This is a genomic window from Myxococcota bacterium, from assembly GCA_040387835.1.
Lineage (GTDB): Bacteria > Myxococcota > UBA727 > UBA727 > JABDBI01 > JAZKCZ01.
This window is the reverse complement of the sequence record JAZKCZ010000002.1, coordinates 218,917-331,836: the sequence shown is the minus strand read 5'-3', so window position 1 is coordinate 331,836 and position 112,920 is coordinate 218,917. Positions and strand designations below refer to the sequence as shown.

Annotated in this window: 117 protein-coding genes (1 of these 117 only partly in view); 59 read left to right on the top strand and 58 right to left on the bottom strand. The window is 48.2% G+C overall.

The window, feature by feature from the left end; genetic code table 11:
- Window positions 1–26: 26 nt before the first annotated feature.
- From V4534_04300 to V4534_04285, 4 genes are all read right to left on the bottom strand, one after another.
- A complete protein-coding gene (locus V4534_04300) occupies window positions 27–743 on the bottom strand; it encodes a hypothetical protein (protein MES2504081.1) in 717 nt (238 codons plus the stop codon).
- A 12-nt stretch (window positions 744–755) separates the two neighbouring features.
- Window positions 756–1,472: a hypothetical protein gene (locus V4534_04295; protein ID MES2504080.1), complete on the bottom strand. Its 717-nt coding sequence runs from the start codon at window positions 1,470–1,472 to the stop codon at window positions 756–758.
- Window positions 1,473–1,678: 206 nt separating this feature from the next.
- A complete protein-coding gene (locus tag V4534_04290) occupies window positions 1,679–2,293 on the bottom strand; it encodes an ABC transporter ATP-binding protein (protein MES2504079.1) in 615 nt (204 codons plus the stop codon).
- Window positions 2,259–3,092 carry an iron ABC transporter permease gene (locus tag V4534_04285; GenBank protein ID MES2504078.1) on the bottom strand — a complete coding sequence of 278 codons (834 nt, stop codon included), beginning with the start codon at window positions 3,090–3,092 and terminating at the stop codon, window positions 2,259–2,261. The genes V4534_04290 and V4534_04285 overlap by 35 nt, the downstream gene beginning before the upstream one ends.
- 10 nt (window positions 3,093–3,102) lie before the next feature.
- On the opposite strand from V4534_04285, the gene V4534_04280 reads away from it, so the two are divergent.
- On the top strand, window positions 3,103–3,465 hold the full coding sequence (locus tag V4534_04280) for a hypothetical protein (GenBank protein MES2504077.1): 363 nt from the start codon (window positions 3,103–3,105) through the stop codon (window positions 3,463–3,465).
- A 34-nt stretch (window positions 3,466–3,499) separates the two neighbouring features.
- Here the strand turns inward: V4534_04280 and alaS are convergent, their stop codons facing one another.
- Window positions 3,500–6,067, bottom strand: a complete 2,568-nt coding sequence (gene alaS / locus V4534_04275; GenBank protein MES2504076.1) for an alanine--tRNA ligase — start codon at window positions 6,065–6,067, stop codon at window positions 3,500–3,502.
- A 38-nt stretch (window positions 6,068–6,105) separates the two neighbouring features.
- On the opposite strand from alaS, the gene V4534_04270 reads away from it, so the two are divergent.
- Genes V4534_04270 through V4534_04260 form a run of 3 tightly spaced genes read left to right on the top strand, consistent with a single transcriptional unit; the run spans window position 6,106 to window position 8,344 of the window.
- The gene (locus V4534_04270) at window positions 6,106–6,678 is read left to right on the top strand and encodes a hypothetical protein (GenBank protein ID MES2504075.1); all 573 of its coding nucleotides are present in this window, start codon (window positions 6,106–6,108) and stop codon (window positions 6,676–6,678) included.
- Window positions 6,650–8,020 (top strand): cytochrome c family protein, encoded by a 1,371-nt coding sequence (locus V4534_04265; GenBank protein MES2504074.1) that lies wholly within the window; start codon window positions 6,650–6,652, stop codon window positions 8,018–8,020. Before V4534_04270 ends, V4534_04265 begins: the two co-directional genes overlap by 29 nt.
- Before the next feature lie 18 nt (window positions 8,021–8,038).
- Window positions 8,039–8,344, top strand: a complete 306-nt coding sequence (locus tag V4534_04260; protein ID MES2504073.1) for a ferredoxin family protein — start codon at window positions 8,039–8,041, stop codon at window positions 8,342–8,344.
- Here the strand turns inward: V4534_04260 and V4534_04255 are convergent.
- Window positions 8,307–8,519: a TIGR04563 family protein gene (locus V4534_04255; protein MES2504072.1), complete on the bottom strand. Its 213-nt coding sequence runs from the start codon at window positions 8,517–8,519 to the stop codon at window positions 8,307–8,309. The two genes, V4534_04260 and V4534_04255, sit on opposite strands and share 38 nt — an antisense overlap.
- A 33-nt stretch (window positions 8,520–8,552) precedes the next feature.
- Window positions 8,553–9,614 carry an aminotransferase class V-fold PLP-dependent enzyme gene (locus V4534_04250; protein MES2504071.1) on the bottom strand — a complete coding sequence of 354 codons (1,062 nt, stop codon included), beginning with the start codon at window positions 9,612–9,614 and terminating at the stop codon, window positions 8,553–8,555.
- A gap of 12 nt (window positions 9,615–9,626) precedes the next feature.
- Here V4534_04250 and clpX point away from each other — a divergent pair, with 12 nt between their 5' ends.
- Window positions 9,627–10,871 carry an ATP-dependent Clp protease ATP-binding subunit ClpX gene (clpX, locus tag V4534_04245; protein ID MES2504070.1) on the top strand — a complete coding sequence of 415 codons (1,245 nt, stop codon included), beginning with the start codon at window positions 9,627–9,629 and terminating at the stop codon, window positions 10,869–10,871.
- Here clpX and V4534_04240 read toward each other — a convergent pair.
- The 3 genes from V4534_04240 to V4534_04230 all read right to left on the bottom strand — a co-directional run bounded on the left by V4534_04240 (window position 10,827) and on the right by V4534_04230 (window position 13,340).
- Complete coding sequence (locus tag V4534_04240; protein ID MES2504069.1) at window positions 10,827–11,648, bottom strand: hypothetical protein; 822 nt, start codon at window positions 11,646–11,648, stop codon at window positions 10,827–10,829. The genes clpX and V4534_04240 overlap by 45 nt on opposite strands.
- Window positions 11,649–11,653: 5 nt before the next feature.
- A complete protein-coding gene (locus tag V4534_04235; protein ID MES2504068.1) occupies window positions 11,654–12,712 on the bottom strand; it encodes an EAL domain-containing response regulator in 1,059 nt (352 codons plus the stop codon).
- 76 nt (window positions 12,713–12,788) lie between these two features.
- Window positions 12,789–13,340, bottom strand: coding sequence for a tetratricopeptide repeat protein (locus V4534_04230; GenBank protein ID MES2504067.1), 552 nt, complete (start codon window positions 13,338–13,340; stop codon window positions 12,789–12,791).
- 19 nt (window positions 13,341–13,359) lie between these two features.
- Between V4534_04230 and V4534_04225 the strand changes: the two genes are divergently transcribed.
- The gene (locus V4534_04225; protein MES2504066.1) at window positions 13,360–15,909 is read left to right on the top strand and encodes a hypothetical protein; all 2,550 of its coding nucleotides are present in this window, start codon (window positions 13,360–13,362) and stop codon (window positions 15,907–15,909) included.
- On the opposite strand, the gene V4534_04220 is transcribed toward V4534_04225, so the two are convergent.
- Together V4534_04220 and aat are read right to left on the bottom strand one after the other, a co-directional pair.
- Window positions 15,910–16,488 carry a superoxide dismutase gene (locus V4534_04220; protein MES2504065.1) on the bottom strand — a complete coding sequence of 193 codons (579 nt, stop codon included), beginning with the start codon at window positions 16,486–16,488 and terminating at the stop codon, window positions 15,910–15,912.
- Entirely contained in the window at window positions 16,485–17,072 is a 588-nt protein-coding gene (aat, locus tag V4534_04215; protein ID MES2504064.1) for a leucyl/phenylalanyl-tRNA--protein transferase, read from the bottom strand. Before aat ends, V4534_04220 begins: the two co-directional genes overlap by 4 nt.
- A 71-nt stretch (window positions 17,073–17,143) precedes the next feature.
- Between aat and V4534_04210 the strand changes: the two genes are divergently transcribed.
- Genes V4534_04210 through V4534_04200 form a run of 3 tightly spaced genes read left to right on the top strand, consistent with a single transcriptional unit; the run spans window position 17,144 to window position 20,273 of the window.
- Window positions 17,144–17,569: a hypothetical protein gene (locus V4534_04210; GenBank protein ID MES2504063.1), complete on the top strand. Its 426-nt coding sequence runs from the start codon at window positions 17,144–17,146 to the stop codon at window positions 17,567–17,569.
- 50 nt (window positions 17,570–17,619) lie between these two features.
- On the top strand, window positions 17,620–18,063 hold the full coding sequence (locus tag V4534_04205; GenBank protein MES2504062.1) for a DMT family transporter: 444 nt from the start codon (window positions 17,620–17,622) through the stop codon (window positions 18,061–18,063).
- Window positions 18,060–20,273, top strand: coding sequence for a UvrD-helicase domain-containing protein (locus tag V4534_04200; protein MES2504061.1), 2,214 nt, complete (start codon window positions 18,060–18,062; stop codon window positions 20,271–20,273). The genes V4534_04205 and V4534_04200 overlap by 4 nt, the downstream gene beginning before the upstream one ends.
- Here V4534_04200 and V4534_04195 read toward each other — a convergent pair.
- The gene (locus V4534_04195; protein MES2504060.1) at window positions 20,242–20,778 is read right to left on the bottom strand and encodes a YqgE/AlgH family protein; all 537 of its coding nucleotides are present in this window, start codon (window positions 20,776–20,778) and stop codon (window positions 20,242–20,244) included. The two genes, V4534_04200 and V4534_04195, sit on opposite strands and share 32 nt — an antisense overlap.
- Before the next feature lie 38 nt (window positions 20,779–20,816).
- Between V4534_04195 and V4534_04190 the strand changes: the two genes are divergently transcribed.
- Both V4534_04190 and rlmB read left to right on the top strand, forming a co-directional pair.
- Window positions 20,817–21,056, top strand: coding sequence for a hypothetical protein (locus V4534_04190; protein MES2504059.1), 240 nt, complete (start codon window positions 20,817–20,819; stop codon window positions 21,054–21,056).
- Complete coding sequence (gene rlmB / locus V4534_04185) at window positions 21,053–21,772, top strand: 23S rRNA (guanosine(2251)-2'-O)-methyltransferase RlmB (protein MES2504058.1); 720 nt, start codon at window positions 21,053–21,055, stop codon at window positions 21,770–21,772. Before V4534_04190 ends, rlmB begins: the two co-directional genes overlap by 4 nt.
- On the opposite strand, the gene V4534_04180 is transcribed toward rlmB, so the two are convergent.
- Window positions 21,769–22,149: a hypothetical protein gene (locus V4534_04180; GenBank protein MES2504057.1), complete on the bottom strand. Its 381-nt coding sequence runs from the start codon at window positions 22,147–22,149 to the stop codon at window positions 21,769–21,771. The two genes, rlmB and V4534_04180, sit on opposite strands and share 4 nt — an antisense overlap.
- 40 nt (window positions 22,150–22,189) lie before the next feature.
- Here V4534_04180 and tsaD point away from each other — a divergent pair, with 40 nt between their 5' ends.
- The 13 genes from tsaD to gspN are packed head-to-tail and all read left to right on the top strand — an operon-like array spanning window position 22,190 to window position 36,026.
- On the top strand, window positions 22,190–23,191 hold the full coding sequence (gene tsaD, locus V4534_04175) for a tRNA (adenosine(37)-N6)-threonylcarbamoyltransferase complex transferase subunit TsaD (protein ID MES2504056.1): 1,002 nt from the start codon (window positions 22,190–22,192) through the stop codon (window positions 23,189–23,191).
- A 43-nt stretch (window positions 23,192–23,234) separates the two neighbouring features.
- Window positions 23,235–24,242 carry a type II secretion system protein GspC gene (gspC, locus tag V4534_04170; GenBank protein MES2504055.1) on the top strand — a complete coding sequence of 336 codons (1,008 nt, stop codon included), beginning with the start codon at window positions 23,235–23,237 and terminating at the stop codon, window positions 24,240–24,242.
- An 8-nt stretch (window positions 24,243–24,250) separates the two neighbouring features.
- Window positions 24,251–26,764: a type II secretion system secretin GspD gene (gene gspD / locus V4534_04165; GenBank protein MES2504054.1), complete on the top strand. Its 2,514-nt coding sequence runs from the start codon at window positions 24,251–24,253 to the stop codon at window positions 26,762–26,764.
- Window positions 26,761–28,500 (top strand): type II secretion system ATPase GspE, encoded by a 1,740-nt coding sequence (gene gspE, locus V4534_04160; protein ID MES2504053.1) that lies wholly within the window; start codon window positions 26,761–26,763, stop codon window positions 28,498–28,500. Before gspD ends, gspE begins: the two co-directional genes overlap by 4 nt.
- A 6-nt stretch (window positions 28,501–28,506) precedes the next feature.
- On the top strand, window positions 28,507–29,748 hold the full coding sequence (gene gspF / locus V4534_04155) for a type II secretion system inner membrane protein GspF (protein ID MES2504052.1): 1,242 nt from the start codon (window positions 28,507–28,509) through the stop codon (window positions 29,746–29,748).
- Window positions 29,749–29,760: 12 nt separating this feature from the next.
- Window positions 29,761–30,135 carry a type II secretion system protein GspG gene (locus tag V4534_04150; protein ID MES2504051.1) on the top strand — a complete coding sequence of 125 codons (375 nt, stop codon included), beginning with the start codon at window positions 29,761–29,763 and terminating at the stop codon, window positions 30,133–30,135.
- Window positions 30,053–30,724, top strand: coding sequence for a prepilin-type N-terminal cleavage/methylation domain-containing protein (locus V4534_04145; protein MES2504050.1), 672 nt, complete (start codon window positions 30,053–30,055; stop codon window positions 30,722–30,724). Before V4534_04150 ends, V4534_04145 begins: the two co-directional genes overlap by 83 nt.
- Complete coding sequence (locus V4534_04140; protein ID MES2504049.1) at window positions 30,699–31,346, top strand: prepilin-type N-terminal cleavage/methylation domain-containing protein; 648 nt, start codon at window positions 30,699–30,701, stop codon at window positions 31,344–31,346. The genes V4534_04145 and V4534_04140 overlap by 26 nt, the downstream gene beginning before the upstream one ends.
- Complete coding sequence (locus V4534_04135) at window positions 31,343–31,966, top strand: type II secretion system protein GspJ (protein ID MES2504048.1); 624 nt, start codon at window positions 31,343–31,345, stop codon at window positions 31,964–31,966. The genes V4534_04140 and V4534_04135 overlap by 4 nt, the downstream gene beginning before the upstream one ends.
- A gap of 11 nt (window positions 31,967–31,977) precedes the next feature.
- Complete coding sequence (locus tag V4534_04130; protein ID MES2504047.1) at window positions 31,978–33,192, top strand: hypothetical protein; 1,215 nt, start codon at window positions 31,978–31,980, stop codon at window positions 33,190–33,192.
- A 2-nt stretch (window positions 33,193–33,194) separates the two neighbouring features.
- The gene (locus V4534_04125; protein ID MES2504046.1) at window positions 33,195–34,532 is read left to right on the top strand and encodes a hypothetical protein; all 1,338 of its coding nucleotides are present in this window, start codon (window positions 33,195–33,197) and stop codon (window positions 34,530–34,532) included.
- Window positions 34,529–35,077, top strand: a complete 549-nt coding sequence (locus V4534_04120) for a hypothetical protein (protein MES2504045.1) — start codon at window positions 34,529–34,531, stop codon at window positions 35,075–35,077. The genes V4534_04125 and V4534_04120 overlap by 4 nt, the downstream gene beginning before the upstream one ends.
- A 1-nt stretch (window position 35,078) precedes the next feature.
- Window positions 35,079–36,026 carry a type II secretion system protein GspN gene (gspN, locus tag V4534_04115; GenBank protein MES2504044.1) on the top strand — a complete coding sequence of 316 codons (948 nt, stop codon included), beginning with the start codon at window positions 35,079–35,081 and terminating at the stop codon, window positions 36,024–36,026.
- 396 nt (window positions 36,027–36,422) lie between these two features.
- Here the strand turns inward: gspN and V4534_04110 are convergent, their stop codons facing one another.
- Window positions 36,423–37,736 (bottom strand): sugar porter family MFS transporter, encoded by a 1,314-nt coding sequence (locus V4534_04110; protein ID MES2504043.1) that lies wholly within the window; start codon window positions 37,734–37,736, stop codon window positions 36,423–36,425.
- Between the two features lie 73 nt (window positions 37,737–37,809).
- Here V4534_04110 and V4534_04105 point away from each other — a divergent pair, with 73 nt between their 5' ends.
- On the top strand, window positions 37,810–38,157 hold the full coding sequence (locus tag V4534_04105; protein ID MES2504042.1) for a hypothetical protein: 348 nt from the start codon (window positions 37,810–37,812) through the stop codon (window positions 38,155–38,157).
- 102 nt (window positions 38,158–38,259) lie between these two features.
- Entirely contained in the window at window positions 38,260–38,586 is a 327-nt protein-coding gene (locus V4534_04100; GenBank protein ID MES2504041.1) for a hypothetical protein, read from the top strand.
- A 32-nt stretch (window positions 38,587–38,618) separates the two neighbouring features.
- On the opposite strand, the gene V4534_04095 is transcribed toward V4534_04100, so the two are convergent.
- On the bottom strand, window positions 38,619–39,542 hold the full coding sequence (locus tag V4534_04095; GenBank protein MES2504040.1) for a histone H1-like repetitive region-containing protein: 924 nt from the start codon (window positions 39,540–39,542) through the stop codon (window positions 38,619–38,621).
- Window positions 39,543–39,591: 49 nt separating this feature from the next.
- Between V4534_04095 and V4534_04090 the strand changes: the two genes are divergently transcribed.
- Both V4534_04090 and V4534_04085 read left to right on the top strand, forming a co-directional pair.
- Window positions 39,592–41,895, top strand: a complete 2,304-nt coding sequence (locus V4534_04090; protein ID MES2504039.1) for a 3-hydroxyacyl-CoA dehydrogenase/enoyl-CoA hydratase family protein — start codon at window positions 39,592–39,594, stop codon at window positions 41,893–41,895.
- A 2-nt stretch (window positions 41,896–41,897) separates the two neighbouring features.
- Entirely contained in the window at window positions 41,898–43,061 is a 1,164-nt protein-coding gene (locus V4534_04085; protein MES2504038.1) for a thiolase family protein, read from the top strand.
- Window positions 43,062–43,063: 2 nt separating this feature from the next.
- Here V4534_04085 and V4534_04080 read toward each other — a convergent pair whose 3' ends face one another.
- Genes V4534_04080 through V4534_04070 form a run of 3 tightly spaced genes read right to left on the bottom strand, consistent with a single transcriptional unit; the run spans window position 43,064 to window position 45,294 of the window.
- Window positions 43,064–43,744 (bottom strand): ankyrin repeat domain-containing protein, encoded by a 681-nt coding sequence (locus V4534_04080; GenBank protein ID MES2504037.1) that lies wholly within the window; start codon window positions 43,742–43,744, stop codon window positions 43,064–43,066.
- A 48-nt stretch (window positions 43,745–43,792) separates the two neighbouring features.
- Complete coding sequence (locus V4534_04075) at window positions 43,793–44,143, bottom strand: hypothetical protein (GenBank protein ID MES2504036.1); 351 nt, start codon at window positions 44,141–44,143, stop codon at window positions 43,793–43,795.
- 44 nt (window positions 44,144–44,187) lie between these two features.
- Window positions 44,188–45,294 carry an anthranilate synthase component I family protein gene (locus tag V4534_04070; protein MES2504035.1) on the bottom strand — a complete coding sequence of 369 codons (1,107 nt, stop codon included), beginning with the start codon at window positions 45,292–45,294 and terminating at the stop codon, window positions 44,188–44,190.
- A 30-nt stretch (window positions 45,295–45,324) separates the two neighbouring features.
- Between V4534_04070 and V4534_04065 the strand changes: the two genes are divergently transcribed.
- From V4534_04065 to V4534_04045, 5 genes are all read left to right on the top strand, one after another.
- Entirely contained in the window at window positions 45,325–46,161 is an 837-nt protein-coding gene (locus V4534_04065; protein MES2504034.1) for a COX15/CtaA family protein, read from the top strand.
- Window positions 46,162–46,250: 89 nt separating this feature from the next.
- On the top strand, window positions 46,251–48,560 hold the full coding sequence (locus V4534_04060; GenBank protein MES2504033.1) for a ribonucleoside-diphosphate reductase subunit alpha: 2,310 nt from the start codon (window positions 46,251–46,253) through the stop codon (window positions 48,558–48,560).
- A 35-nt stretch (window positions 48,561–48,595) separates the two neighbouring features.
- Entirely contained in the window at window positions 48,596–49,564 is a 969-nt protein-coding gene (locus V4534_04055; protein ID MES2504032.1) for a ribonucleotide-diphosphate reductase subunit beta, read from the top strand.
- Window positions 49,565–49,676: 112 nt separating this feature from the next.
- Window positions 49,677–50,405, top strand: coding sequence for a hypothetical protein (locus V4534_04050; protein ID MES2504031.1), 729 nt, complete (start codon window positions 49,677–49,679; stop codon window positions 50,403–50,405).
- Between the two features lie 130 nt (window positions 50,406–50,535).
- Window positions 50,536–53,319 carry a hypothetical protein gene (locus tag V4534_04045; protein MES2504030.1) on the top strand — a complete coding sequence of 928 codons (2,784 nt, stop codon included), beginning with the start codon at window positions 50,536–50,538 and terminating at the stop codon, window positions 53,317–53,319.
- Between the two features lie 152 nt (window positions 53,320–53,471).
- Here the strand turns inward: V4534_04045 and V4534_04040 are convergent, their stop codons facing one another.
- Window positions 53,472–53,996 (bottom strand): hypothetical protein, encoded by a 525-nt coding sequence (locus V4534_04040; GenBank protein ID MES2504029.1) that lies wholly within the window; start codon window positions 53,994–53,996, stop codon window positions 53,472–53,474.
- Between the two features lie 27 nt (window positions 53,997–54,023).
- On the opposite strand from V4534_04040, the gene tadA reads away from it, so the two are divergent.
- The 8 genes from tadA to V4534_04000 are packed head-to-tail and all read left to right on the top strand — an operon-like array spanning window position 54,024 to window position 62,522.
- Window positions 54,024–54,503: a tRNA adenosine(34) deaminase TadA gene (gene tadA / locus V4534_04035; GenBank protein MES2504028.1), complete on the top strand. Its 480-nt coding sequence runs from the start codon at window positions 54,024–54,026 to the stop codon at window positions 54,501–54,503.
- A gap of 42 nt (window positions 54,504–54,545) precedes the next feature.
- The gene (locus tag V4534_04030; protein MES2504027.1) at window positions 54,546–55,619 is read left to right on the top strand and encodes a phospholipase; all 1,074 of its coding nucleotides are present in this window, start codon (window positions 54,546–54,548) and stop codon (window positions 55,617–55,619) included.
- Window positions 55,620–55,664: 45 nt separating this feature from the next.
- Entirely contained in the window at window positions 55,665–56,156 is a 492-nt protein-coding gene (grpE, locus tag V4534_04025; protein MES2504026.1) for a nucleotide exchange factor GrpE, read from the top strand.
- The gene (obgE, locus tag V4534_04020) at window positions 56,153–57,139 is read left to right on the top strand and encodes a GTPase ObgE (protein MES2504025.1); all 987 of its coding nucleotides are present in this window, start codon (window positions 56,153–56,155) and stop codon (window positions 57,137–57,139) included. Before grpE ends, obgE begins: the two co-directional genes overlap by 4 nt.
- 26 nt (window positions 57,140–57,165) lie before the next feature.
- Window positions 57,166–59,550, top strand: a complete 2,385-nt coding sequence (gene gyrB / locus V4534_04015; GenBank protein ID MES2504024.1) for a DNA topoisomerase (ATP-hydrolyzing) subunit B — start codon at window positions 57,166–57,168, stop codon at window positions 59,548–59,550.
- A complete protein-coding gene (locus V4534_04010; protein ID MES2504023.1) occupies window positions 59,547–60,113 on the top strand; it encodes a hypothetical protein in 567 nt (188 codons plus the stop codon). The genes gyrB and V4534_04010 overlap by 4 nt, the downstream gene beginning before the upstream one ends.
- A 55-nt stretch (window positions 60,114–60,168) precedes the next feature.
- Window positions 60,169–60,576: a hypothetical protein gene (locus tag V4534_04005; protein ID MES2504022.1), complete on the top strand. Its 408-nt coding sequence runs from the start codon at window positions 60,169–60,171 to the stop codon at window positions 60,574–60,576.
- Window positions 60,573–62,522, top strand: coding sequence for a UvrD-helicase domain-containing protein (locus V4534_04000; GenBank protein ID MES2504021.1), 1,950 nt, complete (start codon window positions 60,573–60,575; stop codon window positions 62,520–62,522). Before V4534_04005 ends, V4534_04000 begins: the two co-directional genes overlap by 4 nt.
- Here V4534_04000 and V4534_03995 read toward each other — a convergent pair.
- Genes V4534_03995 through V4534_03975 form a run of 5 tightly spaced genes read right to left on the bottom strand, consistent with a single transcriptional unit; the run spans window position 62,519 to window position 68,411 of the window.
- The gene (locus V4534_03995) at window positions 62,519–64,582 is read right to left on the bottom strand and encodes a catalase (GenBank protein ID MES2504020.1); all 2,064 of its coding nucleotides are present in this window, start codon (window positions 64,580–64,582) and stop codon (window positions 62,519–62,521) included. The two genes, V4534_04000 and V4534_03995, sit on opposite strands and share 4 nt — an antisense overlap.
- A 40-nt stretch (window positions 64,583–64,622) precedes the next feature.
- Window positions 64,623–66,182, bottom strand: a complete 1,560-nt coding sequence (locus V4534_03990) for a S8 family peptidase (GenBank protein MES2504019.1) — start codon at window positions 66,180–66,182, stop codon at window positions 64,623–64,625.
- A 39-nt stretch (window positions 66,183–66,221) separates the two neighbouring features.
- Window positions 66,222–66,821, bottom strand: coding sequence for an aminotransferase class IV (locus tag V4534_03985; GenBank protein MES2504018.1), 600 nt, complete (start codon window positions 66,819–66,821; stop codon window positions 66,222–66,224).
- The gene (locus tag V4534_03980; protein ID MES2504017.1) at window positions 66,814–67,371 is read right to left on the bottom strand and encodes an aminodeoxychorismate/anthranilate synthase component II; all 558 of its coding nucleotides are present in this window, start codon (window positions 67,369–67,371) and stop codon (window positions 66,814–66,816) included. Before V4534_03980 ends, V4534_03985 begins: the two co-directional genes overlap by 8 nt.
- Window positions 67,359–68,411, bottom strand: coding sequence for a hypothetical protein (locus tag V4534_03975; GenBank protein MES2504016.1), 1,053 nt, complete (start codon window positions 68,409–68,411; stop codon window positions 67,359–67,361). The genes V4534_03980 and V4534_03975 overlap by 13 nt, the downstream gene beginning before the upstream one ends.
- A 35-nt stretch (window positions 68,412–68,446) precedes the next feature.
- On the opposite strand from V4534_03975, the gene V4534_03970 reads away from it, so the two are divergent.
- A complete protein-coding gene (locus V4534_03970; protein MES2504015.1) occupies window positions 68,447–68,803 on the top strand; it encodes a hypothetical protein in 357 nt (118 codons plus the stop codon).
- Here V4534_03970 and V4534_03965 read toward each other — a convergent pair.
- Both V4534_03965 and glpX read right to left on the bottom strand, forming a co-directional pair.
- Window positions 68,757–69,725, bottom strand: coding sequence for an RsmB/NOP family class I SAM-dependent RNA methyltransferase (locus V4534_03965; GenBank protein MES2504014.1), 969 nt, complete (start codon window positions 69,723–69,725; stop codon window positions 68,757–68,759). The genes V4534_03970 and V4534_03965 overlap by 47 nt on opposite strands.
- Window positions 69,715–70,680 carry a class II fructose-bisphosphatase gene (glpX, locus tag V4534_03960; GenBank protein MES2504013.1) on the bottom strand — a complete coding sequence of 322 codons (966 nt, stop codon included), beginning with the start codon at window positions 70,678–70,680 and terminating at the stop codon, window positions 69,715–69,717. The genes V4534_03965 and glpX overlap by 11 nt, the downstream gene beginning before the upstream one ends.
- Window positions 70,681–70,706: 26 nt before the next feature.
- On the opposite strand from glpX, the gene V4534_03955 reads away from it, so the two are divergent.
- A complete protein-coding gene (locus V4534_03955) occupies window positions 70,707–71,207 on the top strand; it encodes a thioredoxin family protein (protein MES2504012.1) in 501 nt (166 codons plus the stop codon).
- Here V4534_03955 and V4534_03950 read toward each other — a convergent pair.
- Entirely contained in the window at window positions 71,204–71,875 is a 672-nt protein-coding gene (locus V4534_03950) for a biotin--[acetyl-CoA-carboxylase] ligase (protein ID MES2504011.1), read from the bottom strand. The genes V4534_03955 and V4534_03950 overlap by 4 nt on opposite strands.
- 41 nt (window positions 71,876–71,916) lie before the next feature.
- Here V4534_03950 and lspA point away from each other — a divergent pair, with 41 nt between their 5' ends.
- Window positions 71,917–72,450, top strand: coding sequence for a signal peptidase II (gene lspA, locus V4534_03945; protein ID MES2504010.1), 534 nt, complete (start codon window positions 71,917–71,919; stop codon window positions 72,448–72,450).
- On the opposite strand, the gene lipA is transcribed toward lspA, so the two are convergent.
- Genes lipA through V4534_03925 form a run of 4 tightly spaced genes read right to left on the bottom strand, consistent with a single transcriptional unit; the run spans window position 72,447 to window position 77,890 of the window.
- A complete protein-coding gene (lipA, locus tag V4534_03940; GenBank protein MES2504009.1) occupies window positions 72,447–73,310 on the bottom strand; it encodes a lipoyl synthase in 864 nt (287 codons plus the stop codon). The genes lspA and lipA overlap by 4 nt on opposite strands.
- Window positions 73,292–74,584, bottom strand: coding sequence for a dihydrolipoamide acetyltransferase family protein (locus tag V4534_03935; GenBank protein MES2504008.1), 1,293 nt, complete (start codon window positions 74,582–74,584; stop codon window positions 73,292–73,294). The genes lipA and V4534_03935 overlap by 19 nt, the downstream gene beginning before the upstream one ends.
- A complete protein-coding gene (locus V4534_03930; protein ID MES2504007.1) occupies window positions 74,574–75,803 on the bottom strand; it encodes an MFS transporter in 1,230 nt (409 codons plus the stop codon). The genes V4534_03935 and V4534_03930 overlap by 11 nt, the downstream gene beginning before the upstream one ends.
- Entirely contained in the window at window positions 75,803–77,890 is a 2,088-nt protein-coding gene (locus tag V4534_03925) for a sodium-translocating pyrophosphatase (protein ID MES2504006.1), read from the bottom strand. Before V4534_03925 ends, V4534_03930 begins: the two co-directional genes overlap by 1 nt.
- Before the next feature lie 61 nt (window positions 77,891–77,951).
- On the opposite strand from V4534_03925, the gene sctV reads away from it, so the two are divergent.
- From sctV to map, 4 genes are read left to right on the top strand one after another with little or no spacing between them, the layout of a single operon-like run.
- On the top strand, window positions 77,952–80,150 hold the full coding sequence (gene sctV / locus V4534_03920) for a type III secretion system export apparatus subunit SctV (protein MES2504005.1): 2,199 nt from the start codon (window positions 77,952–77,954) through the stop codon (window positions 80,148–80,150).
- 33 nt (window positions 80,151–80,183) lie between these two features.
- Window positions 80,184–80,549, top strand: coding sequence for a DoxX family membrane protein (locus V4534_03915; protein ID MES2504004.1), 366 nt, complete (start codon window positions 80,184–80,186; stop codon window positions 80,547–80,549).
- Between the two features lie 31 nt (window positions 80,550–80,580).
- On the top strand, window positions 80,581–81,573 hold the full coding sequence (locus tag V4534_03910; protein ID MES2504003.1) for an adenosine deaminase: 993 nt from the start codon (window positions 80,581–80,583) through the stop codon (window positions 81,571–81,573).
- Window positions 81,570–82,358, top strand: coding sequence for a type I methionyl aminopeptidase (map, locus tag V4534_03905; GenBank protein ID MES2504002.1), 789 nt, complete (start codon window positions 81,570–81,572; stop codon window positions 82,356–82,358). The genes V4534_03910 and map overlap by 4 nt, the downstream gene beginning before the upstream one ends.
- On the opposite strand, the gene V4534_03900 is transcribed toward map, so the two are convergent.
- The 3 genes from V4534_03900 to V4534_03890 are packed head-to-tail and all read right to left on the bottom strand — an operon-like array spanning window position 82,355 to window position 83,991.
- Window positions 82,355–83,059: a response regulator gene (locus tag V4534_03900; protein MES2504001.1), complete on the bottom strand. Its 705-nt coding sequence runs from the start codon at window positions 83,057–83,059 to the stop codon at window positions 82,355–82,357. The two genes, map and V4534_03900, sit on opposite strands and share 4 nt — an antisense overlap.
- A gap of 22 nt (window positions 83,060–83,081) precedes the next feature.
- The gene (locus V4534_03895; protein ID MES2504000.1) at window positions 83,082–83,567 is read right to left on the bottom strand and encodes a gamma carbonic anhydrase family protein; all 486 of its coding nucleotides are present in this window, start codon (window positions 83,565–83,567) and stop codon (window positions 83,082–83,084) included.
- Between the two features lies 1 nt (window position 83,568).
- Window positions 83,569–83,991: a DUF192 domain-containing protein gene (locus tag V4534_03890; GenBank protein MES2503999.1), complete on the bottom strand. Its 423-nt coding sequence runs from the start codon at window positions 83,989–83,991 to the stop codon at window positions 83,569–83,571.
- On the opposite strand from V4534_03890, the gene V4534_03885 reads away from it, so the two are divergent.
- Window positions 83,990–85,579, top strand: a complete 1,590-nt coding sequence (locus tag V4534_03885) for an MFS transporter (protein MES2503998.1) — start codon at window positions 83,990–83,992, stop codon at window positions 85,577–85,579. The genes V4534_03890 and V4534_03885 overlap by 2 nt on opposite strands.
- On the opposite strand, the gene folP is transcribed toward V4534_03885, so the two are convergent.
- Genes folP through gcvPA form a run of 6 tightly spaced genes read right to left on the bottom strand, consistent with a single transcriptional unit; the run spans window position 85,557 to window position 90,692 of the window.
- Complete coding sequence (gene folP / locus V4534_03880) at window positions 85,557–86,330, bottom strand: dihydropteroate synthase (protein ID MES2503997.1); 774 nt, start codon at window positions 86,328–86,330, stop codon at window positions 85,557–85,559. The genes V4534_03885 and folP overlap by 23 nt on opposite strands.
- Entirely contained in the window at window positions 86,306–86,902 is a 597-nt protein-coding gene (tmk, locus tag V4534_03875) for a dTMP kinase (protein MES2503996.1), read from the bottom strand. The genes folP and tmk overlap by 25 nt, the downstream gene beginning before the upstream one ends.
- A 5-nt stretch (window positions 86,903–86,907) precedes the next feature.
- On the bottom strand, window positions 86,908–87,228 hold the full coding sequence (locus V4534_03870; GenBank protein MES2503995.1) for a 4a-hydroxytetrahydrobiopterin dehydratase: 321 nt from the start codon (window positions 87,226–87,228) through the stop codon (window positions 86,908–86,910).
- Entirely contained in the window at window positions 87,222–88,007 is a 786-nt protein-coding gene (gene phhA / locus V4534_03865) for a phenylalanine 4-monooxygenase (protein MES2503994.1), read from the bottom strand. The genes V4534_03870 and phhA overlap by 7 nt, the downstream gene beginning before the upstream one ends.
- Window positions 88,000–89,424: an aminomethyl-transferring glycine dehydrogenase subunit GcvPB gene (gene gcvPB / locus V4534_03860; protein ID MES2503993.1), complete on the bottom strand. Its 1,425-nt coding sequence runs from the start codon at window positions 89,422–89,424 to the stop codon at window positions 88,000–88,002. The genes phhA and gcvPB overlap by 8 nt, the downstream gene beginning before the upstream one ends.
- On the bottom strand, window positions 89,421–90,692 hold the full coding sequence (gene gcvPA, locus V4534_03855; protein MES2503992.1) for an aminomethyl-transferring glycine dehydrogenase subunit GcvPA: 1,272 nt from the start codon (window positions 90,690–90,692) through the stop codon (window positions 89,421–89,423). Before gcvPA ends, gcvPB begins: the two co-directional genes overlap by 4 nt.
- Window positions 90,693–90,787: 95 nt before the next feature.
- Between gcvPA and V4534_03850 the strand changes: the two genes are divergently transcribed.
- The 3 genes from V4534_03850 to V4534_03840 are packed head-to-tail and all read left to right on the top strand — an operon-like array spanning window position 90,788 to window position 92,107.
- Complete coding sequence (locus V4534_03850) at window positions 90,788–91,213, top strand: type II secretion system protein (GenBank protein ID MES2503991.1); 426 nt, start codon at window positions 90,788–90,790, stop codon at window positions 91,211–91,213.
- 10 nt (window positions 91,214–91,223) lie between these two features.
- On the top strand, window positions 91,224–91,676 hold the full coding sequence (locus V4534_03845) for a GspH/FimT family pseudopilin (GenBank protein MES2503990.1): 453 nt from the start codon (window positions 91,224–91,226) through the stop codon (window positions 91,674–91,676).
- Window positions 91,673–92,107, top strand: coding sequence for a type II secretion system protein (locus V4534_03840; GenBank protein ID MES2503989.1), 435 nt, complete (start codon window positions 91,673–91,675; stop codon window positions 92,105–92,107). The genes V4534_03845 and V4534_03840 overlap by 4 nt, the downstream gene beginning before the upstream one ends.
- Here the strand turns inward: V4534_03840 and V4534_03835 are convergent.
- Window positions 92,104–93,426 carry a phosphatidylserine/phosphatidylglycerophosphate/cardiolipin synthase family protein gene (locus tag V4534_03835; protein MES2503988.1) on the bottom strand — a complete coding sequence of 441 codons (1,323 nt, stop codon included), beginning with the start codon at window positions 93,424–93,426 and terminating at the stop codon, window positions 92,104–92,106. The two genes, V4534_03840 and V4534_03835, sit on opposite strands and share 4 nt — an antisense overlap.
- Before the next feature lie 70 nt (window positions 93,427–93,496).
- Between V4534_03835 and V4534_03830 the strand changes: the two genes are divergently transcribed.
- Window positions 93,497–94,033 (top strand): OmpH family outer membrane protein, encoded by a 537-nt coding sequence (locus tag V4534_03830; protein MES2503987.1) that lies wholly within the window; start codon window positions 93,497–93,499, stop codon window positions 94,031–94,033.
- Here the strand turns inward: V4534_03830 and V4534_03825 are convergent.
- The 6 genes from V4534_03825 to V4534_03800 are packed head-to-tail and all read right to left on the bottom strand — an operon-like array spanning window position 94,009 to window position 97,853.
- Window positions 94,009–94,905: an HAD hydrolase family protein gene (locus tag V4534_03825; protein ID MES2503986.1), complete on the bottom strand. Its 897-nt coding sequence runs from the start codon at window positions 94,903–94,905 to the stop codon at window positions 94,009–94,011. The genes V4534_03830 and V4534_03825 overlap by 25 nt on opposite strands.
- Window positions 94,880–96,172 carry a proton-conducting transporter membrane subunit gene (locus tag V4534_03820; GenBank protein MES2503985.1) on the bottom strand — a complete coding sequence of 431 codons (1,293 nt, stop codon included), beginning with the start codon at window positions 96,170–96,172 and terminating at the stop codon, window positions 94,880–94,882. Before V4534_03820 ends, V4534_03825 begins: the two co-directional genes overlap by 26 nt.
- Window positions 96,169–97,059 (bottom strand): hypothetical protein, encoded by an 891-nt coding sequence (locus V4534_03815; GenBank protein MES2503984.1) that lies wholly within the window; start codon window positions 97,057–97,059, stop codon window positions 96,169–96,171. The genes V4534_03820 and V4534_03815 overlap by 4 nt, the downstream gene beginning before the upstream one ends.
- Complete coding sequence (locus tag V4534_03810; GenBank protein ID MES2503983.1) at window positions 97,046–97,204, bottom strand: hypothetical protein; 159 nt, start codon at window positions 97,202–97,204, stop codon at window positions 97,046–97,048. The genes V4534_03815 and V4534_03810 overlap by 14 nt, the downstream gene beginning before the upstream one ends.
- A gap of 3 nt (window positions 97,205–97,207) precedes the next feature.
- Complete coding sequence (locus V4534_03805) at window positions 97,208–97,420, bottom strand: hypothetical protein (protein MES2503982.1); 213 nt, start codon at window positions 97,418–97,420, stop codon at window positions 97,208–97,210.
- Between the two features lie 37 nt (window positions 97,421–97,457).
- Window positions 97,458–97,853 (bottom strand): hypothetical protein, encoded by a 396-nt coding sequence (locus V4534_03800; protein ID MES2503981.1) that lies wholly within the window; start codon window positions 97,851–97,853, stop codon window positions 97,458–97,460.
- 67 nt (window positions 97,854–97,920) lie between these two features.
- Between V4534_03800 and V4534_03795 the strand changes: the two genes are divergently transcribed.
- Together V4534_03795 and rseP are read left to right on the top strand one after the other, a co-directional pair.
- The gene (locus V4534_03795) at window positions 97,921–98,751 is read left to right on the top strand and encodes a hypothetical protein (GenBank protein ID MES2503980.1); all 831 of its coding nucleotides are present in this window, start codon (window positions 97,921–97,923) and stop codon (window positions 98,749–98,751) included.
- A 20-nt stretch (window positions 98,752–98,771) separates the two neighbouring features.
- On the top strand, window positions 98,772–99,833 hold the full coding sequence (gene rseP, locus V4534_03790; protein MES2503979.1) for an RIP metalloprotease RseP: 1,062 nt from the start codon (window positions 98,772–98,774) through the stop codon (window positions 99,831–99,833).
- Here rseP and V4534_03785 read toward each other — a convergent pair.
- The 3 genes from V4534_03785 to V4534_03775 form a co-directional block, all read right to left on the bottom strand.
- Window positions 99,801–100,595, bottom strand: a complete 795-nt coding sequence (locus V4534_03785; GenBank protein MES2503978.1) for a hypothetical protein — start codon at window positions 100,593–100,595, stop codon at window positions 99,801–99,803. The genes rseP and V4534_03785 overlap by 33 nt on opposite strands.
- Window positions 100,596–100,634: 39 nt before the next feature.
- Entirely contained in the window at window positions 100,635–102,269 is a 1,635-nt protein-coding gene (gene murJ / locus V4534_03780; GenBank protein MES2503977.1) for a murein biosynthesis integral membrane protein MurJ, read from the bottom strand.
- Between the two features lie 90 nt (window positions 102,270–102,359).
- Entirely contained in the window at window positions 102,360–104,069 is a 1,710-nt protein-coding gene (locus V4534_03775; GenBank protein ID MES2503976.1) for a 30S ribosomal protein S1, read from the bottom strand.
- Between the two features lie 69 nt (window positions 104,070–104,138).
- Between V4534_03775 and tilS the strand changes: the two genes are divergently transcribed.
- A complete protein-coding gene (gene tilS, locus V4534_03770) occupies window positions 104,139–105,116 on the top strand; it encodes a tRNA lysidine(34) synthetase TilS (GenBank protein ID MES2503975.1) in 978 nt (325 codons plus the stop codon).
- On the opposite strand, the gene V4534_03765 is transcribed toward tilS, so the two are convergent.
- From V4534_03765 to V4534_03750, 4 genes are read right to left on the bottom strand one after another with little or no spacing between them, the layout of a single operon-like run.
- A complete protein-coding gene (locus V4534_03765) occupies window positions 105,095–105,589 on the bottom strand; it encodes a TlpA disulfide reductase family protein (GenBank protein MES2503974.1) in 495 nt (164 codons plus the stop codon). The genes tilS and V4534_03765 overlap by 22 nt on opposite strands.
- Entirely contained in the window at window positions 105,586–106,566 is a 981-nt protein-coding gene (locus V4534_03760; protein MES2503973.1) for an aminoglycoside phosphotransferase family protein, read from the bottom strand. Before V4534_03760 ends, V4534_03765 begins: the two co-directional genes overlap by 4 nt.
- Window positions 106,535–107,653, bottom strand: coding sequence for an alanine dehydrogenase (gene ald, locus V4534_03755; protein MES2503972.1), 1,119 nt, complete (start codon window positions 107,651–107,653; stop codon window positions 106,535–106,537). Before ald ends, V4534_03760 begins: the two co-directional genes overlap by 32 nt.
- A 4-nt stretch (window positions 107,654–107,657) precedes the next feature.
- Window positions 107,658–108,038: a hypothetical protein gene (locus V4534_03750; GenBank protein ID MES2503971.1), complete on the bottom strand. Its 381-nt coding sequence runs from the start codon at window positions 108,036–108,038 to the stop codon at window positions 107,658–107,660.
- 111 nt (window positions 108,039–108,149) lie between these two features.
- On the opposite strand from V4534_03750, the gene yacG reads away from it, so the two are divergent.
- Both yacG and V4534_03740 read left to right on the top strand, forming a co-directional pair.
- Window positions 108,150–108,365, top strand: a complete 216-nt coding sequence (gene yacG, locus V4534_03745; GenBank protein MES2503970.1) for a DNA gyrase inhibitor YacG — start codon at window positions 108,150–108,152, stop codon at window positions 108,363–108,365.
- Window positions 108,286–108,627 (top strand): iron-sulfur cluster assembly accessory protein, encoded by a 342-nt coding sequence (locus tag V4534_03740; protein MES2503969.1) that lies wholly within the window; start codon window positions 108,286–108,288, stop codon window positions 108,625–108,627. Before yacG ends, V4534_03740 begins: the two co-directional genes overlap by 80 nt.
- A gap of 1 nt (window position 108,628) precedes the next feature.
- Here V4534_03740 and V4534_03735 read toward each other — a convergent pair whose 3' ends face one another.
- Window positions 108,629–109,999, bottom strand: coding sequence for a hypothetical protein (locus V4534_03735; protein MES2503968.1), 1,371 nt, complete (start codon window positions 109,997–109,999; stop codon window positions 108,629–108,631).
- Window positions 110,000–110,075: 76 nt separating this feature from the next.
- Between V4534_03735 and V4534_03730 the strand changes: the two genes are divergently transcribed.
- A complete protein-coding gene (locus V4534_03730) occupies window positions 110,076–111,188 on the top strand; it encodes a hypothetical protein (GenBank protein ID MES2503967.1) in 1,113 nt (370 codons plus the stop codon).
- Here the strand turns inward: V4534_03730 and V4534_03725 are convergent.
- Together V4534_03725 and V4534_03720 are read right to left on the bottom strand one after the other, a co-directional pair.
- On the bottom strand, window positions 111,135–112,010 hold the full coding sequence (locus V4534_03725; protein MES2503966.1) for a hydroxymethylglutaryl-CoA lyase: 876 nt from the start codon (window positions 112,008–112,010) through the stop codon (window positions 111,135–111,137). The genes V4534_03730 and V4534_03725 overlap by 54 nt on opposite strands.
- Window positions 112,003–112,920 carry the 3' portion of an acyl-CoA dehydrogenase gene (locus V4534_03720; GenBank protein ID MES2503965.1) on the bottom strand. 213 nt of this gene lie beyond the right edge of the window, so 918 of the gene's 1,131 nt are visible here — the last part of the coding sequence; its start codon lies off the right edge, out of view — the gene reads right to left on this strand; its stop codon occupies window positions 112,003–112,005. The genes V4534_03725 and V4534_03720 overlap by 8 nt, the downstream gene beginning before the upstream one ends.

Sequence of the window (112,920 nt, the reverse complement as noted above, 5' to 3'; positions counted from 1 at the left end):
CCTTGAAAAGGGACTTTCACTAGGCTTTAGCCCTCTAGGCTACCGCCCCTGATATCGAAACCAATCATCATAACCACATCGTTTGGCTGTTGCAGTTTTGGAAAGCTGACCGAGCCAACGATGTCCACAAATGGCGTGACAGCAAATAAAGCGCTTAGCTCCAAAGGCGTCTTATTAAATAGATGGTCATGCTCGCCTGTTGTTCGCAGATTCGCGACGCTCGTTCCCAGCTTTAGATAAAGTTGAGAAGTCGCCTGCCAGTTAAGTCTTACAGGAAGGTTGAAACTTGCGTGAAAGCCCTTTGACCAATCCAAAGCGACCAAATCATCATAAAAAAGTAGCATGCCTAAATGCCCGCGAATCAGTGGCACTGAAGTTGTCAGAGCAAAAGAAGCACTTTGGGTAACCGCACTTTCAAAATAGAACGGCATTGAAGCATTCAACATGCCGGAGGCGTAAGGGCTGGTGAATAGGAAGTAGCCCAGGTTGATGTTCATTTTCATATCGGGCTTCATATCTTCCTGAGTGGCCATGCCGCCCCAAGATAAGCCGATTTGAAAATCGTCGGTAATGCCATAGTCGGTTTTTAAAACGCCGACCTGCGCGTTGTTGAATTTGACACCAGATTCAAATGAATTCTGAGGCAACGTAAAGGGTCTGTCCAGCATTTGCGTTGGATAAGAACCAGCGCATAGACCGAGTGAGATTGATGCTAAAAATGCCGTATTAACGATGTATTTCATATCTTTACCTTTTTATCCTAAAATCGATTTTTTTACGTATTCGTAAGTGCTGAGCGTCGTCCTTATGCTTAGCCAAATTAGTCCGCCCACTTTGGCGTCGCTTTTAATTTTGCTCGCGATCGTGTCTGTGGATGGCCTGGCCATATTCATCACGACAAAGATTCCGTTGGTAGCCAATTGAGCAAGCCCAATCGTCGTTTCTAAACCAATGTACTCTGCCAAGGGCCAGGCGCCTCTCACATGGGAGCTACCTTCATAAGCGCCTGCGTCTAGACAGCCGAGCACAGGTGTTACTGGCGAAAGCTCGCCCTTAATGAAACTTCGCCCCGAATATTTGGCGGCGCCACCGAGACAACCAATTGCCGCCCCCAGGTAAGGGTTTCGGTCAGTGTTTCGATTGTCAAAATATTCATTACCGGTTACTCGAACAGTGTAACCAAGGACCGCTGCACTTGTTTGTAGCGCTAATTCTGTAGGATCTTTGATACCCAATCCAAGATAGACCACCAAATCTGAAAAAAGTGCGACTTCAAGCGCTTCGGTTAAGCCTTTGCTAAGACAGGTTGGAGCGCTGGGCTTGCTCAAGCTATATCGGCGACTTTCAACCAGATCCACGCCGCATGGAGAATTGATGGCCGCTTCAAATTCAGCTTTAGAAATTCGACGTGCATTGTTAAGACCAAATGCAGAGAAGCCTAAAGTTAAGCATAAAAACCAAGTTTTTTTCATATCGAATTCCTACTCCTGAAACTAAAAAACCCAGGCTGTTTGGCCCGGGTTTATTTAACAAAACTTTTCTTTGTCGTTAAATGCAACCCAGCCAAAAGCGCCCAAGCTTAATCGCCATAAGGAGGCGGGTGTTGGACATTTTTTGGTTTAGGGACAACATATGTGTACAGTTTAAAGCAAGCTGTCGCCGAGTCAATAGGGCATGCCTAAAAACAAATAGTCTTTAAATTGTCATCACTTAGAGGCAATGGTGCCCCGTGCTGAGTTAGGATTACAGCTTTCCCTTCAGCCATCAAGCCCATTAACAGCTGGGCTAAAATCTGGAGCCCGCTCGCATCTAAACCCGCATCTGGCTCATCTAAAATGTAAACGTCTGCCAGTTTATTGATAAGACAGCGCGCAATATGAACACGTTTCCTCTCGCCACCAGACAAAGTTTTAAGGCGCTTAGTAAGTAAGTGGCCTATCTGCAAGCGATCCGCGATTTCATGAAGATGCTTGTTGCCTTCAAGATGGCCTGCCAGGCCATGTGAGATTCGATCCAGCGCTAGTGTGTCGCCAAGAGCGGTATCTGACTGTCCGATGCTTGAAATGCGTCTGGCGCGTTCCACCCGATCAAAGCCAGCGACAGACTGACTGCCCAAGTAGATGAAACCTTGCGAAGGCGTTCTAATTCCGGCCAGGTAATTAAGCAAAGTAGATTTGCCCACGCCATTAGGGCCCTTTATTATAGTAGTGGTCCCTGGCTCAAAGCTAAGGTTCAGATTTTCGAATAGTAACCGCCTGTTAATATGAACGGATAGATTTTCGGTGCGTAGCATAGGCAAGTATTCCAAAGACCGGCGTTCCCACCAGTGCAGTCAGCACCCCGGTCGGAATACCGACATTCATCGAGGTCGATTCAAAGAGAAGAAGGAGTACACCGCCTGAGAGTGCTGAAATTGGAATCAGCTTTTGTTGGTTGTTGCCTATCAGCATCCGAGCGATCTGCGGCACCAGAAGTCCCACAAAGCCAATAAAACCGCAAAAAGCGACGATCACCCCAACGATCAATGAGATGGCGAAATGTATCCTGCGTTTCTCCCAGGCCGGGTTGACCCCAAGCCTCATCGCCTCGTCATCTCCCAAAGACAGGAGTTCGATCACTCGGGACTTTCGAACCAACATGAAGGTACCTGATAAAATACCCGCGCCCGTAAGCCAAAAAGTGAACAACGGCACCTTGGGGATGCTGCCCAAGAGCCAAAAGAGCAAAGACTGGGTTTTGTCTGCCGGCAGCAGAATCTTGACCAGACTAATTAAAGCGCTTGCAAAGGCATTAACCAAAAGCCCAGCCAGCAACATAGACTCGCTGCTGGTGATGGACGCAAATGCGATACAGACCACCAGTGATCCCGCCACAGCAAACAAAGCGACATACAATGGGTTATCGAACCCAAACAAAATCATCGCCAGGCTGCCAAATAAAGCCGCGCTCCCTGAGACACCGATGACATAGGGATCGGCCAAGGGGTTTGCGAACAGGGCTTGCAAGGCACAGCCGGAGCTCGCAAGTCCAAGTCCAACCCAAAATGCTAGACAAAGCTGGGGCCATCGAAATAGAACGAGCGTTATAGTCATTGCAATGGCGATGAAGAAAATTGGTTTGTTGACGGTCGTGATTTTGCTTATCATGGCTTCAAGAGAAAACTGCGAGGAACAAATGGGTGAAAATCAAGTTTATACCATCGAAAATAGCCGGCTCGAACTCGCTGAACAAGAGATGGCGGGGCACTTTTTTGTGAGAGGCCATTTTGAGAATGAGCGCTTTGTGGCGAGCGGACATATTTTAGGCGAGGCGGATTTTGCAACCGATGGAACGCCAGGATGGTTTGAGTTGAGTGCGCAGAAGTTTTACTCACAGCAGACGGCTCAGGCACCGGTGTCTCCGTATGTGATTGGGTTTATGACGAAAGAGAAGGGGTTTGTGCCTTCGAAAAGAGACATTTACTAAGCCCTGGATCCCGGCCTTGAGCCGGGATCCAGCCTTACAATAGCGTTTCGATTTGCTTCAACGCCTCATCCAGCTTCTCCGGCTTAGTCCCGCCCGCCTGAGCGAAATCAGGCCTACCACCGCCTTTGCCCCCAACAATCTCAGCAAGCGCCGCAACCAATTTCCCTGCATGGTATTTGCCCACCAGGTCCTTGGTAATCGCCACCAAAATATTGCACTTGTCAGGCGCCGTCTGCAGCCCCAGTACAACTATGCCTGAGCCTAAATGATCCCTTAAACCATCCGCATAGTTTTGCAGCATCTTCGGATCCAAATTTTCAAGCTTTTTGGCAATAACTCTCACGCCTTGGATGGTTATAGCTTCAGAGACCAACAGGGAGGCTTTATGCGAAGATTCTTTGTGATGCAGTTGTTCAAGTTGTTTACGCGTATCCTTTAACTCGGCTTGCAAGGTTTGTAGCCTGTCGCTCAAACCTTGCGGCGCGACGCCTAAAGTTTTGGACGCTTGTGCCAATAGCGCATGCTCATTTTGAGCGTATTCGAGCGCTGCTTTACCAGCGACAGCTTCGATGCGCCTGATCCCTGCAGCCAGCGGCCCTTCGCTGATGATTCTGAACGAGCCGATATCACCACTGCGAGACACATGGGTGCCGCCGCAGAGTTCGATAGACTGAGGCCCGATATCCAAGACACGTACTTTGTTACCGTACTTCTCGCCAAACAGGGCCATAGCGCCTTTCTTTTTAGCGTCATCGAGAGACATTTCTTCCGCGTGGACTGGGTTATTGTCTAATATCCAAGCGTTCACTTGGTTTTCGAGGGCCGTGACTTGCTCTGGTGTGATGGCTTCGAAATGCGAAAAGTCAAAGCGTAGACGGTCCGGTGCTACCAAGGAGCCTTTTTGAGTTAAATGATCGCCAAATTGGGCGCGTAAGGCTGCATGAAGCAGGTGAGTGACGGAGTGGTGACGCCTTATGTTGGCGCGCCGATCCCAATCGATGATGGCTTCAAGTTTGTCGCCAATTTTAAAATCTGTCGCTTGTGCGCCGATTTGATGCACATGCAGGCCAGCGATTTTTTTCGTGTCTCCGACTTTGATTGGCTTGCCTTGATGTAGCAAAATACCGGTGTCGCCGACTTGACCGCCGGACTCCGCGTAAAACGGCGTTTCTTTGAAAATAAGTTCGCCGTCTAAAATGGCTGCTACTTCAACGGTCATCTTTTCGGTGTCGCTAAACCGGGTCGCCCCTAGTTTTTCTGCCAAGGTTTTATAGACATCTGCCACGCCGGAGAGTCCAAGCCCGCCTGCGGAGGCTTGCTCGTGCGCCTTTTGCGCTTTGTCAAAATCGGCCCAGTCGATTTTTAAATGCTTTTCCTCGGCCAAGACGGCGGTTAAATCCGCTGGAAAGCCATAGGTTTCGTAAAGTTTAAATATCACGGCGCCGTCTAGATTATCGCCTGCTTCCAAGTTGCTGACGGCTTGCTCAAATAGGTCGAGGCCGCGCGTCAGCGTTCTTCTAAAACCTTCTTCTTCTTGCAGGACGACTTTTTGAATCAAGGCAGACGCTCTGGCTAGCTCAGGGTAAACGCCTTCGAACTGCTTAACCACCTGCTGACAAATGGTGTGAAAGAATGGTTTATCGAATCCAAGTCTAGCGCCATGTCTAATTGCTCTGCGCATGATTCTTCTTAAGACATAGCCTCTGCCTTCGTTGCCTGGCAAAATGCCGTCTGCGATTAAAAACGCCGTTGCCCGTGAGTGATCAGCGATAACCCGCATGGAAACATCATCTTCGGTGTCCAGACCTCGATATGGCTTACCAGATAGTGAAGCACACTTATCGACCAGGCCTTTGAGTAGGTCGGTTTCATAATTACTTTGCAGGCTGTTCATAACCATGCAGACGCGTTCCAGGCCCATGCCGGTATCAACGCTCGGTGCGGGTAGGGGCACCAGCGTGCCATCTGCTTTACGCTCGTATTGCATGAAGACGAGGTTCCAGATTTCCATGATCCGATCGCCTTCGTCTTCGCCGGTGCCGCGGTCATAGTGAATTTCGGTGCAAGGGCCGCAAGGGCCAGTATCGCCCATGGCCCAAAAGTTGTCTTCAGCGCCTTTTCGGCTGATGCGTTCTGGGGATACGCCGATGCTTTTCCAGATTTCTTCTGCTTCGGTATCGGGTGGGAGCGAGCCTTCGCCGCCGAAGACGGTAATGGATAGCTTTGAGGTATCGATCTTCAGAACTTGGGTCAGGAATTCCCAGGCGTAGGCGCAGGCATCTTGTTTGAAGTAATCGCCAAAAGAAAAATTGCCTAGCATCTCAAAGAAAGTATGGTGCCTGGCTGTGCGTCCGACGTTTTCTAAATCGTTATGTTTGCCGCCGGCTCTGACGCATTTTTGACTGCTGGTGGCGCGCTTGTAAGATCTGGTTTCTTTGCCCGTGAACAGATCTTTGAATTGAACCATGCCAGCGGTAACGAAGAGCAGCGTTGGGTCATCGTGAGGAATTAACGGGCTACTTGGGACCACTTCGTGGTTTTTGCTCTTAAAAAAGTCCAAGAATTTTTGACGAATTTCTGCGCTCTGCATAAAAAGCGGCATAGCAGGATGAAACGCGATAGGCAAAGCGTTGGAGTGTCATGGCAACCGCAAGAGATACGCTATTACAAGAACTTCTCCAACTGCTCGGCGCCCCTCACACAGAAAGGTCAGAAAGTATCCTTCTATCGGTATTGGATAGATTCAGGATCCAGTCGAAATCTGGCCCCGATAATAAAAAAGGAACGGCAAGGGAACTGATCCTGTCTCAACTTCATGAGCTATGGGAAAATGCGGCAAAAGAAGAGCTCTCCCACGGCATCGGGCAAGTGATTCATCAATATCGCATGCAGCTTAAGCAGGGCGGCGAGAAAAAAAATGAGTCCAAAGAGAAAGCAAAAGTGGTATCTACTAAGGTCTTACCTGTAAAACAAAAGGTTGAGCCTTTAGCAGGTGGCCCTCAAAAGCGGCAACGCGTGCGAGGAGAGTGCCCTAAGTGTCACAGCATGGGTGTCGTTTTGGCTAGGTCTTATAGTGGAGATGAATATTTTTCTTGTATCTATTGCGGCTATCAAAGCCACCGCGCGGCGATGGACCTCGAATTCGATTTGCCTTTGGCAGCAGAGCTGCTCAATCGGCGTTTCGATGATAAAGACGGCTCCCAAGGCCACTAGTATCCATCTTCTGGCGCTTTGCTTCATGCTCAGCGCCTGCCAATGCGCCACAAAACCAGAAACTTTATTTTTTACGACGCGTCTGCAGGGCACCATCGCCCCCTGCGGCTGCACGATGGACCCCTTAGGAGGCATCGATCGCCTAGCGGCTGTGGTGAAAGAAACACCCGGTGCCACTTTCTTGGATGTCGGTGAACGACTCTTAGATCCGAATCACCACTCTGGTTGCGAAGATCCAGATAAAAAAGAGGTACTGCTGACAACGCTCAAAAGGCTCGGCATCCAAGAAACTGCTTCCGACGGCTCAGGTGTCTCCTATTTTCAAATGGGCAAAGTTAAAATCGCCCTTTCTGCGGTCCCCAAAACGCAATTGGAGACTTTGAAATTAGCAAAGCCCGATCTACTCATCTGGGGTGGTGCTACCGCCGACGCCCTGTTAAACCCGTTTCAACTTGCAAACGGCCTGTGGGTATTTTCCGCAGGCTCTCAAGGCCAATATCTCGGCAAGCTAGAATTTTTTAACACCGATCAACAAAAATCTGGGCCTTTAGAGCTAGACACCCGTAGTTTCAAACGAGTGGCCGAAATCGAAATTATTAAAAAGCGCATCGATGCTTTGAAAGCCAAACCGCCGAGTGGATTTGTGACCGCACGAATTGACTCGGCACAAAGCGAGCTAAAAGCTTTGGGCAGCATTAAAGACACGCCATTGCCCGGCCCACACATGCGATTTAGCTCCATCACCATTAATAGAAACATTAAGCCTGACCCTGAAATCACCGCGATGGTGTTGGCATATGAAAAGAAATTACCCGAGAGATTAAACGCCTGCGAGGGTCAGATCGATTGTCCTAAACCCATCCCAGGACAGCCCGTGTATGTAGGCGCCGAAAGTTGCAAAACTTGCCACGCGCCGGCTTACGAATTTTGGCAAAAAGCCGTCGTTAAGGTTAAAGCGAAAAACCAAGCTGGCAAAATGATCGACCGACTCAGCGGTCACTCGATCGCTTGGAAAACTTTGCAAGATGCCAATAAAACCTTGGATAGAAACTGTATCGGTTGCCATAGTGCTGGCTTTATGGAGCCGGGCGGATATTGCAAAGCCAAAGATGTTGACCCTTTCAAAAATGTTCAATGCGAATCCTGCCATGGCCCGGGAAGTCTCCACGTGAAAGCGGGTGATAGAACAAAAATAAGACGCGCCGTCCCGGAGAGCCATTGCCGCTCCTGCCACCATGTGCCGCACATCCCGACCGAAGCATCGTTTGTGTATGAAGAAAAGCTAAAAGTGATTTTAGGCCCAGGGCATGGCGAATCGCTCTTGTTACGCCTGCGCAAGTAAGTTAAGGAGAGCGGTTGTATGGCCTTTGTAGTAACTGAAAATTGTCAGCGTTGCCGTTTTACGGATTGTGTTTCCGTTTGTCCTGTGGACTGTTTCTATGGTGATGAAGGGCAGCTTTACATCAATCCCGACGAATGTATCGATTGCGGTGCCTGCGAGCCTGAGTGCCCGGTGAATGCGATTTATGATGAAGCATCGATCCCGGCCGAAATGAAGCCTTGGATTAAGATTAACGCTGAGAAAGCTTCGCAGTGTGCGAATATTACCCAAAAGCAAGACCCACTGCCTACAGCTGAAGCCCGGAAAGCCGAGCTCGGTCTTTAACTTCAAAAACATCCGTGACGGAGGGGAGCTTTTTAATGTCCTCACGTGCGATCTTCCAAGCCTGCTGGACCATCCACGACAAACTTCGGTCTTGGCGACTGGCTTCTAACTGCATTTCAGCCAATAGGTTTTCAGGGATGTAAAGAGAGCGCTTTTTCTTACTCGGCGTCGCCATGCGCGCAAGCCTAAAGGAAAGCCCCAATCAAAGTCAACGATGATCAAGCTTTATGAGACGCTCAATGGCTTCTTCTATTATTTTCATGTCTGTGCCTGGATTTAGGGAAAAGCGGATGGTTGAGCGTGCTTCTTCGGCAGTGAGGCCCATCGATAACAGCGCCGGGCTTGGCTCAGGTGCCAGCGCGCTGCATGCGGATCCAAAACCAACGCATACGCCTGCGGCGTCGATTGAAATTCTTAACGCATCGCCATTAACGCCTTTTAGTGTAATAGCCGATGTGTTTTGTATGCGTGGACCGCTCTTAGGCGTTCGGCATGCAAAGGGCCAAGCTGCCAGCAAAGTGGTTTCTAGATAATCTCGCAAAGGCTCAAGTTGGTTATTTGCCTCACGCATTGCTTCGATTTCAGCTGCCGCCGCTCCAAAGGCACAAATTAGGGGCACTGCCTCTGTGCCAGGGCGCAAATTTCCTTCTTGGCCACCACCGGTCCAGGGGGCTTTTAACCGTTTAGCATTACCTCTGAGCAGCACCGCGCCAGATCCTGGATAACCACCAATTTTATGCGCTGACGCCACCATCGCATCGACCCTCTTGGGCAACGGCGATAAGCGGCCCAAGGTTTGCGAAATATCCGCTACTAAAATCGCATTTGGCGAGGCCTGATTTAGAATCATGTCCCAATCGGTGATTAAGCCGGTTTCGTTATGTGCAGCGGTCGCGAAAACCAAATCGGCTTCTACGATGCTTTGGGCTTTAATTAATTGACCATTTTCGATGGCTCTGGCTAAAGGCTTTGCCAGGGAAGGATGCTCTAAGCTCGTGCTCCATACTTTAAGATTGCCCGTGGCAATTGCGGCGTCAACTAACCAACGATTGCCCTCACTCGCGCCAGAAGTAAAAAATATCTCCTTTTCTTTGCCCCCCATCGCAATGGCGACATGAGCACGTGCGATATCGAGCAGACGCCTGGCATTTCTGCCCAGGACATGGGGCGAGGACGGGTTTGCATCCATCGTTAAGCTTTGGATTAATGCACTTTTTGCCTCCAAGGTAGGCACAAGTGAGGCATTTGCATCCAGGTTGAGAATATGCATAATCAAATACTGATGAGCAAACGCCAAAAAATCAATCTGCTTACCTGCTCTTTTTGCGGGAAAACGCAGCGAGAGGTGAAAAAACTCATAGCCGGCCCTGCTGTCTATATATGTAATGAATGCGTGGTCCTATGCGATGGCATTATGCATGAAGACGCGAAACCAGCACAAATAGATCAAATTCCTCTGCCGCCCCCTAAGGAAATCAAAACATTTTTAGACTCCTATGTGATTGGCCAAGAAGACGCAAAAAAAGTTTTGTCTGTGGCGGTTTATAATCATTATAAGCGCGTTAATTATCAGTCAGAGTCTAATTCGGTTGAGCTTCAAAAGAGTAATATCTTGCTGCTGGGTCCGACCGGAACAGGCAAGACCCTTTTGGCACAAAGCCTAGCGCGCATGCTCAAAGTTCCTTTTTGCGTAGCCGATGCGACTACTCTCACAGAAGCTGGCTATGTGGGCGAAGATGTCGAAAATATCCTTTTACATCTCATTTCTGCCGCAGATGGCGATATTGCCAAAGCCCAAAAAGGCATTGTCTATATTGATGAAGTAGACAAAATCTCCCGCAAAAGCGAAGGTCGCATGGCAGTGCGCGATGTTTCCGGCGAAGGCGTGCAGCAAGCTTTGCTGAAATTAATCGAAGGCAGCAAAATTTCTCTCTCCTCCAAAGGTGCGAAGCGTTTCGGCCAGTCCGATTCCAGCTTGCAAGTGGATACCAAGAACATCTTGTTCATTTGTGGCGGTGCTTTCTCCGGATTGGACGGAATTATTAAAAAGCGCATTGGCCGTCAGCAAATCGGATTTGAATCTAAGCCGCCTCATACCGGGCCGGATGCTCTTAAGGAAGTAACGACCGAAGATCTGATTCTCTTTGGCCTAATTCCCGAATTCGTGGGCCGCCTACCGGTGGTAAGTGCGCTTTCCGAAATATCCGAAGCCGATTTATTAGAAATTTTGCAAAAGCCAAAAAATGCATTGGTCAAACAATATCAAAAGCTCTTCGCCATGGAAGGCGTCGATTTGCACTTTACCGAAGGTGCGCTCAGAGCAGTCGCTCACAAAGCGGTGCTCCGCAAAACCGGCGCTCGTGGTTTGCGTGCGGTGCTAGAAGACGTGATGCTCGATGTCATGTACCAAGTGCCTTTCTTGGATGGTATCCAGGCTTGCACCATTACGGAAGAGCTGATTCGTGAAGGCGCTGAGCCTGTTTTAGAATTCGCTTCCGAAATGCCCGAGCTGCAAGTCGCTACCTGACCCAATTCTTTGTTGAAAAGGTGAGCCCGGCGGACAATGTGTCAAGGATCCTGCCAAGGCGTCCAGATAAATGGCGATTGGCAGATCAGCGTTTGCTTTCGGCCCGATGGTCTCAACCTTGACCCCTTTTGGCAAATAATTCATTAAAGCGCATTCTTGGTAATCCACCGTGGGTTGATTGGAAAATGCCAGCAAGTCTTCACCGGCTAAGTTTTCCATCTTCTTCCACGCTTCGATGGTCGAAACAGTGGTCGGCCTGCCCAGTAAGCCATCCGCGTGTCTAATTTTTGGCGCATCTACCCAAAGCTCAGGCAGGCTATCTAGGCCAACCGGCTTGGGCGTGTGCGCCCATATGTGCCGCAGCAGCTGGGTTTCGTTGCTTCCGTCCGCCCTGGAAAAAGGCTGATCGATTTCGCCAAAATCCCGATCTCCTGTTAGGAAAACCACTTTTTCAAATCTGGTTCCTTCATTCCAAATGCGAATGAGATAATTAACGCGCTCTTGCATTTTTGGGGCAGTGGCGCCGAGCATCACGGCGCTTGTATAAAAGCGCTTTTGGGGGAAGGTCGCGTCTTTAAGTCCAAGTTCAGTCAGGCTCTTTAGAATGCGATCTCGGTCCCAATTGGGGTCGTCTTGAAGCTCCCAACGTTCTTGTCCACTGGTTCGCTTAAAGGTTTTGAGCTCATGGGTTTTAAGTTCATGCTCTAGAGACCTCAGTGGGTGATGAGCATGGCACCCTGTGAAGAATATGAGTGCGAAGGCTGGAATTAAGCGCATGGTCCTTACGCTTTAACAAGCCAAGGCTGTTTTAGCAAATCGTGCGCTGATGCTGGCTTACAGAAGTAATACCCCTGTCCGTAATCGATGCCAATATCTCTGGCTGCTTCAAATTCGGCCTGCGTTTCGATATTTTCTAGCACCGTTGGGATTTGTAGCTTATGTGCAATTTCTGTCGTCGCTGCCAATAAAACTTGTTTAGTTTTATCTGATTCAAGATTGCGACAGAACACGCCAGCAATCTTCAGATAATTGGGCTTTAGGTCGTACAACCATTGAAGATTCGCAAACCCAGTTCCAAAATCATCGAGTGCGATTTCAAAACCGAGATTTCTTAAATGGTCCAGATTTTCTAAAAAGAGCTTAATGTTTAAAATGCTTTGCTGCTCGGTCAATTCAAAAACCAGCTGATTGGCCTTTAATCCTGAGCTCTCACTGAGATCTAAAATCTTTTCAACAAATTGAGGATGCGTTACCGAGCGGGGTCTTAAGTTAACAAATAACTTTTGTAAGCCCGGTACGAGCTTCGCCTCTTTGAAAGCAGACTTCAGGCAAAAAAGATCCGTTTCAAGCAAATGTTCTTTGCAGGCTGCGTAGGCAAATAAAGTTTCCGGATCCCAAAGCGGCAAATGCCTTGGCGGCCTCGCCAGACTTTCTAGGCCCAAAACTTCATTCGGCCGGTTTAGATTAATAATAGGCTGCAAAAGCGCTGCTACTTGGTTTTTGGCGATGAAATCTTCCAGGCGTTCAAAGTGTCTGACGAGCCCTGGTTTGCTAGAATCTTGAACGGTGTCTAGGTCCAGCTGCTCTAATATGATCTGCACGCCAACTTTTTCAGCTTGCTCAATAATCTGTTGATCGCAGCCTTCCGCTAAGCCTACCAGGATGGTTTCAGGATAGTTGGTGGAAATATGGTGCACCAGGGACAAACCCAGCGGCAGGTCGACGACCAAAATATCGAACGGTCCTTGCGAGAGCAAGGCCAGGGCTGCTTCAGGCTCTTCGCATGTGACAATATCGAGCCCTTCTTGGCTCATGGTCTGAGCAAGTCTGCTGCTCGTCATGGAATCTCTTACGACGAGAACGACGCGTTGGCATTTTTGTCCCACAAGTCCCCACTCGACCACAAAACCGCTGGCTTTACAAGCCCTTCAATTCTTGCAGGCGATCTTTGAAAAATTGTTCGCTTGGAGCGCCTTCTACAGCCGTTTCGTAAAGTTTAACCGCCAGTTTCGGTTGGTTATCGAGTAATAAATATTGTGTTAAAGCAATATATGCGGGAAAAAATAAATTGGCATTTTGAATGCATTTGAGCAAAGTCATTATCGCTTCGCCGTGGCTACCCTTTGCCGTTTGTATTTGCGCGAGTTCAAATAGTACCAGCGGGCTTAAAGGGCTAAAACGCAGCGCTTTATGGATGGCTTCTTCCGCGGCAACCAATCTGCCAGTTGTCCGCAGAATTATCGCCATGTTGTAGTAAATACCTGGATCTCGCGGCAACGCCTGAGAAGCAATGGCCAGAGCGCTGAGCGCTTCCTCGAAAAAGCCCCTTTGAGCATAATAAACGCCTTCCAACGCGATTAATATGGGATAGTTTTGTAGCTGCGATTCTGCTTTCTCAATCAGCTCTGAAGCCATTTTCAAATCTGCACTTTCTAAAGCAGCCTTCAAATTTTTAATTTCAGCGCGCATCTATTGTAATCTAGCACATATGGTTAATCCAGTTGGTGGTTCAAACGCAATTTCTGGCAATCAATACACGCCAGCGCAAATCCAAGCGCAGATGGATCTAAACGCCGGGCAAGAAGCCTTAACAAAGGCGCAAGATGCAACGCAAGGCAAAAGTCCTAACTACGAGGTCGCCTTGGAGGCCTATGAGTCTGCGCTAGCGTCATATCAATCAGCCGGTAAATTAGACCCAGCATTGGTTCCAGGCCTTAAGTCGACCATAACGCAGCTCCAAAATTATATCCCACAACTAAAAGGCCAGGTTGATCTAGATAAAGCCGATGCTGCACAGAAAAAGAACGACGTCGAGGGCATGCTTCAATGGTATACGCAAGCCGCAAAAGATGACCCCGCCCTGGCGCCGCAATTGCAAAGCACCATCGACCAGTTGCGAGGTCAAGTCGACTTCCAGAAGAACCAGTGGCCTCAAATCGTCGCAGCTCTAAAGGAAGCGCAAAATCTTTCTCAGCCTCAAGAGGGTGGGGTTGCGCCAGACCCCGCTGCAGCGGTTGACACTTTGCAAGGCATCTTAACGCGCTTTCCCGATCTCAGTAAATATCAGGATTTATCCATTGTCTACGCGCCCATGGCCCAAGACCAAGCGTCTATGGCAATGTACCCACCTGATCAAACACAAGGCAATCCCAGCCGCGCCATCCAAATTCTGCAAGACGCTGTTGATGCGCACCCTTCCATTTTGCAGCAAGATCCATCGATCTATTATCGCATGGCTCAATACGCCTGGGCGAGCGGCAACATCAATCAAGCGCAGCAGCTATTTGGGGAGTTCGCGCCTTATCAAGCCGCCTACGAACAAGCCTACCAAGACACCGCTGGCCCAGCGCAATTTCGCCAAGAATTAAGCTATAGTGCCAACGCTGTCATGTCGAACTTCCAAACCTACGCGGCCAATTGGATTTCGGACCATATAGGCGGCAGCAGCAATTGGTGGCAAAACAATGTCCTGTCTGGCCTATCCGGTATTATGTTCAATACCGATGGCATGAACGAAATCAATGCCAAATACCGCGGCGGAAAACACCCAGCCCTCTACCACACCAAGATCGAAGGCAGCTCGAACGCGGTCAAACAACTTGATGAGCAAATCGAGAGTCTGCAGCAGCAAAGAAGCAGAGAAAGCGATCCAAAAAAAATTGAAGATATTGATGGCCAGCTGCAACATGCGATGCTTGAAAGAGGTCAGGCTTTGGAAGCAAGAAAGCAGGACGTACGCGTCAGCGAACCTCTAACCGCTGATGGAAAAGCTAATCCGCACGAAGCCTGGCGTTCTAGCCGAGATGGGATGGATATCAAGCGTGATACCTTTACCGGTGACGCTCCGGATATAAAAAACGACTCGGGCGAAACAATCGGTAAAGGCCAAGGTGCTGCTGAGGATCCATCGGGTCCTGGCTTTTGGGGTTTAGGCGCGACGTTGCAACAGGCCTCGGCACACTACAAATCATTCGCGAATTTCTCTGCGTCAAATCCATTGGTGCTGGAAAGCGGCGGCACTGGTCTTAATGATCATAATATTTCCGTGACGGGGGGCATGAATCTATTCAATGCCGAAGCTCGAACCTTCAACATGGTCTACGGGGGTGGTACTGGCGCAGGCCTGGGTATGCAAGCGATGTATGGTGGACAAGCACGCGCAGACGTTTTCGATGAGCAATATGCATTGAACTATGCCGGCGGTGACACCAGTATTGGTGGGCAGAATTTTTCTGTGAATAGTAACAACGCGTTGGCAACCGGAGGTGCACAGGAACAAGCTGCCGTCGGTGTTCAAGGCGATGCACACGGTGGCTTGGCAGTAGGCACTCACGGGCTCCATGCTGGGGCCAATGCCGGTGCATTCGCTGGCGCGCAAGCATCAGGCCAAGTGTCTGCAAACGTTTTAGGCCAAGGTGGCTTTGCTATGGCACAAGGTTGGGCCGGCGTGGGCGCGAAATTAAACGGTAACCTAGCTATCGGGCCAGGCGGCGTTCACTTTGATTTAGGAATTGGTGCCGCGTTGGGCGTTGGTGGGTATGTTCAGCTGTCTGGCAACGTTAACTTTTTGGCAATGGGCCAAGATTTCGCCGCGATTTACGGAACAGGAAATCATAATTTTGTTAATATGTTGGGGCGTGCAGGGGAGCTTGGTTCAGATGCTCTATCCTCAACCGCTGACATGGTCAGCAATGTAAGCGGCAGCTTGAATACATTGATGGGCGGCGCGCAAACTTATTTTGCTGATAACGCAGTCAAAAATATTGACGCCGGGGGCGTAAAAACCTTGGAAGGAATCGGAGAGGGCATCGGTGAACTAGGCACGGATTACGCGGATACCATTGTTGCGCCGGTGTTAAGTGTTGCCGATGAGTTGGGTGGCGTCGCCTCTGAAGTTGGTTCCGATTTCGCCAAAGGTGAAGTGGGCAAAGGTCTAAAAGAAGTCTTTAAAGGCGGGGCGGATGCGGTTTACGATGCTGCTAAAGATGTCGGTAAAACGATCGGCCACGCGATCACAAACTTCTTCCATGGTTGGTGATTAAGCCAAGTTGCTGTTAGCGAAATCCCAGTTCACCAGCTGCCACCAAGCTTCGACGTATTTGGCGCGCGCGTTTCGATAATCAATGTAATAGGCGTGTTCCCAAACATCGCAGGTTAAAATCGGCTTTTTGCCGACTTTGATTGGGCAACCAGCGTTAGAAGTTGCTTCGATAGCAAGCTTGCCTGAAGCGTCTTGAACGAGCCAGGCCCAGCCTGAGCCAAATTGACCTGTAGCAGCTTTATTAAACTGTTCTTTGAAAGCTTCGAAAGAACCAAAATCTGCAGCAATTTGTGCGCCAATTTTGCCTTGAGGCTCGCCGCCGGCTTTGGGCGCCATGCTGTGCCAATAGAACGTATGATTCCAGACCTGAGCTGCATTGTTAAAAATGCCGCCACTTTGAGTTTTGATCAACTCTTCTAAGCTTTTGTTCGCAAGCTCAGTGCCTTCAGTAAGATTATTTAAATTGGTAACGTATGTTTGGTGATGCTTACCGTGGTGGTAATCTAGCGTTTCGCTCGAAATATGGGGGGCTAATGCATCTTTGGAATAGGGAAGTTCAGGTAGTTTAAATGTCATGAATCAAATCTCCAGGGGCCAATGCGAGTGGGTTTGTCTAAAGAGCTCGACAGTTCTTTTAAAAACGCTTCTCGTGGCCAGAATGTGGCTCCAAAGCGAGCCAGGTGTTCGGTATAGGCCTGGCAATCGATAAAGTCAAAGTCCCAACGCTGCAGTTGATGCACCAGCTTGACAAAGGCGATTTTCGAAGCGTCGCCTTCATGAGCAAACATTGATTCGCCGAAAAAGACACCGCCCAACGATACGCCGTATAGGCCGCCGACCAAATGGTCTCCACGAAATGCTTCGATGCTGTGGGCAAAGCCTTTTTCGTGCAGCTGCGTGTAAGCTTTAATAATATCGTCACGTATCCAGGTGCCGTCTTGCTCCGGCCTTTGCTCACTTGAGCACGCATGAATAACATCGCTGAAGCAAGTGTCCATTCGAATGTTTAGGGCAGAAATCTGAATCGCCTTTTTCAAAGACTTGCCAATGTGAAAGTTGGCGAAAGCCAGTACGAAGCGTGGGTTGGGATTGTACCATCGGATGGGTTCATCACCAGTCGGCCAAGGGAAAAAGCCTCGGCTGTATCGTTTGATGAGCATGTCAGGGGTCATTATAATTTAAAGAATAGCAGACACCTTCCAAAGGTTGAAGGCTCTTAGGAGGATCGTTTATGTTAAAAACAATATTAAGTTCCCTGCTCATCACTGGTGCCGCGTTTGCAGCTGTGCCGCCAATGAATGAAAATATGCGGGCGTCGTTTGCTAACTCGATTTTTGAAGGGAAAGTGCTCAAAATCGAGACGGAATCAGTGGGTTCGATGCGAGATGAAGAATTCGAAGACACGCATTATTATGCCAAAATTCAGGTTACCAAAGTGGTAAAGACTGATTTGGTTGGACGCGATATGCCTAAAGAAGTGACTGCCACCTATTGGAAAGTTGCCCAAAGGCCGCGCGGATGGACCGGTTCTCAAGGACAAAATTCCAAGATGAAAGTGGGCGATAAGGTTCGTATTTATGCAAATCGTGATGACAAAATGGTTTTTCACGTGTTGCAACCAAACGGCTGGGTAGATTTGAGCGTATCTGACCTATAACTAGTGACAAAGGGGTTGCAGCGCGTGCGCTGTTTCCCTAAGTAGTTGGCATGTCCTTCTATTTCTTAGCGCCTATTGCCATAGGTGTAATGAGTGTTCTCCAAAATACCTTAAATAAACAACTCAGCCAGCAATTTGGTATTGCCATGGTTTTGTTAATCAATGCGTTTGTTATTTTACTGACCGTCGGCGCGCTGCTTGCCTTCGCGCAGAATTTCCCCGAGCGCGTTGGCGGGTTTATCGCGGGAAATGGTACGCCGTTTCAATTTAAGTGGTGGTATATTTTCCCAGGCCTGTTCGGCTTTTCGGTTATCTTTGGCATCCCGGTTTGCATGAACCAGATTGGCGCCTTGGCCGTGTTTATTTCGTTCGTAACCGCGCAGGTGGTGACGTCCTTGGTCTGGGATGTTGTCGTGGACGGCATGCCATTAACAATGACTAAATTGGTAGGCGCTGCGATTGCTTTGGCCGGGGTGATATTGGTTGCCAGATGACAGATTCAGGGCGCGTTGTCATTGCTGGTGCAGGAACGGGTAAAACCTATACGCTGGTTCAGGCTTATATCGAGTGCCTAAAAAAGCATCGACCTTACGAGATATTGGCCATCACCTTCACGCAAAAAGCAGCGGCAGAAATGCGCGCTCGCGTTATTTCTAAGGTCCAAGAGCTGGGGATATCCCCCAGAGGTTTACTCTCTGCGCCTATTTGTACTTTTCATGCACTGTGCGCACAGATTGTGGGTGATGATATCGGCGAGTTCGAGTTGCTGTCGCCGATTGACGATGAAAAGCTATGTTTCACCATTGCTGAACAAGTGATTCTTTCAAAGCTCGAAAGCGGCCGAAGCGATATTGGTCGTTTAATCGCACGCTTTCAGATCAGAGGCTTTGGCGATTCTAAAGGCTTGGCTGATACGCTGGTATCGCTCTTGCCTGACATAAGAGAGCAGGGTCTAGAGCCGATGGATTGTGGTCTCGCGGGCATCGCCGGTGACATCGATATTAAAAGCTGTCTCGGCGAAATCAGGCAAAACTACGAAGCGTTTTGGAATTCGAAGTTAAGCGATGGCGCACGTGAAAAACTCGTAGGCTTCTTGTCTGACCTAGACGTATTTACCGCCATCGATATGAGCAGTGAGCCCGCTTTTAGCGTAGCTTTTAGAGATATGCGGGCCAGGCTTGCCGGTCGCTTTGGCGACACCGCTCTGCGTGGCGCTTTAATCGATTCTGTTTTGAAGCTCGGCGCTGCGTTATGCGGACAATATACTAGACCGGATGCTGAGGCGATTCGAGGCTTGCTGGCTGATTATGCTGAGCGCATGGACGAGCATAAAATGGCTAATCGCGTGTTTGGTTTTGGCGATTTGTTGGTCTTGTCCAAACGTATTTTGACGCGCACCGATAGCAAGTTCAAGTTTGTACTGGTCGACGAATATCAAGATACCAGCCCCATCCAAGAGCAGTTGGTGAGATTGTTAACTAGGCAAGCTGAGCTATTTATCGTGGGTGATCCTAAGCAAAGCATCTATGGATTTAGAGGGGCTGATGCCAGTGTTTTTGATCGCGTATCGGGCACTCGCGAAAGTTTAACGCTTTCTAGGCGCTCGGGCGGGGCGGTGATTGAGCTTGTGAATTTGCTCGCCAAAGCAACATTACCCGATTTCGGCGACGAAGACATGCTTGAATCGATGCACGAGTATCATGGCGAAGCTGGCGCCATTTGGGGCGCAAAATGGGCCGAGGATGTGCAGAGATTGATTGCGTCTGGCAGTTACCAACCCAGCGATATTGTTGTGCTGGTCAGGCGCATCAAAACGGCATGGCCCATGGCTGCAGAGCTACATGCCTTGGACATTCCCGCACGTGTTTACGGGGGGGAAGGTTTTTACTCCCGGCAAGAGATTTGCGATTTTGCCGCAGCTTTGTATTTTTTGATTGAGCCGACAGCGCCGTTGCCCAAATTAATTTTAATGCGCTCGCCTTTTTGTCAGTTGCCCGATTCGGCATTGGTTGACTGGGAGCATCAGACAATGCCCCCGATTTTTGATGAGTTGCGTGGTTTACTTGGTACGCTAAGAGTGGCTGAAATCATCGATCGATTGCTAATCGATGGCGGATACGCAGTGGCTATGCCTGCAAGCCAACTGCCTAATATTCTCAAGCTGAGGACTCTATTAATAGATGTGCTTGAAAACTACGATGTCAAAATTCGAGATTTGTGGAGCAAGTTAGACAGGCCTCCCAAGGAAGGCTTAGCGGAAGCTTTCGGCAGCAGTGAACAAGCGGTACAGATTATGACGCTGCATCAATCAAAGGGCCTAGAGTTTCCGGTTGTAATTTTAGCCGATTTGGCGAGTACGCCACCGAGTGATTCCGATGCCATCGTATTTGACCCAACCGTTGGTCTTGCTGTAACGCATAAAAACAGGCCGTTAGCGCTATGTGCCCCACAGACAAGTGACGAGAAGAAGAAATATCCAGCGCCCATCGATTTGGTACGGCAAAGAAAGCGCCAAAAGGCGGACGCTGAACTGCCACGGCTATTATATGTAGGCGTTACTCGCGCCAAGCACGCTGTCTATATTGTTGATTTAGAAGAGGCCGACCGCGGTTTAAGCTTAATGCGTCTGGTGAAACAGGGCCGCGAGTCTTCTCAAACCACTTTCGAAAAACTTATGCCTGTGCGCCGCCCTGAACGTTCATAAAAGCGATGGGCGTTAGGCCAATCTGGCTGAAGCCATGATTGAACCGCTCCGAAAGGGGCGTTTTAAAAGCTATGTCTTCGAAAAAAGGTGTGTGCAAATAAGTGCCATGCTTAAGCTCGCGTTCGAGCTGACCCGGCCCAAAACCCATATAGCCAAGAATTAGATCGAACCTGCCTGTGACTTCGCCCAAAGCGGCACGTTCTAGTAACTTTTTGGACGGCGAGAGCGACACCGTATCGGTAATATAAAGACCTTCATCTAAAGGCTGACCCGCTGCGTGCTCATATAAAAGAAAGCCTGAGTTTTTGGAAACAGGCCCACCCCATAAGACCCTACGGTCGGGGATTTGAGGCGTAATCGATAGATCCATCATCAGCTCATGAAACGAGAGCTGCGTCTGCCTGTTCAGCACAAATCCCATGGCGCTATCGTCTTGGTGCATGGCCAAGAGCATGACGGTGTCTGGTAGAGACAAGAGCAGGCAAGGTGCAAGTGAATGGAACATGAGTGCATGTTAGGACAAAATCTGTTAACCCTGCAACCATGGACATCTATTCAATTTGGGCTCAAGCGGACAAGACCAAGCAGGATATCTTGCAAGTCATTGCCAGAGAGTGGCGTTCCTTTTTGGAGGCGCTCTTAGCTGATTCAACTTTGGAAATTCATGCCAAAATCAAATTGATTCCAGCTGAGAAGAAAGGCCTCAAAGTGGAAGTTGTATCCAATAAAACCTCATTAAATAAAGACCCCAAAAAGAAAAAGAAATCGAGCAAAATTTCATGAAATCATTCAGTTTCGGCACGCATGCCGTTTCCGCTATTCTCAAATTTCAACCCAGCAGAGCCATTAAGCTATGCATTCAAGAAGGCGGGGAAAAAGATAGCGCGGTGGCGGATGCTAAAGCTGCCAGAATTCCCGTGGAAACCTGGACGCGTAATAAGTTCAAGGACCAGTTTGGCGTAGACGCTGTGCATCAAGGCGTCGCCTTAGAAGTCCGCCCGTTTCCCTATGTGGATTTGAGCGATGTGATTGCCATGGAGCCGACCTTATGTGTGGTTCTGGATAGTATCGAAGACCCCAGAAATCTAGGCAGAGCTGCCAGAGCAGCCTTCGCCATGGGCGCGCAGGCGCTGATTATCCCAAAAGATCGCGCGGCCGAAGTGACTGCCACAGCTGAAAAAGCTGCCGTTGGGGCACTGTCTCGCATACCCGTCGCTCAGGTCACCAACCTGAATCGCGCGCTCGAAAGTCTTAAAAAGGCCGGCCTATGGATTATCGGCACCAGCGATAAGGCGAAAGTGCCAACTTGGAAATGCGATTTGACCAAGCCAGTGGCTTTGGTCGTGGGCAATGAAGAAAAAGGGCTTAGGCCGCAAGTGATGGACAACTGCGATGAGCTTTTGCAAATCCCGATGCAGAGCAAAGATATGAGTCTGAACGCCGCAGACGCGCTAACGGTGCTTCTATATGAAGTGGTAAGGCAACGCGCTTCGCTTTAAAACAGCTCGCTCGAATCTACGCTAAGGCCGCCTGCACTGGTGAAACCTTTCCATGCAGTCTGGCAGTTGCCTGACACCTGGACCACCGAGCAGACTGGGCCGCCGGAGCAATATTCCAATGCGCGGCATTGCGTGACCGACAGTAGGTTCGTCTTATCATTATAGTTGCAGTCATTGGTCAACGCGTTGAGTTGGCCGCTGGTGTAGGTGGAAATCTGATTGTCGGTGCAGCTGGTCTGTCCGCTCTTAAGACAGTTTTGATACTTACATTTTTGATAACTATTATATTGGTCGATGATTTGAATGGGGGAGGGTGCAGGCGCATCCGAGCAGTTTACGGACAATAGGATTGCTACCAAACCAAGAATTGTTTTCATGCTTATCACTTTACCTTAAACAAGCTATGAACACCTCCAAATGAACCCCAAATTTTTATTAGCCATTGAATCCAGTTGTGATGATTGTGCTGTGGCGATTTTAAATTCTGAAGGAGATGTGTTGGCTGATGTCATACACTCCCAGATAAAGCCGCACTCGCCTTTCGGCGGCATTGTGCCTGAACTTGCTTCACGCCAGCACTTGGCGCGCATTGCTTTGATGGTCGATGCTGCTTTGAAGCAGGCGGCTTTGCAGCCAAATCAAATCGAAGCTATTGCGGCCACCAACCGACCTGGGTTGATTGGTTCTTTATTGGTGGGCGTGCAATTTGCCAAAGGATTTGCACAGGCAATCGATATTCCGATTTTGGGTATTCATCATATTGAAGGTCATTTGCTTGCTGGGTTTGGGGAGCCGGATTTCCCAAAGCCACCTTTTATTGGGCTAATTGTCTCGGGCGGTCACTCGGCTATTTATCTGGTGGATGAGGCGTATCATATCACCACACTAGGGCAAACACGCGATGACGCCGCTGGTGAGGCGTTTGATAAGATTGGTCGTATGCTGGGCTTGCCTTATCCCGCCGGCAAAGAAATAGATGCATTAGCACAGGAAGGTGATGCACAACGTTATGCTTTCCCGATTGCTTTTAGATCTAAAGAATCGCTTGAGTATTCTTTTTCGGGCTTAAAGACCGCGGCTAAATTGATGATTGAAAAGCTGGCATTGAATGAGCAGGAGAAGAAAGACTTTTGCGCTAGCTTGCAAAGTACCATATCTCAAACGCTGCTTGCGAAGGCCAAAATCGCTTTGCAGCGCCATAATGTTGATAAATTGGTGATTGGCGGTGGTGTCGCTGCGAACTCTCGCATTCGGGCGGACGCTGAAATCTTGCGCGCCGAGGGCTTTCATGTCTATTTGCCTGAAAAAAAGCATTGCACGGATAATGCTGTGATGATTGCCAGGGCTGCTCTAAGAAGGTTTAAACTGGGCGAGGAGTCGGGACTGGATTTACCCGTCAGGGCAAGTTCTGCTTATTAATTGCTGGACTTTTTAGGCAGTCAGACATAGAAAGCCAACCACGATGCAGTGGCGATTCAAAGGGCGATTCTGGATGGCGCGGCTTGGCTTTTTAGCCGTCTGTGCTTATTTAACGGCAAGCACGGTGAATCTTTGGGTAGGTCATCGGATTTCCAAGTCGTTATCGGCAGATGTCGCTGCTAAACCAAAAGTAAAGCCTTTAGCTCTGGGACCAACTCGCGAAAAACGCGATTTTGCGAGTGCTGCTAACCGCAATATGTTTGGCTCTAAACGTGAAGCTATTTCTCTTCTTGAGCTTAACGACGTTGAAAGCAGTGGTAATTGGGAGGATGCAGTGCCTACGACTTTGGGTGCCAGGTTAATCGCAACCGCCGTATTTATTTTCCCTCAATACTCCTTGGCGTCCATTGAAGCTGGCGGCAACGTCCAGTCGTATTCTGTCAACGAATGCCCAACCGATAGCGCGCCGATGGATCCGCTGTTTATCGATATTTTGGGACCTTCCGTGGCAGCGCCGCTCGCCCCTTGCAATCGATTACTGGATGCTGCGACCATTAAGCGAATTGAAGAAGACCGCGTGATTATTTTCAACGAAAATGCGCGGCGTTATGAGTATCTTGCGCTACATGACGGCTTTGTGCCGGTGGCCCCAAGCCGAAAGATATTCGCGCCGCCAACCAGTTCGGACAATCTCGGCTCAACTTTACGAAAAGTAGGCCAAAATAAATTTGAAATTGAAGCCAAAGACTTTGACGCCACCATGGGTAACCTCTCGCAATTGGCCACGCAGGCTCGTATTGTCCCGGCATTTGAAGACGGTAAATCGGTTGGATTTAAGCTGTTTAACATTGCACCTGGCTCACTTTACGCGAAAGTTGGCCTTCAAGACGGTGATATTATCACCAAGATAAACGGCTACGAGTTGAACAGCCCAGACAAAGCTCTGGAACTTTATCAAATGCGTTCAACCGCGAGCCAACTTAATATTGACTACAAACGTGGCGGTACCTCAACCTCCACCGAAATCGCTATTCAAGGTCGCCCAAGATAATGATGAAGATGAAAAAACATATGTGCAGGTTTTTAGCTCTGATTTTTTTCTCACTAACCGTGAGCGCTCAACAGCAATTTGGTCCTCTTCCCGACGATGAACTGCCCATCGCGCCGCTCCGTGGTGAGGATATCCCGCCACCGCCTCGTCCTATGGGCAGGGACAGTGGACGCCCGGCCAGGTCCGCACAAAGAAACGCTAATAACAATGATATTGCTAAGGTCGTGCCCACCAAGTGCGTCAGGCCCAAAGGCAAATTTCCGTGGAACCTGGAAAAAGCCAAGCTGTCCGATTTAGTGGATCAAGTTAGCCGCTTAACTTGCCGTAACTTTATTATTGCCAGCGGTGTTAAGCCTTCCCAAGAAATCTCGATTATCAGTCGCACGCCGATAACTGTGGATCAAGCATGGCAAGCATTCCAATCCACTTTGGAAGCCAACGAGCTGAGCCTTTTCAAGACTGGCGATTATTACAAAATTATCAAGCGCGTTGATTCGCCCCGCCAGCCGATTCCTGTGGTCGATGAAAAAGCCACGTTGCCAAATGATGAAGGCATGGTGACCTATCTATATGATCTAAAGCACCTAACCAAAGACGTAGGTCAATCCTTGGTCAAAGGCTTAATCTCCAGAGTCGGCGATGTCATTGTCGTTGGTGAAACTTTCTTGGTTATCACTGACGGTTCATCCAACATTCGACGCGTGATGAAGATTTTAGCTGGCGTAGACGTCTCAGGCGCCGCCAACCGCATCCATATTGTTGATTTGGTTCACGCAGACGCCGTCCAGATTCAAACAAAGCTGAACGATATTTTCACCGGTGGTAAATCAAACGATAATAGCAGGCCAAGATCTCCCTACGATGATTTCGGCCCGCCAAGAGCTCGGGGTGCAGCAGCTGGTGAGAACTTCTCGCTACAGAAAATGATCGCCGATGAGCGCACCAACAAGCTGATCATTATCTCGTCCGATAAAGCCTTCGACCGAATCAAAGACATGATCGACGTGTTGGACGTACCATCTAGCGGCGCATCTTCCAAAGGCGAAATCTACGTTTACCATTTGAAGAACGGTGATTCGAAGAAAATCGCAGCGACTTTAACTGCCCTTTTACAAGGCGTTAAATCTGGTCGAGCGGGTAGCCAGCCAGGCAATTTCGGCCGTGAAGAAGTCCTGGAAGGCGATACCAAAATTAGCGCTGACGAGGCAACCAACTCGCTTGTAATCGTTGCTAGTCCTAGAGATTACAAAACCGTGGTCAAGGTTATTGCGAAGTTAGACCGTAAACGCATTCAAATATATGTTGAGGCCGCCATTATGGAAATCACTGTGTCTGATAATAAAGACTACGGTGTAGGGGCATTCGGCGCTATCCCTGTTGCGGGAGCAGGGGTTGGAATATTGGCCACAGGTGCAGGTGAAAAATTAGCGAAAGACATGTTTACGGCCATTGGAGCGTCACTTGCTCCAAACGGTGGTGGCGCTACTGCGGCCGCAGCGCAAGGCCTGGCTCCCTTTCTCAGCACGCTGGGATTTGTAGGCTCTGGGCAAACCCTCAATCTGAACGGACAAACGATAACCGTTCCTGGTGTTGGAGCAATACTTAAGCTTGCTCAGCAGTATTCGAACGCGGATATCCTATCGACACCCTCGCTCATGACCTTGGACAATGAAAAGGCCGAAATGTCAGTTGGTCAGAGGATCCCGACGATTAGTGGTGCCTCCACGATGGGCCTGGGCACAGGGGCGGGCGGCATCGGCATTCCACTTCAAAACGTCAAATATGAAGAACCTAAGTTGAAGTTTACCATCACGCCGCACGTCAACGACGACAACATGGTACGCATGGAAATTGAGCAAGATGTCAGCGACGTCGGTGAGCAAGTTCAGCTACTAGGATCGACCCAGTATAAATTTAGCACCAAGACAGCGAAAACCATTGTGTCGGCGAAGGATCAACAAACAATCGTACTTGGTGGATTGATTAGCGAAAGCTATAGCACCAGCGAGACAAAGGTTCCGTTTCTGGGTGACATCCCGATTCTAGGTCACTTATTTAAGACGACTTCCAAAGTTAAGTTTAAGAAGAATTTGATGCTCGTTCTAACGCCTTATGTAATCCGCGATGATGCCGACCTTCGTAAAATCTACGATCGCAAATCGCAGGAACGTGAAGAATTCGGTAAGCTCTACTTCGGTAACAAGATTACTACTTTCGATCCACACGTAGACTATGAAAAGAAAGTCGGTCCGGTAACTGCTTTGATCGACCAAGTTAAGGAAGAAATGGCTAAAACGGAGAATGGTGGACCCGGTCTTCCCGGTGAAACCTTGATCGAAGCGCCGGCGGTTCATGATGATTTGGAAAAGCACAAAGTGCAAACTCTTGATTCCTCACTGCCTGTTGAAGCGCCTCCATCTGAAACGCCAGCGCCAACACCCCTGCAGCCAACGGAAACGGTGATCATCGACCAGCCTCCTATGCAGCTGCCTGAACCCGCTCCCATTCCGGTCACGCCATGATGAACGACAAACCATTTTGGGGAAAGCCATTAGGTGAAGTGGTTAAAGCGTTGTTTGGTGTGACCGAAGGTCAGCTCACGCACGCACTGACTTTGCAGAAAGAAAAAGGCGCTCGCCTGGGTGAGATGTTGGTGACTTCTAAAGTACTAACAAACGTTCAGTTGGCTAAGGCTTTGGCGATTCAGTCCGATTTACCTTTTATTGAATCGATTGATGTTGAGCAGATCGACCCAGATCTTTTGCGGCCGATTCCGATCACTTTCGCCAAGCAGAATCGCATTCTGCCGATAGGTTTAACGCCTCAGGATCACATTCGTTTGGCGTGTTTCGACCCATTCGATATGGGCGCTTACGATGAGCTTCGGCTTTTGTATGGTAAAGAGCTAGATCTCGAGATTGCGGCGCCTGAGTTGATTATCAACTCAATTAATAAGTCTTACGATCGGTTGATCCGGCAAGCCGAAACCGCGGTCGCCGAACTTGAAGAATCAAGTGATACCGAAAGCCTCAAAGGCGGCTTGGAAGACGAAGTCGTCGATTTGCTCGATATCGAAGGCGATGACGAAGCGCCGATTATCCGCTTGGTTAACTCACTCATCAGCCAGGCAGTGAAAGATAGGGCAAGTGATATTCATGTTGAGCCTTTTGAACGCGATTTAATCGTCCGTTTTCGCATTGATGGTATTTTGTACGAGATTATTAAGCCGCCCAAGCGTTTTCAAAACTCGATTATCTCGCGTTTGAAGATTATGGCGGGCCTGAATATTGCCGAAAAGCGTCTGCCTCAGGATGGCCGTATTCGGCTTAAGGTTGCGGGTAAAGATTTTGACGTTCGTGTGTCCAGCGTGCCGACGGGTTATGGCGAGCGCATCGTCATGCGTCTGCTCGATCGCTCCAGCGTGCTACGCAGTTTGGAAGATATTGGTTTTTCGGGTCGAATTCTGAAGTCTATCGATCAAATCATCCATTCTTCGCATGGCATCTTTTTGGTTTCGGGACCTACGGGTTCTGGGAAAACTTCGACTTTGTATGGCTGCTTGTCTAAAATTAATAAGCCCGAACTGAACATCTTAACCATCGAAGATCCGGTTGAATATCAACTGCCGGGTGTCGGTCAAGTCCAGGTTAATACAAAGATCGACTTAACGTTTGCGAGTGGCCTGAGAGCTTTCTTGCGTCAAGATCCAGACGTCATCATGGTTGGTGAAATTCGAGATAGAACCACCGCTGAAATCGCCGTACAGGCTTCGTTGACGGGTCACTTGGTGTTTTCAACCGTTCATACCAACGATGCGCCAGGCGCGATCAGCCGATTGGTTGATATGCAGGTTGAGCCATTCTTGGTCGCGAGCTCTTTAATGGCCGTGTTGGCGCAACGCTTGGTCCGAACCATTTGCCCCGATTGTAGAGAAGAGTATGAACCACGCGCCGAAGAGCTTCTGGAAATCGGACTTGATCCCAAGACTGTGAAAAAACTTTGGCGCGGCAAGGGCTGCGGCAACTGCCAAAATACAGGCTATTTGGGCCGGCTCGGTATTTTCGAGTTGATGCTTGTAGAAGAGAATATCAGACAGCTGATTTTGCAGAATGCCGATTCAGCGACCATTAAGAACAAAGCCAGAGAGCAGGGCATGGTCACGCTTCGAGAAGATGGCGCCCAAAAGGTGCTGGCTGGTATTACGACTTTAGAAGAAGTCACCCGTGTCACGCGTGAAGAAAATTTGGTGGTAGAATAAGATAATATGCCTGTTTACGAGTACAAAGGTTATGGTGCGGGTGGCAAAAGCGTCAAAGGCATTCGCGATGCTGACGGCGTTAAATCCCTGCGCATGCTCCTGCGGAAAGAGGGCATTTTGGCAACGGATGTTACCGAAGCGGCTGTAGGCGCGACGCTAACCAAACCCGGCAAGGGGTTTTTAAAACAGACCATCCGGTTAGATTCGTTTTTTGGTCGCATCAAGCTGCAGGATATTGCTTCGACCACTCGGCAAATGGCGATTTTACTGCAAGCCGGTGTGCCGCTGGTTGAATCACTCACCGCTCTTTTAGACCAAATCGAGAACGAAAAGTTAAAGCGGGTCTATTCAGAGATTCGATCGAATGTGAATGAAGGCTCCTCGCTCGCGAATGCGATGGAAAAGCACAAGATTTTCAGCTCAATCTATATCAATATGGTGAGAGCTGGTGAATCTTCAGGCGCTTTAGAAGTCGTTTTGGAGCGCCTGGCTGATTTCATGGAAAATCAGGCCCAGCTGCGCGGCAAGATTTTAAGTGCCATGGCCTATCCGGCGGTGATGGCGCTGGTTTCGGTGGTTATCATGGTGATGATGCTCACCACTGTGGTACCGCGCATCTCCCAGATATTTTTGCGGGCCAAAGTGAAATTGCCGCTCATGACCCGAGTGCTGATTACCGTTAGTGATATTTTGAGCGGTTTTTGGTGGCTGATTTTGATCGTGGCGATTGGCGCTGTATATGCTTTTATGCGTTGGAAAAAAACGCCGAAGGGCAGGGCTAAATGGGACAACTTTAGGATGCGGGTGCCTCTTTTAGGTCCGGTCACGCAGTTGATTGCTGTCGCTAGATTTTCAAGAACGCTATCGACTCTGCTTGCCAGCGGTGTTCCACTGCTGAATGCCTTGCAAATTGTACGAAATATCGTTTCCAACGATGTGCTGGAAAAGGCCATTGATTCCGTGCGCGAAGCCGTTCGAGAAGGGGAAGACATTGCGACGCCTTTAAAGCGTAGTGGTGTATTTCCACCCATGGTGACGCATATGATTGCCATTGGCGAAAAATCGGGCCAACTCGAAACCATGCTGACGCGCATCGCGATTGCCTATGAACAACAAGTGACACTCAAAGTCACCACTTTAACCAGCCTTTTAGAACCTCTGATGATAGCATTCATGGGTACGAGTGTAGGTTTTATTGTGTTTGCGATCTTGACACCCATTATGCAAATGAATCAACTTGTTAAATAGTAGGAGATGAATATGAAAAGTGCTGTTAGAGGATTTTCGCTGATTGAGATCATGATCGTGATGGCTTTGATCGGTTTGATTGTGGCCGGTATAGCGGTGGCGGTCTTTGGACAAATGGAAAAAGGTCAAAAAAGTGCTGCCCGTACGGAAGCAGCTGGTTTGGCCCAAAAATTGGTAATTTACAAAGCTGAACGCCGAAAAGCGCCGGATTCTTGGGAAGATTTGATTAAAAATGGCGATGTGGAAAAAGCGCCGGTAGACCCGTGGGGCAACGAATACCGTTTTGTTTGCCCAGGCACACATAATGCAAAGAGCTGCGACGTCGTGTCGAACGGTCCGGATGGCCAGCCAGATACAGAGGATGACGTTGGCAACTGGGACGACTAAACGAGGTTTTACCCTTCTCGAAATTATGATCGTTTTGGCCTTGGTGGGTATCTTCACGGCCATCGCGATTCCGACATTTCGATCGATTACGGGCAGTAAGCTGAAAAGCTCTGCCAACCAGATGCTTGGGCTGATTCGGGACACCTATGCCCGAGCATCTCTATCAGGCAAGACTGCGCGCATTGTTTTCGACTTGGAAACAAATGAATATTGGGTCGAAGAATCGGCCGACAATGTGATCGTGAAATCGCAAAAAGAAGAAGAAATTGAGCAGGAAGAACGTGAGCGAGATCCTGAAGCTGTTAAAAATATAAAAAACCCTGATTTTAAAGCAGTCGAAGACGAGCTGGGCCAAAAACAGAAATTGCCCGAAGATGTTTATTTTAGAAGCGTTTGGATCGATAGGTTTGAAGAGAGGGTAACCAAGGGGCAGGTGGCTTTGTACTTCTTTCCCGATGGTTTTACCGAAGAAGCCCAGATTGTCTTGTCGGATGATCCCGCAGGCAACAGACTCTATGATCTGATCGTTGAGCCTTTGACCGGAACTGTGTTGATTGAAGACCATGAGTTGCCCATTGAAAAGATATAGGGGCCATCGTGGGTTTTCTCTCATGGAAGTCATGATTGCGATGGCGATTATGGGCTTGTCATTGATTTACCTGTTCGAGGCGCAGGCTCGGTCGATTCGACTGGCTGCGAAGGGCAGAGCTTTAAACATTGCAACGCAGTTGGCCCGGGAAAAACTTGTCGAATGCAAGTACGACCTACTCAAAAAGGGCTTTACCGTAGGCGACTATTCGAGCGAGGGAACTTTTGCAGAGGAAGGTCAAGAAGACTACCGCTGGGAGTGTCATGGCGTGAGGTTTAACATGCCACCGCCAAGTCCTGAGGCCATCACCAAAGCCATGAAAGCCCAGGGCAAAGACCCCAATCAAATGGGCGCTGAGTTTGGGGCCAATATGCTCGCGCCATTTTTTGGGCTTGTTTCAACCACGTTGGGAGATTCAATCCGCGAGCTGGTATTAATCGTTCGCTGGAAAGATGGCGAAGTGGACGAGGATTTGAAAGTTGTTACTCATGTGACGGATTTAAAGCCTATTTCTGCGCTAGCAGCCATGCTGCCTGATACCGTCGGTGGTATGCCTGGTCAGCAAAAACCGCAAAGTCCACCAAGCAACCAAACAGGTCCTGCTGGGATGGGTAAGCCATGAGAGCTTTCTCGCTCATAGAAATCTTAATCGCCGCTGCGCTGCTTGGCATGATGGGCGTTATCTTGATGTCCAGCCTGACATCGTCTATCGATGTAAGAGATAAAGCTGAGGGCATTTCGGGCAGACATCACTTAATTAGACAGGCTCTGTCTCGCATGTCTTCTGAAATTAGCATGGCCTACGTGAGCACCAATCGAAACCCTAATCTGGTGATGGATACGCAGTTTAAAGGCGAGAAAAGCAGCGTCGGTTTTGTGGCTTTTGGAGGTTTGCAACATCGCCAGGATGCTAAAGAAAGCGGTGAAAGAGAAATCACTTACTTCTTAAAAGATGGTAATTTAATGCGCCGCGAAAAAGAAAATCCAGGCAGAACTCTCTTTGAAACCGGCAAAGCGCGCCTAGTGTGCCCTAAAGTTGATGGCCTGCTGTTTAAGTACTGGAATCAGACGACCAGCGCCTGGGACAGTCAATGGAAAACCGAGGGCAAACCCGTTGCTGACATGAGCCTGCCGTCTCGGGTTCGCATTGAGCTCACCGCTAAATTGAACGAAGACGAAATTGAAAAAATTACCACGGAGACAGAGATTTGGCTAACCACCCCAATCTTTCTAGGCCAGTGAGGGCAAGAGGCATGGCTCTATTGATGGTGGTCGTTTCATTGGCCATCATTTCTGCTGTCGTGACTGATTTATTGATTGACCAAAACGGCAGTTATCAAGTGGCGTTGCGCCAACGCGATGCGCTCAAGGCTGAGGCCATGGCGCAAAGCGGCCTCAACTTAGGCCAGCTCTTTTTAATCATTCAAAGTAAAATCCAAATTTACTTCACGCAGTTCGCTGAGATGGGTGTGCCGCTTCCCAAACCCACCGTTTGGGAAATGCTCGCCATAGACAGCGGTTTGTTCCAAGGCCTCGCGTCTGGTGATTTACAAACCACCTTAGGTGTTGACGTCAGCGATGCCGTCAAAAAGCGCAAAGAAGAAGAGAAAATCAAACTCGAAAAGCTCATGAAGGAAAAAGAGGGCAAAACCCGTTCCACTGGCGGCTTTTTCATCGCACCTGAAGGTGGCTTCGGGGCATTCGAAGGCTCGTTTTCAGTTGCCGTTGTCGATGAGGAAAGCAAGATCTCAATTCGAAAATGGCCTGACATGCAGACGGACGCTAAACTTAGAACTAGAAAGCTGATGGCTGCTTTAGTGGCGCCGCTCAAGTATAACTACCTATTTAAAAAGATAGATCGGCCTGACTTAATCGCCAATATTTATGACTATCTGGACGTCGATGAGGTTCGCATTAATCCTCACGCCACCGGCGATAGCTGGGGTTCACCTTTTGGCGGCTCGGAACAAGAAATTTATCTCGGCGACAAAGGTATTCGCCCTAAAAACGCTAATCTAGACGGCTTAGACGAATTAAACTTGGTGCATGGCTTTACAGATAGGCACATGCAAGCCTTTGGCCCTGCGCTGACGATTTATGGCGACAGCCCCAAAATTAATATCTTATCCGCCAAAGAACCGGTGATAGAGCCGTTAATTAGATATTGTGCAAAAAATGATCAAGACCCCAGTTTGGCGAGTCAAGACTGGGTAGACTCCGCCGTGAAACGATGGATGGAGTACAAGGGTACTGGGCAAGGACCCGTCAGCGTGAAAGGTTTTGTGGCATTTTTAACAAAGTTACCTCTGTCGGTGGATACAAAACAATGCGAAGGTGCTTTGGGAGTGGAATCCAAGTATTTTCGGTTGAAATCTCAGGCAACGGTGGGCGGTGTGAGTCGGACTTTGACCTTGGTTACGCGTATTAACTCAGGTCAGCAGGAACGTTTTTATTTTAGAGGTCAGTGAAGATGGCAAAGCGAGTCGTTGGACTAGATATCGGTGCGTATAGCATCAAAGTGCTACATCTCGAAAACTCAGAGGTGCAAAGATCGCATGAAGTCCCTGTGTCCGAAGATGCAATTCATGCTTTAAATGACGAAGGCTGGCTGGAAGGCGATATTATCGTCACTGGCCTTCCTGGCGTGGACGCTCAAGTTCGAGGACTTGATGTTCCATTTTCCAGCCATAAAAAGATTAGTTCAATTTTAGGCAGTCTTCTCGATGCACAGTTGCCACTTGAAATTGACGATTTAACTTTAACTTGGTTTTTGCAAACTGATAAGAAGGCACCTCAACAACGCATCTTGGCGGCGTTCGCTAAAAAGAGCTCCATTCACGCCTATCTCGAAACTTTGGAAAAAGTCGGCGTCAATCCGAATATCCTGACGCTTAAAGCGGCCGGTCTCTATGACTTGCTGAAGCAGGAGCTGAAAGAGCCACAGACAGCCGCGATTATTGATATGGGCGCACAAAGCGCAGGCATCTGTATTGGCAATGATAAGCAACTGCTGCTAGCGCGCTCTGTCTTGAAAGCTGATCCTGTCTCGATTTTGCGTGAAGTGCGCCAGACTTTGCTATCTTTAGAAAATCATCGCGTTGAAAAAATTTACTTAGTTGGCGGTGGTGCTTTAGCGGCTGGCATTGAAGAGCAGTTCGCCCAAGTGCTCGAGATCCCTGTCAGCATCCTGCGGCCCTTTGGCCTATCGCCCACCATGGCGCTGGCTGCGAGCTACGCGTTAATCGGTCAAAAGCCCCACGAGAAGTTTAACCGTTTTAACCTTCGCAAAGATGAGTTTTCTTTCCGTTCCGAAATCCAGCTGGTTACCGCCCGCACTCGAACCATCGGTATTTGGGCCGGCATTGTTCTTGTGCTCTTAGCGATTAATTTTGGTGCAAGACGCTATTTCTTGGGCGCCCGCATTGAAGATTTGGTGGCCAGTGAGAAAGTGCAATGCAAGCAAGTGATGGGCAAAGCGATTGCTAATTGCCTGCCTGAAATGAAGAAAGCCATTGCCAAAGAAAGGCAAGACGAGATACCGAAAATGAGCGCGACGGATATCTATCTGGAAGTTTCCAAAGCGCTCCCTGAGTCCGTGAAAGTTAAGTTGACCGATTTGGACATTGGCAACGGTGGTGTCAGGCTTTCCGGCGATACCGGTGATTTTGAATCGGTTGACGTTATCGTTAATGCGTTAGGCACAAACCATTGCTTTAAAAATGTCGAAAAGGGCCGAGCCAGGCAAGCTCAGTCAGGCGTGAACTTTCAGATTTCCATGGATGTTGATTGCGACGGTGGCAAAAAATGAAACGACTACAAGTATTGATAGAGCGATTTCAAAACCTAAACGATGATGACAAAAAGAAAGCGCTGTTGGCTGCAGGCCTCGCAATTTTGTTGATTGTGGGCTTGGTTTTATGGGGCGCTATCAGCTCGCTCAACAGCCGGCATGCAACCATCAAAAAGTTAGAACTTGAAACCAAACAGATTGACGCACTGTCCACGCAATACGAGCGCATTCAGTCTTTGCAGCAGGCAAGACAAGCTCAGATTCGGGCAAATAAGATTGCTCTTTTTACCTTGATACAAAACGTTGCTACGAGGCTCGATTTAACCGTCAACGATTTAAACGAACGTAAAGAACCGATGAATAATTCGGACTTAACGCAAGTCAGCGTGGTGGTGACTTTGAAACAACTTTCTGTGGATAGGCTTAACGCATTTCTAGAAAACGTCGAAGATACGACAGAAGGTGGTTTGGTTAAAGTGACGAGACTTCAGGTGAAAACGCGTTTTGACCAGCCAGACTTACTCGATGTGCAAATGACTGTAACTACTTGGAAGGCGAGCTAACGTGAAAAAGTTTTTATATGTTGTATTTTTTGGTTTCGCATTCATTGTTTCGCTCTATTTAACTTTTCCCATCGATGCTTTAAGACCCTATATCGAAAAGCAAATGCAAGAAGCGCTGGCAGGCGATCCGAGCCATCCTTTGGTCCTGGCGCCTAGCGTGCACATTGGCGAGTTATCTTTATGGCGATTGTCGGGTGTATCTGTTTCTAACCTTCGAGTGCAAATGGGCAGTGAGACCACTGAACCGGGTCAGACGATGGAAGTACAGAAACTGAAGTTTCGCTTTGGCATCTTTAGTACTTTTTTGTCAAAAATGCCCAAGGTCCAATTCGACGCTACCATCTATGACGGCAGAGCGCGCGGCTCGGTACGTATGACCGATAAGGGTAATTTGAGCGATCTGTGGCTGGATATAAACCAAATTGACCTGCAAAAACTAAGAGGCGAGACGCCCGAGGGCGGTTTACCCTTGGCTGGCGTGGTCAATCTCAATGCCGATATCAGCCTAGGCAAAAATCCTGCGAAAGACGGCTCTGGCACGTTGTCTTTAGATTTCAGCAATCTATCGGTTGGCCCTGGTTTGTTTGAAATACCTGGCGCTGGTGGTGCAGGTTTGACGCTGCCTCTCGTCAAATTGGGACGCTTTTCCGGAAACGCTTCTTTTCAAAAAGGCAAAGCGACTATCCAGAACTTAAAACTTGTAGGTGGTGATTTAGAAGCCGATGTGAATGCCAGTCTCGAGTTGTCCGAAAACATCTTGTTCAGCCCCCTAAAAGGCGCAGGCTGGTTCAAAATGAAAGAAGATTTCAAGAAGAAAAACCCAAAAATGGCGACTCTGCTTGAGCTAAACCCAGATATGAAAGCTGCCGAAGATGCTGATGGAAAGGTATACTTTACACTCTTCGGAAGCCTGGTGGCGCCTACACCTAAGTGGGGCAAACAGCCTTAATTTTTGCATTGGGTATTGCAAATATGATTTAATTTCCTAAACTGACGACGGAGATTAAATTATGAAAATATTTGTAGCATGTTTTAGTTTAGTAGCAGCTGTATCAGCAAGCCCGATTTCTGCACAATCTGTAGACAACGTGACTTTGGGGGAAATTGTTGAAGTAGTTAATAATTTTACTCGCAGATGTAATAAGCCATATGCATTCCGCTCTAACTCATCCGAAGTTAAGTTCCAAAGCCGTTGTGGTAGCTATGACAAAGGTAGGTTTCAACATTGGCTTCCTTGTTTGGCTACAATTCACTGTACGAACGATTCGACCGTAACATGCGCTGACCCTAAACACCCTCTAAACTCAGCATGCGAAAAATTTATAAAATCACTTGCCGTCAAGCGTTAGACTTGAATTTCTTCCAACGTTTTCCCCTTTGTTTCAGGGACGAGGCGCCATGTGAAGAATAAGCCTACTACGCACATCACCGTGTATGACCAGAGTGTATGCGCGCCGCCCAAATGATGTAGTAGAACAGGGAAACTTGCTGAAATCGCTAAGTTAAAAGCCCACTGCGCGCATACGGCTAGACTCGTCCCTAAAGCGCGCTGCTGCAAAGGAAAGACTTCAGCAATCATTAACCACATGATGGGTCCCAGACTGATGGCAAAGAACGCGATGTAACTTAGAACAGATACCAGCGCAAACCATCTAAACGCTTCCTGGCTATCTGACAAAAAGGTAAGACCGCATATAAATAAGCTCACCCCCATACCTGCTAAGCCTATTAAGAGCAAAGGTCGCCTCCCCAAACGATCGATTAAAAACAACGATATGATTGTAAATAGAACGTTTATGATGCCAACGCTGACAGTTGCCAAAATTGCGTGAGACGCACCTGGAAATCCAACTTGTTCAAAAATCAGAGGTGCGTAGTAGATAATCGCATTGATACCCGTGGCTTGCTGGAAGAACGCTAAGCCTAAAGCAATCATGAGGGCAGATTTTACATGAGTGTGAAAAAGGGATCTAAATCGTATCTTTTCATTGGTCAACGAACTTTCGATCGCGCTAATCTCTTCGTCAATTCCGCTAAACTTTAGGTATTCTAAAGTCTTTCTCGCTTCATCGGGCCTACCTTTAAGCACCATCCAACGTGGACTTTCAGGCAGAAACAGGAGGGCAAATCCCAGGACAGCCGCTGGCGCAGCCCCTAGGCCCAACATAAAACGCCAGTCCCCTGAGTCCGAAAATAGATAGTTAACGCCAAAAGCGGCTAGAATACCAATGGTAACTGCCAGTTGATTGAGTGAAACCAAGCTTCCCCTAATTCGCGCCGGAGCTACCTCAGCGAGGTACAGAGGCGCAGTCAGAGAAGATATTCCAATAGCTACCCCCAAGAACAACCGGCTCATCACCAAATCAAACACGCTTTCCGAAAGCGCTGCTGCGATGGATGCAACAATAAAAAGCCCTGAAGCAATCATCAAAGACCCACGCCTGCCAAGCCTATCGGTTACCCGCCCACAAAAAGCCGATCCAACCAGTGCACCTAGAAGGACTGCGCTCACCACACCCCCGACTTCCGTTGGTGTCAGCCCGAAATCCCTACGTATGAATAAGACAGCACCCGAAATCACCCCTGTGTCATACCCAAACAACAAACCAGCGATGGCAGCCAAGCCAGAGATGAAGTAAACGGATCGAAAAATCTGCATGCCGACATTTAGCATGAGGTCGGCTTGAAATCATCTGAAACATCGCGGTATCTTTGTTTAACAGGAGTTTTATATGGAGCGTTTCAAAATTCTGATTGTTATGATTTTCGGTCTAATAGCTGCATGCGGAAGCTCAAAATTAGCGACAAGTAATAATCCTGTGATGCAAGGAATCATCAACGATTTCGCCCAGATTGATAATTCTTGCCCTGCAAATCCGGCGGAGTCCGCAGCGGTAAAAGCTCCTACTCAGGAGGAAGTAAATGCTGTTGTAGCAGTTTGTTCGGCCAGCGAATTAGCTGCAATCCAAGCAGACATGGACTGTCAAGTAAAAGCATGCACTTCCCCGGCCCCTTGTCCTGGCGCAGGTGTGTCCGGATCATGTGACACTGCCATTAAAAACGGCTTTCGCAACCAGTAGATTCTTGATCGGTGGTGCCCCACCAGATTAAGCCAAATTTGGTGGTGGGATATTTGTGATGTTCGGTTGAAATTGATTAGCTTAGTTGGCTATCATTAATAAGTGAGCACAAAAAACGGTGATTTCGTAGGTGAACTTCAAGCTAAACAGCAAGAACTGATGCAGAGCATAGCGAGTAAAAAGGCTGATATTGCGAAGGTCGATGCCGAGCAGAAAAAGTTGGGCACTTTGCTCGAATCGGAAAAGCATGGTCAGCCGAATAAAGGCAAGCATCATGCGCCCACCAAAGATATTCGGACTGATATTCAAAAGAATGAATCGAAGTTTAAAGAACAGTCTAAAAAGCTGGATGATATGCGCAGAGAAGTGGCGCATTTAGAAGATGAGCTCAAAGCGGTAAACCATGATTTGCGCGTGGTGCAGCAGTAGTTATCCGGTGCCGGGATGACAAATGGAATTGTTTATTTGCTTGGGCGCTTAAGGCCCCATTCGCCTAATTTTCGGCGGATGGTGTGTTCGGAAAGGCCGGTGATTGCGGCCAACTCTTTGTTGCTCATCTTGCGGTAGTTTTGCTTGATGAAGGTATTGGGGTTGGCTGGTTTTGAAACTTTTTTAGCTGGAGCCTTTTTAGCAACTGGCTTTTTGACTGGCGCTTTTTTGGGTGCTGGTTTTTTAGCTACAGGCTTTTTGACCGGTGCTTTTTTGGCGACTGGTTTTTTTACGGGAGCCTTTTTCGCCACGGGCTTTTTAGCAGGCGCTTTTTTAGCTACAGGCTTTTTAACTGGTGCTTTTTTGGCGACCGGCTTTTTGGCAGGCACTTTTTTAGCAGCTGCTTTGGCAGGTGCTTTTTTAGGCTCTGGTTTTTTGGCCGCTGGCTTCTTTGCTGGCGTGGCTTTGGCTACCGGTTTTTTGACTGGTGCTTCTACTTTGGCTTTGAGCTTAACTTCTGGTTTTTTCTCTTCAACTTTTTTAGTGGCTGCGCCTTTTTTCGGAGCAGGAATTTTTGCCGGTGGTTTTGGCGCGAACGCTTTAGGCGCTGCCATCTTTTGAATTTGTGTGCCTTTGAGGATGCCTTCGCCGCCGGATACGTAGGTTAACTCGGCTTCGCTCAGTGAGCTTTTTTTAACACGAGCAAAACGGCTATTGACTGTATCGTAAACTAAAGAGCCGACAACTAGGTTGTCTTTGGACGAGAGGGAAGCACGATCTTGCTTTTTCACTGTCGCTACGGCACGCTCCAGCATGCCGCGACGCCAGGCTAGGGCACCTTCTGCGACCTCGTCAAACTCTTCCACATCTGGAGAAACGTTCGCTTCTTCGTCAAACTCACTCACGCTGTCGTGAAGATTCTCGAGCTCTTCCAGTTGTTTGCTACTCAGTATCATGTTGTTTTGTATAGCCTAAAAATGGGCGCCATGCTAGGGGGCGGGGAATATGAGCAAACAACGTTTCAAAAAAGTGTGTGTTCTCGGCGCTGGTGTGATGGGTTCTGGTATCGCTGCGCAAGTTGCGAATGCTGGAATTCCTGTCCTGCTTTTAGACATCAAAGACTTTGCCAAAACAGGCCTTCAAAAGGCGTTGAAACTCAAACCCGCTCCCTTCTTTAGCGCCAAGCACGCCGGCTTGATTGAAACGGGCAATCTCGAGACCGACTTGGCCAGAGTCAAAGAATGCGATTTGGTCATTGAAGCAATTATTGAAAATATCGATGTTAAGCGCGATTTATATTCAAAACTGGAACCTCTGGTCGGCCCTGAGACAATCGTTGCTTCAAATAGCTCTGGCCTGAGCCTTAAGGCCATGACCGAAGGCCGCTCGAGCGAATTTAAAAGTAGATTCCTGCTGACCCACTTTTTTAACCCTGTTCGCTATTTGCCCTTGCTTGAAATCGTAACGCTGCCTGAAACAACACCTGAAGTCGTTGAACGTGTGACCTCCTTTGGCGAAAACGTCCTAGGTAAAGGCATTGTTTACGGTAAAGACACCCCGAACTTCGTGGCCAATCGCATCGGTATGTTTGGCATGATGGAAACCCTGCGACTGATGGGCGAGGGCGGCTATACCCCCGTAGAAGTAGACGCGGTCTTTGGGCCCGCTATGGGCAGGCCGAAAAGCGCCTTGTTCAGGACCATGGACGTGGTTGGCTTGGATACTTTTATCCATGTCGCTGAAAATTATTTAGACGGCTTTGAAGTTCCAGACTACCTGCGCAAAATGGTTGCGAACGGTTGGCTCGGGCAAAAAAGCGGCCAAGGCTTTTATAAAAAAGAAGGCAAAGAAATCTTGGCGCTGGATTTGCAGGACATGACCTATAAGCCCAAAGCCAAAGTGCGCTTTGATTCACTCGGCGGCGTGCGTAATCTGGGATCGGCCGGCGAGAAGATTAAGCATATGGTCAACTCGGACGACCGAGCTGGCCAATTGGCTTGGAAGCTGACATCCGCGTTGTGCATCTACAGCGCCAACCGCTTAGGCGAAATCGCCGATGATATTGTCCAAATGGACAACGCCCTCAAATGGGGTTTCGGTTTTGCCCAAGGGCCTTTCGAAACTTGGGATAGCTTGGGTGTGGAAGCATCTGCCAAACGCATGACTGCTGAAGGCCTCAAAGTTCCAACTTGGGTGAGCGATATGCTCGCTAAAGGCCGTAAAAGTTTCTACGCCGTTGAAAATGGCCACAAGACTTACTGGGATCCAAAAGCCGGTGCAGCTAAGCCTGTGGTTTCGCAAAAGCTCAGCTTAACGATCTTAAAAGAAGATAAGACCAAAATTGTCCGGGATACCATGGCGACGAGCTTGGTTGATCTCGGAGACGGTGTGCTTGCGGTTGAGTTCCACACCAAGATGAACGCCATCGATAACGAAGTATTGAACGATATCAATACAGCGATCGATCTATGTGAAGCCGGTCAGTTTCAAGCTCTTGTGTTGGCAAATGAAGGTCAAAACTTCTCAGTCGGTGCCAATTTGCTGCTCATGTATATGGGCGCGATGCAAGGGCAGTGGGACGAAATCGATAAAATGATTCGCCTGTTCCAAAACACCGGTGTCAGGCTGAAATACTCCAGCATTCCAACCGTAGCTGCGCCTTTCAACATGACCTTTGGTGGCGGGACTGAATTATCATTATGGTGCAATCAAATCTGCGCGCATGCTGAGCTGTACATGGGCCTTGTTGAAGCAGGTGTTGGTCTAATCCCTGGTGGCGGTGGCAATATCGAAATGCTGGCGCGTACGCTCAAAGGTGCGGTAGACGCGCCTGAATTTGTGGCCGAACCATTTATCAAAAGGGCGTTTGAAACCGTAGCCATGGCCAAAGTTTCGACCAGCGCACATGAAGCTCAAAACATGCTTTTTTTGTGCGGCAACAGCCCGATTATTTTGAATCGCCAGTTGCAACTGGAATGCGCCAAGCAATCTGCTTTGGGTATGGCGAAAGGTGGTTTCAGACCGCCGATGCGCCGAAGCTTTAGACTGCCAGGCAAGAGCGCCTATTCGACTTTCGATATGGTTCTCAGATCGTTTAGAGATGGCCACCAAATTAGCGATCACGACTTGAAGATCGGACAAAAGATCGCCCACGTCATGACTGGTGGTGACACCAACATGCGTCAAATGGTGAGCGAGCAATACCTGCTTGATTTGGAAAGAGAGGCCTTCTTGTCCTTGTGTGCTGAAGAAAAGACCATGGCACGCATCGCTTACATGCTTGAAAACAACAAACCTTTGAGGAACTAACCATGAAAGAAATCGCGATTTTATCCAGCGTTCGAACAGCTCTTGGTAAAGGTTATAAAGGCTCGCTCAAAGACACTCGGCCAGATGTTTTTGGTGCGGTCGTTGTTAAAGAAGCTGTTAAAAGAGCAGGCCTTGAATCTAAAAATATTGACGATGTGGTGATTGGTTGCGCCATGCCTGAAGCAGAGCAGGGGATGAACTTTGCTCGGACGATTAGCCTTTTGGCAGGCCTTCCCAATACGACTTCGGCTGCGACGGTGAATCGTTTTTGCTCGAGCGGCTTGCATGCCATTTCGGATATCGCGAAGTCTATCCAGACAGGCCAAATCGACATGGGCATCGGCGGCGGCGTCGAATCCATGACCATGGTGCCAATGGGAGGCAATCGCCCGAGCGCTTGCCCCGAGCTCATGGACATGATGCCTGAGGCGTATGTGCCCATGGGTATTACAGCCGAATTGGTTTCACAAAAGTTTGGCATTTCCAGGGAAGATCAAGATGCCTTTGCGTTCCAAAGCCATCAGCGGGCGATTAAGGCCATCCAAAGCGGCTTTTTCAAGGATGAAATCGTTGGTTTTGATGTCTCGGTTTTTGACGACAAAGGGGTACGGCAAACAAGACATTTTGATACCGATGAAGGACCTCGTGCCGATACGAGTTTGGAAGTCTTGGCTAAACTTAAGCCAGCTTTTGATATGAAGGGAACAGTTACTGCAGGTAATGCTTCGCAAATAACAGACGGTGCAGCTGCAGCGGTGTTGATGGAACGCACGCAAGCTGAATCGGCTAAGCTTCCCATGTTGGGCTTTTTCAGGGCATTTGTGACCGCAGGCGTTCCACCGGAAATCATGGGCATTGGTCCAGTGCCTGCAATCCAAAAATTGCTGCGCCAAACGGGCCTGAAAAGCAGCGATATTGGCGTTTTTGAAATCAACGAGGCTTTTGCCGCGCAGGCACTTTATTGCGTGCGTGAGCTTGGGTTGAATCCTGAAATCGTGAATCCAAACGGTGGCGCGATTGCCTTAGGCCATCCGCTTGGGTGTACGGGTGCTCGCCAGGTGGCGACCATCCTGCGTGAAATGAAGCGCCGCAACCAACGCTACGGCGTATGCGCCATGTGTATTGGTGGCGGCATGGGTGCTGCTGCATTGATTGAATTGGCTTGATGTTAAATCGTATGTTCGTCCATGTCTGGGCGCCTTAACTTTGTTTTGATGGCTCCCTGGATGTCAACTGAATAGTCTAGGGGAGCAAGCTGCCTCACTTCTTGATGTTCTGCAGCCAGGATTAGTTGGATTGCTAATTCGTAGTGCTCTTTTTGGAGTGCCACTTTAAGGGCGGTATCTCCGTGGCTATTCACGTGAGAAATTTGTTTTGGGGTCATGCGCTCCATAATAGCTTTGAGAATTTGGCTATTAGTGTTGCTTGCGGCAGCAATAAGGGGCGTGGTGCCAAATCGATTTGCTTTGACGATTTCAGGGGCAGGCATCTTTGAGAGCAATAGCTTAACGATTTCTTGATGACCTTTGCCAGCTGCAGCGATTAATGCGTTCGTGCCGTTTCTATTGGTTTGACAAATTGTCGAAGGTGAAGATTCTACAAGATGCTTTACCGCCTCAAGGTCGCCTCTATTCGCAGCCTTCATTAACGCTGTATCACCGCGATACCATTGTTTGAACTTATTTGTGATGCTTTGAATCCAGTTGGGAAACTTCGACTGCGCTGCAGGTTGGCTACCAGCTCGTTCTTGCTGCATGGTTCGGTCGTATTCGGAGTATCCAAGGGCGGGTTTCTCGGCTGTTGAGAAACGGACTTCCGGGAAGTTGGCGCGGTTGAGTGGGTCTACCATGTCTTATATATATCATGGTAGCCCGACTAAAATCGTTAAGTGAAGATGCTATTTCTTCATTTGGATGACCATCATTTCCATGGTCGTGCTGCCTTCGTTGTGGTCTGTATGAAATTCCCCTGCTTTGTCTGCAGGCATAGAGTAGGCAGTGCCTTTTTTCCATTCCACATGGGTTACAACACCTTTCTTGTTGGTTACTTTTAGTTTCACATCTGTTAGCGGAACCAGGATGTAGGAGTGATTGAACCGATGCATGGTTAGGGCCTGGCCCGGCTCGATGACTGTTTTCCAGACATCCACGTCTTTATTAGCGAACTGTGGAAATCTTGCCGTTTGACCCGGTACAGCTGCCATGGCGGTAATTGATATTAGAAAAAATGACATAATTAGATTTTTCATCAGTTGCTCCTTTTTGCTTAACCAACATGGCAGCTTGCAACAGATTATGCAAAATTTCGGAATTGCGCGACTTTGTGCTCGGTTTCTTCTAGCTCAGACTGAGGATCGCTGCCGATGACAATGCCGGCGCCTGCGGAGAAATAAGTTTTATTTCTCCCAATGAACAAGCTGCGGATGAGAATGTTGAAATCGACACCGTGGCCCGAGGATACGTAGCCAAACGAGCCGGTATAGGGCCCGCGTGGAATGAGTTCATGCCGGGCGATCGATTGCATCGCGCTTTCTTTAGGAGCGCCGGTAATGGTTCCACCGGGAAAGATGGCGCACATGATATCGCCCAAGGGTGCGTCGGTTTCACCGGTGACCGTTGAGACGAGATGCAGCACGTGGCGGTAAGCTTCGATATCGAAAGGCTTGGGAACTTTGACAGAGCCTGTTTTGCAAATTCGCGCCAGATCGTTCCGCATTAAATCGACCAACATGGCATGTTCAGCGAGTTCTTTGGGGTTACTCAACAGTTGTTCACGCGCACCAGGAATATTGGGTTTGGTACCAGCGATGGGCTGCGTGGAGATGGTGCCATTTTGCAGGCGAAACAGCCGTTCTGGACTACCAGATACGATGGACCAATCTGGACCTTGCAGAATGCCCATGAACGGACTCGGATTGTTTGTTTTGAGGTAGTTATAGAAAGTAAAAGGATCGATCGATCGCTGAGATACTTCAAACTGCCGAGTCAAATTGACCTGATAAACATCCCCCGCACGAATTTCTTCTTGGATAAGCGTAACAGAACGCATAAATTCCCCTCTCCCAATCGTGGGAGAGGGAGATTTTGCCTCGGCAAAATCGGGAAAGGGCTCAGCGCCACGCTGGCTGGGCCCATCAAACAGCATAAACGCCGCTTCCGGAAAATTACCATCCGGCTCATGTGTCACGAGCCCAAAATGCCGTGCATACTCATAACCAATAAATCCTACCCACGCCGGAAAAAAATTTTTCGACGGCGCAAGCTCAAGCGCTTTTGAAAGCTCAAGCGCATCCCCAATCACGACGTTATCTCTAAATAGTTTCCCGCTCTTAACTTCCAGATAAGAGCTGGGATTTCTTGCGTAAATCTCCACATCCTCAAAGTGTAAGAGGGCTTGCATTTGTGAGTCTAATGGGTAGTTTTTTGGCATATGAATATTTCTAAATTTTCCTGGGTCGTGGTGACGGCGACATGGATTCTACTTGTCATTGGGGGTCTGGTAAACCCCATGGGCGCTTCTTTAGCATGCCCTGATTGGTATTTTGTGCCTACCTGTAATGGTGAGCTGTTTCCCGTAATGAAGGGCGGCGTTTTATACGAGCACGGGCACCGTCTTTGGGCGAGCGGCGTTGGCCTTTTAACTGTGATCTTAGCGGTGATGATCTGGCTTTCTCCTAAGACCGATCGAGTAAGTCGCATTTTGGCGATCGTTGCTGTGTTCACCGTGGCGCTGCAAGGGACTTTGGGTGGTGTGACGGTTTTGCTTGGTTTGAACGCAGCTTTGTCCACTTTGCATCTCGTTTTGGCCATGAGCTTTTTTTGTCTGTTGATCTATCTCAGCATGCGTTTGGGTGGTCAGGCGGCTCGGGGGCCTGGCCGGGCGGGATTTTTGCTCGCTTTTCACTTGGTGTTTGTCCAAATTTTATTGGGTGGATTAATAAGACACGTGGGTGCGGGCATGGCTTGCGGGAATGACTGGTTATCTTGCGGTCCTACCTTCTGGCCTGAATGGCACCTGGGGCAACTTCACATGTTGCATCGGATTATCGGTTATTGTCTGGTTGGGGTGATTGGATGGGTGTGTTTTGCTCAAATTCGAACAACCAAATGGGCAGCTATGCCACTGATCTTAGTGATTTTTCAGGTTGCACTCGGACTTTTGACGGTTGCTACCTTGCGTCATGCTCATGTAGTAGCTATGCATACAGCGATTGGCGCTCTGGTCCTTGCTTCCTTATGGGTTTTGTATTGGCGGAAAGCGGCTTAAACTCTAAATCCCTAAATTTTAGGCAAAATTTAAAACATTTGACAACAGATTTATTTCTGAAATAGTCTGCGTCATCGGAGCATTTATTTATGTACGTTATTAAACGCGACGGTTCAAGAGAAGAAGTTAAAATAGAAAAAATTCTAACGGCTGTGAACCGCGCTTGCAGAGGCATCGACAATGTGGAAGCGATCGAAATCGCTAAGAGAACCATTAGCGGCCTTCATGATCGCAGCACCACCCAAGAACTAGACAAATTGTCGATCGCCAATGCCGTGATGCTGATGATGGAGGAGCCTAATTACTCCAAAGTTGCAGCGCGCATGCTTTCTGAAAGCATTCTGAAGGAAGTGGGTAGGGGCTCTGCGTTTCGTGACTATATTCGCGTAGCCATGGATGCTGGCATGATCGCTGATCGCGTCATGAACTTGGTTGAGAAAAACATCGACGCCATTGAATACGCTATCCACCACGAACGAGATGATCTGTTCGAATACTTTGGTCTTAAAACGCTGACCGATCGCTATTTGCTGAGACATCCGAAAACACGCCAAATTATTGAACGTCCCCAATGGATGTTGATGCGTGTTTCCTTGGGTCTTGCAAACAGTGTGGAAGAAGCGATCTCTTTTTATGATCTGATCAGCCAGTTCTATTATTTGCCAGCCACACCGACGCTGTTTAACTCCGGAACCAGACACCCGCAAATGAGCAGCTGCTATTTGCTCACGGTGAAAGAAGATAGCTTGGACGGGATCTATAAAGCGATCACCGATTCAGCCATGTTGTCTAAATTCTCGGGCGGTATCGGCCTTGATTGGACCCCCGTTCGATCCTCGGGCGCGCTGATCAATACCACCAATGGCATGAGCAACGGCATTATCCCGTTCTTGAAAGTGTTTGACAGCTCGGTCCATGCGGTAAACCAAGGTGGCCGCCGCAAAGGTGCTGCTGCCATTTATTTGGAACCATGGCACGGCGACATCGAAGCTTTCTTGGACCTTCGAAACAACACCGGCTCAGAAGAGCGCCGCACGCATAACCTGAACTTGGCTTTATGGATCCCGGACTTGTTCATGCGTCGCGTGGAGCAAAACCAAGACTGGAGCCTATTCTCGCCCAATAAAACGCCTAAACTGCTCACCACTTATGGTGAAGAGTTCGATGCTCAGTATGAACAATACGAGCAAGAAGGCTTGGCGATTAAGAAGATCCCTGCGCGTGATCTCTATGCGCGTATGATCCAGACCTTGGCTGAAACCGGTAACGGTTGGTTGTGCTTTAAAGATAAAGCGAACCTTCGTTCCGCTCAAACAGGCGCTCCAGGCAATGTCGTGCGAAGCTCAAACTTGTGCACCGAAATTTTGGAAGTCACTTCGGGCGCCGAAACCGCGGTCTGTAACTTGGGCAGCGTTAACTTGCCGCGCTTTATTGAAGGCGGACAGTTTAACTTTGAAAAGCTTCGAAAAGCGGTTGAGCTTGCGACCACTTTCCTTGATCGCGTGGTGGACATTAACTTCTATCCAACGGTTGAGTCTCAGGCATCAAACAAGAGATGGCGTCCGGTTGGCCTGGGTATTATGGGTATGCAGGATGTGTTTTTCAAACTGCGCCTGCCTTTTACTTCGGACGAGTCTAAGAAGTTGTCTGCGCGTATCTCTGAAGAGGTTTACTACCAAGCGCTTAAAACCAGCATGCAGTTGGCTAAAACGCACGGCAGTTTCGAAGGGTTTCATCAGTCTCGTTACGCCAAAGGTCAGTTGCAGGTTCAGCTTGCTAAGGCTTGTGGCCAAGAAATCCCAGAGACTCATTTTGACTGGGACGCGATGGCTGAAGAAGTTCGAAAAACCGGTATCCGCAATAGCTTGTTGATAGCCATTGCACCAACCGCGACCATCGCTTCTATTTTAGGCAGTTTTGAAAGCATTGAACCTCAGATTTCAAACTTCTTTAAGCGCGAAACCTTGAGCGGCGAGTTTTTGCAGGTAAATCGCTATTTGATCGAAGATTTGAAAAAGCGCAATCTTTGGGACGCTTACATGCGTTCGAAGATCATTTCTGCAGAAGGCTCGATTCAAGGCATCGAAGAAATCCCTCAGGATTTGAAGGACTTGTACAAAACCGTATGGGAAATTTCTCAGAAAGATTTGATCGACATGGCTGTGGCGCGTTCGACGTTTATTTGCCAGGCTCAGTCATTAAACCTATTCATGGAAAACCCGAACTTGGCTAAACTGTCGTCCATGTATATGTATGCTTGGAAGCAGGGTGTGAAAACAACCTACTACCTGCGCTCTAGAGCGAAGACCAGTATCCAAAAAACGACGGTACAAGTGCCAGAGCAAGAAGCTTTGGCTTGTTCACTCGAGAACCCAGAAACTTGCGAGGCTTGCCAGTGATTTTAGACCAAGAACTAGACCTAACCCTACGGCCGATGAAGTACCCACAGTTCTTCAAAGCTTACAAAGATTCGATTAAGAACATCTGGACCACAGATGAAATCGATTTTTCCGTGGATTTTGAACATTTGCGTGATCGTTTAACGGCTCCAGAGGCGCATCTGATCAAACGTTTGGTCGCGTTTTTTGCAACCGCTGATAATTTGGTTGCACACAACTTGGTTTTGAACTTTTACAAGCACATCAACTCGCCTGAGTTCCGGATGTTTTTAGGTAAACAGCTTTTTGATGAGATGCTGCACGTAGAAACCTATTTGTTGCTGGTTGACAACTACGTTCCAGATGCTGGTGAGCGAAAAGCTGCTTTCGATGCGTATCAAAAGATCGAATCCATTAAGCTGAAAGCCGATTTCTGCTTTAAGTACATGGATTCCATCGATAAGCTGGACAGCTTGGATACGCTGGATAAAAAGCGCCAGTTCTTAGAAAACTTAATCTGTTTTGCAGCTTGCGTAGAAGGCTTGTTCTTCTTCGGCTCTTTCGCTTATGTCTATTTCTTGCGCGATAAAGGCCTGCTGCCGGGCCTGGCAACAGCCACCAACTGGGTATTTCGTGATGAAACCATGCATATCCAAGCTGCGATGGATGTCATTGCGGTGATTAGACAAGAATACCCAGAGCTATTTAATGCTGAGCTGACTCAAAAAATCGAAGCGATGGTGGATGAAGCCATTGAAGTTGAAATGGCGTTTTGCAAAGACATTTTAAGCCTGGGTGTCAGCGGCTTGTCCGAACGATCCATGCTGGAGTATCTGAAATACGTTGCCGATCAACGCTTTGTACAAATGGGCCTGCCACGCAAATACAAGACTAATAACCCGTTTCCGTTTATGGTGTTGCAAGATTTGCAGCCGCTAACGAACTTCTTTGAAAAACGTGTGACTGAATATCAAAAAGGTTTTGATATTAGTAAAGACGCAGTCGTTTTTAACGAGAGCTTCTAAAACTGCGCCACATCGTCTTTGCGGGAAGCCGCAGGCGATGAGGCACTCTATTTCTCCAATATTATTACTGTCTTGACTTGTTTAACCATTAGATTCGTAATACAATAGATTTATGAATCTATTTTATACTCTTATTGTCCTATCTGCCTTCGCAATCGCTGGTTGTACGGAAAAGCAACCTACTGAAAAAAATTTAGAACCATCCAGTTCTCATCTCGAACCTGTGATCGAATCAGATCCACCGCCACCCAACGTTCAGCAGCCTCCGCCTCAATCCCGCCGCCCCGTGAACCATCCAGTCACACCGTGGCCACCGTCTCAACCGCCTTCGCTTCAGCCCTCAAACCCGTCAGTGAACCACTCAGTTACACCCTGGCACCAGCCTGTAAACGAGCCAGTTATGCCGGCATCTATTCCTCAAAAGAGAAACTTATCTGAAAACCTGCAGGGTAAATGGCAGCAGCATTGTACTCAATTGGTATACGCATCGGATGGCCAGAATTACCTCTCCACCAAAAGCCGTATTGAGTTCCCGCAATCTGCAAAGTTAGTTTACGTCTTTAATTTGTATACTGACAATAAATGTGAACAAATTGGCCTACCCACACTAGAGTACAAATGCGACTTTCAAGTAGATGGGGGTATAATATTGCCAAAAAACTGCCGGGTTTTCTTCACTGACAAGGAGGGTGCTCGATCGGCTGAGGTTGTGGGCGTAGCAATTCAGGTGAGCTTAGACCACTCTAAGCTGACGCTTTTGTTTCCAGAGGATGAACCATCAGTAGACAGCATCACTTGGGCCAACCAACGTAAAAAAGTTTACTTTAAAGTCCTGAAATGATTTACTGTATACAATTAACATCTTTGTAGGTCTTTGAATTTAAAGCGTTAAACTTATCTCTGTCTGATTGTTCCCCTGTTGACGTTAAAATAAAAGCAAGTAATATCAACATCTGAATAGGAGTTGTTCAGTGAGATACATATATTTAACATTCACTTTGTCTTTGTTTGCAATGAGCTCTCAAGCTGGAACCAGTTTTTTGCAGAGATCTAAATCGGACCAAGAGAAGAAGGAGGCTGGATCAGTTCGTCCAGCTGAGCCACCAACTACTGAATCAGTTCCCGCTTTTGATTCTTGGAGTAACGCCTTCGACGCCTTTACCTCTATGCCGGGAACTGTATTTGATTTTATTCTTACTTCTTCGATTAAAGTCAGCGACACTGCATCTAATTTTAGCCCTCCGACTTATACTATTTTTGGCGCTCCGACTGGCAGCGACCCGCAGCCTTATGACAAGGCCTTTTCTTTTACTTCTTGGAGTAATGCCTCCGACTCCGTTAGCTCTGCATTGAAAACTGCTGTTGAAGAGAACTTGTCTCCTTCTACCTTGGGTTACGCCTACGAAATCGGTGCCTTTGCTGCGCATACTTCGTTTATTTTTGGCGCTACGAAAATTATTTCCGCTACATGTGTATTCGGTGTGCCTGTAATACCAATCGCAGGCGTTGGCGTATTGGCTTATGGCATTTATGACGGTTGCTCACGTTACATTGAAGAAGGAGATGCCTCGACTGCTGTAACGGCGCAAGTTCCATTGTTGCTAACCGGTGCAACGCTAGTGGGCGGCTCTGCGGCCATTAAAGCAGCTCCAGTGCTCGCTCAAGCGCTTAGATTGTCATATAATGCGGAAACAATTTTGGGTTGGGGCCAGTGGGAAAGCACCCAGCGGTTAAACGAACTACTACAAGGGTTCAACCAACATGCAAATCCGTATTATGTCATACCCTCTCAAGTGCATAATGCAGTGCACTATGCCTCGAACGAGCTTGAAGTGATACCGTATCAACAGGACGAAGTTAAGGCTAAGGAGCTCCAAGATGCCCGTGCAAAAGTAAGAGATATCATGGAGTCTTTGAAAGTTGGAACAGCTGCCTTTTCTATGGGATGGGACATTATTAAGGGCCTATCTTTCATGCATAATGCTTTTAAACGAACCGGCAATGTTGCCAGTGACAATCAAGGGAAACTTGTGAGGCGCGAATCACAAGAGTTTAAACAAGCCGCGGCAGAACCCGGCTTAGGAGCCGCCCACACTGGAGGAAACAGTCCAGCTGCACCAACTCCCCAAGCTGCAGCAGCACTCGATAGTGTGCTGGATGTTGCTGAACTGAAAATTGTGCCACTGGACCCTAACTTGGGAATTAACCCATCAGCTTTATTGGAAGAAGCTAATCGTGCCGCGGATGGACGTTACGCATATGAAAATAGATTTACTGCAGACGGTCTTATCCCTCCTTTAGCCCTCCCGATTGTAGTAGGAGGAGGAGGAGGCAAGTGGCTTGCAGCTGATTCGGTCTTTATTTCAACTTTTGAGCACGTGGGTTGGAAAGGTGCGAAGATTATGAATGTTCCGATTGTGAACTTTATGTACGCTGAAGCGTTTACGCCTGAAGTTTTGATGCTTTTTGTCGAAACTGGTTGCTTGGTATGTTGTGTCCTTGTGACTTCTACACCCGTGCAATCTGCGACACATCAAGACGCTCAATTGGCAACGGGTGTGTTTAACAATTGTAACATGCTATCTGACACGAAGCGGGTGCCGGTAGGTGATTCAAGGGATAAGATTTTGCTCGTAAATGGCGACAGGGTGAAAGTTGTATTTATGTGTGGAAAAGAAGCTGGTAACCAACTTACTCTAAATTGGGTAAAAAATCTTTTGGCTCTTGAGCCTCCGCCTGCAGACATCTCGCCCATTGTAAGGGTGGCTGCCTCGCTAGATACAACAAGGGTTTCATCGAGCGACCCGCGTTTCATAGTGAATAGCGACAGGAAAATTGTGATGTCGGATGGAAGCGCACTAACGGCTGCAAACACTGCAGCAAACGCTGCAGCAATGGTTGCACTTAATAGCTATCCAAAAGTCAGATTTGACATAAATTCGGAAGCCGTACCTGGAAAACCGTTAGAACAGCGTTTTAGGTTTACTATAGGAATGCCTCTTGGTTTTAGGTTTATAGGTTATAAGAGAAAACTCCAGACTATAGGTCGTTTACAGGAAGAGCAAACGATGTTCATCTTTGGGTTTCAAAATGCAGATGGCGTGATAATTGCTTATAGGCAGAACACTGGTCTTGGAAGCGACATGCTTGGAACTGACGACGAAGTTCCGCACTATAGAGTCAGCGAAACAGGAGACAAGGTTGATTTTACTTTTCCTTCAGGACAGACAGACCGCATTTGTAAGCATTTTGATTTAGAGGCTAGTTTAGGTTTAGTTTATGAAGATGCAAAAGGATATAAACTTGGAAGGCAAATAACAGCTGAGGAAGAAGTAACAGAAGTACTGCTAGTAGCAGCAGAAGCAGCACGGGAAGTAGCAAATAAAGCAGAAGAAGAAGCAAAAGTGGCAGCAGCAGCAGTAATATCGGCAGCAGCAGGGGCGCCAACAGAAGCAGGAGTAGAAGTAGAAATAGAAGCAGCAGGAGTAGTATCAGTAAAAGCAAGGGCAGCAGCAACACGGGCAATGACAGCAGTACAAGCAGCATATACAGCAGCAACAGCAGAAGCAGCAGCAGAAGCAAAGACAGCAGTAATACAGGAAATGGCAGCAGTAGAAATAGCTTTAGCAAAACTACCAGGTGTAATACTAGAAATAAGAGCAAAGGCAAAAGCAGCAGTAGCAGCTTGGAAAGTAGCAGCAAAAGAAGCAAAAGCGGCAGCAGCGGCAGATGCAGAACTATTAAGTCGACAATAGCTAATTGAGAAACGCTTGAGGATGAGGATAGCGAGTAAACAATTGATAGGTATAGCAGCTGAGATTTTTCTTTAGATAATCTTGGTGGCGCTTCTCTGCAGGCTTAAAGGGCCTGCATTTTTTTGTTGCTCGGGTGATATTGCGAACCAATATTAGGCCTCATAGGCTGGTTTGCCCACTGAGGTCAGTTGGCTGACACTGCCGGTAGGTATGAGTTCGGCGCGGTGGTAGTTCCTGGGGGTAGGGCTTACTTCGCTTACGCTCTTAATGCCTGAGCCATCTTCGAAAAACTCGATTTTATAGGGTAGGGCATCGCCCGTTAAGAATAGTTTATCTGGCGACAGCTTTAGGTGAAGTTTAAGCAATACACGCCCTTGTACCAGCTTGGCTACTTCTTTGGGGAAGCCTTGTTGCTCTAAAGCAGGGATTCCGTAGTCTCTTCTTTTTAGCCAGACCTTACGCCCAAAGGCAAAGCCAAAAAAGCGTTGTTTGCCGCCATGAACGGTTTGGCTGCCAAAAACGATGAAACCGATTTGTTTCAGGATCATTCGCTCTCTATCCCAGATGCTTTGATTTGAATTCGATTGGCGCTCCCAAGCGCCACTGATGGGATAAATTAGCCCAAGCACGCTTGAGATAACTAAAAAAGCTAGTAATAAGATGCCGATAACCCACATAAGTACAAAAAGTGTAAGGATTTTTAGATGGACATGCAACCAACAGACTTAAAATGGATGCGTGAAGCATTGGAGCTCGCGAAACAGGCCGCAGAAATAGGGGAAGTGCCTATCGGTGCGGTGGTTGTCCTTGAAGACAGACTCGTGGGCAAAGGCATGAACCGCCGAGAAATTGACGCTAATCCCTTGGCTCACGCAGAAGTTTTGGCCATTGCTGACGCCGCGGAAAATCTGGGCCGGTGGCGCCTATCCGGATGTACTTTGTATGTAACCGTCGAGCCGTGTCCCATGTGTGCCGGGGCATTGGTTAACGCGCGTGTGGACAGATTGGTTTATGGCGCACAGGATCCGAAGGCTGGCGCGGTGCAGTCTTTGTATCAAATTACGACGGACGCCCGATTAAACCATCGGATGCAGGTAACCGGGGGCGTATTGGCGGCTGAATCCGGCGATTTGATGAGCGGATTCTTCAAACATTTGAGATCCCGTCGGCTAAACGACCGATAGATCGTTCTAACCGGTTTAGCTAAAATCCCACTTGGGGATTTCATGCTTAAACTTGGGATATTTCTATGTGCGGCCTATAGCCTTTGGGCTGGCGATTTTTACATGCGCTATGAGTCTATGGAACACGCGCGTGCTGGCGACGAAATAGTCTTAAAAATCGGTGAGCAAGCTGGCCGAAAAAATGTGCTGCTGAAGCTTCAAAATGGGTTGGATATTGGCTTTGGTGATTTGATGACGCTTGGGGATTTTTACGGCATCGTCGGGGCACCTATCTCCTCTGCGCCTGATTTGAAATCAAGGCGTGACCGATTTACACAGGCATTTAATACCTTTTCGGCCAGTTTAAGCTCGGTTGAAGAAACCAAAAGCATCTTAGCCGCCATTCGAGAAGGTCCTTTGGCTTTGAAAGATGACCAGCATCGCCGGTGGAACTGCCTAACGGGCGGCGCTTGCTCTGGATATTTTTGGTGGTTGTCGCCAGGGCGCTACTTAAATCTGGCCGAGCAAGATTTTGATCATTTCGGAGACAACGCTGTCAAAGCATACATTGCCGGTCATGAGGCTGCGTTGAGTGAAGCAGTTAAAGGCAATTTGGGCAGAGCCTATGCGATGGACGGGTTTGCCTGTCATTTCTTGTCTGACCGTTTTGCTGCAGGGCATATTCGCACACCGCGCGATTACTTGGCTCTCAATGTAACGCCCGCATTTGTTGGGTCTCTGCTGGCAGGTTTCATGCACGATGAAGAGAATTTAGCAGGAGTGCATGTTGTTAACGAATACGGTGATCGTTGGATCGCCTATGGAGATGAGCGCTACCAAGATCCTCTGAATTCGACCAATAAGGCGATGATGCTAAAAGCACTTCAGGCGTCAGTGGATGAAGTCTATTTGGCTTATCAAACGAAACAGTTACCTGCAAAATACCAACATTTAGCGCTTTTACCTATGGCAGTGGAAAATGGCGCAAATGGCAAAGTAGATATTGCTCCGCTGTTTTATTGGGACCGTTCGGCGCAAAAGGTTATGCGCCGTAACAATTTAGGCGATGCTCGCGATTACAGTTGGACCGCCGACTGGTACGGCTGGAGTACGTTAGCAAAGCTAAAAGCCATGTGACACCCGATTGACGCCTAAGGCCTTGATGTCTATATTTAATGGCCTATGAATGACAACACTTCAGAAATACAACAAGCGGATGAGCAACTGCCTGAGCCTGAAAAGCTGGCCTCGGATGAATTGGCTGCTCTGCAAGACCGTTTTTTGAGACTGGGCGCTGAATTCGAAAACTTTAAGAAACGGGCCGATAGAGACAGACAAAGCTCAGTGCGCTTTGCGAATGAATCGATGTTAACCGATTTGTTGCCTGTTTTGGACCATCTCGAACAAGCGGTTAACGCTGCTGGCGCTGATTCGGAAAATCCGATTGTTACCGGCGTTAAAATGGTTTTGAAACAGTTTGAAGATACCTTAGGTCGCCACGGTATTAAGAGCTTTAGTGCATTGGGTGAGAATTTTGACCCCAATAAGCATGAAGCGGTGGCGGAAAATGAAGATCCGGCGGCTGAATCCGGCAAAGTTATTCAGGAATATCAAAAGGGCTATTTTTTGAACGAACGTTTGGTTCGTCCGGCTCGAGTTGTGGTTGCAAAATGAAATTTGTTGATGAAGTTAAATTGTACGCCAAAGCGGGCGATGGCGGTAATGGCTCTGTTTCTTGGCGCCGTGAAGCCTGCGTTCCGATGGGCGGGCCTGCCGGCGGTGATGGCGGCGATGGCGGCAACGTTATTTTAGAAGGTGATGAAAATCTGCATTCGTTGCTCGATTTTCACTATGTATTTCAATTGGTGGCAGATAGTGGCGAAAATGGCCGTTCAAAAAACTGCTACGGCGCCATTGGTGAAGATGTTATCCGAAAGATCCCGGTGGGCACTCAGGTGTTCGATGCGGACACGGGCGAGCAACTCGCTGACTTTACCGCTCATGGTCAACGCGTGGTGATTTGCAAAGGCGGCTCCGGTGGCTTTGGTAACACGAAGTTTGCGACCGCGACCCGGCAAGCCCCTGATTTTGCAAAACCAGGCCTGCCAGGACAAGAAAAGAACCTCCGCCTTAGCCTGAAGCTCATGGCCGATGTAGGCCTTTTGGGCTTTCCGAATGCGGGTAAGTCAACTTTGCTATCTCGCTTAAGTGCGGCTAAGCCAAAAATCGCCGATTATCCGTTTACCACATTGATCCCTCAGCTTGGGGTGGTGCGCGGGCCAGATTATCACACCTTTGTTATGGCAGACATTCCTGGGCTCATCGAAGGCGCTTCGCAAGGAATTGGTCTCGGGGTTCGCTTTTTGAAGCACTTAGAGCGCGTGCGCGTGTTGTGCCATTTGATAGAGCCAGGCGATGATTTGTGGCAGCGTTACCAAATTATTCGTAACGAATTGGCTGAGTTTAACCCTGAGCTTTGCGATGTGCCGGAATTGGTTGTTTTGACTAAATCAGACATCGTTTATGAATCTCAAAAAGATATATTTTTAAAGCAGAATATCCCAGTGATGGAAATATCCGCAGTAACCGGCAAAGGAATTGATGAATTACGTCAAAAACTTTGGGGGTTTGTAAGCGGAGTTCTCTTGGCCTCTTGAGGCTTTGATGCTAGGGTCTGTGCCCTATGACTACTAGTTATGATGCTTCTTCTATTAAAATTTTAGAAGGTCTTGAAGCCGTTCGGAAACGCCCTGGAATGTACATCGGCGACACCGATGATGGTTCCGGTCTTCACCACATGGTTTTTGAAGTTGTCGACAACTCTGTTGACGAGGCATTGGGCGGTTACTGCGACACAGTCAGCGTCACCATTCATGAAGACGAAACCATTAGCGTCGAAGATAACGGACGCGGTATCCCTGTGGATATGCATGAATCCGGCAAGCCTGCTTGCGAAGTGATCATGTGCGTGCTTCACGCCGGTGGTAAGTTCGACCAAAATTCATACAAAGTATCAGGGGGTCTGCACGGCGTTGGTGTGTCCGTTGTGAATGCTTTGAGTGAAGAGCTTGTTCTTGAAATCAAGCGTAATGGAAAGCTTTACCGCCAGACTTTTAGTAAAGGCGATCCAACTTCAGGCCTCGAAATCATCGGTGAATCCACCAGCACAGGCACGAAAATTCGCTTTAAGCCCGATTCCACCATCTTTACCAATATCGCTTTCCATTTCGAAGTTTTAGCCTCACGTTTGCGTGAACAGGCTTTCTTAAATAAAGGCTTAATCGTTAAGATCGCTGATTTGAGAACCGGCAAAGACAAAGAATTTGTATACAAAGACGGCATTAAAGAATTTGTTCAAATGTTGAACAAAAACAATTCGCCGCTCAACAAAGAACCTGTTTATATTACCGGCTCTAGGGTGATGGGCGATGATCCTAAAGGCCCGCAGTGCATGGTGGACATCGCCATCCAGTGGAACGATTCCTACCAAGAACATGTGTTCTGTTTCACCAACACCATTAAAAACGGCGACGGTGGTACCCACTTAGCAGGCTTTAGAGCGGCGCTTACTCGAACTTTAAACACCTACGTAAATCGCGTGTTCCAAAAGCAAGTCGAAAAAAGCGTGCTCTCGGGCGAAGACATGCGTGAAGGACTAACAGCGGTTATCGCTGTCAAGCTTCCTGATCCAAAGTTCGGCTCGCAAACCAAAGACAAGCTGGTCTCTTCTGAAGTTCGAAGCGTGGTCGAAGGTTTGGTCGCTGAGCAATTAGCTGCCTGGCTAGATGAACACCCAACTGAAGCCAAACAAGTTTGCCAAAAGGTTATCGATGCCGCCAGAGCGCGTGAAGCTGCTCGTAAAGCACGTGAACTAACTCGCCGAAAAGGTGTCTTGGATGGCCTAGGCTTGCCGGGCAAGCTCGCTGACTGCCAAGAAAAAGACCCAACCCTGTGCGAAATCTTCATCGTAGAAGGGGACTCTGCGGGTGGCTCAGCCAAGAGCGGACGCGATCGCAGAGCTCAAGCGATTTTGCCCTTACGTGGTAAAATTCTAAACGTTGAAAAAGCGCGTTTCGACAAGATGCTTTCTAGTCAGGAAATCATCACGTTAATTACCGCGCTAGGAACTGGCATCGGCCCAGACGAGTTCGATGCAGGCAAAGTTCGCTATCACAAGATTGTGCTGATGACCGATGCGGACGTTGACGGTAGTCACATTCGAACGTTGTTGCTCACTTTCTTCTATCGCCAAATGCGCGAGTTGGTTGAACGTGGTTATCTGTATATCGCTCAGCCCCCGCTGTATAAAGTTCAAAAAGGTAAAAAAGAAACTTACCTGAAAGACGACGAAGCTTTAGAGCACTTTTTGGTCAACAACATGCTTGAATCCATTGAAGTGCATTCAGGCTCAGGCAAGGTTTCGGTAGACGATCTGCAAAAAGGCGTCACCAGTTTGTACGCTTATCAGCGCTTGTTGGAGCGTATCCGCAAACGTCAAGATCCCGATATTGTGGATGCTTTGGTCAGAGCTGGCCAGATCGAAACCTTGGAAGTTGATGCGCTCGTATTGGAGCGACATCTGACGCTTCATGCACCGCATGTTATGCCGATCTCGGTCAAATCGAGTGAGCTTGAAACAAGAATCGAGAGTTTACACAATGGCGCCCCGGTGCAGACTGTGGTCAACGACGCGTGGCTCAAAAGCGTGGAACTCAGAGAGTTGAAGCGGCACGCTTTAGGCAGTGCTGTGCTTGGCGAAGGTCCTTACCGCGTGGTCAAATCTGGCGGCGAGTTCGAAGCTCAAACTGTGTTTGAACTGGCGGATCATTTGGATCAACTCGCTCGTAAAGGTCAAACCATCCAACGTTATAAAGGTTTGGGCGAGATGAACCCTGGCCAGCTATGGGAAACCACCATGGATCCAGCCAACAGGACCTTCCTGCAAGTGAAGATCGAAGATGCCGTGGATGCCGATGAAGCATTTTCTGGTCTCATGGGCGATGAAGTTGAACCAAGACGAGTATTTATTGAGAAAGCTGCCCTCGATGTGGTAAACCTCGACATATGATGAATTACGTGAGGGCGTTGCTTGGGTGTTTGCTGGTTTCTGTCACTTTGCATGCGGATGAGATGCAGGTAGATCCAGCAGGCAGCTTCAGCATCCTCATACCTTCTGCGTTGCTACCTTGCGCTTTATCTGCAGGCAGTTTGGCATGCCCAGTTAATAATTCGGCGTTAACCATTCAAGTTCAAAAGGCGCCTTCAAGCGGTGCCTCTGCTGCTTTGATGGCTCTGAACGCAGAAGACAGCGTGAGCAGCAAACCAAACTTTCGCATGGTGAAAAAAGAGACCGTTTCGATCGATGGTACAAAAACCATTGTTCAAACCATGACTTTTAATAATCTGGGCAATGTGACTTTGCCGGTCATGGTTCGCACAGTCAATGCTGTGCTTGGCAACAAGACTTTTGAGCTCGAAGTGGCCTGTAATCAAAGCACCTGTGGTGGATTGGTAGATGCCTTCGATCAAGCGCTGGCGTCTTTGCATTTGGCAAAACCCGGTCAAAAACTGAAATCCAATAAAGCATCCGGCTCAGGCCTGCAAAATTTGTTTGGAAACTTCAGCTTTTAGAGCGCTTTAGGCTCCATTGACTAAAGGTCTAAAACCCTTCAGAATCGTTGGTCCTATGCAAGTCAAAACCCCTCTTTTGGTCGGTGGAAGCCGTAACCAACATGGTACTCGTATTGCCCGCAAGGTCGTGTGCCAAAAGTGCGGCCGCGCTGACCATATCAACAGCAGGCCTTCGAAGACTTCCGGTACCTACTGCCGCGAATGTGCCACCCAAGTGATGGGCGCGCTCGAAGTCGGTAAAAGAGCGCCGCGTGTGATGCGCACGCATAAGTGCTCGAATTGCCAACAGGATTTCGAGTTGCCAGCGGCCATGGAGCCGAAAAAAGACTGCACTTGCGGCAACTGCCTGAAGGGATTTGAAACTTGGCGTGGCTCAGCCAGTATGTCTGTAGAAGATCGTGAATCGATGGTCTTAGAAAAACGGCCTTCTGGACTCTTAATCCGAAAAAATAATAACCAATGAATTTCGAACAACTTTTAAGCCCAACGCAATATCTTGCAGCCACTGTGATGGATGCGCCTATTTGCATCTTAGCTGGCGCGGGCACAGGCAAAACGCGCGTTATTACACATCGAATCGCCTATTTGATTTCCAAAGGCGCAAGGCCCGACAGCATTTTGGGGCTAACTTTTACTAACAAAGCCGCGCAGGAAATGCGTGAGCGGGTTGAGCATTTGGTACCCGGCGTCTCTCGTCAGATTGAGTTAGGCACTTTTCACGGCATCGGCGCTAAGCTTTTGCGGCGTTATGGGCATTTTGTAGACGTTTCGCCCAACTTTGTAATCTACGATTCTTCTGACAGCGACAAGCTTTTGAAAGATATTGCTTTGGTGAAGCTTAATCTTTCCAAAGACTACCTATCTTTCTACAGCGACCAAATCGACAAATGGCAAAACGAAGGCATTTTGCCGACCGAGGCTGATTCACATGGTGACCAACGCATCATGCGGGCGCGTGAGCTATATGCACTGTACGAGCAACGACTCCAAGAAGTTGGCGCCCTAGATTTTAACAGCATCTTGCTAAAAGTGAGGCAGTTAGTTCAACACCCAGAGGGCCTTGCTGCACTCAGCGAGCGGTTCAGACATGTTCTGGTGGACGAGTATCAAGATACCAACAAAGTCCAATCTGAAATTGTCTACGCCATTGGCGGCAACGCTGAAACGCTCGCCATTGTGGGCGACGACGACCAATCCATCTACGGCTGGCGCGGCGCGAAGCCATATAACTTAGAAGAATTTCTAACCCGAATGGCAGGCGCCAAATTGTTTAGGCTGGAAGAAAATTACCGTTCAACTACAGCGATTTTAAATACAGCGAATGCCATTATTTCAAATAACGACCGCCGTTTGGGCAAAAACTTGATTTCCATGCGCGGTGCCGGTGAAACCGTGCGCGTGATTAAAACCAGCAGCGACCGCTACGAAGCTGAGCTCATTGGCTATCGCATCGAAGATAAAATTCGCAAAGGCCAAAGCCTAAACGAAATTGCTGTGCTCATGCGCGCAAATTCGCAGTCCCGATCATTTGAAGAAACGCTTAGAGCTTCAAGAATTCCTTATCGTTTGGTTGGTGGCGTACGTTTTTACGACCGCAAGGAAATCAAAGATATCTTGTCAACTTTAAGAGCCGCTCTAAATCCTAAAAGCGATTTGGATTTGGTCAGAGCAATGCTCGCATCGAAACAAGGCGTGGGCGCGACCAGCTTAGGCAAAACGCAAAACTATGCCTCGGCACACGGCTTAAGCCTAATGACCGTGTTCCTATCCAAAGAAATGCTACTCAAAGCAGGTATTTCCAGCAAAACCGCCGCAAAAATCCAAGCTTTCGCTCAGTCTCTCGCAGAGCTAGGCGTGTTGGCTGAAAAAGACATCAACGCTGCAGAAGCCATCCAAAGAGCGCTGGATATCAGCGGCCGCGAAGAGCACATGGAGCCCGAGCGTGTCGAAAATATCGAACAGCTTATCTCCGCCGCTCAGCAATACGTGGATGACTGCGACGTGTACGATCAAGAGCCCAGCGCGCTCGGCTTTTTAGAGAATGCCGCTTTGCTATCAAGCGCCGATGAATCCAATGCTCAAAACGTTGAAGGTGCTGTCACTTTAATGACCTTACATGCTGCGAAAGGGCTTGAGTTTGACTACGTGTATATGGTTGGCATGGAAGAATACGGCTTTCCGCATGCGCGCGCTCTGGAAGAAGATGCAAAACCAGACCAACTCGAAGAAGAACGCCGCTTAGCCTACGTAGGAATGACCCGCGCCCGTAAAGAGCTGGTTTTGACCTACGCAACCAGGCGCTTAATAAGGGGTCAAATCAAGGGCAGGGCGCCCAGCCGCTTTCTGCGCGAATTACCCACGGACTGGGTAGTGGGCGATTTGCCGATGGCCCGGCCCAGTTGGTATTAAGCTTTTTCTCTTGCCCAGAATCTTAACTGCTGACAAGTTTTAAGGAAGTTTTTAGTCTCTGCAACCTTCTTCAGTAGTATGCAACCTCCATCTAGCTCGTCTGCAATGCCGGCTTTTTCCAGTAACGGCTGGGCATCCTCTGTATAGGCAATAAATTTATTGTGAGCGAAAGCATCGGCAATAAAGTCTCTTGCTGCTGATTTCCCAATCAACTCCTTAGCGCCTGTCGGCGAAGTGAGTAGCGCAATCGCGTCAAATATCACCGATGGTCCTCCCTCTAACTTGTGTTGAGCTTCTTGCCACGTGCCGTCGCTTAGTTTCACGCCGCCGATGGTGGGGGCTATTACTTCTAGATTGGCATCTTCTCCAGAAACGGCTTTTAACAAAGCTTTAAATAGGACTGCGTTGGCACCATCTGTGACCAATACGCCCAACTTGCGGCCTTTAAAACTATTGGGTGGGTTTTTCAGTATGCTCAGCGCGTTGGACGGCTTTAAATTTTTGCGCGTTGGTTTTGCTGCGGGCAGGGGTTTGGGCATTTTGTCTAGGCGTAAACCTGCCGCTACTGTTTTGGCGAGTCCGCTTTCAATGTTGAGTAGGTGCGAAACAATTCTGCTGCGAATGTCTACGCGCTCTACTTTGCTGAGCTCGAATACCAAAGCATCTGCAATATGGTTTTGCTCAATGGGCGTTTGGCTCATGTAGAATTGACGCGCCTGAGAGTAGTGGTCTGCAAAGCTTTCTGGGCGTATTCGCAGCTTAGCTCCTGATTCAGTGGCTTCGAAGCTTTTAAACCCGCGGGGCGTTTCTCTGGGGCCGCCTCCAAGGCCTAAAGAGTTGGGTTCGTAATTTGCTCTACCTTTAGGATTGAACATAGCCATGTGGCCGTCTTGTTGAAAGTTAGCGAACGGGCATTTGGGTGCATTAATGGGGATATGGGTGAAGTTTGGACTGCCCAGGCGCTTGAGCTGCGTGTCTAGGTACGAAAAGTTACGTCCTTGGAGCAGGGGATCGTTGGTAAAATCGACCCCGGGCACGATGTTTTGAGTACAAAAAGCGACGTGCTCAGTTTCGGCGAAGAAGTTATCGACCATTCTGTTTAATACGAGTCGCCCAACCCTACGAACTGGCACTTCTTCTTCGGGGATAAGCTTCGTGGGGTCTAGAACGTCGAAATCGAATTTCTCTGCGAATTTTTCGTCGAATAGTTGCAGGCCCAGCTCCCATTCAGGGAAATCGCCATTTTGGATGGCGTTCCATAGGTCTCGGCGATGAAAGTCTGGGTCGCAGCCGTTGATTTTAACGGCTTCGTTCCAAACGACTGACTGAAGGCCTAGCTTTGGCTTCCAATGAAATTTAACGAATGTCGATTTACCCTTGTTATTCACCAGTCTGAACGTGTGAACGCCAAAGCCTTCCATAAACCTGAAAGAACGCGGGATGCCTCTATCAGACATGGCCCACATAATCATGTGCATGCTTTCAGGCATGAGGGAGATAAAGTCCCAGAAATTATCGTGCGCGGTGGCTGCTTGGGGGAAGCCTCGATCCGGCTCATCTTTGGCCGCATGAACTAAGTCTGGGAATTTCATGGCATCTTGGATGAAAAACACGGGGATGTTGTTGCCCACAATGTCCCAATTGCCTTCTTGAGTGTAAAGTTTCACCGCAAAGCCTCGTACGTCACGGGCCAAATCTGCAGAGCCTTTGTTGCCTGCAACAGTGGAAAAGCGAACGAAGGCCGGTGTTTTTTCGCCTGGACGCTGAAACAAATCTGCAGAGGTTATGCCCGAAAGAGACTGATAATTTTCGAAAAAGCCATGCGCGCCGTAGCCACGAGCATGGACAACACGCTCAGGGATGCGTTCGTGATCGAAGTGAAATAGCTTATCGCGTAAGACGTGATCTTCAAGCAAAGCCGGCCCACGAGCGCCCAAGCGTAACGAGTTTTGATCGTCACTGATAGGCATACCCTGCTGGGTCGTTATTGGTGCAATCTTTCCTTGGGCAGTTTGGTGGGTTTCGGCGGGATGCGAGTTTGGCTTTTTTTGAATTGGCATGGTTCATTTGCTAACAAATCCATGCAAGCCGTCAAGGAAACTATTGTGATGCCGTTGTGGCGACGACGTTGACGGTAATAATGTCGTTTTGGCCGAAGGCAATTTGATAAGTTCCCGCCTCAGTCGGTGTAAATAGTTTATTGTAAACGCCATCGTTAGGCGCATCGTCCCCATCGACACCATCGTCATGTAGGCCAATATTCGGCAGACCAACGGGATTTGGGTTGGCGCAATTGATGCTTAGCCAAGACAGTAGCAAAGTTTCGCCCAATCGAATGGTGGTATTGGCTGTTTTGGGACTCAGCCTCCCTGCTACCGTTTGATTGGTGCATGATAGAGAACCAAAACCGTTGGTATCAATGAGGCGTACGCGTCTGCTGGTAAAGATATAGGGGTCTAAAGAAGCGGTAGGCAGTCCACCAGCAAAAATCAAATTCTTGATGCCAATCCAGGTTAAATCGGGATTATTACTTTTCAAAGCAGCCACCATCCCGGTGACAAATGCGGTGGAGGCAGAGGTGCCGCTCATAAATCCATATTTGCCGTCGAGTTGCGTGGTGTAAATATCGATTCCGGGCGCGATAACGTGCACTGAGTGTTTGCCATAATTGGAAAAAGAAGCCAGCGAGCCTGTTCTGTCCGATGCTGCCACAGCAATGGAACTGCTTTCGGTTGCATTGGCAGGAAACACAAAGAACGTGTCGTTGTTGCCCTTTCGACTATCGGCAGAAGCAATAAATAGGATTCCCAAACGTTGATGCTCTTGGACGGCGGTCTTAAAAGCCATGGAAGGTCGGTTCCTGCTCCAGGAGTTATTGGTGGCGATGATTTTCACAGGACTGTTCTTGCGCACCGCAAGTTCGGAAAAGTAGTCCATGCATGCTAACGCTGAAGCGGTATCACCAACGCCTTCGGCATTCATAAACTTGCATGGGATAATAGACACCTTTTGAACCACACCAGACACACCCATGGTGGGATTTTTTTCTGCGCCAATAATGCCGGCGATTTGAGTGCCATGGCCATTGTCGTCCATCGGATCGCCCGTTGCTTCAATGCCGTTGATGCCGTGCACATCATCGATGTAACCGTTATTGTCATCATCGACGCCATTGTTTGGAATCTCGAGAGTGTTTACCCAAATGTTATTGCGCAGGTCTGGGTGGTTATAATCGACCCCAGAATCTAAAATTCCGATAACAACACTTTTATCACCCGTGATTTGGCTCCAGGCAGGTCCAGCGTTAATCCCGGTAGGCCCCAGGCCCCACTGGACATCAAATAAAGGAGTATCAGGAAGTTCCTGTGTTGCTCGCATTTGGTAATTCAGTTCGACGAATTGTACTCGTGTATCTTTCTGGTATATTTCTAGCGCTTTGGCTGTGAGGCTGGCTGGAATTTGTACCAGTTCAAGACCTGCTGGGTGGGTGTACTTCCGAACGCGCTTGGCATGCGCATGTTCATGGATGGTTTGGCGAACAGACTCGGTGGTATTTGGCCTAAACTTGACTAAGTAGCTTCCTGGTTTTTGTGAAAGCGCCCCCGCAACTGCCGGTAAAGACAGGCAAATAACTAAAATCGTGCGATAAAACGCCCCCATAATACCCCCTTGTCTAAAGATGATAATACAGAGGGATTCTCAAATACAAACGCATCTCACTAAGCCTACACCGGTGCCCGCCAAGTACAGTTCACCTTTTAGGTCTTTAGGCCTTAGGTAATCCTCTGCAATTTCAAAGCCCTCTAGCTTTGCTTTTTGCAAAATCATTTGGCGAGTAATTCCGCAAAGGCCGCCTGCCAGGCTTATTAATGTTTTTTTCCGACGTAGGATGAGGCTACTTTTGCTGCCATCGACCACATAACCACTTTGGTTTAACAGGAGACCTTCGAATGCATGATGCTGTTGTGCTTGACGGAGAGCTTCGTCGTAAACGGCCCTTTGATTGGTTTTAATATTTGATATCACAATTTGATCTGAAATGAAGACTTTCACTGGCTTCGTTTGGGCCTCTTCGCAAGCTCTCGTGCCAAGCGTGTAACCATCTTGATTTAGGCTGATACGAAGTAAAAACGGCTTATGGCTTAGCTTTATTAGTTTAAGGCACTCGCCGATTGGAAACTCGAAGCTTTGGTATTTAATATCGGCGAGGACAGCATGTTGCCACAACCGCCCTAGATGGGCCTTCCAAAATAAAGGACCGTCTTTGAGCACCATGATGGTTGTAAAAACTTCAAGCATAGAGTTGGTAAAAGTTATTTAACAGCTCCAGCCCTTGTTCGCTTAAAAAGCTTTCCGGATGAAACTGCACGCCTAACATCGGCAGTTGGACATGAGAAATAGCCATAATTTCGCCGTCACCAGTCCAGGCATCAATGCGAAGACTTGGGCCTAAATTGGCTAAGATAAGTGAGTGATAACGTGCAGCTCTCGTTGGATTTGCGAGGCCTTTAAATAATCTGTCGCCGCAATGCGTGATAGCATGTGCCTCCCCGTGAATGGCCCTAGAGGCTCTCATCAAGTTTGCGCCGAAATATTCGCCAATGGCTTGGTGGCCTAAGCAGATCCCTAGGGTCGGAATTTCTGCTTTAACGGCAGCATCAAGCCATTGCATTAAGAGACCTGAAGTCTTTGGCGATCCAGGCCCGGGGCCCAATATCAAATGCGTTATCCCTGTAAGTTCAGGTGTTTCTAGGTGGCTGCGAACCTCAACGGACGGGCTGATACGCTTTAGGTAGTCAACAATATTGTAACTAAAAGAGTCGTGATTTTCGATCATTAAAACAGGCATGATTCAAGTTGATAGGGAATTTGTGCGATCGCAAAAGAGGCTAATTCTGCTAGGCACAATGCTTGATGTGCATAAACTTTGTCAACGGGTCGCATGTGCGTAAGCAGCGTCAGAGGTACACTTTCGTGCCCGCCTTCATCGTTTATCTTTTTATGAATATGAAGTGATTTAGCCGCGGTAAATTCGGCGGAGTTCTCCAATAGCTCTGCCAGGCCATCTTTCTCTTTAAATTGAGGCTTTTCAAAAAAGTCCAGATTGATGCAGAAGGCTAAAAAGTTTTTTTCGGCTGAAACTCGCAGTATGTTCATCAGTGCCTGCGTGGCATCAAGTGCGGCCCAACTTGGCGACTGCGCATTTAAAGCTAAAAGGCTGCGCCCTAAAAGTTTGTCATGACCTCGTTCAGCGTTCATGAATGACGCTAGGTCTTGAGCTGCAGACCCGGCGAGATCCATGGCCGGCTCCAGCGAAGATTGGCATTGCTCAGTTACATAGTGATTTTGTCTGACGAGCGTGGCGAGCGCCTGCTTTCGCGTTGGGATATCTTGTATGGATGCAACTTTTTGATAGAGCTCATCGATTTTATTATCTGAGCAGTCCAAATAGTGAAATCGTCTCGCAATACTTAATAAAGTTATAGGGTCATAGAAAGCACAATCTCCTATGGCAGCCATTTTTAAAATTGCATCGTGATCCCATGTCCACTCTTTCTCAAAAAACGCGTCAGCTTCGATGCCTAAACTTTGTGCGCAGCTAGAAGGCGACTCGCAGGCGAGCACTTCTTTAGCAAAATGTGCATCGGTTCCAAACGGGTAAAGGCGGGGAAGGTGGTACACGATGGGTAGGGTACTCAGGCCAGCCCAAAGCTCTGCAAGGTCTGGGCTTAGCGTTGGTTTATCGATATGGCTCGTTAAAGCCTGGAAGTTTTTTGAGTTTGGCACCACTTCGAACTCGCTCGTGAGCCAAGGACATTCTAATGCAAATTGGCCTCTACTGAGATCAGTGGCTTTGAATAAAACTTCTTCGTACGGCCAAAACTTCATGAGCTCTCCTATTACGTGGGAATAAGGAGAAACCCATGACAATTAGTTCCAAGATCAAAAAGTCAATTTCTGCAGCAAGCTTACTGGCTTTGTCCAGTGCGAGTGGTTTAGCGGCTATCAAGACCCCTGCCGATGCAATCAATCAATTAACCGGACCCAATCAACCCATGCGGGGGCCCACACGATCGCTTTGTGTTTCAGTGACACCATACTTTATTTCCGGTTGGGGAAGCCCAGGTTCATTTGTCTCTTTACAAATGGATGGCGTCGCCATGTTTGGACAAGAAAAGGGATCTTGCGCTGGGCCAGGAGATGACGGCAAGTGCGCACCAGGATTTGTCAAAATCACTTCGACGGCGCCGATTGGTTGTATCGTTCCGGTTGCTTTGTAAATACGGCAATGTAAAAACCGTCACATCCCTCTACAGAGGGTAAAAGTTGCCTGCTGCTGACAAGTTCAAGTTCCTCGAAGCTTCGATGGTTTTCCTCTTCCAGTAAAGAGCAGGTGGCATAAATCAGTTTGCCTGTTTCGCTGAGGAGGGTTTTTGCATTGGCGACAAGCTCGTTTTGCAGCTTAACATATTGCTTCAGGTCTTCTTCTTTTAACCGTCCGAATAGATCTGGAGCATGCCTGAGAGTGCCGGTACCTGAGCATGGCGCATCAATTAGAATCCAATCGAACTGGGAGTTGGATTTAAATGTGCGACCGTCCGCAACGACGCGTTGAACGCCATCAATATGAGCCAGGCGTTTATCGTTATTGTCCGCCATGGTGACTTTTGCACCCGTAGCTAGCAAAATGCGCGTTTTACCGCCTGCGCCTGCGCAGAGATCTAATATCCGGTCCTCCGGTGTTCCTTTGATTTGCTCTGCGATGTATTGGCTGCCGTCATCCATCCACCAACAGCCGGGCAAGTCTTTCAAATCGACAGAGTCTGTCTCTAAAATCAAAGCGCGAGATGACAATTTCGAAGGCGTGAAGGGTACCGCCAAGGCCTGCAATTTTTGACCGATCGCCTGGGCAGTACTCTGCCGAATATCGACTGCTAAGACTGGCTTTGCGCGTTGCCTAAGAGAGTGCTCGAGGGCAGGGTAGTTGGTGCCGTATTCTTTTTGTAGACGTTTATTAAACCATTCAGGCCAGGGTTTTTGCCTGAGGCCTGAGAATACTTCGTCGGCAACTTCCCGGCGCTCTCTAGAGCCAAGCCCTCTGCCGCGAGCGATTTCTCGGATTAGCCGATCGACGGGCTCACCCGTAGACTTGTGCCGTGTTAAAATATCTTGGATTGCAATTTGAGTACGATTAAAAGCCAAACTGAGGTTTCCTGTCAAAATGATGTTCTGTTTCAATAAACCTAATAGTGCCGGTGGCGCTTCGCATCACCAATGAATGAGTTTTAGCGCCGCCTTTAAAATAGCGTACGCCTTTGAGCATATCTCCGGAAGTAACACCGGTGGCTGCAAACATGACGTCTCCTTTTGCCAGCTCTTCCAAATGCCATTTTTGGTTAATATCTTTAATCCCCATTTTTAGGCACCGTTCTTCTTCAAGCTGATTTCTGGGAACCAGGCGTGCTTGCATATCGCCGCCAACGCATCTTAAGGCTGCCGCAGCTAAAACACCTTCAGGTGCGCCCCCGGTGCCGAATAGAACATCGATGCCTGAATCGGGCAAACACGTGGCAATGGCCGCGCTAACATCTCCGTCGGAAATCAAGTGAACCCGCGCGCCGGCCTTCCTAACTTCAGCAATCAAATCGTTATGTCTGTCTCGCTCTAAGATAACGGCGGTTAAATCTTCGACATAAACGCCTTTGGCATCCGCAATGGCCTTCAAGTTGTCGGTTGGAGATTTGTCCAGGTTAACAACGCCTCTAGCGGCTGGTCCGACAGCGATTTTGGACATGTAAGTATCAGGTGCGTGGAGCAGTTTGCCTTTTTCTGCCATGGCAATTACGGAAATTGCGTTTGGTCTGCCATAGGCACAAAGGTTAGTTCCTTCGAGCGGATCTACCGCGATATCGACTTCCGGATCCGCCAAATCGCCCTTGCCAACTTTTTCGCCAATAAAAAGCATGGGCGCTTCGTCGCGTTCGCCCTCACCGATAACCACGGTGCCCCGAATCCAAATGCTTTCAAACGCGCTGCGCATAGCGCTGACCGCTGCTTGGTCCGCAGCATCTTTTTCGCCGCGACCCATTAAGCGAGCGGCTGATAATGCTGCGGCTTCGGTCACGCGAATCACTTCAAGTGCGAGGTTGCGATCCATATTAGTCTCCTATATCTTGGTGGCATATGGCGCTTTCATCTCACGATTTACCCCTGGGCACACCTTGTCCGTCTTTTACGCTGTCATCGGTGGATGGCAAGACTTATTCCCTGGCTGACTTTTCGGGGAAGAAGGCTCTACTCGTGGCTTTTATTTGTAAGCATTGCCCTTATGTGAAGGCGATTGAAGATGAGCTTTTGGGGTTGGCTGATATTGATGGTTTGCAAGTGGTTGCTATCTGTTCCAATGACGCGGAAAAATACCCAGATGATTCGCCAGCGTCGCTGCTGCAGCATTGGCGCCACAAAAATTATCGGTTTCCTTATTTAATAGATGCCACTCAGGAAGTCGCAAAATCATTCGATGCGGTATGTACGCCCGACTTGTTCTTGTTTGATGCAGAAAGAAAGCTTTATTATCATGGTTGGTTTAAAGACTTGGAATCAGCCATAAAAGGCTTGTTGAACGACCAACCGCCCCCTGCGAATCAACAGCATTCCATAGGCTGCTCAATCAAGTGGCTTTAATATAAAGTAGACACTTTGCCTTGTGCGTCTTGCACCAGAAGCGATCCGTCTGAATTGAAATCTAAAGCAATTCCGCCGGCTACGGCCTTGCCTAAAGTGGCTGAGCGGCCTTTTAAATAATTCAAGCAAAAGCTGAAATGCCCAGCCCTATCCAAATGGTCGAAATGAAACTCCAGTGAATCCAAAATGGACTCTAGCAAGTCCGACTTATTGCCCATGTAACCGATATCAGACAAAAAACCATACTCTGGCGGCGAACCAACGAGCCGTTGAACGTTCAGCCCGATGCCTACGATAACCACGTCGATAATATTGGCTGTGCTATGTGCCTCGGTGAGAATCCCTGCGAATTTGCGGCTGTCCGGTAGTAATAAATCGTTCGGCCATTTGACTAAGGCGTTCAAATGCAATGATTCAAAGGCTTGCAACAAAGCGGCGGCGGTCACCAAGGTGATTTGAGAAACCTGATGGATTTCAATTTTTGGCCGCAGAATAAAAGAGCAGGCGAGCCCGCCTAGGTAGTGTGACCAGATACGACCGCCACGGCCTTTGCCATGTGTTTGACTGTCGCATGTCACCAGGCTTTTATGTGGCGCCCCATTATCGGCCCATGTTAGTGCAACGGCATTGGTCGAGTCGCATTCGGCCAAGTGTTTTCGAGCAAACATGTAGGTTGTTTGCTGAACTTCACCATGATAGTCAAATGCTTATGCAAGCAAGTTTAAGAAATCGAATTTTACTTTTGGTAGGCATTGCTTTCTTTTGTATTGCCTCGGATCAGGCAACCAAGGTCTGGGCGCAACGGAATCTTGCCTATGAATTCTCGCCGGGGCAATTTTATCCCTTTAAAGAAATCACGGTTATCCCAAAGGTTTTTAATTTAATTTATAAAGAAAATCCGGCAGCGGCATTTAGTATTACCAGCTCGATTCCTGACTGGATTCGAAAGCCGCTTTTGACAACGGTGAGTATTGTTGCATCGTTGTTCTTCTTGGTTTGGTATTTCAGGTTAAAAAACCCGGACCGTTTAATTTTGGTGTCTTTTTCGCTTATTATGGGCGGTGCCATTGGAAATCTGATTGACCGAATGCGTCTTGGGTATGTGATTGACTTCTTGGATGTGCACGCCGCTTTCCTGGGCTATGCAGGGTCACACTGGCCAACGTTTAACATTGCCGATTCGGCGATTGTTGTTGGTGCCATCGGCATATTTGCGCATTCGTTTTATTCTAAAAAGGCTTAATCCAAGCGGGCGTGGTAGCTGGAGCGGACGAGAGGGCCGCTTTCTACTCGCCAAAAGCCTAGGCTGCGAGCGTAGGCGCCTAGCTCGCCGAATTCTTCTGGAGTGGCGTAGCGCATTACTTCATGGTGAAAGCTGCTAGGGCGTAAGTATTGGCCCATAGTAATCATGTCTACTTGATGTTCACGCAAATCTTTTAAGCTTTGCTTAATCTGCTCATTTGTCTCGCCAAGGCCAAGCATGAGGCCGCTTTTAGTCTTAATATGTGGCGCTTTGGATTTCGCGTATTGCAAAACTTCCAAAGAACGGCGGTATTTTGCGCCAGAGCGAATGCGTGGAGTTAGTTCTTCGACCGTTTCCAGATTGTGATTAAACACTTCCGGCTGGGCTGCTAAAACCGTGTCGACATCTGCTTTGACGCCTTTGAAATCGGGTACCAATACTTCCAGCGTAATGCTCGGCATTCGTTTTCGGATTTCTTCCAGGCAGCGAACAAAGTGCCCGGCACCGCCATCAGACAAATCGTCTCGGGTGACCGATGTTAAGACGGCGTGTTTTAAATCCATGGCTTCAATAGCTTCCGCCAGACGCTTAGGTTCTTCCAAGTCAACAGGGCCAGGGCGAGAATAGGAATCCACGTCGCAAAATCTGCAAGCACGCGTGCAGATCCGACCTAAGATCATAAAGGTTGCTGTGCCGAGCTCCCAGCATTCACCCATGTTGGGGCAAGATGCTGAGGAACAAACGGTATTGAGACGCTTGGTGCGGATTAAAGCTTGTAGGCGTTGATAATTCTCACCGGTTGGAGCTTTAACCCGTAACCAATCGGGTCTTTGAATGGTGACTAAGGGTTCGCTGACCATGTCTCCAACGTTTTTTTCAAATCGGCCATAAATACATCGGCAGTGGCGCCATCGATGAGGCGGTGATCAAAAGACAGAGATAGCCAACCACGATTGCGGATGGCAATCATGTCTGAGCCTTCGTGTTCAATTACAACGGCTTGTTTCTTAATCTGGCCGACGCCTAAAATAGCAACTTGAGGTTGATTGATGATTGGCGTTCCGATAACCGCACCGTAGTTGCCGGGGTTGGTCAGCGTAAACGATCCCCCAGAGAGTTCATCTGGCTTAATCTTCTTGGTTCGAACGCGAGCAGCCATATCGGCGATTGCGCGTGCAAGACCTCTGAGGTTCATTTGGTCAGCATTGCGAATAACCGGTACCATAAGGCCTGGCTCAGGCTGTTCAATCGCCACAGCAATGCCCAGGTGAACCTCTTTCTTAAACAGAATTTGGTCGCCTTTAATTTCAGCGTTGATATACGGATGGCGTTTTAAGACTTCGCAGAGGGCGGCCGATAGGAAGGTCGTATAAGTTAGTGCAACGCCTTCTTCGCTTTTGAAACGATCTTTATGAGCGGCTCTGACTTTATCGATTTGCGTATAGTCGACTTCGAAGAAAGTGGTGACGTGGGCACTGGTGCGCTTAGACGCGACCATGTTTTCCATGATGACACGCCTCATGGTTGAAACTGGTTTGGTCGTTGTGCCAGGGCCCATTTGTGCTGGGGCAGCTTTCGGCGCTGCAACCGGAGGCGTTGTTTGGGCGCCAGTTGATATGAAACTGAGAAGGTCGTTCTTGGTTAAACGTCCGTCGCGGCCAGTGCCGGGGATTTGGTCCAAAGCCTCGGGCGATAGCTGATTTTCGGAAGCTATCTTTTTTACCAGGGGTGATAGAAACCGGTCTGACTCGATATCTGTGGTCACTTCGGCAACGGGCGCTTTTACAGGCGCGTCAGGTTGGGGTGCAGCCGCCACCGCCGGTTGAGGTTTGCTGCCAGGCACCTCGTCTTTAGGTACTTCTTTTGTCGCGGGTGCAGCTTTCGAAGTGGATTCGCCGGCTGCTCCAACTGTACCTAAGACTGTTCCGACCGCAACGGTTTCGCCTGGACCGACTGCGATGTCCAATAGCACGCCAGCGGATGGCGATGGAATCTCTGCTTCCACTTTATCGGTGGAGATTAACAGAACGTTTTCGTCTTTTTTGACGGCATCGCCTGGCGCTTTTAGCCATTTAACGATGGTTCCTTCTGCAATCGATTCGCCCAGCTGCGGCATGATGATCTTATCGGCCATTGAACACTCTCCTCTTTAGGCTCAATGACAGCAAGCAACACAGTGCGATAACTGACAAGAGCAACGATAACGCAACCACAAATTGTTCGGTATCATACAAGCGAATACCCTTAGGGTCAACGAGACCTTGCCATTGCCAGTCAAGCAAATAGCCGATCGAGTGTTGCAGCAAGGCGCCGCCTAGCATGTTCAGGGTATTCACCACACCAAGGGTGAGGCCTGAGTTGCTCGCTGTCGTAAATTGCACTGCGCCAGTGAAACACATCATCTCCGCACCGCAACAAATACCAATTAAAATCAGCCCGGTGCGCAAAATAATCTGTGGCATCACCGGCCCAAAAAGCAATAAGCCAAACAAAATAAGAATGGCAAAACTACAAAACTGGATGGCGAAATCTAAGCAGTTCCATTTTTCGCATAACGCCGGAAGAATCAAACTACCAATGCCGAGGCCCGCAAACAAAAGCGTCGTGTTAAAAGAAGCCTCTGCCTGAGTGAGCTCGTATTTTTGCATCAGAAACGCCGGCCCCCATAGATCTGCCAATACGGAAAGCGGCGTATAAACACCTATGGCCAAGATCGCATAAGTCATGACCGGCCGATTTTTCAGGATAGAAACCAAATCGCTCCATCTGAATGCGGCCGATGTTTTGTTCGTCGATTTGAGATTAACGCCTATGAACGTTAGCACAAACAGGGCAATGCCTAAAAATCCAAGCGTCATCGTCAAAGAACGCCATCCACTCAATGCAATCAAATGCACTAAGTAAGAGCCTGTCAAAATGGCACCCATCACGCCTAGGGTCAAAGTCGCGCCCATCAGCAGGCCGCGCCTTCCTAAGGGTAAATAATCCGCTGCTATTTTGAGTGCCGACATGAAAGCACTGGCCGAGCCGATGCCAATCAATACCCGAGAGGCAAGGATGCCAGCAAGGTCAGTCGCGAAAGCCATCGCAAACGCACCTAAAACGCATATTGCGACCGATGAGAGCAAAACTTTTTTAAGACCTAGCCGGTCAACCAGGATGCCCACCGGAATTTGCATCAGCGCGTAAGCGTAAATCGTAAAAGAGCCAACCGCACCAAATTCATGTGCGGTCAGCCCAAATTCGGAGCGTAGTTCGGGTTCTATATTTGCGGGCAAAACGCGCAGGACATACTGAAAACAGTAGAACAGCGCGGCGATGCCCCAAGCAAAATAAGTACGCGAAAAGCTCATTAAGCGCCAAATTTAGCTAATATGGCCAAAAGAAGCAGCGCAACGATATTCGCGATCTTAATCATCGGGTTGATGGCTGGACCAGCGGTATCTTTGTACGGATCACCCACAGTGTCGCCAGTGATAGCAGCTTTATGAGCTTCCGAGCCTTTGCCGCCAAAGAAACCATCTTCGATATGTTTTTTAGCATTGTCCCAAGCGCCGCCGCCTGAAGTCATGGATAAGCCTACAAATAAGCCGGTAACAACAAGGCCAAGGAGCATGGAGCCAAGAGTAATCAATGCTTCTCTCTGACCAACGCTGGCCCACATAGCCATGTAAACCAAGATAGGTGCACCCACAGGCAGCAAACTTGGCAAGACCATTTCAGAGATGGCCTTTTTGGTTAAAATATCAACCGCTCTGCCATAATCAGGCCGTCCTGTGCCTTCCATGATACCTGGAATTTCTTTGAATTGACGCCGAACTTCAATCACAACGGATTGAGCTGCTCTGCCAACGGCCATCATGCTCATGGCACCAAACAAATAAGGCAATAGACCACCCAAGAACAAGCCGATCACCACATAGGCATCTTCCAAAGAAAACACCAACGTATACTGAGGGAAGTAGTGCTTAGCGTCTTCAATAAAAGCTGCAAACAAAACGAGCGATGCAAACCCAGCTGAACCGATCGCGTAACCCTTGGTTACCGCTTTGGTTGTATTGCCAACGGCATCCAAAATATCAGTCGTTTTACGGACTTCAGGAGGCATGTTGGACATTTCTGCAATACCACCAGCATTGTCTGTCACTGGACCGTAAGCATCCAGCGCAACAATCATCCCGGCCAAGGCAAGCATGGTGGTTGCTGCAACGCTAATACCGAATAGTCCGGCGTTTTGATAAGAAAGCAAAATCCCCGCACTAATCACAATCGCAGGCAAAGCAGTTGCTTCCATCGAAACAGCGATACCCTGAATAATATTAGTTCCGTGACCTGTCATTGAGGACTTAGCAATACTTTGCACTGGCCGGTAGTTGGTCATGGTGTAATATTCAGTAATGCGCATTAATAGGCCGGTAACCACAAGACCTGTTAAGCAGCAATAGAACAAGTTCAGGCCATTGAAAGTCATTTGTGTGCCGACAAACACGGTATCAAGGCCAACCCAATAGTTGCAGATAACGGCAATCGCGATTGCAGACAAAACAGCAGTAACCATAAAACCTTTATACAAAGCTTTCATGATGTCATTGGATTTGCCAAGTTTTACAAAGAAAGTTCCAACAATGGAAGCGAGAACGCAAACGCCACCAATGAGCATTGGCAGAGTCATCAGCAGTTCTAAGTCGCTGCCGCTGAAATAAATACCGGCCAAAAGCATGGTACCAACCAGGGTCACCACATAAGTTTCAAATAAATCTGCAGCCATACCAGCGCAATCGCCAACGTTATCACCGACGTTGTCAGCAATTACCGCTGGATTTCGTGGGTCGTCTTCTGGAATTCCAGCTTCAATTTTGCCAACCATATCAGCGCCAACATCTGCGCCTTTGGTGAAGATACCGCCGCCCAAACGAGCAAAAATCGAAATTAACGAAGCGCCGAAGCCAAGGCCAACCAACGCTTCCATAATGTCGCGCGTAGGCAATTCTAATGAGCGCAGGCTTAGATAGTAACCGGTGATGCCCAAAATTCCTAAAGCAACAACCAATAGACCGGTAATCGCACCTGCACGAAAAGCGATATCAAGCGCGGGTTGAAGGCCTCTGCGAGCAGCTTCTGCTGTTCGAACGTTGGCTTTAACCGAAATATTCATGCCCACATAACCGGCCACGCCAGACAGGATGGCTCCAATTAAAAAGCCGACGCCGACATAAACGCCAAGCAGGGCAGTCAGAGCAACGAATATCACAACGCCAATCATGGCAATCATGCGATATTGGCGATTTAAATAAGCTTTGGCGCCTTCTTGAATGGCTAATGCTATTTTTTGCATTGCTTCGTTCCCTGCAGGGGCTGCAAGAACGGTGCGAACCATCCAAAGACCATATATGACGGCTAAAGCGCCGCAAGCTAGAATCAGGGCATAGGTATTCATCATAGTGCCTGTGTGTAAACCACTTTGCCTATGGGCTGTCAACTAAGAGCGTTTCTTTAAGAATATGTGGGGCTGTTTTTATGTTATCTTGCGAAACATGGGTGGAATTGTAGATCTCTTGCTGCAAGGCAATATAAACGAGTTATTGAAGCGTTACGCGGACGTTGGGCTGGCGCTGTTGGTTATTTTGGTGATGACCTTGCTCATCATTCCGATCCCGACTTTTATCGTAGATTTACTTATATGTACCAGCATTTCGATCGCCATGGTGATGTTGCTGGTTTCTCTTTATATCCCTGATGCGCTTCATCTGTCTTCGTTCCCCACCATCTTGCTGGTGGTTACGCTTTTTAGACTTGGTTTAAACGTTGCCACCGCTCGGCTAATTCTATTGGATGCTGATGCAGGGAGCGTGATCACCGCATTCGGTGAGTTCGCGGTGGGCGGTAATTTCGTTGTTGGTCTTGTGATTTTCTTGCTGCTCATGCTGATTAACATGTTGGTTATCACTAAAGGTTCGGAGCGCGTGGCGGAAGTAGCCGCCAGGTTCACTTTGGATGCGATGCCAGGAAAGCAGATGAGCATCGATGCTGATTTACGTAATGGCTCCATTGATTTGGATACCGCTCGTAAAAAGCGAAGTGATTTAAGCCGCGAAAGCCAGCTATTTGGTGCGATGGATGGTGCGATGAAGTTCGTTAAAGGGGACGTCATTGCGGGTATTATCATTTTCGCCATGAATATTTTGGCGGGTATCGCTGTCGGCGTTTTGCAGAAAGGCATGTCTGTTGAAGAAGCCATTCACACCTATTCGATTTTGTCGGTAGGGGACGGCTTGGTGAGTATTATTCCCGCTTTGCTCATGTCAGTGTGCGCTGGTTTGGTGGTAACACGCGTGAACTCAGGTGAGGAAAACAGTAATCTTGGGAAAGAAGTCGCGACGCAGGTCCTGGCCCAGCCCAAAGCGTTTGCCATTGCCGGTGGATTTATTGCATTGGTCGGGCAGATTCCTGGCCTGCCAAGATTACCCTTTACCATTATTGGTATGATCGTTGGTGGTATCGCCTACGGCCTGTACCGCTCTAAAAGTCCAGCATTGGCGGGCGGCGGCGCGAATGTTGCTGAGATGGACGCCATCGTCGGTAAACGTGAGCAAAAGTTAGAAAAAGAAAAGAAAGTCGCGTTGCAAAAAGCGAAGGCGCAGGAAGGTCAAACTGCCAAAATGATGCCGGTGGTTACCCCGATCGCTTTGGAGGTTGCCTCAGATATCATTCCATTGGTTGATGATAGCTCGAACTTCTTGGCTGAGCTTATCCCAATGATGCGTGATGGCATGTTCTATGAGCTTGGCATTCGTTATCCCGGAATCAGGGTGCGTGGCAGCGATGGTTCAGGGGGCCCGAGCAGCTACTCGATTCTTGTTAATGAAATTCCGGTTGCGACCGGCTCGGTTGACCCGCGTCAGTGCTTGGTGAACGATACCCCAGAACGCTTGAAGCTTTTGGGTATTGACGCAGTTACGGCGCATAATCCGGCCAACGGGGTGCCTTGTGCTTGGATATCTAATTCGAAACAGGAACTTGCAGAGCAAGCTGGGCTCACCACTTGGGATGCTGCCAGTTATATGGTCTTGCATCTGTCGGCATGCCTTCGCAAAACGGCTCCTGAGTTTGTAGGCATTCAAGAAGTGCAAAACATGCTGGATCAGCTGGAGCAAGCTTTCCCAGCGCTGGTCAAAGAAGTTGTGCCGAAAGCAGTTAACTTGTTCCAACTGACGGATATTCTAAAGCGCTTGGTCGAAGAGGAAATCTCGGTGCGCGATTTACGCACCATTTTACAAGCCTTGGCAGAGTGGGGCCCGCACGAAACAGATTCTGTGATGTTGACCGAACATGTTCGAAGCTCGTTGAAGCGATATATCAGCTTTAAATATACGGGCGGTCAAAATACATTGGTGGTTTATCTCTTGGACCCGCCGCTGGAAGAGACCATCAACGCCGGTATCCAAAAAAGCCCTTCAGGAAACTATTTGGCTTTGGAGCCAGAAGTGACGCAAGATATTCTAGACGCAATTCGAATTGAAATTGGCAATTTGCCAGCGACTGCTCAGCAACCAGTGATTCTGACCACTCAAGAAATCAGGCGCTACTTGCGGAAACTGGTGGAAATCGAGTTTCCGCATTTGGCAGTGGTGAGCTATCAAGAGCTGAGTTCAGATATGAATATTCAGCCTGTGGCACGAATTGCATTGCAGCAGCGTTGATTTTCATAGAGGTCCTGAAATACGCTCAGCGCTATGAACAACACACTCTGTTACACGCTGGGTCGGATAATCTATGCCATTCCATTTATCATATTTGGCTTAAACCATTTGATGATGGCGGACTCGATGGCTATGATGGTGCCAAGCTTTATGCCGGCCGCTGTTTTTTGGGTTTATTTAACTGGGGTCGCTTTGCTGCTTTGCGGACTGCTTATTTTAGCTAATCGCTATGTGAAGTGGGCTTGCTACTGCTTAATCATCTTTATGGCTGTGGTTATTTTGAGCGTGCATGTTCCAAGCATTCTTGCCGGAGCCAACATGCCGATGCCCCTGATTTCGATGCTAAAAGACCTGGGATTGATTGGCGGGGCTTTAATATTGAGCAGCTACGAGAAATAGTATATCGTGCTTCATGCACTTAGATCCACGACTGCCTGATACCCTCATCGATTTACACATCCATGTCGGGGGCGCGGTCGCGCCTCATGTGCTGTTCAGCATTGCACATGAGCAAGGCTTTAAACTGCCGGTTAAAACTTACTGGGACTTTGTCGATTTGGTGACTGCCAAGCAGGACACGGTCAAAAATCTCGATGATTATCTGAAGATTATGCATCAGTGGACAGAGCGGATTCAAAGCTCACCAGCAGCTGTTGAGCGTTCTGTTTATGAGATTATCTGCAAAGAGTACCGCTCTTCCAAGGTCGAGCAAATTGAGCTGCGTTTTAACCCCATGAAGCGAAATCTAGGCGGTGAGCGGGATTTGGATCATATTATACATGCTGCTTTAAGAGGGATGGACCGGGCCGTCTTAGAATACGGTGTTAAAGCCTGCTTGCTGTTTTGTTTAGCCAGAGAATTTGATTACGAGCAAAACGAGATTATCTTAGAAAAGGCAATTAAGTACGCTCATAGAGGCGTTTTAGGCATCGATCTGGCAGGACCAGAAAGTCACAACTTAGAGTTATCCCTGCAGGATGTGCCTCGCTATGAAAAGTTGTTCCAAAGAGCAAGGGATGCTGGTCTTAAGACAACTTTGCACACCGGCGAAACCAAGCACACCGGGGCCGCGGGTGTGATTGCCGCGTTGCGTTATTTAAGGCCAGACCGTATCGGTCATGGCATTCAAGCTGCGTATAGCGAAGAAGCGTTAAAAATGCTGGCAGACTCAGGTTGTGTCTTAGAGATTTGTCCTACTTCTAATCTTTATACTCAAGCCGTTAAGGACTTGAAGGAGCTGGGAGAAGTGCTGGGCAGGTTTAAATATTGGAAAATCCCATTTACAATCAACACGGATGGGCCATATTTGTTGAACACAGACATGGCACAAGAGAGTTTATTGTTGCTTGATAATAATATTTTAACCCCAGAAGAAGTCAAAACTTGTTTTGAGATCTCGAAAAAGGCGTCTTTCATCGTATGAGTTCGGAACCAATTATATTGCTGTCTACCAGCGAAATTGAAAAAATGCGCCGCGTCGGCAAGCTGGCCGGTGAGTTGCTGGTGCATCTCGGTAAAATGGTTGCACCGGGCGTTACGACCCAAGCGATTAACGATGAAGCCGAACGTTGGACCAGAGAACGTGGTGCTCGCAGCGCACCGCTTAACTATGCGCCCGGTGGTTGCCCGCCGTACCCTCGATCAATTTGCACTAGCGTGAATGAAGTTGTCTGCCATGGTATTCCCACCACCAAAAAGATTTTGAAAGAAGGGGATATTATCAATATTGATGTCACTTTGATCTTGGATGGTTACCACGGGGATACCTCAAGGACATTCTTTGTCGGCACGCCATCCAAACAAGCGCGGCAGCTGGTGGAAGTGACCGAGAAATGTTTGCAGCTTGGCATTGCCGAAGTAGCACCAGGTAAAAGGCTAGGCGATATTGGTGCAGCCATTGCGGAATATGCAGAAAGTTTTGGCTATGGGGTAGTCAGAGAGTTTGTTGGTCACGGCATTGGCAAAAATTTTCATACTGCGCCTCAAGTGTTTCACTTTGGCGAACGAGGCAAAGGCGTGCGCATGCAACCGGGTATGGCTTTCACTATTGAGCCGATGATTAACCAAGGCACTTGGAAGACACGAATGTTAGACGACGAATGGACCGCGGTTACCAAAGACAATAAGCTGTCGGCCCAGTTTGAACACACCATTTTAGTAACTGAAACCGGTGTAGAGATTTTGACCTTGCCTGGGACGGCGGTTTAGCATTTGGGGATAAAAGGAATATACTTGGAGCTTTGAATCTGAGGCAGCAACCTTGCCTTGCTTTCAGGATCTGCGTAGGTAATCTCAAGCCCGTAGCCGCTTGGATATTGACTGGTAGCAGTTTTTCTTACCCACCGTACGAGTCCAGTTAATTCCATAGATTCGCCGTTTTCGAAATGTATGTTTGTATTCACCGGCGTTTCAACTTGGGGAAAGCGTTCTTTGGTGGGGACAAATAGTCCGCCTCTGCCCAAAGACAGGGATGCCATGTCTTTGAGGTTCAGTTCTTGCAAAACGGTCTTTTCTTTGTACTCTGGCTTTTGAGTCCATAACATAGCTTTCGGCGCAAGGGCTGCTTTGACAGCCTCGTTAATTTGCCCGCGGTTAAAAGGCTTTTGAAAGAGGGCGTTGGCGCCAAAGTCGTATATTTCTTCGGGCGACAAGTCGCTATACCCTGTCATCATCATGAAAATTGGAACTTCGTTATTTATCTTTTTATAAGCCTGAATCATGCCGATGCCGTCCATGAGCGGCATTCTAATATCAGAGAGAACTAGGTCAATCTCTGGATGTTGCTGAAGTAATTCGAGCCCAGTTTTACCGTTGTCTGCCTGAAAAATTTTGAAACCTTGGTTCTCAAAATTGAGCACAAGCATTGACCGCAGCAATTCTTCATCATCCACAATTAGAATTGAAGGCACATCTCCCTTTTCCATCTTATGATTATACACCAGTCATGTATTTTTTAGCGTTTTCAACATAAATTGGCCATCCAGCAGCCACGATGCCTTGTTCTCGCTCATTTAAAGGCCGGATCACACGGGCAGGAGTTCCCATCACCAATGATCCCGGTGGGATCTGAAAATTGGCTGTAATTAGGCTTCCCGCTCCAACTAATGAGCCTTTACCGACCAAGCAGTTATCAAGCAAGATGGAGCCCATGCCAATCAAGCATCCATCTTCTACCTGGCAACCATGCAATATGACGCGATGTCCGATGGTGCAGCAATCTCCGATCCGCGTTTCGCTTAAGCCATGGGTGGCATGGCATACGGTGCCGTCTTGAATAGAGGTATTCGCGCCAATGATAATTTTGCCCATGTCTCCGCGCAAAACCGCCAGGGGCCAAATGCTGCTGTGAGCACCAATCTCAACATCCCCCATAATTTGGGCGCTGGGGTGAATGTAAACCGTGGGATTGATGGTCATATTAAAGCTTCCAAGCGGCTTGTTGGCCGATTTTTAAGCCCTTTTGCTTAGCCAAACCGCCATTGATTTCAAGCACATATTGAGCAGGTGCATCGACAGCCCTAGGATCTAGGCTTTTGGGTGTAGCGCCATGCACGATGCCAACAATCTTTTTGGCAGCATCCATGAAAATCATATCCAGTGGTATTAGCGTGTCTTTCATCCAAAAAGCACGCATTTGCTGATCAGGAAAAATAAAAAGCATCCCCGCGTTAGGGCGCAGCGATTTCCGATTCATCAGCCCTTTATCTAACTCTGCGGGCGTTTTCGCTATCTCGATCTCAAAAGATACCGGCTTTGCAGCGGTTTCAAACGAAATTCGAACGCCTTCGGCGCCACAAGCGACCAACAGCGAATACAAAAAGCAAAGGCAGGAAGTTTTCATGAGCATCGCATCCTATCGTACTGCACCTTCGTCCACGGAACAAGGCTGGCCCAAAGGTGTACCTTATATTGTAGGAAATGAGGGCTGCGAGCGCTTCAGCTACTATGGCATGAGTGCCATTTTATATACTTATATTGTGGCCATGCATGGCTCGGGAGACTTTGCGACTTCGGTCGTGCATTTGTTTATTTCGGGCGTGTACGCATTTCCCATGATTGGGGCGGTCATCGCGGACAGACTGTTAGGTAAATATCACACCATTTTGTGGTTTTCGTTGGTCTATTGCTTAGGCCACTTTGTCTTGTCTATGACCGAAGGTTCTATGGCAGGCATGTATGTGGGTCTTGGATTAATCGCGCTGGGGGCAGGGGGCATCAAACCTTGTGTGTCTGCGCATGTAGGCGATCAATTTGGAAAGTCGAATTGGTATTTGATCACTAAGGTCTATCAACTGTTCTATTTTATGATCAACTTTGGTTCGTTCTTTGCGACATTATTGATTCCACTAACTCAAAAATATTTTGGTTGGAGTGTTGCTTTCGCGGTTCCAGGCATCTTGATGTTTGTTGCGACGGTGGTTTTCTGGATGGGACGCAACAAATTCGTGCATATTCCGGCCAAGCCGGGCGGGTTCTTAGGATTTCTGGATGCGCTCAGCTCAACATTCCTATTTATGACCATTGGATCATTGGCATTTACGGCGCGATTTTCTACGCCCTTTGCGATCTCTATCTCAGTGGCTTGTTTCATGATTGGCTTGGTTTTGTTTCAAGTTAGGCAAAACCATTCTCCAGACGATGGCTTTTTGGCAGTGTCTGTTGCAGCGACTTCCGATTGGTTTAAGCGCATGATGATGCGAATTGCCAATATTGGCGTCGTGTTTTCCATGGCGACATCGTCGGGCAATCCGCAACCCAGAAGGGCGGTTGTCCGGGCATCAGCCATCCGCCAGCAGTTCAGTGAAGAATCTATCGAAGGCACTTTGGCTGTCTTGAGAATTGTAAGTATTTTTCTCTTCGTTAGCATTTTCTGGGCGCTGTTTGATCAGCACGGCTCCTCCTGGATTCGCCAAGCACAGATGATGAATCTTAAGTTGGGTGGCGTAGAGCTCTTGGCTTCGCAGATTCAGGGTTTAAACCCGCTTTTGATCATGCTTTTGATCCCTGTGATGTCCAAGCTGTTTGGGCATATTAAGCCTCTTGTGCGTATGTCCGTAGGCATGGGTATCGCCAGCGTATCGTTCGTGGTTGTTGCTGTGATCCAAGCTCAGCTGGATGGCGGCAACCAACTGCACGTCGGGTGGCAGTTACTGCCATATACATTGATAACCATTGCCGAAGTTTTGGTATCTATCACGGGGCTTGAGTTTGCTTACACACAAGCTCCTAAACGTATGAAATCAACGGTCATGGGCTTTTGGCTTTTAAGTGTAGCGTTTGGCAATATTTTGGTAGCTTTCACAGCGCGATTTGCGGCGCTCCCCTTGGTCAGCTTCTTTTGGGTATTTGCTGGGCTGATGGCTTTGGCTGCGCTTTTGTTTAGTATGCGGGCGTATTTTTATGTTCCTAGAGATTACCCGCAGACATGATGGCGCCCAAAACTTTGAGCGCATCAACAGCGGCTCTCACATTGTGAACCCGAATGTAACTTGCACCATTTTGAGCGGCGTGTAGCACGGCTCCAATCGTTCCGTAATCGCGTTCAGGCCCATAATTTGGCAAGCCCAAAAGCGGCCCCATAAATTTTTTGCGGCTCGGGCCTGCGTATACCGGGGCAATGGGGGAGAAAGCTGAAAGGTTTTTCAAGATCGTGAAGTCTTGGTCAGCGGATTTTCCAAAACCTATGCCTGGGTCAATAGAAATCCGCCCAAGCGAGACACCTGCGTTTACAGCTATTTCGACTCGGTTTTTTAAAAAAGTGGCGATTTCAGAAATGATATCATGTGATGCGCCATACATGTGCATAAGGGTGACATGCTCGAAGTCCTTTGCCAGGGTGAGCATATAAGGATCGTGGCTTAGAGCGGAGACGTCATTAAGCCAAAGCGCTCCAGCTTCTAAACAACTGCGCGCGGTGGTAGCATTACGGGTATCGATGCTGAGGTTTCGCACGCCGCTGGCAATCAGCGCTTTTATGACGGGCAGCACCCTGGCGAGCTCTTCTTCAGGGGTAATGGGTGTAGCGCCGGGACGGGTGGATTCACCACCGACATCAATCCATGCGGCACCATCGGAGAGCATTTGGTGTGCATGCTCAACAGCCTTGTAAGTTTCCATATAAAGCCCGCCATCCGAACAACTATCGGGCGTGATGTTTAAGATGCCGATAATTTGGGCCAAGCGACCTCCAGGAGTCTTTGAGTGACTTCATCGGGTGTGCCGCTACCCTCAACGATATGGGCATGTATGGAGGGTGCGAGTTCTAAATAGCGCTCCCGAATGGTTCTTTGCAGATCTTGGGTTTCGAAAATCTCAACCACACCGCCGCGGGCTTCGCGTCTTTGGGTTGCCTCGCTTAAAGGCGTATCAATGAGGAGGGTTAAATCTGGCAGCAACGCAAATTGGTTGATGCGCCGAACCCAGTCTTCACTAACCTCAAGACCTTGATAAACCCAGCTGGATAGCACATAGCGGTCGCAGATAACATCGATGCCTTGTTCTAACTTGGGTTTGATTTCATTACTAATATGATGCAGTCGATCGGCAGCAAATAATAGTGCGAGGGCTTCGGGGAAGTGGTCTTCTTGCGTGACTTTTCCTTGCAAAAAATCGCGAATAATTTTGCCAATTAGACCGCTGCTGGGCTGGGCGGTAACAAAAACTTTACGACCGCGCCTTTTGAGAGCTTCTGCTAAAGCGGTGGCTTGGGTCGTGTGTCCGGATCCGTCAATGCCTTCTAAAGCGATAAACATATAGCTTACTCCGATAGCGCATCAATATAGGATGCGCAAATAAAGTCATTTTCTGATAAGCCTTTAACGGCATGTGTCGTATAGATAACTCTGGCACTATTATAGCCAAAAGTAATGTCCGGATGATGCCCTTCACGATGCGATATAAACGCAATGGCATTGATAAAGGCCATGACCTGGTAATGGTTTTTAAATAGCCAAAACTTGGAGATATTGTCGCCCTCTAGGCTTAAGCTCCAACCCTTAAGTTGTTGAACCCGCGTACTGGCATCCTTTAAAGACATGGGTGAAACGCCACCTTCACAAGGTTTGCAATGTTTTAACATGTAATAAAATCCTGGTCCTGGTCGGTGTTTAGCGCGACTTTTTCTGCCAAGGCAGGCAGATCGAGCTGAATTATTTTAAATAAACTTTTAAGAGAATCTAGCACAAAATATTTTTTCTGAATTTCGTCATATCGATAGGCGGTTTTCATAACTTCTCGAATGTCAAATGGCAGACGCGTTGGCACGTCGCTTTGAAGCGCATAGGTTGTTTCTGTGTAAGATGACAAAATACCCCCGCCATAAACCCTAAGGCCTTTCGCGGAGCTCACCAAACCAAACTCAATGGTAAACCAAAAAAGTCTGCCTAAAATTGAGCGGGTTTTATGATCGGCACGTTGCGCCATTTTCCCGTAGGACTCGATAAAATCCGCGTACGCCTTATTGGTCAACAGCGGGCAGTGGCCAAAAAACTCATGGAAGATGTCAGGCTCTTTCAAATAATCGAGTTCTTCACGGGTGCGGATAAACGTAGCTGCTGGGAAATGCTTGTTGGCAAGCAGGTCGAAAAACGCATCGATGGAAATGATTTTTGGAACAGGGGTAACTGCCCAACCGGTCGCTTTTTTTAGGTGCTCGCTAATCTCAGGACATTGCGGAACCTTGTCCTTAGGAATGGCCAGCAGCTCGAGACCTGTCAGATATTCGTCGCAAGCGCGCCCCTGGATTATTTTGTGCTGGCGCTGGTACAAAATGCTCCAAGTTTCGTCTTCTTCTGGTGTGTAATCCACATATCCACGCGAATCGGGAGGCTTGGCAACATAGATACTTTTTTTAGTCATGCTCAAATACCAATATCGGATTTCTTGCTGCCTTGGCTTCGTTTAAACGGCCTAGGGCGGTGTGGGTAGGGCTGATTTTTAGCTTGGCCGAATCTTCGTGAAGCACTTCGATGAATGCTTCACATAATCTGTCTAAATCTTCTTTGGATTCGGTTTCGGTTGGCTCAATCATCATGGCGCCTGATACCACCAGCGGAAAATACACAGTCGGTGGGTGAATGCCTTTATCGATTAGACCTTTCGCAATATCCAGTGTGCTGATGTTTTGAGCGCTTTGCTTTTTATCCGTGAAGACAACTTCATGTAAACAGTCTGTTTCGTATGGCAGGTGCAGGTAGGGCCGTAATAGCGCTTTGACATAGTTCGCATTGAGAACAGCCATTTCGCTAGCTTTTTTGAGACCATCAGGACCCATCTCTCTCATATAGGTAAAGGCTCTGACCATCATGCCAAAATTGCCGTAAAAACTTCGGATGCGTCCGATTGACTGCTCGCCTGCCTCCGGTAGAAATTTTTTAAGCTCCTCGCATACGCCGACAGCGCCGCAACCGGGGCCGCCGCCACCATGGGGCGTGGTGAAGGTCTTATGTAGGTTGAAATGCATCACATCAATGCCGCAATCGCCTGGCCTAACGATGCCCATCAAGGCGTTTAAGTTAGCCCCGTCTCCATAAACAAAGCCTCCATGTTCGTGGACCACCTGACAGATTTCTGAGATATTTTTTTCGAATAGCCCAAGTGTGTTTGGGTTTGTGATCATAATCCCAGCGCACTGGTTATCCATTTTAGATTTGAGCTCTTCTAGATTAATTAAGCCGTCTGCGCCGCTTTCCAGCGTGACGATTTCGTAGCCAAAAAACGCGGCGGAGGCGGGGTTGGTCCCATGGGCGCTGTGCGGCACCAACATCTTGGTGCGAGATTCACCGCGAGCTTTTAACGCCTTATCAATCATCATAACGCCTGCAAATTCGCCATGAGCGCCTGCCGCAGGTTGAAGAGAAACACCGCTGAAACCGCCGATTTCGCCAAGATATTTTTCGAGCTCCGACATCAGATAAAAAGCATTTTTAAGGCGCCATTTTGGTAGATAGGGGTGGAGCTGAGAAAAGCCAGGCAATCGTCCTGCCCATTCATTAATCCTAGGATTGTATTTCATGGTGCACGAGCCCAGCGGGTACGAGTTCGTATCTATTGAAAAGTTCCAGCGGCTGAGGCGCGTATAATGCCGGTTGATTTCAGGCTCAGAACATTCAGGCAACAGCGGTTCGTTGGGTAGCAAACGTTCGTGTTCTCCAAGCATTTGACGAACTTCGTCATCTGCTAAGTGCATTGCCGGCAAATCCACGCCACATCTGCCTTTAGAGCCATGTTCAAACAGCAGCTTTTCATCGAAATCGAAATTGGTGCGCCCGATCATGACAAGCTCTCCACCAAAGCATCTATTTGCTCATTCGTATGCAATTCGGTGGTGCACACCAGCAAGTGATTTGCCAGTTCGGGAAACCATTGCCCCACCCAAACGCCTGGGAAAAGGTCATCTTGCTCAAGCTGCTTAGCTTGTACAACTTGCGTTGGCGTTAGCGCTATTAATGTTTCGTTAAAATGAGGCCCAACTTGGGTGATATTCAGTCCGGAGGCCGCTGCCTTTTGCCTGAAATAAAGCGTTTTCTTGATATTTTGATAAGCTAGATTTCTGAAGCCTGATTTTCCATACAAAGAGAGCGCCATGCTGAAAGCTAACGCCATCAGGTTGTGGTTAGTGCAAATGTTGGACGTCGCTTTCTCGCGCCGGATATGCTGCTCGCGAGTGGACAGCGTTAAAACGAAGCCTCGCTTACCGTTCATATCAGTGGTTTGGCCGCATAAGCGCCCTGGCATTTGCCGCAAAAATTCTTTCTTTGTAGCGAATAGGCCAACCCCAGGGCCTCCTAAACTTAGATGCCCACATAATCCCAGGCCTTCTCCGACTGCGATGTCTGCTCCTAAAAAGCCGGGAGATTGGATAGCTCCTAAAGCGACTGGATCGGTGCAAACAGCGATCGCCAGCGCGCTTTGTTCATGAGCTTTGGCAATGATCGTCCTTTGATCTTCTAATTGGCCAAAAAAGTTCGGATTTTGGTACACATAGGCTGCGACAGGGCCTGAGCTTACGATTCGAATTCCTGCAGCGCCTAAAAATGTTTTGCAGGTTTCTATATATTCGGGATGTATCCCATCATGAAACTGGATGGCTTGGGCCTGTGGCCTAAGCCGGCAGGCCATCAAGCAGGCCTCAGCCAGAGCCGTTGCGCCATCGTACATCGATGCATTGGCGATCTCTAATCCAAACAAAGAGGCAACCATGGTTTGAAACTCGAAGATGGCCTGCAAAGTGCCCTGAGAAACCTCTGGCTGATAGGGCGTATAAGCGGTGAGCCATTCGCCGCGTAGCAGCATCTGCGAAACCATCTCGGGTACAAAATGAGCTGTCGCACCTGCACCCAAAAAAGAGGCTTTCGGAGGGGTTCCTGCCAGATCTGCTAGCATGATCTTAAGCTCAATTTCACTCATCGCAGGTGGCAAATTAAGCGATCGCTTTAAAAAATTTGCAGCCGGAATGCTTTGAAAAAGACTTTCAACGGAGGGCCGTTGGATGGCGGCTAGCATGGCCTGAACGTCGTCACTTGTTTGAGACAAATAGCGCATGCCGCATATCTAAGCCTCCTTTAACATAAAAAATCAAGCGGTCTTGCTTTTAGGGTCAATAGGTATGCTAAAATGTATTTAGGGGAATGATAACTATGAATCAAATGAAAGGCTTTACTTTGATCGAATTAGTGTTGGTGATTGCAATTTTAGGAATTTTGGCAGTCGCAGCAATTCCAACTTTCTTGACCGGCTCTTTAAACTCTGCGCGGGTTGCCTCCATGAACGCTACCGTCGGTGCGATTCAAACCGGTATTGCGATTTTTGCAGCTACAAATATGGCTTCCTATGGTACCGTTAGCTACCCTGCGACCTTAGACAGTGCGAGTAACGGTGCGGCGACTCCTGCCAATCGTCACTTTACCAGTATCTTGCAGAACGGTGTATCGTCTCAATGGATTAAAGGTTCGGCCACTTCATATACATTTGATATGAATGCGGATTCAACGGTAACAACGGGAACAGACACTTGTTGTACCTATACTGTCGCAACTGGGTTGTTTACCTGCGCAACTTGCTAGCCACACGCTCATGAGGGCGAATGGGTTTACACTCGCTGAGTTGGTGCTGGTTATCGGTTTAGCCGGCATATTAAGTGTAACGGCGTTCGTTTATGCGCCGTCTCTCAGCACCACGCGTTTGGATACTGCGGCTCAGCAAGTGTATTCAGATATCGAACATGCGAAGCAAAACGCCTCTTCTACAGGCGTCACTTCGGGTGTTTCTTTTGTTAATGGGGGCGCCTACACGGTTTACCAAGGAACGACCGCCACGCCGCTTACACATCCACAGACCAAACAAAATATGGTGATCACGTTATCCACCAAATATCCGGGCATTAGTATCAGCGGCAACTACGTGGTGGAGTTTAATGAATTGGGGGCACCAACCACGGGCGGAGGGGGCAGTGTTACGATATCGAGTGGATCGGCTACTCGGACGATTACCGTAACTGCCAACACGGGTAGACTGGTGATGCCATGAAAGGCTTTTCTTTGGTTGAAAGTGTGCTTGCAATGGTGATTATTGGCGCAGGGTTTGTCGGTGTTGTGATGGCGATTCCTGGCATGGCAAGGACGTCCTTGCTTGCAGATCAATCCATTGTAGCGACCAATCTTGCCGCGGAGGCGTTGGAAAAAGTGATGGCGCGACGCGACTGTAACGCTGCAGGGTGCGGCTACGCGTCCACAATTGCCGCTATTGCAGCAAATGGCTATAATGCAAATCCGGTATCGGGTTTTACCGGGTATGTGCTGACGGTAACCGTGCTTGAGGTAAATCCAGATGCAGATACTGGAACAGACGACTTTTTAGATGCGAATGTTGGCTCTGGCTATGCGCGAGTGACTGCACAGGTAAATTTTAACAATAACGCCAACACGATTAAACTGGCGACAATGATAACCAACTATTAAATCGCTTTAATATTGTAAGAACTGGCCAGATCGCTTTTGAACATCCGAAGGGTCTGTTTGATTAGCTCGGTGTCTAGACAAATAAGCGTACTTTCTGTCCATACCAAGCCGGTTTCGTCAAAATTAAAACTTCCAATTCCAATGGCTAGGTTGTCAAAAAAATAGACTTTCGAGTGAAGCCATGCTGGATAGGCAAAGCCTTTGACAGCAGTACCTTTCAGTGAATCATAGACGCTGTTTAAAAAATAATAGCCAACGATTCGGCCGACCCAGGAAGGCATCATGTCAGAGTTGATAAACCCGGGACCGTTCGTCAGCAAAAATATTTCACTGCCCGGCTCTTTACTAATGTCGTTAAAAGATCGCCACAAATTTTCTTGCTCAGGGCTTCCAAAAGCATTCAGCGCCAATGAATGAAAAATGAGTCTTTTTTGGGTTTGCAAGGCATGGAGCCGATAGCTTTCAAAAACCAGAAATTCTTTTTGTGAAGGTGTTTGTGAGACAAAACGGCAGACGCCTTTGAGCGGTTTCATCTGTAGCCAGGATGCATATTTCTCGCGCTCGATTTTGAGGGGTGGGCCTTTTTTTAGCGTGTTGTCCGATGGTTTGGCAAAACGCCATAACATCGCAAAACGTGCCCGAATGTCTTCAATGACAGGTCCTGAAACGATGGCGTCAGTATCCCTGAAGTTGCCATCCGCTTCTTTCTTTTTGGCATACCAAGTTCCAATATTTTGCCCGCCGACAATGGCCAGACTTGAATCAATGATAAAGATCTTGTCATGCAGCTGAACCACACCGTGATTGGTTATATAAGAATACGGCATGGTGGCAACCTCAATGCCGTTCTTTCTCATTTTTGATGGGCAGTTGCCCGAAAATGCCCACGTCCAAGGCCCGCCCGTGACTAAAAATCTGATTTCAACGCCTCGTTTTGCGGCACTGATAAGCGCTTCGGTGAATTGTTTCCCCACCTCATCACAGACGATTTGAAAGGTTGTGATATAGATGCTGGTGGTGGCTTTATCGATCAGTGCTAATTTTAAGTCGCCTGACTGTGCATTGGGCAATAAGTCTATCTGGTTGCCTACGGTGAGACGTGAATTTGTTCGAACATCTACGTGTGACTGAAATTCGGTTGTCAAAAACGGATGTCCTTCCTGCGGAGCAAAGGCAAAAAAGTCATCGATTTCAGCTTGTGACGGATGCTTTGCTGAGCTCGCTGAATTTAAAACGCTGCTAATCCAGGAGAGTCGATGCTGCAGTGAATGGCAGCCTGTTAAAGACAAAGCAATCACAAGTGTGAAAATGAAGCGCACTGGGATTTATCTTAACATGAAAACGCAAGCATGCTACGCCTAGGATGTCTTAAAACAGGAGATTTTTAATATGCGTTTGATGATTTTAACCGCCCTATTTGCAGCTTGTAACTTGCAGGCAGAGATGAAGATCGCTGTTATCGATCTAGAGAAAACCGTTAACAATGTTACGGACGGTCAGGCTGCTAAGGTCAAGCTTCAAGAAGAATTCAAGAAGAAGCAAGAGCTATTAGACAGTAAGCAAGCCGAGTTGAAAAAGCTGCAAGAATCATTTCAGAGCAAAGCAGCCGTCATGACCGAACAAGCTCGTCAAGAAAAAGGCATGGAGCTTCAAACCAAATTTGGTGAGGCCCAGCAGCTTTATGCAACCATGCAAGAAGAAATGGTCAAAAAGCAACGCGATGTCATGGGTGATATCATCAAAAAAGCAAACCCCATTATCCAAGACATTGCTAAGGCTGAAGGCTATAGCGTGGTGCTAAACAAAAACGAAGCAACCGTTTTGTACGTGACGCCTGAGCTAGATATCACCAACACCGTCATCAAACGCTACAATACCGCCAATCCAGTAAAAGCTAAAAATCAAAAAACGATTAAAGCTAAGTGATTTAAAAAGTCTTCTCCCAAAGCGATGGTATTTTCCAGTGCACCATGAGGCCCAGCAATGTAGATTTGCTGAGGGGAAATACCTGCTTTGAGATAGGCAAAGATGTCAGTGGTATCATTGCCATAGGCCCTTTCGATAATAAATCCCAGCGCCTTTAGGCCTAATAGACGATTGGCTTTAAATTCCCCCACATTGCTATTGCTAGGCACAATCTCTTGCAGAGACTGCCCCAATATAAGCGTTCCGTCTGAATACCCACTCTCTGCAAGAAAATGCCTGGTGTAGTTTGTTAAAACATAGTGACGGCCAGTAAGATATAGTATTTCTAAGCCCATTTTTTTTACTTTTTGAGTGGCTTCCACTGAGCCATTTCGTAACGACTGATTAACGTTGGAGTGGGTTAGGGTGCCATCAATATCGAATACTGCCAATTTGGTTCCTTCCTTGAGAATACGCAGTGTGAGATTGGTGAGCGTATTGTCCCCGACCACTTTTGCCCAAATCCTAAATGAGCCTTCTTTGGGCAAATGCGCCGCAGAGAATTTTTGACTCACGCGTCCATCGGCATTGGTTTTAAAAGATCCAAGATGTTGAAGTTTATTTGAGCAAGTATCAATCCAGATTTCGATTTCTTCATCAATTAAATCTGTGCTGAGCGGGCCATACGAGAACTTGGCGTTTAGATCCACGTCATGCCCAATGGTTGTTAAAATATCGGACGAGCTATGATGCGGCGCAAGCCAAGTCAAAGCGCTATTGGCGCGATGGCTAAAACCTTTTGGTGCTTGAAGATTGTCCGGCTCCAGCAAGTTGCAGATACTGAAAGCAAAGCTGCAGGCAGAAAAGCTAAGGAGAAAAAATTTTAAGCTCATATGCCGTAGGTAGCCAGTAGCACATGAATTTGGCGCTAAGCACGAGGAGAGCGCACAGCACAATGACAAAGCCTTGTCGGGGTTGATGATGCCTGATCATTTCAAAACCAGTGGGTTTGGCAAACATAAATACACCGAGACGGGCAACCGGAATCATCGATACCACAATGGCCAAAACGATGAGCGCCAATAGCCAAGGCATTCCAAATTGATGCGCCGATTCGGCCAATTGCAAATAAATCCAAAATCCCAGCGTAAGCGGTGCGCCAGCCAACGAACTTAGAATAAAAAGCCAGCTTAAGCCCACGTACGGATGTTTGCGCCCCGCACCCGCATAGTCTTCCCAGTTTTTTTCCGAACTGTTGGCGTGCTTCCAAAACCTGACGCCCGCGAACGCCCCCGGGGTTGCTAAAGCGATATGCAGAAAGAATATTTCAACCCTAGGCACTTTGAACAGACACAAAAGCAATAACACACCAACTTGGGTCATGCATAAATATGCAATCGAGCGCCCGATGCGTTGCTGATCCAAGGCCAAAAATGGCGGAATGAGCACCGAAGCGCCAGCAAAACTAAGGAGCACTTGTTGCAGTCTCATATCAAGGCCGGCATTGGTCATTTGCACCATAAACGAGCCAACGCCAATCAACATCGAGCCCAGTAACAAGACCGAAGCAAAGGGTGGCGCACCATCTAAATAATCGACATGCACATTAAAAAATGGCGTAGCGCCAATGAGTAACAATAAAGAAATCCAAGTAACACAAAGCCCGAGCTTGGCATTTTGCCCCTGCGAAATTGTGATCGCCAGACACAGCAAACAGAAAACGAATAGCGCCAAAATAACAAACTTAACAGCAATCTCCGATGCAATCCGTTTGTTGCCTCGAAACGCGGTCAGACCAACCAACAGCATGTTACTTAACGAGCTCAGTATCGTCAGTTGAACCAAATTGGTGGTCACGCTAATCCAGAGAAGCAGAGCGTATATCACTAAAATTAAGGCATAGGCTTCGCTCCTTTTCGATTTGGAATACTGCAGTTGAGAAGTATATAAAAGGATGCTCATGAGCGCTACGATGGTACACGCCGCCAGCGAGACTGGCCGCGCAGCAAACTCCGGCGAGGGTAGCAAAAAATAAACCGCACCACCAACGCTTAAAATACCAGTCAACACAATATGATTTTTAGTTTCAATCCAGCTCAAAGACTCCAATACCAGACATGTAAACGCAGCGGCCAAGAGTATGATGAGCGCTATTGTCATTGTTTACACACCAACCAGATAACGGTCGTGCCGGCAAGGGCAATGTTAAGATAACGAATTTTAGGTTTATCTAGGAAATACAACCAAGTCATCGAATTAACCATCCCTAAGAGACACAGTGGCATCCCAAGCGGATGCTTTTTAAGAATGAGGGCGATACAAAGAGGACTTTGTGCCATAAATAGATAGATGGCCCGCTGCCGCCTGCTTCTTTCCATCAAAAAAAGCATTGCGGCAAATAAAGCACTGCCCATGCAAATGACCTCCAAGATATCAAGCCTTGGACACGGTAGCGGCACTTTTGATAGCAAAGAAATGCCAATAGGCACCATACTGCCCAAAAGCAAAATCATCACCTCTGTAGGGCAATTATAAAAAACCGTCCGGGCATAAGGCGAGGCCACGAGAAAAAGAGTACGCGCTAAACAGGGCAGAAGCACAATCCAATAAGCAGCAGGATGCGACACCGAAAGAGAAAAATAGGCGCTCAAATCGATAACTAGGAAAAAAATAATGCTTTGATAAGAAGTACTCCCCTTATAAAGGCCGCCCGTTTGAAGAATCATAAAGAACATCATCACGACATGCAGATACGCAAAAAGTAGCGCTAACTGAAAATTGCCGCTAACAATCGAGGCCGTCGACAGCGCAATTAAAAGCCAGTTTTCTGTCTTAACGCCAAGCAAAACCAAGATTTGAACGCTCAGCAAGCTAAAATCAGAAACGCTCAAAAGCCCCTGCCTTTTGAGAAAGACTAGAAAAATAAACCAAAAAATTTGCAGAATAATATTAATAGATTTACGAGCTTCTAAAAACGATGTCGGCGCAAAACTAAGTAATAAAGCAATGCCTGCCGGGATTAGTGGCAGAAACTCAATTCTGAACATAATACCAAACCATCATAAAGAGACCCAGAGCTACAAGCGTGAGCATGCGTTGAATGCCGCCCCAGAAGAATAAGCGTAACGCAAATCGAACCAAGCTAATTAGAATCACTGGCAGCAGAATCCATAAAAAATAGATCGCTCTCATAGATTAGCCTCTCAGCTCGCGAATTTCGTCTAAGTGCAGAGTGCCTCTGTTTCTCCAAACAAAGATCACGACAACCGCAAATAGAATGATGAATAGGCCAAAGATAAAACTTAAACTTAAGACAGTGGCAGCCGGCAGTTCCCTTTGCATCCATAACCAAATGCCCAGGTATAAAAGCGCAAAAGAAAACCCAATGGCAAAAAGATTTCGCCGCATGAGAATTCCGATAAATCCCAGAAATATTAAACCGAACTCAGTCCACATATTTCCTCGTTAACAATAGAAACGACACGAAAACAAAAAACGAAAAGGGCAAAATCAGCTGCTCTAATCGCAGCTCTGCCACTGCTTCAGCCGAAGCTAAAACGGTGGGATTAAATAGCCAGACCTGCTGAGCAAAAAAGTAGCCCAAGGCAAAAAATAAGCACACATATATCAACTTACTGACTCGAAAACGGCGACGCTGGTGTCTTGGATTGGGTCTAGGGATTAAAAGGGACGTTGTTAAAAGCAATCCGGTAGGAATTAAAAGCGGCCAACAACCCAGAGCCGTCGACAAAATAAGCAAGCAAAGGGCAGCTTGCAGAGAGCTTTTGGCAAAGCTGAGCCAAGCGGCGAGCGCCAATATGACAACTTCAAAAACCATCAAAGATCATTTGTCGCCCTTTCCCGAGAAATCCGCAACTAATTCATGAAAACCATCGATACCTAGACATATGCCAACCTTAAACCCTGTCATACAACAACGAGCCGCTGCCCGCCTTCAACTGCCTCTGACCTCAACGTCTATCGGCGCAAAACCTGACGCCTTAGCAGCTAAGACTCAGACCAGCGCGCTGCTTCAAGGCGTGTCTCTCGCAGACTTGTTTGCGAAAGCGGATGGCATGCAAGCACATGCGCAACCCCAACCCTTGGCTCAGGATTTGCCGTCCCCGCAAGAAGTCTTAGGTAAAGAGACCAGAGAGGCAAAAGAATTTACACATACGCGGGGTTATGCGCCCAGTGCAGCCAGGAATCAGAGACCTGGCCCTGCGCAGCAAAAGTCGATGGTGAATTTGATGACCCAAAAGATGTCGGAAATACAAAAAACGATGTCTTCGCTGCTGGGCGATCCACAGGCGTTTGAAGAGATGGCCCAAACTCTAGGACCCAATGCCTGCTTTGAAGACGTCTTAAGTTTCGTGATGATGAAGATTGCTCGAGAAGAAGAGAAGAAAGTGATGGAGCGAATCTCTATTCTTGAAAACGGTGGTCATCCGGGCGTCAAAGGTTGGGTGTCTCATAAAGCAGCTGACTTAGGAGGCCTAGCAGGTGGCGTCTTAGGGGCGATGAAAGGTGGTGCTGCAGGTGCCGCTGTCGGCCAAGATGTTGGGAAGCGACTCGTTAACTCGTTTTCGGGATATAACTCTGAAGACTCAAGGCAAATTCAGTTTGAAAAGCTAAAACAACAAATGAACAAGCTGAACGAGCTCATGAGCATCATGTCCAATATTTTGGCTAACATGCATCAGACCGCGAAAAATACCATTGGAAATATTCGTGCTTGAGAAGTATGCTGGTACCCATCATGGGTATACTAGCTGGTCTATTACTTCTCTGCATTTTGGTTGTCGTCCACGAATTCGGTCATTTCTGGGTCGCCAAAATGTTAGGCGTCCGAGTTTTGACCTTTTCGGTGGGCTTTGGACCCAAATTAGTTAAAACCGTTCGCGGTGGCACCGAGTACGCCTTAAGCCTGTTTCCTTTCGGCGGCTATGTCAAAATGTTGGGCGAATCGCCCGATGAAGAGCTGACGCCTGAAGAAAAGAAGAAAAGCTTTTTGGGTCAACCCCTTTGGAAAAAATCGCTCATCGCCTTGGCCGGCCCTTTCTTCAACTTAATATTGCCACTGTTTTTGTTTTTCGGTATCGCGGTTGGCTCTCAAGAAATTTACAAACCTGTGATTGGCCAGGTAATTGAAGACAAAGCTGCTTTCAATGCAGGTTTGCATGCTGGCGATTTGGTCTTGGCGATTGATAATAAGCCAATCCAAACCTTCGGCGACCTGGTTAAGCAAGTATCAGCGCATCCGAATCAAAAACTGGCATTTGAAGTTGACAGAGACGGCGAAAAGAAAGTTATCGATGTTACGCCGGACGCTGAGCCGGATCCAAATCCGCTCCATAAAAATAAAACCATCGGTCGCATCGGTGTGGCTTTGGGAGATAATCCGCAAACAGGAAGAATTCAGGTCGGTGTTTTCGAAGCGATGAGACTGGCTGTCGTTCAAACCGTGGATATTATTGAGCTGACTTTGTTGTCACTGTGGATGCTGGTGAGCTTGGAAGTATCTCCGAAGGAATTGGGCGGCCCGCTAATGATTATTGGCGTTGCAAGTCAAGCGGCGACTCAGGGCCTTGCTTACTATTTGCAGCTCATGGCTCTGATCAGCGTTAACTTGGGCTTGCTTAACCTGCTGCCGGTTCCGGTATTAGATGGTGGTCATTTGCTCATGTTTGCGATCGAAGGTGCCACCGGCCGTCCGTTATCTACCCGGGTACGACAAATCCTCACTCAAGCAGGAATGTTCTTGTTGTTAGGTTTGATGGCCCTAGCACTATTCAACGATGTACTCAGGCTCGTTAAGTAAGGGCTTGGCTCCGTCTCTCAAATCTTTCACAAAGTGAGCCATGGCATGGGCATCACGATGCCAGCGATTGTTGTTGGCATAGTAATGCACCTTGCCCTCGTGCGTGTTCCATTGTCCTATTAAATCGCTTTCCCTCACATGGTTGAAAATGAATCTTTCGAGTTCTTCCTGTGCGATTTGCGGCATATTTAAAGTTTCAGATCGAATTTCGGCTGCACCTGGCGCATTGAATGTGTGACACCTGAATTTTGACCTTGGAAACCGGTGATATGCGTCTTGGGCCAATAAGTTAGCCATAATACCGCCATAAGAATGCCCTGTGAAGATAACCGTCGCGCCGTTATGCTTTCGGATCAAGATATTAGATGCTGATTTTAAATCTTCAAATGATTCTTCAAACCAGCCTTGTGACCAGGAGTCCAGAATTTTGCCATAGGGCTTAAGCTTCGATGGGGTCAAATAGTTGACAATTTTTTTGACGATCTTGTTTGAAGAACCGATGCGAGCGTCAGAGATCCAGTTCAATTTGCTGCTGGTTCCCCGTACGACCACGTAAAGCGTGTTGGACTCCTGATTAAAGAATCCTGCTAAGCGATTGGCAAAAAGAGGGTTGTCATGGCTGTGAACGGTCTCAAGCTCCAGGTGCTTCAATGCGCCAGAGACATAAATGCCATCGGCCAGCTCAGCTGCTCGAATAACTTCTAACTGGCTCTGACAAAATGCCTGAAACGAACACAGTGCGGCAATAAATATATACTTCATGGCCGGTTAATATATCATATTCTGCTTAATCGCCCAAATTTAGTGCTTGATCCGTTTTGTTATTAAGCCCTTAAGTTGACGGGCCTCTTCGGACTGCATGACTAAGCTTAAGATGCCGTAGACTAGGATCCCAGCGAAAACAGCGCCACCCATTAGCCCAACATTGGCCAGTGTGGGCCCGCGGGTCCACTCACCGAAGCTGCAAATCTCATACGCAACGAGCCCCATGGTTGCAGCGCAAATTAACTGGCGAGCCATCGACCCGAGCATGCTGCGCACGCCCAGTTTTCCAATCTTAAAGCGAAGGCAAACTAGCAGCAGCATGGTTTGAACGAAACTCGACAAGGTCAACGAAGCCGCCAGCCCAACGACTTCATAGCGCATTAAAGACAGGCCCAGGCAAAAGTTAAGAACCAGCGTAACGCCAGCAATAATCACCGGCGTTTTCATGTCTTTCAGGGCATAGAACGCTTGAACCGTCGTACGAGAAAATGCCACGCTGATTAATCCAGGCGCAAAAGCCATCGTGGCTAGAGCTGTTAAACGCGTACTATGCCAATCATAAGCGCCATGAAAAAATAAGACTGATACAATTGGCAGGCCAATAATTGCCAGCCCAAACGCTGCCGGGAAGGTGATGAAATTGGTCAGCTTCGTTGAAAAATGCCAGGTGTCCACCAACTTTTGCCGATCGATCTTGCCCGACGCCGTGTGTTCGCTCATCGCTGGCAAAGTGGCCGTTGCAATCGAGATGGCAAAAATTCCAAAGGCAACCTGCATCAGCCTATCCGCCGTGCTGTAACAAGTGATTTGTCCCGGCGGCAAGTAACTGCCCAACTGCCTCAAAACCATCAAATTAATTTGATAGATGGCCACCCCAAATACCGAAGGCAATAAAACGCGCATCAGCTTTCTAACAGGCGCGCTATTCCATTGAAACGATGGCCTAAGCAGAAGGCCTCTTTTTGCCAAAGCGGGTGCCTGCGCTAGAAGCTGCAAGATGCCGCCTGAAATAACGCCCGCTGCCAAGGCATAAACCGGTTGGGCAAAGTAGCTGTGCAGACCCCAAGCGCAAGCAATCATGGCCAGATTTAATAAAATTGGTGATGCGGCCGGCGTCATAAAATGCTTATGTGCATTTAAGACGCCCATGCTTAAAGCAACCAAGCTAATGAAAAAAACATAGGCAAACATCCATCGGGTTAGCTGCGTGGCCAAAGCCATTTGCTCTGGTCGTTCTGCAAAGCCGCTTGCAAAAGCATAGACCAAGCCCGAGGCGCCGAGGATGCCCAATAGGACCAGCCCTGTTAGGACAACCAGCAAGATTCCTAAAACAGAACGGTAAAACTGCTTCGCAGCCTCTAAACCTTGCTGGCTGCGAACTTCGGTATACACGGGGATAAAGGCGACCGTTAAAGCGCCTTCAGCGACAAAACTGCGCAAAGTATTAGGGATCGTAAAAGCGATGTTAAAGGCATCCATGACCGCTGTCGCGCCGAATAGATGTGCTGTCACCATATCTCTGGCAAGGCCAGCAAAACGCGAAATAGCGGTACATAGCGCCACGATGCCTGCGTGCTTGGTGAGTTGGGCAAAAGCAGTTGGTTCGCCTTTAGACAATATGGGAGAAATCTCGCCTTCGACTTCAGGAACTATATTATTGGTGGGATTCATTCATTAAAGCTCTACTATAGATAGGGACCAAATAAAAATCCCCCCTGCCTTTGCTTGCGCAAGGAGCAGGGGGGATGCGAGGAGGGATGATTACTCGCCGGTTACGTTAAAGCCCTTAAGAGCTTCGCCGAGGGTTCCCATGCTGCTTTTCACAGGTTTCGCTGCTGCAGCGCTTTGCTGTGCCAAGTAGGTGCGGTAATCAAAGCCTTTTTCTGCTTTTTTCACTGCCTTCATGGACAGACCGATCTTGCGTTCTTCAGGATCCACATCGATGATCATGACTTCGACTTCATCGCCTGGCTTCACGAATTCATGTGCGTTTTCTATATGTTCTTCGGCAAATTCAGAAACATGGCAAAGACCGTCAATACCTGGTTCGATTTCAATAAATGCACCGAAATCAGTTACCTTGGAAACGGTTCCCTTCACGCGAGCACCACGTGGGTACACATGTGGGATACGTCCCCATGGATCTTCGTGTAGTTGCTTAATACCAAGTGAGAAACGTTCGTTTTCCACATCGATATTCAGAACCACTGCCTCGACTTCGTCAGCTTTTTGGAAGATTTCAGAAGGATGCTTGACGCGATGTGTCCAGGACAAATCGCTGATATGTACCAAGCCGTCGATGCCTTCTTCGATGCCGATGAAGATACCGAAATCAGTGATGTTGCGGACAGCGCCACGGATAACCGTTCCAACTGGGTATTTCTCTTCAAGCAGGCTCCATGGATTTGGTTCCACTTGCTTCATACCGAGGGAGATACGTTTGCTTTCTTGGTCAATATCCAAAACAACCGCATTTACTTGATCGCCAATGTTCACGATCTTGGATGGGTGCTTGACGCGCTTGGTCCATGACATTTCAGACACGTGGATCAAACCTTCAACACCTGGTTTCAGTTCGATAAATGCGCCGTAGTCTGTGAGAGAAACCACTTTGCCGGATACTTGAGTTCCCACTGGGAATTCTTGCTGAACGGACAACCATGGATCTTCTTGGATTTGCTTAATGCCCAAAGAAACACGTTCGTGTTCTGGGTCATATTTAAGCACTTTAACTTTGACCACGCTGCCAACTTGAAAGAGCTCGGATGGGTTTTGAATACGACCCCAGCTCATATCGGTGACGTGCAACAATCCGTCAACGCCGCCCAAATCAACGAACGCGCCATAATCGGTCATGTTCTTGATGATACCGTCCAATACCGCACCTTCAGACAAGTGCTGCAGAGTCATTCCGCGCTTTTCTTCGCGTTCTTTCTCTAGCAATGCTCTACGACTGAGGACAATATTGCCGCGTTTACGGTTAAATTTGATAACTTTGAACTGGAACCGCTCGCCAATCATTTTGTCTAAATTGCGGATTGGTCTCAAATCAACTTGGCTTCCTGGCAAAAATGCCCGAACGCCGATGTCAACTTGAAGGCCACCTTTAACGCGGCCTGTTACGGTTCCTTCTACAATTTCGTTTCTCTCGCAGGCAAGTGAGATATCATCCCATACCTTCACGCGATCTGCTTTGTCTTTGCTTAGAATCAGACGGCCGGAGTCATCTTCACGTGACTCAACCATCACATCAACACGCTCGCCAACTTTAATTTGGATTTCACCATTGATGCTTGGAAACTCATCGGCAGGGATTAATCCTTCCGATTTGTAGCCGATATCGACCGAGATAAAATCTTTATTAATAGCCAGTACGGTAGCAGAGACAATTTCGCCTTCGAGAACTTCGTCTCGGGCGTAGCTTTCGTTTAGCAAATCCTCAAATGATAGGGTTTCTTCTTGGGTTCTCACTCAAATTCCTTTAAGATGACCGAATTAAATTCGTCATGAACGGGTTTCGTGACTAGTACTTATGCCATTATGCAAACGAAGACAAGACGGTTAATTCAGCCTATTTGGAATACCTTGGACGCCTATTTTAGCCCTTATTCGGCTACAGGTTTACTCCTATGCGTCAGCGGCGGGTCTGACTCCAGAGCCCTCATGGAAGCGGTGGCTCATTGGCCCGGCAGATTTGAGCGTATCTATGTTGCAAGTGTGGACCATGCCACCCGGTCAGAAACACCTTTCGAAGCCAGCGCTGTTTGTGCGCGTGCGAAAGCTTTAGGTTTTGATAGCCACAGGCTAACTTTACTGCCTAGTGAGAAAAAAGACGAAGCAAGCCTAAGGCAGCGCCGCTACGATGCCATCTGGCAGTTAGCCCAAGAGCTAGGCGTAAGTGCCATCGCGACCGCGCACACCCAGGACGACCAAGCTGAAAGCTTCGTTATGGATCTCATGGGCCTAGGCGGCGGACCCGAAGGCGCGGGCATGCTTGCAATCTCACCCCCCTTTGAAAAAGGGGGGCAGGGGGGATTTCGCATTATCCGTCCACTACTAAACTTCTCCCGCGCCTACCTCATCGCAGTCCTAACTGCCCTTAATGTTAACGACTATTTCGTAGACCCCACGAACCTCAAAGGCGAAGGCCGCCGCGTCCAAGTACGCGATTTCTTAGCCCTTCACCAAGCGCCGAAGCCCCGCCTGGCGCTTCTGGCTGAAAAAAGGCGTCTGGACATGGATGCTTTGAAGACTTTGTCGGAAGACTTAGTTTCTATCGAGCCCGATCAAGTTAAAGTTAGGCTCCCCGCGAATATCTCTGAGTCCATCAAATTTCAGGCCTTAAAAATCGGCTTAAGCAAATTTCTGCCGTATAACGATAACCGGTCTGCAGGTCAGGTACTAGCGCAGATTGCTCATATGGATTCCGAAAAAAAGACCTTTGACATTTCCGGTTGTAAAATATCGGTTTGCAACCAACAGGCAACTTTTAGCCTTCACGGTTTTAGTTCAAACTGATCCCAATCCTGCGGGCCAATATAGAGCGCTCTAATCATACCATCGGGCCCAATAAGCAGCGTTTCCGGAAACTGCGAGATTCCATATAGACTGGCAACTTGATGTTTAAGGTCTAAAAGCACTGGAAACCCAGGTCTTTGAGGTCCGAAGAATCGCTCCACATCCGCTTTGGTTGAATCCACAGCCACTGCCAAGATAACCAGGTCTTTTACCCGTTTACTTAGATTGGCTAACAATGGCATTTCCGCTCTGCAGGGCTCGCACCAAGTTGCCCAGAAATGGAGCAGCACGGTTTTCCCTTTAAGCTTCGAAAGTTGCACATCATCCAGCATGAAATCAGGTGCTGCTTTGGGCGTTACATCGATTTGCTGCATATACAATTGATCGCGCTTATATAGCTGAAAGGCGATCAGGCAGCCGATGAGTGTGAGAGCGAACCAAAAGAAGATGGCTTTGGCAGTTTCTAAGTTCATAACTTCCTCTGGATATCTTTAAAAAGATTCCACTGACTTTGCGCTCTAAGCCAATTGTGATCGGCTCGGCATTCAAATCTTTCTGGGTCCCACTTCCAATAATGATCTTCGAAAATGTCTATTAGAAAGCGAGCGCAAAGCTCGAGGGGGATAAGCTTGATGCCTGCTTTTAACGAGTTTCGCTCAGCCTTGCTCCAGAGCTTCCAAGCGTGTTCTTTGTAGCCTTCCAGAGCCGCCCGATAGACTTCCATATCAAAGGCGGTAACAGCTTGATTTTCACCTAACGGGTTACACCAGGATCGAAATGCGTCTCCCATTTCGATAGGCCAGGGCATCTTGCCCAGTGTATCAAGATCGATCAGGCAGTCCGCCTCCTGCTTGGAATCGAAAATAATATTGCTGATTTTTAAATCGCCGTGGCTATGTCTCGCTGGCATTGCCCAGAGATCGGGCAGTGACCTGGCTTCTTTGATTAGCTCATGAGCGATGCCTGAAACAGATTCAAACAGAGGATGCGCACTGCCTTCTTTGAGGTTGCGCTCCAGCCTCTCCAAATAGGCAGGAGTATTATGCACATTGCTTCGAACGGACTGGTATTCATAATCAAATTCAGACAACGCTTTATGAAAGCGCCCTACCAGTTGGCCGGCCGAAAAGCCAAGTTCGGGATTTTTAACTTCGTCAAAGGTATGGCCTTCCACATAGGTAAGCATTCGCCAACACTGACTCTCTTCCAATGCCCAAAGATCGCCAGAATCGGTTTTTAGAAGCTTTTGGGTGTGAAAATGATGCTGCGCTAAATAATCGGTGACGTTTAAAATATCAACGTTCACTTCAGGTGCGAAAACTGGGTGAAGCTTTTGAAGAACACCAAAGCCGTTGTTCAGCTTCACCTTATAAGTCTGGTTAATATTGCCGACGGTAATTAATTCCGGTTGCCCGGGTTCAAGATGCTGCCAAGACTTTAGAATATTCATGAAAGGCTAATCCATGCGCATGAGCGACTGCTTCATAAGTAAGATAGCCTTGATGCGTGTTCAATCCCAGTGCAAAGTGCGGATTTTGTTTGCATGCTTCTACTAGACCTACACCTGCAAGCAAACGCAAGTAGGGCAAAGTGGCCTGCGCCAATGCAAAAGTGCTGGTGCGTGCAACGGCGCCAGGCATGTTTGCAACACCGTAGTGAATAATGCCGTCGACTTCGAAAATCGGGTTATCATGGGTGGTTGGTCGCATGGTTTCCACACACCCGCCCTGATCTACGGCAACATCTACAATGGCTGAGCCTTTGCCCATTTGCCCAATAAGCTCGCGAGTCACCAATTTGGGCGCTTTTGCACCTGCGATTAAAACCGCGCCGATCACGAGATCGGCATCCATGACTGCCTCGGCGATACTATATGGGGTTGAATATAGCGCTTGTAAACGCTCAGAGAAAATATGGTCTAAGTATTCAAGGCGATCGGTGTTTGTATCGAGTAGTCTCACTACCGCGCCCATTCCGATAGCCACTTTGGCCGCCTGCAGGCCTACAACGCCACCTCCTAAAATCGTAACCTTTGCTCTAGGCACGCCTGTGACGCCTCCAAGCAATAGGCCTTTGCCACCTTGGTGCTTTTCTAAACACCATGCGCCTACTTGAATCGACATCCGGCCTGCCACTTCGCTCATGGGTTTGAGGAGCGGTAAGGTATGGCCAACCTGAATGGTTTCATAGGCAACAGCAGAAACCTTCTTTGCCAATAGCGCTTCGGTGAGTTCTATGTTTGCTGCAAGATGCAGGTAGGTGTAAAGAATTTGCCCAGCGCGCATCAGAGGATATTCAGATGGCACGGGCTCTTTCACTTTACAGATGATCTGAGAGCGTTCCCAAACTTCTTCGGCAGAATCAATTATTTCTGCACCAACAGCTTGGTATTGTTCATTTGAAATGCCAGATCCAATTCCGGCATTTTTTTGTATTAATATGGTATGTCCGTCGGCAGTTAAGGCTTTGACTGCAGCTGGAACAAGTCCAACACGGTATTCTTTTACTTTAATTTCCGACGGACAACCAATAATCATATTATTAAACTTTCTTTACGACAATTTGATCTTTTTGGAACACAACAGAAACGACTTCGCCTTTATCGATTTGAAGAGCAGCCAAGGGCAAGCGTAGGAAAGGTCCGCTTGTCTTGATTTGCTGAGCACGATAAATACGTTCTTGACCTGGTGTTGGTGCAGTTCTGCCGCGGATTCCGGTTCCAAGATTTTCTCGGATCCATTTTTCAAGTCCTGCAACTTCGCGGCCGCTTTCTTTCAAATTGGTTAGTGCGCGGCGAATAGTAATCCCTGAAGCTTTTCCTTCCTTATGAAGTCTAGCTATAGAGTTCACGCCATCCATTAAGTACGCAATCTGAATGTCTTTGAACGAGACGGTAGAACGTTTTTTTCTTTGTTTTGCCACTGTTGTTATCCTCTTTTGGAAAGTCCGATAAGAAACCAGACTTAAGCTGACTTTTCAAGTGAAAAAAGCCCCTCTTGTTAAAAATGTTGGAAGTATTATGATATAGGCTCGATGAAAACGACTCATTGTGCCACTTGTGGTCAATCGACGGATAAGACCTTTTGCTCGCAGCGTTGTCAGATGATTGACCTCGGCAGTTGGCTTTCGGGTCGTTACGCAATCCCAGCAGAACAAGGAGATGACGAAAATGGAGAATTTGGAAGCGATCACACTGACCCCAAAAGCAGTGGAAATGGCGAAAATGGCCCTAGCCGAAACGAATGGTGAAGAAGGCAGCTGCCTAAGAATCAGCGTCCAAGGCGGCGGCTGCTCCGGTTTTAAATACGGCCTAAGCTTTTCGGACCCTGTAGATGACGGCAATGAACTAATCTGCGAATACGACGGCCTCAAAGTCATCACCGATGTATTCACTGCAACCCAGATTCCTGGAACAGTTGTGGATTACGAAGAAGGCCTAAACGGCGCGGGCTTTAAATTCGTGAACCCAACCGCAAAGCGAACTTGCGGCTGCGGTTCTAGCTTTGGCTGAGTTAGATATGGCGTCTGTCTAAGACACCTTGAAACTCATCAATCTTTTGCAGGTATGTAGGTAGACCGGCGCCCCTGACGTTGGATACCTTAAACCCTCCTGCCAGCAATTGGTCCTCTAATTTGTAGTTTTCGATTAACTGCTCTAAGGCGGCATCTGATAGATCTTTGTAGGTACGTTCCGTCTCCTGATTGGACTGGATAAGTTTTTTTGCGGCTTCTCGATGTCTATAATTGCGCCAATTCCAGGGAACTAGGGCTTTGAGCTCAGCATGGCTACTTCGCATCGTGTTAAGAACGGTCGCTTTTTCAGCTTCGGGTCTTAATAAAACACGCAGCCTGCGGATTTCTGTAATTTGGGTTTGCCTTGCTGCTAGAGTGCTTGGATTTGATTGTTGTAAGAGACTCTGTTCCAGTTCTAGTAGCGCGGAATTAAGATAGATGGCGTCGTTTCCCTCCGCTGCCCCCACTTGGGGCTTGATTAAACCGAGAACTTTATCGCTAATTTTTTGGATATTTTCCAATATATCAAGGTGAGAACCTCGAACCCCAGCGCCTAATTGCGTATGAAGGTTGGCTAAATCTTTCAATCCTGCGTCTATGATATGATGGCTAGGATTAAGGGGTGGTTGGGTTGGATGTCTATCCCCTACGGTCTTGGCGGTTCGCTGGCGGTACGTTCCTTTGCCGATATGATCATCGACGACGTGGGTTTGATCGCTTGTTTTTAGATGCTTATCGAAATCTATAACGAGATTCGTGGTTTTTTGAATTTCATCTAATATTTGGAGTTGAGCTGAGATATCGTTGTTGGCTGCCGCAATATCGTATTTATCGGCCAATAGTTTAGCCTGGTTTTTATTCTCCGCGTCAGGATGATTCGCCATGCCACGTACGGTTAACTGGAGTTTGTCGGTGTTAAACAAAGTATTAAAATGTTTGCTTGTGTCTGCCTGATCGCTTTTGTATGCAGAGTATCCTGAAACAGCGCCAGCAATTGCCGTAACCACTAAACTTAGTCCGCCGGTAAAAGGTGCCATGACAACTCCAGCGGCCGCAATTAACCCGGCTGCTACTGCTGTCCGTGGGATTGACGAGCTTGCCCCCTTCATAATGGCCTGAAGGGTGCGTGGAGGGGCATCCGGATCCACTTGGACTGAAGGGATGACCGCCGTATTCACAGCTGCTACAGGGACTGCCGTTCCGAGCGGATCCAGTTCTTCGACTTCATCCGGAGTTCCGGCTGGTTTCCGGGAGACTTTGGCAGCAGGCCGCGGAGAAGGCCCTGGCGGAAGTGCGGGCGGAGACCCCGAATTGTCTGGCATTCTAGTCCGCGCTGCTTCGTCAACTTGGACAAATGTTGGTCGTACCATTTTGAGAATCCTCCATGCTATATTAAATATACACTATTTTGTGGAATAAATTGGTGGACTCACTTGTGTTGAAATCATGACTTGGTGGTACAAGCAGCGGGACCGGCTTTTATCTGAGGCGAATGAAACGCCTTTATACGTATATAGCCAAAGTACGCTTCAAGCAGCTGCGGATGATCTTAAGAGGCTGAAAGCGATAACGCAGGTCTTCTTTGCGCTTAAAGCAAACGACCACGCTGATATCCTCAGAGAGTTTGAGGCATTAAACTTAGGCTTTGAATGCGTCTCGCAAGCTGAGTTAGAACGCGTATTCGAGCTTTTTCCGCGTTTGGACGCTGCAAGAGTTTTGTTTACGCCTAATTTCGCGCCTGCGGCTGAGTATGCATATGCTTTTGAGCGGCATTGTCATGTGACTTTGGATAGCTTGTACCCATTTGTGCATTGGGCGGATTTGATTCGGGGGCAAGCGGTATTTCTGCGGATTGATCCAGGGCAAGGGCGGGGGCATCATCAGCATGTTCGGACTGCTGGTGCTGGATCTAAGTTTGGTATCGGGCTTAACGAGGTTGATCAGGCGTTGGCTTTGGCGAAAAAGGGCGATGTTCGCATTGTGGGTCTTCATGCGCATGCGGGAAGCGGCATTTCGGATCCGGGGCATTGGGGGCAGATGGCGCAGATGCTGGTAGAGGTTGCTCGGAGGATGCCGGATGTATCAGTGATTAATCTTGGCGGGGGCCTCGGGCTTGATATCGATTGCGAACATCTTAATGACGCGCTGAAGCCGGTTTGTATGGCGAATCCTCAGTATCAATATTGGCTGGAACCAGGCCGCTATTTGGTGGCCGGGGCTGGCGTTTTGCTTACCCGGGTGACGCAGATTAAGGAAAAGGCAGGGGTTTTATTTATTGGCGTGGATACGGGGATGAATTCGCTCATTCGACCGGCTCTGTATGGGGCTTATCATGAGATTGTGAATCTTTCTAAATTAGACAGGCCGAATGAGATCACTGCCCATGTGGTAGGGCCGATTTGTGAATCGGCTGATTTTTTGGGTTATGACCGGCTTTTGCCTAGGACTGAAGCAGGGGACGTGCTGCTCATTACGCAGGCTGGGGCTTATGGGCGCACCATGGCTTCACATTACAATCGGCGTGCTCCCGCTGGCGAGTATTTTTTGAAGGCGTGCTGAGGCTATTTTTAGCTTTTCTAGGTCAATGCCGGTTTCGTAGCCCATGCTGCTGAGCATGTTGACCAGCTTTTCTGTTTCTACATTGCCTTTAGCGCCTGGGGCGTAGGGGCAGCCGCCGATGCCACCGGCGGAAGAATCGAAAGAACGGATGCCTAACTCTAAGGCAACATAGATATTGGCTAGGGCCATGCCTTGAGTGTCATGGAAATGCATGCCCAGTTTTTCTTTGGGAAATTCTTTGAGCAGCGTGTTGAGTAGTTCATGAGTTTGCTTTGGGTTGCCTACACCGATGGTGTCGCTGATGCTGAGTTCATAAGCGCCTAGTTCGTAAAAAGCTTGAGCCCATTTCATGACGGCTGAAACGGGTGTTTTGCCTTCGTAAGGACAGCCGAAGGCGCAGGAAATGTAGGCTCTAAAGGGCATGCCATCAAGCTTGGCTTGTGCAATCACTTCTTTATAGCGCGCAAATGCTTCTTCGGTGCTGGCGTTCAGATTTTTTTGGTTATGGCTTTGGGTCACGGCCAATATTAAGGATACTTCGTCAATGCCAAAGCGCTTGGCTTGTTCGTAGCCTTTTAGATTCGGGACTAGCGCGGCATGGGTAATGGCTGGCTTTTTGATTAGCTGGGCGGCGAGTTCAGCGTGGTCAGCCAATGGGGGTATCCAGCGTTTAGATACGAAAGCGGTGACTTCAATGCGAGACAGGCCCGCTTCTTCTAAGCCTTGGATGAATTGCAGCTTTTGCTCTGTGGGTACGAAGCATTTTTCGTTCTGTAGGCCATCTCTAGGGCCTACTTCCATTATTTTGACAAAATTAGACATGGGCTGCGATGACCAAACGCTGGATTTCACTGGTGCCTTCATAGATTTCAGTGATGCGGGCGTCCCGATAATGCCGTTCGACGGGGAATTCGGTGACGTAACCGTTGCCGCCAAAGATCTGCATAGCTTGGTGCGCAACAAAAGTTGCTGTTTCGGAAGCGGCGAGTTTGGCCATAGCGGCTTCTTTTGTGAAGCGAACATGTTTGTCTTTATAACACGCGGCTTTCCAAGTGAGCAGGCGCGCGCTTTCGATGCGCAAGGCCATGTCGGCCAGTTTGTTTTGGATCGACTGTAATTTGAAAATTGGTTTACCGAAAGCTTGGCGCTCTTTGGCGTAAAACGCAGCTTCTTCTAACGCAGCTTGGGCGATGCCTAGCGCTTGGCCAGCGATGCCGATGCGGCCACCGTCCAAAGTTGCCATGGCGATTTTGAAACCGTGGCCCTCTTCACCGAGCAGGCTTTCTTTGGGGATTAAGCAGTCTTCGAAGATTAAATTGCAGGTGGATGAAGCCCGGATGCCAAGCTTTTCTTCTTTTTTGCCGAGCGTCAGACCGGGGGTGGGCATGGGGACGACGAATGCGGAGATGCCCTTATTACCTGCCCTGGCATCGGTGGTGGCAAAGACGATGGCGGCGTTGGCTTCGTAACCGTTGGTGATCCAGGCTTTGGTGCCGTTTAATACGTAGCCTTTCTCTGTCTTAACAGCTGTCGTTTTGGCAGCGGCAGCATCCGAGCCGTTGCCTGGTTCGCTTAGAGCGAAGCATCCAAGCTTTTGTCCTGAAGCGTAGTCTTTTAGGAAATGCTCTTTGAGATGGCTTGAACCATATTTATAAATGGGATCGCAAAAGAGTGAGTTGTTCACGCTCATGATCACGCCGCATGAGGCGCATCCGCGAGAAATCTCCTCCAT

Bases quoted from the DNA above. Each gene is read 5' to 3' on its own strand.
- V4534_03975 (MES2504016.1), bottom strand. From the start codon at position 68,411: ATGAAGTTTTGGCCGTACGAAGAAGTTTTATTCAAAGCCACTGATCTC.
- tsaD (MES2504056.1), top strand. From the start codon at position 22,190: ATGAACCCCAAATTTTTATTAGCCATTGAATCCAGTTGTGATGATTGT.
- V4534_03870 (MES2503995.1), bottom strand. From the start codon at position 87,228: ATGTTAAAACATTGCAAACCTTGTGAAGGTGGCGTTTCACCCATGTCT.
- V4534_04190 (MES2504059.1), top strand. From the start codon at position 20,817: ATGGACATCTATTCAATTTGGGCTCAAGCGGACAAGACCAAGCAGGAT.
- V4534_04225 (MES2504066.1), top strand. From the start codon at position 13,360: ATGGTTAATCCAGTTGGTGGTTCAAACGCAATTTCTGGCAATCAATAC.
- V4534_04200 (MES2504061.1), top strand. From the start codon at position 18,060: ATGACAGATTCAGGGCGCGTTGTCATTGCTGGTGCAGGAACGGGTAAA.
- V4534_04000 (MES2504021.1), top strand. From the start codon at position 60,573: ATGAATTTCGAACAACTTTTAAGCCCAACGCAATATCTTGCAGCCACT.
- V4534_04065 (MES2504034.1), top strand. From the start codon at position 45,325: ATGAATATTTCTAAATTTTCCTGGGTCGTGGTGACGGCGACATGGATT.
- V4534_04250 (MES2504071.1), bottom strand. From the start codon at position 9,614: ATGCATATTCTCAACCTGGATGCAAATGCCTCACTTGTGCCTACCTTG.
- V4534_03930 (MES2504007.1), bottom strand. From the start codon at position 75,803: ATGAGCTTTTCGCGTACTTATTTTGCTTGGGGCATCGCCGCGCTGTTC.
- V4534_04180 (MES2504057.1), bottom strand. From the start codon at position 22,149: ATGAAAACAATTCTTGGTTTGGTAGCAATCCTATTGTCCGTAAACTGC.
- V4534_03845 (MES2503990.1), top strand. From the start codon at position 91,224: ATGAGGGCGAATGGGTTTACACTCGCTGAGTTGGTGCTGGTTATCGGT.
- V4534_04300 (MES2504081.1), bottom strand. From the start codon at position 743: ATGAAATACATCGTTAATACGGCATTTTTAGCATCAATCTCACTCGGT.
- V4534_03725 (MES2503966.1), bottom strand. From the start codon at position 112,010: ATGTCTAATTTTGTCAAAATAATGGAAGTAGGCCCTAGAGATGGCCTA.
- V4534_04070 (MES2504035.1), bottom strand. From the start codon at position 45,294: ATGCAAGCCCTCTTACACTTTGAGGATGTGGAGATTTACGCAAGAAAT.
- V4534_04230 (MES2504067.1), bottom strand. From the start codon at position 13,340: ATGCGCGCTGAAATTAAAAATTTGAAGGCTGCTTTAGAAAGTGCAGAT.
- ald (MES2503972.1), bottom strand. From the start codon at position 107,653: ATGATTATTGGTTGTCCGTCGGAAATTAAAGTAAAAGAATACCGTGTT.
- V4534_04005 (MES2504022.1), top strand. From the start codon at position 60,169: ATGCAAGTCAAAACCCCTCTTTTGGTCGGTGGAAGCCGTAACCAACAT.
- V4534_04105 (MES2504042.1), top strand. From the start codon at position 37,810: ATGGAGCGTTTCAAAATTCTGATTGTTATGATTTTCGGTCTAATAGCT.
- V4534_04050 (MES2504031.1), top strand. From the start codon at position 49,677: ATGAATCTATTTTATACTCTTATTGTCCTATCTGCCTTCGCAATCGCT.
- V4534_04130 (MES2504047.1), top strand. From the start codon at position 31,978: ATGGCTCTATTGATGGTGGTCGTTTCATTGGCCATCATTTCTGCTGTC.
- obgE (MES2504025.1), top strand. From the start codon at position 56,153: ATGAAATTTGTTGATGAAGTTAAATTGTACGCCAAAGCGGGCGATGGC.
- V4534_03990 (MES2504019.1), bottom strand. From the start codon at position 66,182: ATGGGGGCGTTTTATCGCACGATTTTAGTTATTTGCCTGTCTTTACCG.
- V4534_04055 (MES2504032.1), top strand. From the start codon at position 48,596: ATGAAGTACCCACAGTTCTTCAAAGCTTACAAAGATTCGATTAAGAAC.
- clpX (MES2504070.1), top strand. From the start codon at position 9,627: ATGAGCAAACGCCAAAAAATCAATCTGCTTACCTGCTCTTTTTGCGGG.
- V4534_03805 (MES2503982.1), bottom strand. From the start codon at position 97,420: ATGCGGCGAAATCTTTTTGCCATTGGGTTTTCTTTTGCGCTTTTATAC.
- V4534_03850 (MES2503991.1), top strand. From the start codon at position 90,788: ATGAATCAAATGAAAGGCTTTACTTTGATCGAATTAGTGTTGGTGATT.
- V4534_03955 (MES2504012.1), top strand. From the start codon at position 70,707: ATGGCGCTTTCATCTCACGATTTACCCCTGGGCACACCTTGTCCGTCT.
- gspF (MES2504052.1), top strand. From the start codon at position 28,507: ATGCCTGTTTACGAGTACAAAGGTTATGGTGCGGGTGGCAAAAGCGTC.
- V4534_03765 (MES2503974.1), bottom strand. From the start codon at position 105,589: ATGAACTTAGAAACTGCCAAAGCCATCTTCTTTTGGTTCGCTCTCACA.
- V4534_03795 (MES2503980.1), top strand. From the start codon at position 97,921: ATGCCAACCTTAAACCCTGTCATACAACAACGAGCCGCTGCCCGCCTT.
- phhA (MES2503994.1), bottom strand. From the start codon at position 88,007: ATGACTAAAAAAAGTATCTATGTTGCCAAGCCTCCCGATTCGCGTGGA.
- V4534_04290 (MES2504079.1), bottom strand. From the start codon at position 2,293: ATGCTACGCACCGAAAATCTATCCGTTCATATTAACAGGCGGTTACTA.
- V4534_03980 (MES2504017.1), bottom strand. From the start codon at position 67,371: ATGCCTGTTTTAATGATCGAAAATCACGACTCTTTTAGTTACAATATT.
- V4534_04125 (MES2504046.1), top strand. From the start codon at position 33,195: ATGGCAAAGCGAGTCGTTGGACTAGATATCGGTGCGTATAGCATCAAA.
- V4534_03830 (MES2503987.1), top strand. From the start codon at position 93,497: ATGCGTTTGATGATTTTAACCGCCCTATTTGCAGCTTGTAACTTGCAG.
- V4534_04095 (MES2504040.1), bottom strand. From the start codon at position 39,542: ATGATACTGAGTAGCAAACAACTGGAAGAGCTCGAGAATCTTCACGAC.
- glpX (MES2504013.1), bottom strand. From the start codon at position 70,680: ATGGATCGCAACCTCGCACTTGAAGTGATTCGCGTGACCGAAGCCGCA.
- V4534_04255 (MES2504072.1), bottom strand. From the start codon at position 8,519: ATGGCGACGCCGAGTAAGAAAAAGCGCTCTCTTTACATCCCTGAAAAC.
- grpE (MES2504026.1), top strand. From the start codon at position 55,665: ATGAATGACAACACTTCAGAAATACAACAAGCGGATGAGCAACTGCCT.
- gcvPA (MES2503992.1), bottom strand. From the start codon at position 90,692: ATGCGCTATTTGTCTCAAACAAGTGACGACGTTCAGGCCATGCTAGCC.
- V4534_04040 (MES2504029.1), bottom strand. From the start codon at position 53,996: ATGTGGGTTATCGGCATCTTATTACTAGCTTTTTTAGTTATCTCAAGC.
- lipA (MES2504009.1), bottom strand. From the start codon at position 73,310: ATGGTCAGCGAACCCTTAGTCACCATTCAAAGACCCGATTGGTTACGG.
- V4534_04145 (MES2504050.1), top strand. From the start codon at position 30,053: ATGCAAAGAGCTGCGACGTCGTGTCGAACGGTCCGGATGGCCAGCCAG.
- V4534_04060 (MES2504033.1), top strand. From the start codon at position 46,251: ATGTACGTTATTAAACGCGACGGTTCAAGAGAAGAAGTTAAAATAGAA.
- V4534_04260 (MES2504073.1), top strand. From the start codon at position 8,039: ATGGCCTTTGTAGTAACTGAAAATTGTCAGCGTTGCCGTTTTACGGAT.
- gspC (MES2504055.1), top strand. From the start codon at position 23,235: ATGCAGTGGCGATTCAAAGGGCGATTCTGGATGGCGCGGCTTGGCTTT.
- V4534_04080 (MES2504037.1), bottom strand. From the start codon at position 43,744: ATGGTAGACCCACTCAACCGCGCCAACTTCCCGGAAGTCCGTTTCTCA.
- V4534_03985 (MES2504018.1), bottom strand. From the start codon at position 66,821: ATGCTTGAAGTTTTTACAACCATCATGGTGCTCAAAGACGGTCCTTTA.
- yacG (MES2503970.1), top strand. From the start codon at position 108,150: ATGAAAACGACTCATTGTGCCACTTGTGGTCAATCGACGGATAAGACC.
- sctV (MES2504005.1), top strand. From the start codon at position 77,952: ATGTGGGGCTGTTTTTATGTTATCTTGCGAAACATGGGTGGAATTGTA.
- V4534_03825 (MES2503986.1), bottom strand. From the start codon at position 94,905: ATGAGCTTAAAATTTTTTCTCCTTAGCTTTTCTGCCTGCAGCTTTGCT.
- V4534_03895 (MES2504000.1), bottom strand. From the start codon at position 83,567: ATGACCATCAATCCCACGGTTTACATTCACCCCAGCGCCCAAATTATG.
- V4534_04210 (MES2504063.1), top strand. From the start codon at position 17,144: ATGTTAAAAACAATATTAAGTTCCCTGCTCATCACTGGTGCCGCGTTT.
- V4534_04285 (MES2504078.1), bottom strand. From the start codon at position 3,092: ATGACTATAACGCTCGTTCTATTTCGATGGCCCCAGCTTTGTCTAGCA.
- V4534_03760 (MES2503973.1), bottom strand. From the start codon at position 106,566: ATGAATATTCTAAAGTCTTGGCAGCATCTTGAACCCGGGCAACCGGAA.
- rseP (MES2503979.1), top strand. From the start codon at position 98,772: ATGGGTATACTAGCTGGTCTATTACTTCTCTGCATTTTGGTTGTCGTC.
- V4534_04075 (MES2504036.1), bottom strand. From the start codon at position 44,143: ATGAAAAATCTAATTATGTCATTTTTTCTAATATCAATTACCGCCATG.
- V4534_04110 (MES2504043.1), bottom strand. From the start codon at position 37,736: ATGCAGATTTTTCGATCCGTTTACTTCATCTCTGGCTTGGCTGCCATC.
- V4534_03740 (MES2503969.1), top strand. From the start codon at position 108,286: ATGGAGAATTTGGAAGCGATCACACTGACCCCAAAAGCAGTGGAAATG.
- V4534_03890 (MES2503999.1), bottom strand. From the start codon at position 83,991: ATGAAAACTTCCTGCCTTTGCTTTTTGTATTCGCTGTTGGTCGCTTGT.
- V4534_04140 (MES2504049.1), top strand. From the start codon at position 30,699: ATGAGTTGCCCATTGAAAAGATATAGGGGCCATCGTGGGTTTTCTCTC.
- V4534_04150 (MES2504051.1), top strand. From the start codon at position 29,761: ATGAAAAGTGCTGTTAGAGGATTTTCGCTGATTGAGATCATGATCGTG.
- V4534_04195 (MES2504060.1), bottom strand. From the start codon at position 20,778: ATGTTCCATTCACTTGCACCTTGCCTGCTCTTGTCTCTACCAGACACC.
- V4534_03735 (MES2503968.1), bottom strand. From the start codon at position 109,999: ATGGTACGACCAACATTTGTCCAAGTTGACGAAGCAGCGCGGACTAGA.
- V4534_04240 (MES2504069.1), bottom strand. From the start codon at position 11,648: ATGCGCTTAATTCCAGCCTTCGCACTCATATTCTTCACAGGGTGCCAT.
- V4534_03815 (MES2503984.1), bottom strand. From the start codon at position 97,059: ATGTTCAGAATTGAGTTTCTGCCACTAATCCCGGCAGGCATTGCTTTA.
- gcvPB (MES2503993.1), bottom strand. From the start codon at position 89,424: ATGATCGGGCGCACCAATTTCGATTTCGATGAAAAGCTGCTGTTTGAA.
- V4534_03995 (MES2504020.1), bottom strand. From the start codon at position 64,582: ATGCCAATTCAAAAAAAGCCAAACTCGCATCCCGCCGAAACCCACCAA.
- V4534_03785 (MES2503978.1), bottom strand. From the start codon at position 100,595: ATGAAGTATATATTTATTGCCGCACTGTGTTCGTTTCAGGCATTTTGT.
- V4534_03885 (MES2503998.1), top strand. From the start codon at position 83,990: ATGAGCATCGCATCCTATCGTACTGCACCTTCGTCCACGGAACAAGGC.
- V4534_03840 (MES2503989.1), top strand. From the start codon at position 91,673: ATGAAAGGCTTTTCTTTGGTTGAAAGTGTGCTTGCAATGGTGATTATT.
- gyrB (MES2504024.1), top strand. From the start codon at position 57,166: ATGACTACTAGTTATGATGCTTCTTCTATTAAAATTTTAGAAGGTCTT.
- V4534_03925 (MES2504006.1), bottom strand. From the start codon at position 77,890: ATGATGAATACCTATGCCCTGATTCTAGCTTGCGGCGCTTTAGCCGTC.
- V4534_03935 (MES2504008.1), bottom strand. From the start codon at position 74,584: ATGGCCGATAAGATCATCATGCCGCAGCTGGGCGAATCGATTGCAGAA.
- gspD (MES2504054.1), top strand. From the start codon at position 24,251: ATGAAAAAACATATGTGCAGGTTTTTAGCTCTGATTTTTTTCTCACTA.
- V4534_04135 (MES2504048.1), top strand. From the start codon at position 31,343: ATGAGAGCTTTCTCGCTCATAGAAATCTTAATCGCCGCTGCGCTGCTT.
- V4534_03730 (MES2503967.1), top strand. From the start codon at position 110,076: ATGACTTGGTGGTACAAGCAGCGGGACCGGCTTTTATCTGAGGCGAAT.
- V4534_03915 (MES2504004.1), top strand. From the start codon at position 80,184: ATGAACAACACACTCTGTTACACGCTGGGTCGGATAATCTATGCCATT.
- V4534_03950 (MES2504011.1), bottom strand. From the start codon at position 71,875: ATGTTTGCTCGAAAACACTTGGCCGAATGCGACTCGACCAATGCCGTT.
- alaS (MES2504076.1), bottom strand. From the start codon at position 6,067: ATGCCGCTTTTTATGCAGAGCGCAGAAATTCGTCAAAAATTCTTGGAC.
- tadA (MES2504028.1), top strand. From the start codon at position 54,024: ATGGACATGCAACCAACAGACTTAAAATGGATGCGTGAAGCATTGGAG.
- V4534_04220 (MES2504065.1), bottom strand. From the start codon at position 16,488: ATGACATTTAAACTACCTGAACTTCCCTATTCCAAAGATGCATTAGCC.
- V4534_03970 (MES2504015.1), top strand. From the start codon at position 68,447: ATGACAATTAGTTCCAAGATCAAAAAGTCAATTTCTGCAGCAAGCTTA.
- rlmB (MES2504058.1), top strand. From the start codon at position 21,053: ATGAAATCATTCAGTTTCGGCACGCATGCCGTTTCCGCTATTCTCAAA.
- V4534_04295 (MES2504080.1), bottom strand. From the start codon at position 1,472: ATGAAAAAAACTTGGTTTTTATGCTTAACTTTAGGCTTCTCTGCATTT.
- V4534_04120 (MES2504045.1), top strand. From the start codon at position 34,529: ATGAAACGACTACAAGTATTGATAGAGCGATTTCAAAACCTAAACGAT.
- V4534_04270 (MES2504075.1), top strand. From the start codon at position 6,106: ATGGCAACCGCAAGAGATACGCTATTACAAGAACTTCTCCAACTGCTC.
- murJ (MES2503977.1), bottom strand. From the start codon at position 102,269: ATGAATCCCACCAATAATATAGTTCCTGAAGTCGAAGGCGAGATTTCT.
- aat (MES2504064.1), bottom strand. From the start codon at position 17,072: ATGCTCATCAAACGATACAGCCGAGGCTTTTTCCCTTGGCCGACTGGT.
- V4534_04085 (MES2504038.1), top strand. From the start codon at position 41,898: ATGAAAGAAATCGCGATTTTATCCAGCGTTCGAACAGCTCTTGGTAAA.
- V4534_04235 (MES2504068.1), bottom strand. From the start codon at position 12,712: ATGACGAGCAGCAGACTTGCTCAGACCATGAGCCAAGAAGGGCTCGAT.
- V4534_04090 (MES2504039.1), top strand. From the start codon at position 39,592: ATGAGCAAACAACGTTTCAAAAAAGTGTGTGTTCTCGGCGCTGGTGTG.
- V4534_03810 (MES2503983.1), bottom strand. From the start codon at position 97,204: ATGAGAGCGATCTATTTTTTATGGATTCTGCTGCCAGTGATTCTAATT.
- V4534_04265 (MES2504074.1), top strand. From the start codon at position 6,650: ATGATAAAGACGGCTCCCAAGGCCACTAGTATCCATCTTCTGGCGCTT.
- tilS (MES2503975.1), top strand. From the start codon at position 104,139: ATGCAAACGAAGACAAGACGGTTAATTCAGCCTATTTGGAATACCTTG.
- tmk (MES2503996.1), bottom strand. From the start codon at position 86,902: ATGTTTATCGCTTTAGAAGGCATTGACGGATCCGGACACACGACCCAA.
- lspA (MES2504010.1), top strand. From the start codon at position 71,917: ATGCAAGCAAGTTTAAGAAATCGAATTTTACTTTTGGTAGGCATTGCT.
- V4534_04280 (MES2504077.1), top strand. From the start codon at position 3,103: ATGAAGAAAATTGGTTTGTTGACGGTCGTGATTTTGCTTATCATGGCT.
- V4534_04010 (MES2504023.1), top strand. From the start codon at position 59,547: ATGATGAATTACGTGAGGGCGTTGCTTGGGTGTTTGCTGGTTTCTGTC.
- V4534_04205 (MES2504062.1), top strand. From the start codon at position 17,620: ATGTCCTTCTATTTCTTAGCGCCTATTGCCATAGGTGTAATGAGTGTT.
- gspE (MES2504053.1), top strand. From the start codon at position 26,761: ATGATGAACGACAAACCATTTTGGGGAAAGCCATTAGGTGAAGTGGTT.
- map (MES2504002.1), top strand. From the start codon at position 81,570: ATGAGTTCGGAACCAATTATATTGCTGTCTACCAGCGAAATTGAAAAA.
- V4534_04030 (MES2504027.1), top strand. From the start codon at position 54,546: ATGCTTAAACTTGGGATATTTCTATGTGCGGCCTATAGCCTTTGGGCT.
- V4534_03820 (MES2503985.1), bottom strand. From the start codon at position 96,172: ATGACAATAGCGCTCATCATACTCTTGGCCGCTGCGTTTACATGTCTG.